Annotated in this window: 83 protein-coding genes, 3 tRNA genes, 1 other RNA gene and 2 pseudogenes (2 of these 89 cut by a window edge); 72 read left to right on the top strand and 17 right to left on the bottom strand. The window is 36.4% G+C overall.

Annotated elements, in window-relative coordinates; genetic code table 11:
* A protein-coding gene (locus C7390_RS12730; protein ID WP_055177354.1) for an alpha/beta fold hydrolase crosses the window boundary here: on the bottom strand, positions 1 to 462 show its beginning. Its footprint begins 492 nt before the window's first position; only the first 462 of its 954 coding nucleotides appear in the window; its start codon is at positions 460 to 462; the stop codon falls past the left edge of the window.
* 205 nt (positions 463 to 667) lie between these two features.
* Here C7390_RS12730 and C7390_RS12725 point away from each other — a divergent pair, with 205 nt between their 5' ends.
* The 11 genes from C7390_RS12725 (at position 668) to C7390_RS12675 (ending at position 12,704) form a co-directional block, all read left to right on the top strand.
* Positions 668 to 1,657, top strand: coding sequence for a sensor histidine kinase (locus C7390_RS12725; protein ID WP_116444299.1), 990 nt, complete (start codon positions 668 to 670; stop codon positions 1,655 to 1,657).
* 24 nt (positions 1,658 to 1,681) lie between these two features.
* Complete coding sequence (locus tag C7390_RS12720; protein ID WP_055177360.1) at positions 1,682 to 2,326, top strand: response regulator; 645 nt, start codon at positions 1,682 to 1,684, stop codon at positions 2,324 to 2,326.
* Positions 2,327 to 3,062: 736 nt separating this feature from the next.
* Positions 3,063 to 3,842 carry a ParA family protein gene (locus tag C7390_RS12715; protein ID WP_055177364.1) on the top strand — a complete coding sequence of 260 codons (780 nt, stop codon included), beginning with the start codon at positions 3,063 to 3,065 and terminating at the stop codon, positions 3,840 to 3,842.
* A 1-nt stretch (position 3,843) separates the two neighbouring features.
* Positions 3,844 to 4,776: a ParB/RepB/Spo0J family partition protein gene (locus C7390_RS12710; RefSeq protein WP_055177366.1), complete on the top strand. Its 933-nt coding sequence runs from the start codon at positions 3,844 to 3,846 to the stop codon at positions 4,774 to 4,776.
* 302 nt (positions 4,777 to 5,078) lie between these two features.
* On the top strand, positions 5,079 to 5,627 hold the full coding sequence (locus C7390_RS12705; protein ID WP_090141296.1) for a DUF4446 family protein: 549 nt from the start codon (positions 5,079 to 5,081) through the stop codon (positions 5,625 to 5,627).
* A gap of 151 nt (positions 5,628 to 5,778) precedes the next feature.
* On the top strand, positions 5,779 to 7,062 hold the full coding sequence (gene serS, locus C7390_RS12700; RefSeq protein WP_116444298.1) for a serine--tRNA ligase: 1,284 nt from the start codon (positions 5,779 to 5,781) through the stop codon (positions 7,060 to 7,062).
* Between the two features lie 312 nt (positions 7,063 to 7,374).
* Entirely contained in the window at positions 7,375 to 8,772 is a 1,398-nt protein-coding gene (locus tag C7390_RS12695; RefSeq protein ID WP_055306995.1) for an HD-GYP domain-containing protein, read from the top strand.
* Positions 8,773 to 8,792: 20 nt separating this feature from the next.
* The gene (locus C7390_RS12690) at positions 8,793 to 9,719 is read left to right on the top strand and encodes a DUF3881 family protein (RefSeq protein WP_116444297.1); all 927 of its coding nucleotides are present in this window, start codon (positions 8,793 to 8,795) and stop codon (positions 9,717 to 9,719) included.
* A gap of 111 nt (positions 9,720 to 9,830) precedes the next feature.
* A tRNA-Arg gene (locus C7390_RS12685) sits at positions 9,831 to 9,902 on the top strand.
* A gap of 333 nt (positions 9,903 to 10,235) precedes the next feature.
* The gene (locus C7390_RS12680; RefSeq protein WP_116444296.1) at positions 10,236 to 11,954 is read left to right on the top strand and encodes a HAMP domain-containing methyl-accepting chemotaxis protein; all 1,719 of its coding nucleotides are present in this window, start codon (positions 10,236 to 10,238) and stop codon (positions 11,952 to 11,954) included.
* 126 nt (positions 11,955 to 12,080) lie between these two features.
* Complete coding sequence (locus C7390_RS12675) at positions 12,081 to 12,704, top strand: 5' nucleotidase, NT5C type (RefSeq protein WP_055177378.1); 624 nt, start codon at positions 12,081 to 12,083, stop codon at positions 12,702 to 12,704.
* 84 nt (positions 12,705 to 12,788) lie between these two features.
* On the opposite strand, the gene C7390_RS12670 is transcribed toward C7390_RS12675, so the two are convergent.
* Positions 12,789 to 14,129, bottom strand: coding sequence for a threonine/serine exporter family protein (locus C7390_RS12670; protein ID WP_055177381.1), 1,341 nt, complete (start codon positions 14,127 to 14,129; stop codon positions 12,789 to 12,791).
* Complete coding sequence (locus C7390_RS12665; protein ID WP_055177384.1) at positions 14,116 to 14,877, bottom strand: DUF4866 domain-containing protein; 762 nt, start codon at positions 14,875 to 14,877, stop codon at positions 14,116 to 14,118. The genes C7390_RS12670 and C7390_RS12665 overlap by 14 nt, the downstream gene beginning before the upstream one ends.
* A gap of 342 nt (positions 14,878 to 15,219) precedes the next feature.
* Between C7390_RS12665 and C7390_RS12660 the strand changes: the two genes are divergently transcribed.
* From C7390_RS12660 to C7390_RS12650, 3 genes are all read left to right on the top strand, one after another.
* Complete coding sequence (locus tag C7390_RS12660; RefSeq protein WP_055177386.1) at positions 15,220 to 16,281, top strand: FIST signal transduction protein; 1,062 nt, start codon at positions 15,220 to 15,222, stop codon at positions 16,279 to 16,281.
* Positions 16,282 to 16,368: 87 nt separating this feature from the next.
* A complete protein-coding gene (locus tag C7390_RS12655; protein WP_055177388.1) occupies positions 16,369 to 17,325 on the top strand; it encodes a methyl-accepting chemotaxis protein in 957 nt (318 codons plus the stop codon).
* A gap of 22 nt (positions 17,326 to 17,347) precedes the next feature.
* Complete coding sequence (locus tag C7390_RS12650) at positions 17,348 to 18,322, top strand: 3'-5' exonuclease (RefSeq protein WP_022503131.1); 975 nt, start codon at positions 17,348 to 17,350, stop codon at positions 18,320 to 18,322.
* Positions 18,323 to 18,505: 183 nt separating this feature from the next.
* Here the strand turns inward: C7390_RS12650 and C7390_RS12645 are convergent, their stop codons facing one another.
* Entirely contained in the window at positions 18,506 to 19,468 is a 963-nt protein-coding gene (locus C7390_RS12645) for an MraY family glycosyltransferase (protein ID WP_022503130.1), read from the bottom strand.
* A 234-nt stretch (positions 19,469 to 19,702) separates the two neighbouring features.
* Here C7390_RS12645 and glgB point away from each other — a divergent pair, with 234 nt between their 5' ends.
* The 4 genes from glgB to C7390_RS12625 all read left to right on the top strand — a co-directional run bounded on the left by glgB (position 19,703) and on the right by C7390_RS12625 (position 27,343).
* Entirely contained in the window at positions 19,703 to 21,634 is a 1,932-nt protein-coding gene (gene glgB / locus C7390_RS12640; RefSeq protein ID WP_022503129.1) for a 1,4-alpha-glucan branching protein GlgB, read from the top strand.
* 302 nt (positions 21,635 to 21,936) lie between these two features.
* Positions 21,937 to 25,146, top strand: a complete 3,210-nt coding sequence (locus tag C7390_RS12635) for a DUF6240 domain-containing protein (RefSeq protein ID WP_116444295.1) — start codon at positions 21,937 to 21,939, stop codon at positions 25,144 to 25,146.
* Between the two features lie 112 nt (positions 25,147 to 25,258).
* Positions 25,259 to 26,839 (top strand): flagellin N-terminal helical domain-containing protein, encoded by a 1,581-nt coding sequence (locus C7390_RS12630; RefSeq protein WP_055306992.1) that lies wholly within the window; start codon positions 25,259 to 25,261, stop codon positions 26,837 to 26,839.
* A gap of 33 nt (positions 26,840 to 26,872) precedes the next feature.
* Complete coding sequence (locus C7390_RS12625; protein WP_055177393.1) at positions 26,873 to 27,343, top strand: flagellar export chaperone FliS; 471 nt, start codon at positions 26,873 to 26,875, stop codon at positions 27,341 to 27,343.
* Positions 27,344 to 27,597: 254 nt separating this feature from the next.
* On the opposite strand, the gene C7390_RS12620 is transcribed toward C7390_RS12625, so the two are convergent.
* Positions 27,598 to 29,103 (bottom strand): D-alanyl-D-alanine carboxypeptidase family protein, encoded by a 1,506-nt coding sequence (locus C7390_RS12620; protein WP_022503125.1) that lies wholly within the window; start codon positions 29,101 to 29,103, stop codon positions 27,598 to 27,600.
* A gap of 288 nt (positions 29,104 to 29,391) precedes the next feature.
* On the opposite strand from C7390_RS12620, the gene trmB reads away from it, so the two are divergent.
* Entirely contained in the window at positions 29,392 to 30,030 is a 639-nt protein-coding gene (gene trmB / locus C7390_RS12615; RefSeq protein WP_116444294.1) for a tRNA (guanosine(46)-N7)-methyltransferase TrmB, read from the top strand.
* A 395-nt stretch (positions 30,031 to 30,425) separates the two neighbouring features.
* Here the strand turns inward: trmB and C7390_RS12610 are convergent, their stop codons facing one another.
* Entirely contained in the window at positions 30,426 to 31,697 is a 1,272-nt protein-coding gene (locus C7390_RS12610) for an AI-2E family transporter (protein ID WP_022503123.1), read from the bottom strand.
* Positions 31,698 to 31,910: 213 nt separating this feature from the next.
* On the opposite strand from C7390_RS12610, the gene C7390_RS12605 reads away from it, so the two are divergent.
* The 6 genes from C7390_RS12605 to C7390_RS12580 all read left to right on the top strand — a co-directional run bounded on the left by C7390_RS12605 (position 31,911) and on the right by C7390_RS12580 (position 35,480).
* Positions 31,911 to 31,983 (top strand) — tRNA-Lys (locus C7390_RS12605).
* 35 nt (positions 31,984 to 32,018) lie between these two features.
* Positions 32,019 to 32,091 (top strand) — tRNA-Lys (locus C7390_RS12600).
* Positions 32,092 to 32,480: 389 nt separating this feature from the next.
* Positions 32,481 to 33,302 (top strand): C39 family peptidase, encoded by an 822-nt coding sequence (locus C7390_RS12595; protein ID WP_022503122.1) that lies wholly within the window; start codon positions 32,481 to 32,483, stop codon positions 33,300 to 33,302.
* A gap of 171 nt (positions 33,303 to 33,473) precedes the next feature.
* Positions 33,474 to 33,683: a hypothetical protein gene (locus C7390_RS12590; protein WP_116444293.1), complete on the top strand. Its 210-nt coding sequence runs from the start codon at positions 33,474 to 33,476 to the stop codon at positions 33,681 to 33,683.
* 172 nt (positions 33,684 to 33,855) lie between these two features.
* On the top strand, positions 33,856 to 34,692 hold the full coding sequence (locus tag C7390_RS12585) for a DUF5685 family protein (protein ID WP_022503120.1): 837 nt from the start codon (positions 33,856 to 33,858) through the stop codon (positions 34,690 to 34,692).
* Positions 34,689 to 35,480, top strand: a complete 792-nt coding sequence (locus tag C7390_RS12580; protein ID WP_022503119.1) for a DnaJ domain-containing protein — start codon at positions 34,689 to 34,691, stop codon at positions 35,478 to 35,480. Before C7390_RS12585 ends, C7390_RS12580 begins: the two co-directional genes overlap by 4 nt.
* Here the strand turns inward: C7390_RS12580 and C7390_RS12575 are convergent.
* Positions 35,454 to 37,304 (bottom strand): DUF885 domain-containing protein, encoded by a 1,851-nt coding sequence (locus C7390_RS12575; protein ID WP_055306989.1) that lies wholly within the window; start codon positions 37,302 to 37,304, stop codon positions 35,454 to 35,456. The two genes, C7390_RS12580 and C7390_RS12575, sit on opposite strands and share 27 nt — an antisense overlap.
* A gap of 203 nt (positions 37,305 to 37,507) precedes the next feature.
* On the opposite strand from C7390_RS12575, the gene metG reads away from it, so the two are divergent.
* The gene (metG, locus tag C7390_RS12570) at positions 37,508 to 39,514 is read left to right on the top strand and encodes a methionine--tRNA ligase (protein WP_116444292.1); all 2,007 of its coding nucleotides are present in this window, start codon (positions 37,508 to 37,510) and stop codon (positions 39,512 to 39,514) included.
* A 127-nt stretch (positions 39,515 to 39,641) separates the two neighbouring features.
* Here the strand turns inward: metG and C7390_RS12565 are convergent, their stop codons facing one another.
* A complete protein-coding gene (locus C7390_RS12565; protein WP_055177401.1) occupies positions 39,642 to 40,862 on the bottom strand; it encodes a helix-turn-helix transcriptional regulator in 1,221 nt (406 codons plus the stop codon).
* A 194-nt stretch (positions 40,863 to 41,056) separates the two neighbouring features.
* Here C7390_RS12565 and C7390_RS12560 point away from each other — a divergent pair, with 194 nt between their 5' ends.
* From C7390_RS12560 to C7390_RS12510, 11 genes are all read left to right on the top strand, one after another.
* Complete coding sequence (locus C7390_RS12560; protein WP_022501306.1) at positions 41,057 to 43,321, top strand: glycoside hydrolase family 2 protein; 2,265 nt, start codon at positions 41,057 to 41,059, stop codon at positions 43,319 to 43,321.
* 12 nt (positions 43,322 to 43,333) lie between these two features.
* Positions 43,334 to 44,725 (top strand): MFS transporter, encoded by a 1,392-nt coding sequence (locus tag C7390_RS12555; protein WP_022501305.1) that lies wholly within the window; start codon positions 43,334 to 43,336, stop codon positions 44,723 to 44,725.
* Between the two features lie 648 nt (positions 44,726 to 45,373).
* On the top strand, positions 45,374 to 47,203 hold the full coding sequence (locus C7390_RS12550) for a Firmicu-CTERM sorting domain-containing protein (protein ID WP_116444291.1): 1,830 nt from the start codon (positions 45,374 to 45,376) through the stop codon (positions 47,201 to 47,203).
* Entirely contained in the window at positions 47,203 to 47,814 is a 612-nt protein-coding gene (gene xrtG / locus C7390_RS12545) for an exosortase family protein XrtG (protein WP_055306986.1), read from the top strand. Before C7390_RS12550 ends, xrtG begins: the two co-directional genes overlap by 1 nt.
* Positions 47,789 to 49,261: a TIGR03111 family XrtG-associated glycosyltransferase gene (locus C7390_RS12540; RefSeq protein WP_318295699.1), complete on the top strand. Its 1,473-nt coding sequence runs from the start codon at positions 47,789 to 47,791 to the stop codon at positions 49,259 to 49,261. Before xrtG ends, C7390_RS12540 begins: the two co-directional genes overlap by 26 nt.
* A 23-nt stretch (positions 49,262 to 49,284) precedes the next feature.
* Entirely contained in the window at positions 49,285 to 50,355 is a 1,071-nt protein-coding gene (locus tag C7390_RS12535) for a hypothetical protein (RefSeq protein ID WP_090141260.1), read from the top strand.
* A gap of 45 nt (positions 50,356 to 50,400) precedes the next feature.
* Positions 50,401 to 50,865: a 6-carboxytetrahydropterin synthase gene (locus C7390_RS12530; protein ID WP_022501300.1), complete on the top strand. Its 465-nt coding sequence runs from the start codon at positions 50,401 to 50,403 to the stop codon at positions 50,863 to 50,865.
* Positions 50,866 to 50,873: 8 nt separating this feature from the next.
* Positions 50,874 to 53,465, top strand: coding sequence for a 6-pyruvoyl-tetrahydropterin synthase-related protein (locus C7390_RS13800; protein WP_318295698.1), 2,592 nt, complete (start codon positions 50,874 to 50,876; stop codon positions 53,463 to 53,465).
* Positions 53,452 to 54,228: a TatD family hydrolase gene (locus tag C7390_RS12520; RefSeq protein WP_055177414.1), complete on the top strand. Its 777-nt coding sequence runs from the start codon at positions 53,452 to 53,454 to the stop codon at positions 54,226 to 54,228. The genes C7390_RS13800 and C7390_RS12520 overlap by 14 nt, the downstream gene beginning before the upstream one ends.
* Positions 54,229 to 54,269: 41 nt before the next feature.
* Positions 54,270 to 55,160, top strand: coding sequence for a 16S rRNA (adenine(1518)-N(6)/adenine(1519)-N(6))-dimethyltransferase RsmA (gene rsmA, locus C7390_RS12515; RefSeq protein ID WP_318295697.1), 891 nt, complete (start codon positions 54,270 to 54,272; stop codon positions 55,158 to 55,160).
* 90 nt (positions 55,161 to 55,250) lie between these two features.
* Complete coding sequence (locus C7390_RS12510) at positions 55,251 to 56,339, top strand: DUF6128 domain-containing protein (RefSeq protein WP_090141258.1); 1,089 nt, start codon at positions 55,251 to 55,253, stop codon at positions 56,337 to 56,339.
* On the opposite strand, the gene C7390_RS12505 is transcribed toward C7390_RS12510, so the two are convergent.
* Together C7390_RS12505 and tadA are read right to left on the bottom strand one after the other, a co-directional pair.
* A complete protein-coding gene (locus C7390_RS12505) occupies positions 56,327 to 56,869 on the bottom strand; it encodes a GNAT family N-acetyltransferase (RefSeq protein WP_022501295.1) in 543 nt (180 codons plus the stop codon). The genes C7390_RS12510 and C7390_RS12505 overlap by 13 nt on opposite strands.
* Before the next feature lie 58 nt (positions 56,870 to 56,927).
* Complete coding sequence (gene tadA, locus C7390_RS12500) at positions 56,928 to 57,473, bottom strand: tRNA adenosine(34) deaminase TadA (protein ID WP_022501294.1); 546 nt, start codon at positions 57,471 to 57,473, stop codon at positions 56,928 to 56,930.
* A gap of 452 nt (positions 57,474 to 57,925) precedes the next feature.
* Here tadA and C7390_RS12495 point away from each other — a divergent pair, with 452 nt between their 5' ends.
* The 16 genes from C7390_RS12495 (at position 57,926) to C7390_RS13795 (ending at position 80,170) form a co-directional block, all read left to right on the top strand.
* The gene (locus C7390_RS12495) at positions 57,926 to 58,291 is read left to right on the top strand and encodes a GntR family transcriptional regulator (protein WP_055306983.1); all 366 of its coding nucleotides are present in this window, start codon (positions 57,926 to 57,928) and stop codon (positions 58,289 to 58,291) included.
* A 1-nt stretch (position 58,292) separates the two neighbouring features.
* Positions 58,293 to 59,168, top strand: coding sequence for an ABC transporter ATP-binding protein (locus C7390_RS12490; RefSeq protein WP_116444290.1), 876 nt, complete (start codon positions 58,293 to 58,295; stop codon positions 59,166 to 59,168).
* A 13-nt stretch (positions 59,169 to 59,181) separates the two neighbouring features.
* The gene (locus C7390_RS12485; protein WP_055306981.1) at positions 59,182 to 59,865 is read left to right on the top strand and encodes a hypothetical protein; all 684 of its coding nucleotides are present in this window, start codon (positions 59,182 to 59,184) and stop codon (positions 59,863 to 59,865) included.
* A gap of 19 nt (positions 59,866 to 59,884) precedes the next feature.
* Entirely contained in the window at positions 59,885 to 60,592 is a 708-nt protein-coding gene (locus tag C7390_RS12480) for a hypothetical protein (RefSeq protein WP_055306980.1), read from the top strand.
* 71 nt (positions 60,593 to 60,663) lie between these two features.
* A complete protein-coding gene (locus C7390_RS12475) occupies positions 60,664 to 61,992 on the top strand; it encodes a GGDEF domain-containing response regulator (RefSeq protein ID WP_116444289.1) in 1,329 nt (442 codons plus the stop codon).
* Between the two features lie 43 nt (positions 61,993 to 62,035).
* Positions 62,036 to 62,298, top strand: an RNA gene (ffs, locus tag C7390_RS12470) — signal recognition particle sRNA large type.
* 511 nt (positions 62,299 to 62,809) lie between these two features.
* Complete coding sequence (gene dnaX / locus C7390_RS12465; RefSeq protein WP_116444288.1) at positions 62,810 to 64,471, top strand: DNA polymerase III subunit gamma/tau; 1,662 nt, start codon at positions 62,810 to 62,812, stop codon at positions 64,469 to 64,471.
* Complete coding sequence (locus C7390_RS12460; protein WP_022205992.1) at positions 64,471 to 64,821, top strand: YbaB/EbfC family nucleoid-associated protein; 351 nt, start codon at positions 64,471 to 64,473, stop codon at positions 64,819 to 64,821. The genes dnaX and C7390_RS12460 overlap by 1 nt, the downstream gene beginning before the upstream one ends.
* Complete coding sequence (recR, locus tag C7390_RS12455) at positions 64,821 to 65,417, top strand: recombination mediator RecR (protein WP_022503083.1); 597 nt, start codon at positions 64,821 to 64,823, stop codon at positions 65,415 to 65,417. Before C7390_RS12460 ends, recR begins: the two co-directional genes overlap by 1 nt.
* 136 nt (positions 65,418 to 65,553) lie before the next feature.
* Complete coding sequence (locus C7390_RS12450) at positions 65,554 to 67,086, top strand: hypothetical protein (protein WP_055177427.1); 1,533 nt, start codon at positions 65,554 to 65,556, stop codon at positions 67,084 to 67,086.
* A complete protein-coding gene (locus tag C7390_RS12445) occupies positions 67,076 to 67,780 on the top strand; it encodes a DUF6063 family protein (protein ID WP_022503081.1) in 705 nt (234 codons plus the stop codon). The genes C7390_RS12450 and C7390_RS12445 overlap by 11 nt, the downstream gene beginning before the upstream one ends.
* 41 nt (positions 67,781 to 67,821) lie before the next feature.
* The gene (locus C7390_RS12440; RefSeq protein ID WP_116444287.1) at positions 67,822 to 72,282 is read left to right on the top strand and encodes a coiled-coil domain-containing protein; all 4,461 of its coding nucleotides are present in this window, start codon (positions 67,822 to 67,824) and stop codon (positions 72,280 to 72,282) included.
* 117 nt (positions 72,283 to 72,399) lie between these two features.
* On the top strand, positions 72,400 to 75,444 hold the full coding sequence (locus C7390_RS12435) for a hypothetical protein (RefSeq protein ID WP_116444286.1): 3,045 nt from the start codon (positions 72,400 to 72,402) through the stop codon (positions 75,442 to 75,444).
* Positions 75,445 to 75,494: 50 nt separating this feature from the next.
* Positions 75,495 to 77,486: a transketolase gene (gene tkt / locus C7390_RS12430; RefSeq protein ID WP_116444285.1), complete on the top strand. Its 1,992-nt coding sequence runs from the start codon at positions 75,495 to 75,497 to the stop codon at positions 77,484 to 77,486.
* Positions 77,487 to 78,066: 580 nt separating this feature from the next.
* Positions 78,067 to 79,278 carry an iron-containing alcohol dehydrogenase gene (locus tag C7390_RS12425; protein WP_022502522.1) on the top strand — a complete coding sequence of 404 codons (1,212 nt, stop codon included), beginning with the start codon at positions 78,067 to 78,069 and terminating at the stop codon, positions 79,276 to 79,278.
* 724 nt (positions 79,279 to 80,002) lie between these two features.
* Positions 80,003 to 80,170 carry a hypothetical protein gene (locus tag C7390_RS13795; RefSeq protein ID WP_022502521.1) on the top strand — a complete coding sequence of 56 codons (168 nt, stop codon included), beginning with the start codon at positions 80,003 to 80,005 and terminating at the stop codon, positions 80,168 to 80,170.
* 714 nt (positions 80,171 to 80,884) lie between these two features.
* Here C7390_RS13795 and C7390_RS12420 read toward each other — a convergent pair.
* The 4 genes from C7390_RS12420 to murC form a co-directional block, all read right to left on the bottom strand.
* The gene (locus C7390_RS12420) at positions 80,885 to 82,066 is read right to left on the bottom strand and encodes a ribose-phosphate pyrophosphokinase (protein WP_022502520.1); all 1,182 of its coding nucleotides are present in this window, start codon (positions 82,064 to 82,066) and stop codon (positions 80,885 to 80,887) included.
* Between the two features lie 253 nt (positions 82,067 to 82,319).
* Positions 82,320 to 83,318: an ATP-binding protein gene (locus tag C7390_RS12415; protein ID WP_116444284.1), complete on the bottom strand. Its 999-nt coding sequence runs from the start codon at positions 83,316 to 83,318 to the stop codon at positions 82,320 to 82,322.
* A 13-nt stretch (positions 83,319 to 83,331) separates the two neighbouring features.
* Positions 83,332 to 84,459, bottom strand: a complete 1,128-nt coding sequence (locus C7390_RS12410) for a DnaD domain protein (RefSeq protein ID WP_116444283.1) — start codon at positions 84,457 to 84,459, stop codon at positions 83,332 to 83,334.
* 303 nt (positions 84,460 to 84,762) lie between these two features.
* Entirely contained in the window at positions 84,763 to 86,142 is a 1,380-nt protein-coding gene (gene murC, locus C7390_RS12405) for a UDP-N-acetylmuramate--L-alanine ligase (protein ID WP_022502517.1), read from the bottom strand.
* A gap of 212 nt (positions 86,143 to 86,354) precedes the next feature.
* Between murC and C7390_RS12400 the strand changes: the two genes are divergently transcribed.
* Both C7390_RS12400 and glgD read left to right on the top strand, forming a co-directional pair.
* Entirely contained in the window at positions 86,355 to 87,629 is a 1,275-nt protein-coding gene (locus tag C7390_RS12400; protein WP_055177438.1) for a glucose-1-phosphate adenylyltransferase, read from the top strand.
* On the top strand, positions 87,626 to 88,741 hold the full coding sequence (gene glgD, locus C7390_RS12395) for a glucose-1-phosphate adenylyltransferase subunit GlgD (protein ID WP_022502515.1): 1,116 nt from the start codon (positions 87,626 to 87,628) through the stop codon (positions 88,739 to 88,741). Before C7390_RS12400 ends, glgD begins: the two co-directional genes overlap by 4 nt.
* 97 nt (positions 88,742 to 88,838) lie before the next feature.
* On the opposite strand, the gene C7390_RS12390 is transcribed toward glgD, so the two are convergent.
* Positions 88,839 to 89,675 carry a helix-turn-helix transcriptional regulator gene (locus C7390_RS12390; RefSeq protein WP_022502514.1) on the bottom strand — a complete coding sequence of 279 codons (837 nt, stop codon included), beginning with the start codon at positions 89,673 to 89,675 and terminating at the stop codon, positions 88,839 to 88,841.
* A gap of 367 nt (positions 89,676 to 90,042) precedes the next feature.
* Here C7390_RS12390 and C7390_RS12385 point away from each other — a divergent pair, with 367 nt between their 5' ends.
* The 12 genes and pseudogenes from C7390_RS12385 to C7390_RS12330 all read left to right on the top strand — a co-directional run bounded on the left by C7390_RS12385 (position 90,043) and on the right by C7390_RS12330 (position 108,774).
* Positions 90,043 to 90,708 (top strand): ATP-binding cassette domain-containing protein, encoded by a 666-nt coding sequence (locus tag C7390_RS12385; RefSeq protein ID WP_022502513.1) that lies wholly within the window; start codon positions 90,043 to 90,045, stop codon positions 90,706 to 90,708.
* A 160-nt stretch (positions 90,709 to 90,868) separates the two neighbouring features.
* Positions 90,869 to 91,429, top strand: a complete 561-nt coding sequence (pth, locus tag C7390_RS12380; RefSeq protein ID WP_116444282.1) for an aminoacyl-tRNA hydrolase — start codon at positions 90,869 to 90,871, stop codon at positions 91,427 to 91,429.
* A 12-nt stretch (positions 91,430 to 91,441) separates the two neighbouring features.
* Positions 91,442 to 95,023: a transcription-repair coupling factor gene (gene mfd, locus C7390_RS12375; RefSeq protein WP_055177440.1), complete on the top strand. Its 3,582-nt coding sequence runs from the start codon at positions 91,442 to 91,444 to the stop codon at positions 95,021 to 95,023.
* Positions 95,024 to 95,204: 181 nt separating this feature from the next.
* Positions 95,205 to 95,963, top strand: a pseudogene (locus C7390_RS12370) (aldolase catalytic domain-containing protein); the annotation flags it as partial.
* A 644-nt stretch (positions 95,964 to 96,607) separates the two neighbouring features.
* Positions 96,608 to 97,639, top strand: a pseudogene (locus C7390_RS12365) (branched-chain amino acid aminotransferase); the annotation flags it as partial.
* Between the two features lie 178 nt (positions 97,640 to 97,817).
* The gene (locus C7390_RS12360) at positions 97,818 to 99,149 is read left to right on the top strand and encodes an MATE family efflux transporter (RefSeq protein ID WP_070101799.1); all 1,332 of its coding nucleotides are present in this window, start codon (positions 97,818 to 97,820) and stop codon (positions 99,147 to 99,149) included.
* Between the two features lie 410 nt (positions 99,150 to 99,559).
* Entirely contained in the window at positions 99,560 to 100,549 is a 990-nt protein-coding gene (locus C7390_RS12355; RefSeq protein ID WP_055177443.1) for a hypothetical protein, read from the top strand.
* Positions 100,550 to 100,578: 29 nt separating this feature from the next.
* Positions 100,579 to 100,932 (top strand): helix-turn-helix domain-containing protein, encoded by a 354-nt coding sequence (locus C7390_RS12350; RefSeq protein ID WP_055177448.1) that lies wholly within the window; start codon positions 100,579 to 100,581, stop codon positions 100,930 to 100,932.
* Positions 100,933 to 101,024: 92 nt separating this feature from the next.
* Positions 101,025 to 101,723 carry a hypothetical protein gene (locus C7390_RS12345; protein WP_055177451.1) on the top strand — a complete coding sequence of 233 codons (699 nt, stop codon included), beginning with the start codon at positions 101,025 to 101,027 and terminating at the stop codon, positions 101,721 to 101,723.
* A gap of 247 nt (positions 101,724 to 101,970) precedes the next feature.
* Positions 101,971 to 107,148 carry a right-handed parallel beta-helix repeat-containing protein gene (locus C7390_RS12340; protein WP_116444281.1) on the top strand — a complete coding sequence of 1,726 codons (5,178 nt, stop codon included), beginning with the start codon at positions 101,971 to 101,973 and terminating at the stop codon, positions 107,146 to 107,148.
* 193 nt (positions 107,149 to 107,341) lie between these two features.
* The gene (locus C7390_RS12335) at positions 107,342 to 107,626 is read left to right on the top strand and encodes a hypothetical protein (RefSeq protein ID WP_022502504.1); all 285 of its coding nucleotides are present in this window, start codon (positions 107,342 to 107,344) and stop codon (positions 107,624 to 107,626) included.
* A 131-nt stretch (positions 107,627 to 107,757) separates the two neighbouring features.
* Entirely contained in the window at positions 107,758 to 108,774 is a 1,017-nt protein-coding gene (locus tag C7390_RS12330) for a CapA family protein (protein ID WP_116444280.1), read from the top strand.
* A gap of 325 nt (positions 108,775 to 109,099) precedes the next feature.
* Here C7390_RS12330 and C7390_RS12325 read toward each other — a convergent pair whose 3' ends face one another.
* Together C7390_RS12325 and C7390_RS12320 are read right to left on the bottom strand one after the other, a co-directional pair.
* A complete protein-coding gene (locus tag C7390_RS12325) occupies positions 109,100 to 110,335 on the bottom strand; it encodes an NAD(P)-dependent oxidoreductase (RefSeq protein WP_022502502.1) in 1,236 nt (411 codons plus the stop codon).
* A gap of 142 nt (positions 110,336 to 110,477) precedes the next feature.
* The gene (locus C7390_RS12320) at positions 110,478 to 110,984 is read right to left on the bottom strand and encodes a DUF2752 domain-containing protein (protein ID WP_318295696.1); all 507 of its coding nucleotides are present in this window, start codon (positions 110,982 to 110,984) and stop codon (positions 110,478 to 110,480) included.
* A gap of 618 nt (positions 110,985 to 111,602) precedes the next feature.
* On the opposite strand from C7390_RS12320, the gene C7390_RS12315 reads away from it, so the two are divergent.
* The 5 genes from C7390_RS12315 to atpG form a co-directional block, all read left to right on the top strand.
* Positions 111,603 to 112,289: a F0F1 ATP synthase subunit A gene (locus C7390_RS12315; protein WP_022502500.1), complete on the top strand. Its 687-nt coding sequence runs from the start codon at positions 111,603 to 111,605 to the stop codon at positions 112,287 to 112,289.
* Between the two features lie 73 nt (positions 112,290 to 112,362).
* Positions 112,363 to 112,590: an ATP synthase F0 subunit C gene (atpE, locus tag C7390_RS12310; protein ID WP_022502499.1), complete on the top strand. Its 228-nt coding sequence runs from the start codon at positions 112,363 to 112,365 to the stop codon at positions 112,588 to 112,590.
* Between the two features lie 74 nt (positions 112,591 to 112,664).
* Positions 112,665 to 113,147 carry an ATP synthase F0 subunit B gene (locus C7390_RS12305; protein WP_022502498.1) on the top strand — a complete coding sequence of 161 codons (483 nt, stop codon included), beginning with the start codon at positions 112,665 to 112,667 and terminating at the stop codon, positions 113,145 to 113,147.
* Positions 113,147 to 115,165 (top strand): F0F1 ATP synthase subunit alpha, encoded by a 2,019-nt coding sequence (atpA, locus tag C7390_RS12300; RefSeq protein ID WP_022502497.1) that lies wholly within the window; start codon positions 113,147 to 113,149, stop codon positions 115,163 to 115,165. Before C7390_RS12305 ends, atpA begins: the two co-directional genes overlap by 1 nt.
* Before the next feature lie 35 nt (positions 115,166 to 115,200).
* On the top strand, positions 115,201 to 115,343 hold the 5' portion of the coding sequence (gene atpG, locus C7390_RS12295) for an ATP synthase F1 subunit gamma (protein WP_022502496.1). 817 nt of this gene lie beyond the right edge of the window; 143 of the gene's 960 nt are visible here — the first part of the coding sequence; its start codon is at positions 115,201 to 115,203; its stop codon lies beyond the right edge, outside the window.

The raw sequence follows: 115,343 nt of genomic DNA, 5'->3' as shown, positions 1-115,343 counted from the left end.
ATCTTTCTTGATATATACTGAACTTATGACCATAGGAGCGGAGTCGCCGGTTGCTATTATATCTGTCTTTTTGCCAATTACATTTGTTATAAAATCATTTAAAAGCTGTGTATACATATAAGTTGTATATGTTATCTGTGGTTTATCAGAATGTCCACAACCTAATAAATCAACAACATACAGATGATGTTTCTTGGATAAATAATGGACTGTATTATCCCATTCGTAGCCAGAGCTATAAGACTTCAAATCGTGAATTAAGAGGAGTGGAGGATTGTCGTAATTGCCATATGTGGAATATGCAATATTGCCAAATTTCCAGCTATAGGTGTGTTTAACAGTTTTGCCGGTATAATTATTAATTGTTGCTGATTCAAATATAAATTTATTAATAATGTGTGAGGTTGTTACAACGGCTGTTCCCATACCAACCGCAAGCCCCAGTTTCTGCCATTTATTCATATATTAATCTCCATTCATATTAATATTTTATGATATTATAATTATAATCCATATATAATTATGTGACAATATGCCTATTAAGGCAAATTAATAACTATTTAGGACTAGAATATTATATAAAAAGCTTTATTTTTAGTGACAAATAAGTTAAAATTTGTATAAAAGCTCGAAATTAATCGATTTAACTGATAGGCGGGTGTTACATATGTCAGAGAAGGCTGTTGAATACTTAAGTAAACAGATTGAAAATATAAATAATAAATTAAAAGAAATATCTGATGATATTCATTGCGTTGATATAGAGATTAATACTATTAATGATAAAATAACATTAATAGACAACAATACTGATAAGACAGAGGATATGTTTATATCATTTGGCAATGAGGTATTTGAGAGAAATCAGAATGAATTATTAAAGAGTAAAATTGATGATTTATTAAAACAAAAAGAGATATATCAAGAAAATTATAACCAATTATCCGTAAAAATGGAAGAAATGCAGGATGTTATCAACAATAATGATATTGAAACCATGGAAAATGTGGATAATAACAGTGATAGTACCAATATATTGTGGTTATTGGAGGCTGACAGAAAGAGAATATCAAGGGATATTCACGATACAGTCGTACAGAATTTGACAGCACTTATTCATAAACAGGAATTTGCTATTCAGATTGCTGATAGGGATTTGAATAGAGCTAAAATAGAAATGAATAATGTAAAGGGTATTGTCAAAGAAAGTATTAATGAGCTACGTAATATTATATACCAGTTAAGACCTATGGAACTTGATGACCTGGGATTTAACGAGGCATTAATGAATCTTCTTGATAAATTAGATGATAGTCATAAGGATATTATTATGCACTATACAATAGATTGCACAGATGATATATCGCACGTTGTGTGTATGTCAACTTTAAGGATAATTAATGAATTAACCAGTAACTCGTTTAAACACGCTGACTGCAATAATATATATATTGATATTGCAACAGATGATAATAAACTTACTATTAGTTATAAAGATGATGGATGTGGTTTCGATTTTGAACAGATTGGCAAGGTTAAATCTAATAATACAGGTTATGGAATAAGAATGCTTGTTGAAAGGGTTAATCTGCTAAGAGGTAGTATTAACTATAACAAAGATGAGAAAGAGTTTGTTATTAATATACCTTTGAAATAATAGTTTTTTGGGGGAGAAAATAATATGTCTGTTAATATTTTACTTGCAGATGATCATAAGATGATTAGAGAAGGTTTGAAACAGCTTCTTGAAATGTATGATGATATTAAAGTTGTAGGAGAGGCTGGAGATGGATTTGAATGTCTTAATCTTGCAGATAAGACACATCCTGATGTAATACTTCTGGATATTAATATGCCTAATCTTGACGGACTTCAGGTGCTTAACATAATTAAAACTCAGAAAATGGATTGCAAGGTTATAGTTCTTACAATTCATAATGAAATTGAATATTTGATTAAGGCTATAGACTTTAATTGTGATGGGTATATACTTAAAGACTCAGATTTTGATACATTGAAAAATGCAATTATGACAGTATACGAAGGACAGACATACATAGAGCCAACACTTGTTCCATTACTAAATGTACGTCTGGCAGAGAGAGATTTGATGAAAGACAAATCAAAAGAACTTACAAGACGAGAAGTGGAAGTACTTAAAATGATTGCTTCTGGTTCATCAAATAAAGAAATAGCAAGTACATTAAGCATAAGTGAGAGAACTGTTAAAAATCACGTTTCTAATATATTTAAAAAGATTGATGTATCTGATAGAACGCAGGCGGCAGTGTTTGCAATTAAAAATGATATTATTAAGTTAAAGTGATAGATTGGTGCTGAATATAAAAGATAAGTGCTTATTATTTGTTGTTGGAGTTGAATTCATTAGTAACAATAATAATAATTATAGGATAACGTAATGAATTGAATATAGTAGATAGATTTAATTAATGGAGTGGGTGATATGTTTCACGTGAAACATATCATCTGCTTTTTGTTGTTTAGGTTGTGAAAGTATAAGCTATAAAATATAAAAGTATTGCTTGAAATATAGAATTTGAAAGTATTAGCTGCAAAAAATCAAGACGTAAAGTAGAGTGGAGAGTTATATTGAATGGTTATATAATATTGTATGTTGGTGAAAATAATAATGTAAACCGTAATAAAACGTGTAATATAATAAATAAAAATATTTGTTAAATAAAATTCAAAAACTTTAATGGTATTCAAGAAAATGTGTGCAAGAAAATATAGATTGAAAGCTAGATACTTTCTATTTATATATTATATTGTACCATTTTATTGATTATAGTACGAATATTATAAAACAATATTATTTGCATAATTAAAAATACATAAATTAGCAGATTATATTGAGGTAAATCTATTGAAAAAAATAGATTTGAGTATTAAACTATAGATATGTGACTATTAATTAAAATGAATGTTTTACATCAAAATGCTTATTGTGTTTCACGTGAAACATTTTACACTTGCATTTCACATATAATGAATACATATCAATTAATTATAAGCACTATATTATTAATCGGAGGCTGATTATGGGGAGAGTAATAGCAATTGCTAACCAGAAGGGTGGTGTTGGTAAGACAACAACGGCAATTAATTTAACAGCTTGCCTTGCAGAGGCAGGACAAAAAGTTTTACTTATAGATATTGACCCACAGGGTAACGCAACAAGTGGAGTTGGAGTGGATAAGAATGAAGCAGACAAAACTGTATATGATGTAATTCTTAGAGAGTGTGATATATCCGAGGCAATAATTAAAGATGTATATGATAATATGGACTTACTTCCATCAAATATGAATTTAGCTGGAGCAGAGATTGACCTTATAGATGTTGAAGATAGAGAATATGTACTTAAAGAAGAAGTTGCAAAGATAAGAAGAAATTACGATTATATAATAATGGACTGTCCTCCATCTTTAAGTATGCTAACAGTTAATGCAATGACAGCTGCAGATACAGTGTTAGTACCAATACAATGCGAATACTATGCACTTGAAGGTTTGTCACAGTTAATCTATACAATTAATCTTGCTAAGAAAAAGTTAAATAAAAATCTTGAATTAGAAGGTGTTGTGTTTACAATGTATGACTCAAGAACTAATCTTTCATTGCAGGTTGTTGAAAATGTCAAGGATAATCTTAAACAGAATATATACAAGACAATTATTCCTAGAAATATAAGATTAGCAGAAGCTCCAAGTTATGGACAGCCAATAAATATATATGATACAAGATCAACAGGTGCAGAAAGTTATAGATTATTGGCACAGGAAGTTATGGAAAGAGATAAAGAAATAAAGGAGAAATAATATGCCAACAAAGTCAACTGGAACTAAAAGTTCTGCCAAAAGAAGTAAGACAAGTGGATTGGGAAGAGGAATTTCTAATTTAATACCTGAAGCACCTACAGAAGAAAATGTAGTTGTTAAAGAGGTAGTCAAAGAAGTTGTAAAGGAAGTACCAGCAGAAACTAAAGTGAAATTATCTTTGATAGAGCCTAATAAAGATCAGCCAAGAAAAGCATTTGATGAAGATGCGTTGATTGAATTATCAGAATCGATAAAACAGTACGGTGTATTACAGCCATTATTAGTTCAGAAGAAAGATAATTACTATGAGATTATAGCAGGTGAGAGAAGATGGAGAGCTGCTAAGCTTGCAGGTGTTAAGGAAGTACCAGTAATTATTAAAGACTATTCTTCACAGGAGATAATGGAAATTGCTCTTATTGAAAATATTCAGAGAGAAGATCTTAACCCAATTGAAGAAGCTAAAGCATATCAAAGACTTATTAAAGATTATAGACTTAAACAAGATGAGGTTGCAGAAAAGGTTTCTAAGTCAAGAGCTGCAATTACTAATTCATTAAGATTATTAAAGCTTGATGAGAGAGTCCAGGATATGGTGATTGAAGGTAAAATCAGCAGCGGACACGCAAGAACAATTATAACAATCGAAGATAAAGATAAGCAGTATATGATTGCTCAGAAAATATTTGACGAGAAGTTAAGTGTGAGAGATGTAGAAAAATTAATGAAAGCACTTGAAGCACCAGAGAAACCAGAAAAGAAAGCTCCGAAGAATGATTTTGTCTATAGAGATTTAGAGCAGAAGATGAAGGCAATTATGGGAACTCAGGTTGTAATCAAGAATAAGAATAACAATAAAGGAAAAATAGAAATAGAATATTACTCTCAGGCAGAATTAGAGAGAATATACGAATTATTGCAGAAGATTAACTAAATAATACTTTCAAATATAATGAGCACAGAGTGCTCATCTTAAAAGTTCCTTGCGGAACTTTATATGTGCTGGAAAGCAGCACGAAAATTAAGAAATAATGATCACAGAGTGTTCATCTTAAAAGTTCCTTACGGAACTTTATATGTGCTGGAAAGCAGCACGAAAATTAAGAAATAATGATCACAGAGTGCTCATCTTAAAAGTTCCTTGCGGAACTTTATATGTGCTGGAAAGCAGCACGATATTTAAGATATAATACAAATATATTAAAACAATAAATAATTAACGAAAGGAATAAAACAATGTTAGATGTATTTGGATTGTTTAGCGTACCAACATTATATGTGCTTATTGGAATAATCGTATTATTGATAGTGGCAATTATTCTTTCTATTGTAGCCATTGCGAAGTCATCGGCAATGAAGAAGAAGTACAACATTATGATGGAAGGCTCAGAAGGAAAGAGTATCGAGAAAATAATTAAAGAGTATACTGACGATGTGAAACTTTTAAAAGAAACATATGAGAACAATACAAAATCAATCAAAGATATATATGATAAGATGCAGTATACATTTCAGAAGGTTGGAATTGTTAAGTATGATGCTTTTCATGAAATGGGCGGCAAATTAAGTTTTGCAATATGTATGCTTGATAAAAATGATAATGGCTGTCTTGTTAATGTAATGCACAGCAATAACGGCTGTTTTGCGTATATTAAAGAGATTATTAATGGTGAGTCATTTATTGAATTAGGTGATGAGGAAGCCAATGCGTTAAAGCAGGCAGTTGCTGGAAGAATGGGTGATGTTGAGCTTAGCAGAGAAGTCAACGATATAGTTAATAATTAAAATGATGAAAATAATAATGGCAATACTAGAATAATAACGAATATAATAAAGTACATTAAAAGATACATAAATAAATATATAAAATGCTGGAAAATATATATAAAAAGGTGCATAATTAAAAGAGTATCAAATTCGTTATATGGAGGAAAAAATGTTAGATTTAAAATTTGTAAGAGAAAATCCAGATATTGTTAAACAGAATATAAAGAATAAATTTCAGGATAGAAAGTTACCTTTAGTTGATGAAGTTATTGAACTTGATGCACAGGCTCGTGCTACAAAGACAGAAGCTGATGAGTTAAGAGCTAACAGAAACAAGCTTTCTAAGCAGATTGGTGCTTTAATGGCACAGGGCAAGAAGGAAGAAGCTGAGGCTGTTAAGGCTCAGGTTAATACTGATGCTGACAGATTAAAGGAACTAGAAGCAAAAGAAACAGAACTTAATGAAAAAGTTACTAAGATTATGATGACAATTCCTAACATTATTGATCCAACAGTACCAATAGGTAAAGATGACAGTGAAAATGTAGAGATTGAAAAGTTCGGTGAACCAGTAGTTCCAGATTTTGAAATACCTTATCATACAGAGATTATGCAGAAGTTTAATGGTATTGACCTTGATGCGGCTGGAAAGGTTGCAGGTAATGGTTTCTATTATCTTATGGGCGATATTGCAAGACTTCACTCAGCAGTAATTTCTTATGCAAGAGATTTTATGATTGACAGAGGTTTCACATATTGTATTCCTCCATATATGATAAGAAGTAATGTTGTTACAGGCGTTATGAGCTTTGATGAAATGGATGCAATGATGTACAAGATTGAAGGCGAAGACCTTTACCTTATAGGTACAAGTGAACATTCAATGATTGGTAAATTTATTGATACAATTACACCAGAGGAAGAGCTTCCAAAGACACTTACAAGCTATTCACCTTGTTTCAGAAAAGAAAAAGGTGCTCATGGTATTGAAGAGAGAGGTGTATATAGAATTCATCAGTTTGAGAAGCAGGAAATGATCGTTGTATGTAAGCCAGAAGACAGCAAAATGTGGTTTGATAAGTTATGGCAGAATACAGTTGATATGTTCCGTTCCCTTGATATACCGGTTAGAACACTTGAATGTTGTTCAGGTGATTTAGCTGATCTTAAGGTTAAGTCAATTGACGTAGAAGCTTGGTCACCAAGACAGAAGAAGTATTTCGAAGTTGGTTCATGCTCTAACTTAGGTGATGCTCAGGCAAGAAGATTAAAGATAAGAGTACAGGGTCCAGACAAGAACAAGTATTTTGCACACACATTGAATAACACTTGTGTTGCACCTCCAAGAATGTTAATCGCATTCCTTGAGAACAATCTTCAGGCTGATGGAAGCGTTAGAATTCCAAAGGCACTCCAGCCATATATGGGTGGAAAGACAGAACTTAGCAAGTAATTAAATATTAAGAAACAAAATATAATTTAACAAGAGATATAGTCTGACAAGACATTTGATTTAATAACATATTTGGTTTCACAAGGTATTTAATTTAATAAGTTAATTAGTTAAACACATTTAACATAATTGTTATCCTGCGTTGATGATGAATTATATGTACTGGAAAGTATGATATAGGTGCATATAATTTGTCGTCAATACAGGATATTTTTAATTGTTATATATTATTTGATATATAGATTAATTTGTGTTATCTTTATAATATTAGATGTTTATTATGATAGTTTAGATGCTGGAAATGGAGTATGTATGAAACAGGTTAAGGTAAAAAATCTTAAGGGAAATGAGATAACAGCCCTTCCTATAGTGACAGATAGTGGCACAGTACTTATACATGCAGATGTTGTATTGAATTCAGAATTGATTAACAGAATTAGGAATTTGGGAATACAAAGTCTAAGCATTAAAGAATATCCTGATGAAATAATTGACCCTGGTGAATATGGTCATATAATTATTGGAACAGATGATAAGCTGGGTGAAGACGATGACATTTATTCTGATAATAGTAATGGCACAGGGATAGATAATGATAATAATTACAATAAAGAAATAGAAAATGTAAGCGAAGATGGCATCAGTAACACCGATAATAATGGTGGTGAAAGTGATTATTATCAAGATAAAAGCAATAATAAAAATGACAGCGATAATGTGAATAATGACAGCCATAATGCAGAGAACTTACACGATAATGAATTGAATAAATCGGACATAGATAGTAATGAATCCAATAGCAAAGCTAAATCGCATAGTGGTAATAGTTATTACAGACATATCTATAAAGTTGAAGAAACGACTAATAATTCGAGGAAAGTTGTTAAAAATGTCCTTGAGAAACACATTTACAAGCATAATCAGGATTTGAAAATATTAGGTTTAGAGGCTGAACGAATTATTGAATCTGTGCTTTCAGAGCCAGAGGTTATTAACAATATAACAGAGATAAGAAATTTATCAACAGATATGTATACACACTGTATCAACGTGTGTTCATTATCTACAATTATGGCGTTAAGACTTAAAATGAGTGATAAGCAGGTTAAAAATGTATCCATGGGAGCGATGCTTCACGACATAGGTTTAAGATACATTAAGACACCATATATGAACACCAATGAAACATATATGAATACTAAAGATGCAATAGAATATAAGAAGCATACTATATTTGGGTATAGTTCTGTTCAGGACGAGGATTGGATACCGGATATAGCTAAGGAAATAATACTTTTACATCACGAAAGAATAGACGGCAAGGGATATCCATTTTCTCATAAAGGAGATAAACTGAAAATGGAAGTTAAGCTTGTATCTTTATGCGATGATTTTGACAGTCTTATAAGTGGTGTGGGTAATCCTAAGCTCAAGATATATGAGGCTATTGAGTATATTAAAGCTAATCAGGGATTGAAATATGATGCAACAATAGCAGAGAAGCTTCTTGAAACAGTAGCAGTATATCCTGTTGGAATTAAGGTTATTACAAGTGAGGGTGAAACGGGCATTGTTGTAAGGCAGAATAAGAAGTTTACTGACAGACCGGTAATTAAAATGTTAAAACATTCAGATGGATCTTTATATGAAGATGAGGTGGAAAAAGATCTTATGGAGTATCTTACACTGTTTATTGTAGATACTGAGTAATACAGGAATGAAGGATTGTTATGAATTTATATATAAAGGCTATAGGATTTGAGCAGGTGGATTCGGACTTTGAAGAGCAGATGATACACGCAGGTATTCTGGACAGTTTGGAGAAGGGGCTTGTTATAAAGAATAATGAGCTTAACCGTGGTGCGGTCATAGTAAGAATAAGCGAGTCTACAGGTTTGTACATATACGGAAGATTTAAAGATAAAGAATTCATATATGAATATTATTTTCCATTTGTTATTGGAAGAACAAGATGTGATAATGATGAGATTACAATAGAAAGACATCTGGATAAGGAATCCTATGCAGTTGTATGTGATGAGTCAAAGACAGGTGTTACCCTTATATTTTATCTGCAAAATGTAATGGATTATCTGGATTACATTTGTGATGAAAAAGGTCTTAACCAGAAAGATTACGATATAGATTCGAGAAGCTATGTATATAAAATTCCAATAAAGAATAAAATGGTAAGCCTTACGGCATTGTCACTTGGCGGAATAATTATGCTTCCAACAAGAAATAATAAGTCAGATTCTGTCAGAATGAAGAAGGAGCAGGACGACAGACAAAGGCTTATACAGGCGGCTAAGAAGGGTGACGAGTCGGCAATAGAGAGTCTTACAATAGAAGATATAGATACTTACAATGAGCTTTCGCACAGAATTGTAAAGGAAGATGTATTTTCAATAGTTGATTCTTCATTTATGCCATGCGGCGTTGAGTGCGACCAGTATCAGGTTGTCGGCGAGATACTTGAGTTGTCTGAGGAGATTAATCATTACACCAAAGAGAAAATATATATAATGGTTATCGAATGTAATGATCTTAATATGACTGTTGCCATTAATCAGGCTCATCTGCTTGGAGAACCCGCTGTTGGCAGGAGATTTAAGGGGCAGATATGGCTGCAGGGAAGTGTTAAGTTTAATAATTAAAATATTTGCCTGAAAAGGATAGATGTGATATAATTAAATAAGTGGCGTTAAGTTCACATAATAAAAATGGTTACCGTAGCCTGAAGGCTGAAAAGCCCTGATACGGAGCTTGTTCTCTTAGTTAAATGGATATAACGAGCGCCTCCTAAGCGCTAGTTGTGGGTTCGATTCCCGCAGGGAACATTAATTTCTTGCAACAATGATTGTGAAAATTCATTGTTGCATTTTTTATTTTATGGTGATTGTGAGCACCATAAAAATATATAAATGAGTAGTTGGAACACCGAAAAAATAAAAGGGGGCACAGGGAACTAAATCCATTCTTAAAAAAATCATACAAAAACTACATCAATAAGTATAAATTTCTATTGCATTTAAAATTGAATTGTGATAGTTTTATCAATGTCTGATGGACAATAATTATGAGACTGGGTATATGAGGTTTTTACCCGGTTTTTTGTAATGTGATTCAGAAAAATTTATTAAATAAATAAAAACAAAAGAAAGGGAAATTATATGGCAAAGTTAAGAAAATGGATAGGTAATTTAAAAGTTTCAGCGAAATTGCAGGTATACCGGATGGCGGTATTAGTGATGACAGCTTTTTTTGTATTGGTGGCACTTGTATCAACATTAGTGATTCGTTCGACTATACATAGTATTACGGAAGTGTGGTCTCCTTCACTTGAGTGTCTGCAGGAATTACAAACAATAACTGCTAAATATAGAATCAAACAGTATCAGCATCTTGTAGAAACAGATACAGCAGCTATGGCAGCCTGTGAAAAAGAAACTAATGATATGGAGAATCAGATAAAGGATATATCTTCTAAGTTAGAGAAAATAATTAATTCAAATAAGAAAGCACAGGCAGGTAAAGCTGATTATGAAAAGGCAAGCTCTGCATGGGAGGATTACAGGTCAGCCTCAGATAAAATATATAAGCTTAGTAGAGAAGGCAAACAGGCTGATGCTGCTAATCTTATGATTGGAAGCGTGTATGAAAGTAATAAGGAATTTGTAGAAAAGTTAAATTCAGTACGCGATGATTTTCAGGCGGAATTAGATACGGCAAAAGTAATTGCTAATATATGTACAATAATTATTTTTATTGTCATTATCATAACAGGATTAGCGATTGCAGTGATTGCAACAATTATAGGAAAGATAATATCAGACTCAATTACAGAACCAGTACGTCAGATTGATGAGGCAGTTGCCAGCCTTAGAAAGGGTGAGCTGTCTAACGTGGATATGCTTACATATGAATCTGATGATGAGTTTGGTGAAACAATTACAAAGCTTAAGGAAGCTATGAATATACTTTCAGATTATGTAAGCGAGATTTCACGGGAGGTTAAATTCATAGCACAGGGTGATTTAACAAGAAATGGTGATGATATTACACCGTTTCTGGGTGATTTTTCAGAATTAAAGGATTCGCTTCTGTATATTTTAAAGCGTTTTAACAGTACATTGTCAGAGATAAGCAGTATTGCAGAACAGGTTACACATAATGCGAAAGAAGTAGAAAGTGCATCGAAGTCGTTAGCAGATGGTGCAACAGAGCAGGCAGGAGTTATCCAGGAACTGAATGCAACGATAGATACAGTTGTTGACCTTGCAGTGGATACAGCAAGTGAAACAAAGAACGCATCTGAACGTGTAAAGGCTTCTGCAAACAAAGCAAACGAAGAAAAAGAAAAAATGAATGTTTTACTGACAGAGATGGAACATATTACAGAAATATCCAAGGAAATAGGTAATATTATTACCGATATTGAAGATATTGCTTCCCAGACTAATCTGTTAGCACTTAATGCTTCTATTGAAGCTGCAAGGGCAGGTGAAGCAGGAAAGGGATTTGCGGTAGTTGCAGACCAGATTGGAAAGCTTGCAGCAGATAGTGCTAATTCAGCGGTTAATACAAGAGAATTAATTGATAAGACTTTAGTTGAAATTCAAAAAGGAAATGAAATTACAATAACAACAGCAGAAGCTTTTAACCAGATTATTTCAGATATGAATTCTTTTGCAGAAATGGCACAGAACACAATGGAGAAAGCTAACACTCAGGCAGAGTCATTAGAACAGATTGGACAGGGAATAGAACAGCTTTCAGGTGTGGTACAGGGTACTGCAGCATCTTCAGAAGAGAATACAGCAATAAGTATTAACCTCGCAGAGGGTGCAGATAAGATGAATGAACGCGTGAAAAGATTCAAGTTATTCTAAAAAGTATAGCTGGCTGTATGAAGGAATCTCTTTCTGACAATCAGAGAGTATATCACCCGGTAGAAAAACATAATTAACTGAAGGAGATGAAGATGACGGTAAGTGCAGATGAAAGGAAAAATACTAATGAAAGTATATATAGATTTTGATGATGTATTATGTGAAACAGCAAAACATTTTACAAAACTTGCAAAAGAGTTATTCGGAATTGATGTGCCTTACCGTGAAGTGCAGTTTTTTAATCTGAAAAAGACTTTTGATTTGAGTGATGAACAGTATGAAGAGATGATGATAGCAGGGCATCTGCCAGAGAATCTGTTAAATTATGAGGAAACTACAGGGGCAGCAGATACTATTAATAAATGGGTTGATGAAGGCCACGAAATCTATATTATCACGGGAAGACCTTTTAATTCGTATGAGCCATCACGAAAATGGCTTGATGAACACAATCTTAAAAGAGTTCCATTATACTGTGTTGATAAATATGGTCGTGAAACCAGTAAACAGGACTATGCATATAATATGACTTTAGAGCAGCTTTATAATATGACATTTGATTTTGCAATAGAGGATTCGCCGTCAGCTTTTGAGCACGTTATGCATTTTGATAATTGTAAGGTGGCAGTGTTTAACCGCCCTTGGAACATACACGAAGAACTTCCTGATGACAGATTTGTGAGGTGCGAAGGGTGGAAAGAGATTGACAGGTTATTTGAGGAATATTTTAAGCAACAGACGGATAATTAATAATATGATAACAGCCACCAGTATAATAATATGTTTACCTGACAGGAGCATATTACAATAAAGCTGGCGGCTGTTATTATATTATTATGTACAATAACGGAAGGTGCGGTCAGTTATAATTCTTGCAAATATAAGTCCAAGTGGAAGTGCTATTATTATCATAACTGCGGAGGTGAACCACGAAACCGCTTCTGTCAGTGACATAATTCCAAAGTTATATATTGCACGGTACAGGTAAAGTCCAGGAACCATAATAACAATGGAAGGCACGGTTAATGATATACGTGGATAACCATTATATTTTTTTATAAATGAAGCAAGCAGTCCAGCAGTTACAGCTCCGATAAATGCGGCAGCGGCAGCAGGTATTGCAGTAAAGTCAACAAGTTCAAGACGGAGTGTGTTGGCAATAGCACCAATAACAGCAGTGGTTGCCGCCATTGGAATAGAGCTGTTAAACATAATTGAAAATCCAAATACACCGCAGAAGCTTGCAGTTAATCTTAAAATAAGATGAGTTATATTGCCAATATTCAGGCTGGAGAATTCCTCAGGTTGTAAATGAAGAATTAATGCCATAATCCACGCAAATACAGTTGCCACAAGAACTATGATTGCTGAATAAGTAAGTCTTTCAATACCTGAACGAATGTCAAGCTTGGCAAGGTCAATTCCACTTGTAATAAATGGAAATCCGGGTATTATAAAGAGCATAGAGCATATATATCCGGCTTCGTGTACTGACGGTATGTTAAACAGCAGAATGGCAAGTTTAAGCAGTATTGCATATATAAGACACGAAGCTGATATAGAAGCAGCTATATTTAAAAACAAAGTAAAATGGTGTTTAATAAGCTTGGTTCTTATCAGATTACCTGCACCGGCGGCGATAAAAGCGAAAAGCATTTCAATAGGTCCGCCACCAAGAAGAAATGTGAACGCACAGCACGCAAGAGCGGCGGCAAGTCCAAGCTTGACCGGTGAATACAGGGTATGTATCTGTTCAATTTCATCAAGACGTTTATGAATTATTTCACCGGTAAGATGAGCTTCTTCGTTTGGAAAGTTATCGACAAACTGCTCCATACGGTAAAGCTTTGATGTGTTGACACCTGTATTAGCTATGCTGAGTGACTGGGATACGCAGTCATTTCCATCAAAACAGTTAAATTCAATAGACATAAGTCCAACATCAACAGTACAGGTTACGCCAAGCTCCTTGGAAAGTCTGTTCATAGATGTACGCACACGCCACGCACCAGTACCACACGAGAGCATAATCAAGCCGACACGTCCGATAACAGAAGCCTTTTCGATAAGGTCAGCATCGGAAATCAGTGCATTGCTGTCAGCATTGGTATAGTCGTGCCAAGGTATCTCCATATGATTTTTTTCCATAATATCTATATAATTAGTCTTTGGCATATATAATCTCCTCAGCTTTCTTAACGTGATTTTCAAGATTTTTCAAAAAGATAGAATTAGGAAGGAATATTCCCAACTCATCAAAATGCTTGTTATTATCTATATATGAGTCCTGACCATAGAAGATATACGCCATAGGAAGATTTTTCTCAAGTTCAAGCATAAGGTCCCATACAGCACTGTAGGCTTCGGCTTCAGTTTCTTTAAGTTTTACTGTGTCAGGAAGCTCACGGATAAGCAGTATGCCTGTATTTTCTTCAATAATCTGCTGTTCAATAATAGATGGGTCATCGCCATATATATGACTGTATCTGTAGGCTTTGGCAAGAAAGATATTCTTATTATTATGAAGATTTTGGTAAATGTTATAAAAATGCTGATAGTCTTTTTCGTGAACAGTATTCTTATATTCTGGTAAGAGAATACCATTATCGTCAGTCATAATAATTGGATTTTGTTTTCCGTCAGCATTGAAGCGATATGGAATAAGAAAAGAATTTCTCAGTAAGTCAAACAGTGTGTTCTGGCTTATAGCCATAAGAAATGCAGATAAATCCTTGTTAGTGTAGCAGTTAAATAATGCCTCGGTAAATTGTAGTGGCGAAAGATCAGTACCAGAATCGTCATTGCAAAATAAATTATCACAGAATGTCTGAAAAAGCTTGTTATATGCCCACTTATCGCTTAAGATTTTATCAAATAAAACCTCAGCTTTTTCTTCTCGTGGAAATATTGTTTTTTCTATCATAAATATCCGACCTTTCTTATATTTTTATTTCGACAGTTATTATACTATCGAATCGGCAATAAGTGAAAAATATAAATAATATAATTGCCATAACATTATGGTATAACGAGCACAAAAGTGCTCATCTTAAAAGTTCCTTGCGGAACTTTATATGTGCTGAAAACCGCACAAAATTATGGCATAATGAAAAAATATCGGGGAAGTCTAAGCTGACAAAGGAGAATGGTATATGTTTGCAGGAGTGTAATTCGTAAGTCTTAAAATCAAGATAGTTGAATTCTTAAATAAGCTGTACTATAATTACGCTAAAATATTATCAAAATTATTTGAAAGGTGAACAACGTGAAACAGATATACAGAGTAGATAAGAGTGGTAATCTCGCACAGGCTATAAGTGAGATTACTGCACCAAAATTATTATTATTGATGTCTAATAATGAGCAGTTTGAGCAGCATGTAGAAGAGCTGGAAAGACATTTTCCAGGTGTTCCAAGCATTGGTTGTATTGGAGGAAGCTACGGAGGACAGACAGTTGTAGCGGATAATGGCGTAGCAGTTATTGCTATGGAGGGGAATTTAAGTGTAGTGACTAATGTACTTGAGCAGGCTTCGACTATGCCTGTAAAGTATATTGGAAGACTTGAGGAAGATATAAATAAGGTTGCTGCATCAGAGAATAATACAATATGTATTGACTTTTGTTCAGGTAATGATGCGTGTGTGCTTACTACAATCTACAGCGTTCTTGGAAAGAAGCATATATCACTTGTAGGTGGAACTGGTGATGGAGGAAAAGTATCAGTTAATGGAAAGATCTATGCTGATGCTGATGCATATGCACTTATTCGTAATAATGATGGTAAGATTAAGGTTTATAAGGAAAATATATATAAGCAGGTTCCAGCTTGCCGTTTTATTGCATCTAAGACTGACCGAAGTAAGTATCTTATAGGAGAGCTTAATGGAAGACCAGCCAGAAAAGTATATCAGGATATATTAAATATTGGTGATAAGGAGATGGCGACACAGACATTTAAGAATCCATTAGGTAAGATGAATGGTCAGGATATATGTATAATATCTATTAAAGAAGTTGTTGGAGATAAGCTTGAGTGTTATCGCCAGGTTAATGATTCTGATGTTCTTACATTACTCGAATTACAGGATATATCCCATGTTGTTGAAAATACTATTAATCAGATAAAGAAAGATTTTACACACATATCAGGTGTATTTTCTATTAATTGTGTATTCAGATATTTACTCTTCTCACAGGAGCATTATTTTGAAACATATCTTAAGTCTATGTCCGTATTAGGAGACCACGCTGGTCTTATAGGTTATGGGGAGCATTACAACCAGCAGTTTGTTAACCAGACAATGACTTGTGTAGTATTTGAATAAATGTTACTGTTTAAAGTCCATTTTGCAAATGAAGTAAATTTAATACTCATAAAATGACAGCAAATATCGTAAAGAGGAGGATATTATATGTTTGGCAGAAAATTAAAAACACAGAAAGAAAATGTTATATCGGCACAAGAAGAAACTTTAGATATGCACCCAGTCATACACGTTGCAGACAGTATTATTGAATATCAGAAACAGCTTGCAGAGAGGGAAGTAGAATCACTTGATGAGATGGCAGATATACAGAAAGCATTTGTGCTTGCAACTAAAGAGAATGAAAGATTAAAAGACCAGGTACAGGAATTATCATCTGTATTTGCTGATGTAGGTCAGATTGCAACAAGCTTTGACGGTGTAAAAAATGAAATTGTTGACTCTGTAGGAGAGGCACAGAAAAAGGTAGATGAATTAAAGAATAGTTCAAAAGAAGTAAGCAGGAGTTTTGATGAGATAAAGAGTGCATTTGCAGGTGTTCAGGTATCTGTACAGCAGATTAAAGATTGTATGCAGCAGATTATAGCAATTGCGAATCAGACTAATATGCTTGCACTCAATGCTTCTATTGAGGCGGCAAGAGCAGGAGAGCAGGGAAGGGGCTTTGCGGTTGTTGCCAACGAGGTCAAGAACCTTGCAGAGGAGATAAAGACACTTGTAAGCACAGTTGAGGGAAGTATCTCTGAGGTAGAAAGGGGTACAACACAGCTTAATAATAATATTGAGGAATCACAGTCAGTATTTGGAAAGAATGTTGAAGATGCAGATGCAGCATATGGAGTATTTGAACAGATTATAAAAGCAGCAGATGCAGCTAAGGAGGTTCAGGAGGAGATAGGCGAGGTTACACAGTCTTCTGAAAAAAGACTTTCAGATGTTAAAGACTGCTTTGATGACCAGGAACAGCAGTTACAGAAGGTGCTTGCACATATTGAGCGTGCCAACGACTTAGGAACAACCAAGAGTTCTATGTTTGAGGATATGAATAACCTTGTATCCCAGCTTGCTCCTATTGCCAAAGATATACAAAATAAATATCAATAATTTACTGTGAAGGGAATTGGTTATGAATTATATAGTGTTAGACCTTGAATGGAATCAGAGCTACAGAGGAAAAGAATATTCTATAGAAGAAATGCCATTTGAGATTATACAGATAGGAGCTGTAAAGCTTGATGAACATAAGAATATAACCGGACGGTGGGAAAGAATAATCAGACCTGTAGAATATGTTAAACTTCACGGTAAAGTATCAGAAATGCTTGAAATTACTGAAGATGAACTCAAAATGGGAGATGATTTTGCAAGTGCGGCGAAAGAATTTCTTGAATGGTGTGGTGATGACTATGAATTTATAACCTGGGGAAGTTCAGATCTTACAGAGTTTCAAAGGAATATGAAGCATTTCGGGGTTGAGAACAATTTTCCATTTCCATTTATGTATTATGATCTGCAGAAGTTATACAGCAAGGTATACTCAGACGGCAAGACAAGAAGAAGTCTTAAGATGGCTATTGAGGAGCTTGGTTTCAGCGAGGATGCAGAGTATCATTCAGCAATTAATGATGCTGTATACACGGCAAGGATATTCCAGCAGATGGATTTTGACAGCGTAAAGGTGTATGAGAGCATTGACACATACAGAATACCTAAAGATAGAAAAACTGAGATATATGCCAACTTTGGGACATATGAGAAATATATTTCAAGAGGTTTTAAGACAAGGGATAATGCAGCTGATGACAGGGTTGCAAGGTCGTGCAGGTGTTATATATGTGGCAGGTCTATGAAAAGACTTATAAAATGGTTTGCGACAACTTCAAAGACATATTATTCAGTATTTGTGTGTGAAGAGCATGGCACATTTAAGGGAAAGCTTAAGGTTAAACATAATGATAACGGATTGTATTATGATGTAAGAATTGTTAAGCAGACAGATGAAAAAGGGGTTGATAAGATAATAGACAAGCAGGTTAAGGAACGCGAACACAGAAGACGTAAGAGATTGGAAGAACACAAAAGAAAGAAATTACTTAAATAATATTCTATTATGTCTGCCGTGTAAAATAACTAATTAAATATAAATAAAAAAGGCAGTAATCTTAATTATATATAATGCTTTGAAGGAAAGGATATTTCTGGGAATTATATATAATTAAGATTACTGCCTTTTTGAATATGACAGGATATCTGTTGAATGAAATTGCTGCATCAACAGATGCTGCTATATAACTGCATATATTATAGCTGCCGCAATAACAAGCTGTATTATTGCAAATCTGAATACGACCTGTGCATCAGACCAGCTCTTGTTCTTTCTCATATGGTCGTGGATAGGTGTTCTTATATTCTGCATAATCTTTATATGAAGAAATCTCATAAATGAAACCTTAATAAGACCAAGTCCGCCATCAATTATAAGAACTATGGCAAGTGGAATGTAAAGCAGAGGGCTGTGTAACTTAAGAAAAGCAAATGCTATAAATATTCCTATTGCCCTTGAGCCTGCATCGCCCATAAGCAGCTTGCTAGGTGATGCGTTAAACCACAGATAACCAAGAATACATACTACCATAATAAGTATTGTGTGGCGGAATGAGCTTTCAATGTCAAATATCATAAATAATACATAGGCAGATGAAAGTGTAATTGCCGAAAGAGTTCCACATAAGCCGTCAACACCATCTGAGCAGTTAGTTACATTTATGCTGACCCATATTAATATAACGATGAGAACACCGTATATGATTGGGTTAAGTGTAACTGTAAGCTTAAAGAGTGATATGTCAAATGTGTTAGGATTATAGTGGAGATATGTAACTGCCGCCATAACCGCAATTACGAAATCTATAATACCTTTTTTAAGCTCGCCCCAAGGTGATGACGAAGCATCATCAAGGTAACCTGAGAGCATTGCTGCAAGTACAAGTATAAGATAAATGATTATCTCAGAACTTAAATTGACAAATATCATACAGGTTATTGTAAATACGAGGATAAATATAATTCCTGCTCCTCTTGGCTTGCCGACTGACTTTGAGCCATTAATTGCGTAAGCTCTGCCGCCATCACGGGGAAGGATATTTTTACCCATATATATAGCAAGGCACGTTATTGCAAATGCAAATATTATGCTGGCAAAAGTCACAACATTAATATAATTCGGACTTATCAGATAATAAATCATAATTATGAATTCTCCTTTGATTATTAATAGTTTTATGATAAATTCCTATAATTATGATGTCAAGTGAAAGATAGAAGTAATTAATTGGATTATCAAAATATATGAGAAATTTTATTATAAAAATGACCAATTGTCAAAAAATTAATAGTATTTAATTTAATGTTATGATAAAATAATGTTAATACAAAAGTATATGCGAAGTAATATTATTAATGTGGAAGGGCGGAGTAATATATGGCTGTGACAATTAATTATGAACAGATAAGAATAACTGAGTTAGACTCATATCTTTTTGGACAGGGAACACACTACGAGATATATAATAAAATGGGTGCACATATAGCGAAGAAAGATGGAAAGCCCGGAGTATATTTTGCGGTATGGGCACCAGCGGCGAAGGACGTGTACGTCATAGGTGAATTTAATGACTGGAAAGCCTATGGCTATGATATGAAGAAGATTTCAGATGGTGGAATATATGAGTTATTTATAGAGGGTGCTAAGGCTGGACAGATGTATAAGTACCTTATTATTTCACAGAGTGGTGAGGCTATTTACAAGGCTGACCCATATGCCAATGCGGCACAGTTAAGGCCAGAGACAGCATCAATTATTACTGATCTTAATGGATTTAAGTGGACAGACAGCGTATGGGTTGAACGTAAGAAGAAAGAGAACCATTTAAAGTCAGCAATGTCTATATATGAATGTCATCTTGGTTCGTGGAAGAAGCAGGAAGATGGTACAGAGGACGGTTATATGAATTACCGTGATATAGCACCAGACCTTGCCAAGTATGTATCAGATATGGGATATACACATATAGAGCTTATGGGAATTGCAGAGTATCCATATGACGGCTCGTGGGGTTATCAGGTTACAGGATATTATGCACCAACAGCAAGATACGGAAGTCCTAAGGATTTTATGTATTTTGTGGATTATATGCACAGCAAGAATATTGGTGTAATACTTGACTGGGTACCAGCACATTTTCCAAAAGATGCACATGGGCTTGCGAACTTTGACGGAAGCTGTGTATATGAATATGCAGATCCAAGAAAGGGCGAACACCCTGATTGGGGAACTAAGGTATTTGATTACAGCAAGAATGAGGTATCGAATTTCCTTATTGCCAATGGAATGTTCTGGGTTGATAAGTTCCATATTGATGGCTTAAGAGTAGATGCAGTTGCTTCTATGCTTTATCTTGACTACGGAAGGACAGAAGGCAACTGGGTTCCTAACCAGTATGGCGGTAATGGTAATCTTGAAGCTATGAGTTTCCTTAAGCATTTTAATAGTATGATGAGAAAGAGATTTCCACAAGCGGTTACAATTGCAGAAGAGTCTACAGCATGGCCAATGGTAAGTGGTGACCCTGATAACGGAGAATGTCTTGGATTTACATTCAAGTGGAATATGGGCTGGATGCACGATTTTCTTGAATATATGAAGCTTGACCCTTATTTTAGAAAGTTTAATCATGGTAAGATGACATTTTCTCTTATGTATGCTTACAGCGAGAATTTTATACTTGTATTATCGCACGATGAAGTTGTTCACCTGAAATGTTCTATGTTAGGCAAGATGCCTGGTGACAGAGAGGACAAGTTCGCTAATCTTAAGCTTGCATATGCTTATATGTGTGGACATCCGGGCAAGAAGCTTTTATTTATGGGACAGGAATTCGGACAGTGGAACGAGTGGAGTGAGAAGCGTTCTCTTGACTGGTATCTTCTTGAGGATGAGAGCCACAAGGAATTAAAGGATTTTACAAGTGCGTGCCTTAAGCTTAATAAGAATTACAGATGTTTATATGAAACTGATTATAATTCAGAAGGCTTTAGATGGATTAATGCCAATGACAAGGACAACAGTGTATTCTCATTTATAAGAATAAGTCCGGATAAGAAGAAGCATTTGTTATTCGTTCTTAATTTCACACCTGTTGAAAGACCAAGTCATAGAATTGGAGTGCCAATTAAGGGCAAATATAAGCTTGTATTAGGTGATGATATGAAGAACCAGCAGAAGATAATTGCAAGTAAGAAGGGTGAGTGTGATGGCTATGGTGAGTCACTTCTTGTGGATTTACATAGGTATGGAATAGCTGTGTATGAGTTCAATGGTGATGTGGAAGCACACAAGCCTACAATAATATAATAATAATATAAGAGATATATAAGAGCAGTTTAAATAGCAGTCTGATATATAAGTCAGATATCAGGTTGGCAGGATTTAAGTGAAGCAGGTATATGGTATTGATGTAATTATTAATGTGGTTGATTACATTTATGCTGTAATCTGCTTCATTTTGCTTATTTTTTTGGTGAAAGTAACCGAAATATAATACAGGTTATTTTATAATCAGGCGATAGAATTATCTAAGCAGGATATATAGGCTGTTATTAGGAAATGGAATAACCGGCTGTAGATTAGCCGCAGATAATGTATGGAGGATAAATATGTCTGTATCAATATACGCAGGTAATTTTAACAAGGATAATAATGTTAAAGAAACATCTATTAATTATAAGGAAAATGTAAGCAACAGGACTAATGGTATCAATGGGATATTTAATGGTGTTGTTATGTCAGAGGGACAGGATAACAGCAGGCTGGCAGATAACACATATGAGTCGTTATTAAAGGAAGCTGATGATGTAAAACAGCAGATTATGAATTCTGCAAGTACAGCACAGATAAGCTTCAAGGCACTTGTTAAAAAGCTTTCTGGTATGGAAGCAGTCGATATAGCAGGTGATGGATTTAATATAACAGATGCCTCTAAGGATGATATGGTATCAATTATTGATAAGATTAGAATTGAGCTTGCAATGCACTCAGACAGCTATGTTGCATATGGAACTGGCGTAAGCTCTGATGCAATTGAGAGTGTTGCAGGGGCAGGTGCAGCTAATGAATTAAAGCAGAGATTAAGCGGTGCTGGAATAAGCGTTGATGACGATACTGTGAAGCAGGTACAATCAGCACTTGATGAGGCGGCTTCAATAACAGAGCTTTCAGAGAGTGCTAAGTATTATATGATTGCCAATGATATTGCACCAACTATTGACGGAATATATAAGGCAGAAAATGCTGTCAGTACAAGACCGGCTAACAGCGGATATGAGATTTCATTTAAGGAATTTAATGCTATGCGTCCACAGATTGAGTCGCTTATGAATAAAGCCGGGCTTGAAGTGAACTTAAGAAACCTTAATAATGCACAGGATTTGATTAATAATAATATACCAGTCACAGAAAAGACTTTAAAATATAAAGCTGTTCTTGACGGACTTAATTTAAATGGTCTTGATACACAGGATGGACAGGATAGTGTATTATCAAAGATTGCTGACCAGCTTGCTATTGGTGAAGACCCTAAAGATACTCCACTTACAAACGATCCATCTATATGGGATAATGTAAAGAACGCAATAGTAACACTGGCTAATGCAAGCTATGATGATATTGTAAATGTTGTTTCATCTGGAAAAGCATTTACAATAGCAAGTCTGAAGGTCGTAATGCAGGTAGGCTGGAGTGAAACAGCAGAAAGCCGGCAGGCTGTTAACAATCAGATGACTGTTAATAACCAGATGTCAGGTGACTGGCAGGGTAATGTAAACAGTCAGATGTCAGGCGGCTGGCAGGGCAATGTTAATAACCAGTATGGTTATGTGCAGGATACGGGCTATAATCAGGGTGTATATAATAATCAGATGGGCGGTAATTATGCATACCAGCAGCCATATGGTTACAATGCACAGAAAGCTTATAACACACTTGTTGAGGCAAGGCTTTTACTTACAGCAGGTACAGGTGTAATTCTTGAAAAGAGTAATACATCACTTCTCTACACGCCTCTTGAACAGATTAACGAGCAGATTAAAGCTCTTGAAGCTAATGGAACATTATATGCTGGCAATACACAGATGTATAATGATGTCCTTGATGTAAGAAAGGCACTTTACGATATTGAGACTGCACCAGCACAGATGTATGAAAAGCTTATGAAGAGTGACCCATATAAGTTGAGTATTTCTATGGTATCAGGCATTGCGAGTGGAATGACAAGCCGTTATGCCAAGGCGATAGATACATATGAAACAACAGGCACTAAGGTAAGAGAAGACTTAGATGACTCTATTATTAAGGCTGTTAATAACAGTGCAGAGGGTATAATGGACGAACTCAATCTTGAGAATACTCAGGAGAACAGAGATGTTATCAAGCTTCTTGCTTCTAATAACATAGATATCAATAAGGAAAATGTTGAGAGGGCAAGAAGAATATATACAACCCTTAATAATCTTGTTGATAATATGAAGCCGGAAACTGTTGTTAAGATGATAGATGACGGAATCAACCCAATGAATACTGATATATGGACAGTTAATGATTATCTTAGCAGTATGAATCAGGGTGCTACTAAGGATAATGAGGAGAAATATTCAAAGTTCCTCTACAAGCTTGACAAGACAGGTGGAATTAACGAAACTAAGAAAAAGCAGTTCATCGGTATATACCAGATGATGAATATATTTACAAGAGATGCTGGTGTGTGTGCGGGTGCTCTTATGAAGCAGGGCAAAGAGATTACTATGGGTAATCTTATCAGTGCCTACACAAGCCGCAAGCACTCTGGAATAGATGTAACTATTGATGATTCAGTAGGTCTTGGAGATAAGGAAACTATCAGTTACTTTGAGTCATTATTTGCAAAGTCACAGAAGTTTATCACTCCTAATACATTGAAGAATTCGGACAATGAGTCACCAATTGAACATCAGAATGTTGAAGCATTTGCTAACGGACTTGCTGAACATTATGATGAAGCAGTGGAAAATGAACTTGACAGCAGTTACATAGAAGAAGTAACTAAGAAAGCAGAACAGGCTGATGCTGAGGTTGTAAGGGAGTTAAGAAGAGCTGGAATTAATGAGAACATTGGTAACATTAATGCGGTTAATGAACTTATGGCTACAGGACAGCTTATGGCTTACACAAGAAAGCACGGAAACCAGGGCAGTAAGTCAATATATGGAGAGAACATAATTGATAGCAATGACAAGCTTAAGGAAGTGTTAGACAGCAGGGATAAGCTTGAGGCTATGTATACTAACCTTGAAGAAGCTGCTGGTGATGAACTTGAAGAAGCTATAGAGAGCTCACTTACAGGAACTGCTGAAGACCCTGTTGATTATGATACATTTGAAGAATTAAGAATAAGCAACAGACAGATTAGATATATAAGCAATCTTGCAAGAAGAAATGATTACCGTGTCCCTTATGTTAAAAATGGACAGGCAGGTCTTATCAATCTTACATTTGTTGCAGATGATAATGACAAGGGAAAGATATCTATTAAGATGAATACAGCTTCGTGGGGTGAATTGTCAGTAGAGGCAAAGGTTACACAGTCAGACGTAAGTATGTATGTAAAGCAGGATTCAAGAATTGTGCTTTCCGAAGACAGAAGCATTTATAAGTATTTCCAGCAGATTGAGGGAGATCTTAAAGAACAGTTCGGTTATGACAATGTAAGAATTAATTGTGTAAGAGTTCCAGATGTTAAATATACTACATACGAGGACTCAGGAGCAAAGATTCCATCAGATCGTCTTTATAAGATCGCTTCAGCAATAACAGGAGTATTCTTTGGGGCATAAGAGCGGTTAAAGAATTACAGGATATGTCCGATATATAAAATGTATGATTTGACGAATTCAAAGGATAACGCCAGTAGATGTGGCGGGAATATAAAATCAGGAGAATAAAAGTATGAGAATTAATACTAACGTATCAGCCATTGTATCTAACAATGCGTTACAGAAGGCACAGGATGCACTTTCAAGCTCTATACAAAGACTTTCATCAGGATATAAGATTAACAGTTCAGCTGATGACCCGGCAGGCTGTGCTATTTCAGAGAAGATGAGAGTTCAGATAAGAGGTCTTGATCAGGCTAAGAATAATACAACAGATGGTATCTCTGTTATCAATACAGCAGAAGGTGCTATAGTAGAGATACAGTCTATGCTTACACGTCTTAAGGAACTTACAGTTCAGGCGGCTAACGATGTTAACTCTGATGATGAGCGTGAAGCTATCCAGCAGGAGATTGATAATGTTAATCAGGAAATAGACAGAATATCTGAGCAGACAGAATTCAATACACAGCCACTTATTAATGGTAATCTTTCAAGAAGAGTATATTCAGATTATCAGGGTGTGAACCAGCTTAAGATATCTGACAGTTTTACTGCTGGAATATATGGAGTTACAGTAACACAGGATGCTAGACAGGCAATAGCAGTAGGTGATACTATTACAATGTCAGGCACAGCTAAGGTAACTGCTGATCAGGCAGGAACAATATCTATTAATGGATATAACATTGATATTGTAGAAGGTGATACACTTGATACAATTATGGATAAGGTTATGGATGGTGCTAATATGGCGGGTGGAAGAGCATTTGCTGTATCAAGCCTTGCTAATGATACGAAGACTAACGGAAGTGATTATGCAGGATATAAGCCAGATACATCTTACACAGGCAACAGACTTGTTATAATGACAGAGCAGTATGGAAGAGATCAGCAGCTAGATGTAATATGCAGTAATAAAGACCTTGCTGCTATGCTTGGTATATCAGATGCTTACAATGAAGATGGTTCAGGCATACACGCAGAAGGTAGTGATGTTGTAGCTGAATTCGCTAATGAAGTTGATGATGCAGGCAACCCAACAGGTAAGAGAGTTGGATTTGAAGATTCAGCTATTATCTCAACCAAGGGTACTAAGATTACAGTTAAGGACGTTAATAATAAGGAATTCGTTATGGATGTTCCAGGTAATGTTGCAGGAACAACATTTAATGATACAACAGCAGCTAAGCAGAACGGAAAGTCACAGGCAGCAGGTGGAACAGCTACGGATATTAATCAGGAAGTGACTGATGTCGGAACTATGAGTATCCACGTTGGTGCTAATGAAAATCAGGTTATTGTTCTGGATATTCCTAAGATAACTACTTACACAATAGGTACAGATAATATCAATGTAATGACAAGCTACACAGCACAGCTTTCAATAGGGTATGTAGACGAAGCTATTAATTATGTCAACTCTGCACGTTCAAAGCTTGGTGCATATGAGAACAGATTTGACCATACTACTAAGAACCTTGAGGTTTCAAGTGAGAATGTTACTAAGGCTTTATCAGCTAAGATTGATACAGATATGGCTGAGGAGATGACAGAGTATACATCACAGACAGTTCTTACACAGGCAGCTACATCAATACTTTCACAGGCTAACCAAAGACCATCAGAAGTATTACAGCTTCTTCAGAACTAATCTGTCAGGGTGAATTGATTGGAGATGTGAAGTATGGATAGAGAAGCTATTAAGACATATTCATATAGAATATCGCAGGCGACACGTTCAGAGCTTGTAGTAATAGTGTACGACATAATAAGAGATTATCTTAAAGATGCAGTGTCAACATCAGATAATGCAGTATTTAAAGAGAAACTACACATGGCTATGAGAGGTATAGACCAGCTTATAACAGGTCTTGATATGCAGTATGAGCTTTCAGGTAATCTTTATGTACTCTATAACTATATGAAAAGAACTCTTATCGGTGCACAGGTTTCATATGATAAAAATGTTGTCAATTCAATATACGATATGCTTGGACAGCTAAGACAGTCATTTTATGAAGTAAGCAGACATGATAATTCAGCACCGCTTATGAAGAATACAGAAAAGGTGTATTCCGGACTTACATATTCTAAATATGGTGCAGGCAATGAAACAGCAAGTGATACGCTTATTAACAGAGGATATATGGTATAATGAGCACAAAAGTGCTCATCTTAAAAGTTCCTTACGGAACTTTATATGTGCTGAAAAGAAGCACGAAAATTATGGTATAATGAGCACAAAAGTGCTCATCTTAAAAGTTCCTTACGGAACTTTATATGTGCTGAAAAGCTGCACAAATAATATAATTAATTAAAATAAAAAGGGTTACTGCTTTGACCAAAAGACATTCAGCTAATGATTGTCTGGTTAGGGCAGTAACCCTTTTGTAGTATTTTGGTGATTTTCTAGAAACGGAGCTTGCGCTTAGAGTATTTACTACGTTTCTTAGAAAGTGAAGCATTGTTAATAATTGTAAATATAATAAGTATTACAGCTACAATTCCAGCTATAACCCATATATTAATCTTAATACAGCGTTTTGGTGATAACTGTGTTGAGTTGTTCTTGGCACTAAGGTATGGCAGAAGGCTTTCATTGGAATTATCACCGCCTGTTATGGAGAGTGTGGTAGAACCAACAACATTATCACCATAAAGATAATTAAGCTTAGCGGCAAGCCTGCCCTGCTCATTAGTTATATCGTAATTCTTATCAAGGCTCATTGTAACGCTTGAAGTTGAACCGCTGTTAGGAATTGTTATAAATGAGGCATTCATATTAAAGTTAAGTTTTGACTTATTAAATACATCTGATGAGTAGTAGTTATCAGTAGAGAATAACGAGCTTATCTGTGTGTCAGATGTAGTCGATTTCTTAAAGTTATTAAATCCCCAGTCAAATAATGAACGTGTATCTATAAATCTTGTAGAGTCATCTGGTGAACGGAATACAACGCATATAAGCCTCATTCCATCTTTTTCAGCAAATGTTACCAGAGTCATTAAAGATTCATCAGTAAATCCGGTCTTTCCACCTTTGCAGTATTCATAGTAGAACTCGCGTCCTTTAAGCATCTTATGACGGTGTTTTATTGTTCTGGGTGTAGATGTTACATTAGTGGCAGGAATTGTATAGCTTGAGGAAGTTGAGTCAATGTTTACAAACGAAGCGTTGTTATAACAGCCTCGTGCAATCATAGCCATATCGTAAGCACTTGTGTAGTGGTTAGGATTGTAAAGGCCACTGGCATTAGCAAAATGTGTTTCAATTGCACCAAGCTCACGAGCTTTATTATTCATCATATCCACAAACGCATCTATTGAGCCAGCGACTTTCTCAGCAAGTGCATATGCAACTTCATTGGCTGAATACAGAAGAAGTGCATATAAGGCCTGTTCAACAGTAAGTTCTTCCCCGGCCTTCATACCAAGGTTGGCATCTTCAATCGGATTAATTGAATTAGCTGCGGCAGTAGAAAATGTAAGTGTATCACTGAGATTACAGTTCTCAATAGTAAGAAGTCCTGTAAGGATTTTAGTTGTTGAAGCTGGATAGCACTTACGGTGTGCATCTTTTTCGTATAGTATAGAGCCTGTATCTGCATCGACTAATATTGCACTCTCACAGGTAATATCCGGAGCCTGTGGCCACGAAACAGAAGTGTCTGTTGATACCTCGTTAGATATAACAGAACTCTTGGCAGCAGTTGTTCCATTAGATATAACATAGCTGCTGGCGGCAGTTGTTCCGCTTGTTATTCCAGCTGCAAAAGCTGGTGTTACAGATGTTGTCACAATTGCTGTACAGGTAATAATGCTTGCAGTTCTTACAAGGCATTTTCTGAATTTATTAAATAGAACTGAACACTTATTAACAGAGTGTTTCGTTGTTTTATTAGAATTATTAAACATTACAATCTCCCATCGTTAATGATATTATGAAGTAAGTGTTAAAGGCACAAAATGCCATTTATTATACTGATATGTTCATATTATACATATTTGCTTGTAATATTAACATATTTATTAAGATTATGAAACTAAATTTGCAGGCGAATATTTAAAGCTGTGTGGAATGGGATTTTGGTGATGTTTTAATTTACCTTTGACATACTTATTATATTAAAGTAAAATATCTTGGTTTGATGTTATAAAAATGGTTGTAAGCTTATACAGTATAAAGAATGAATGGAGATTATTATGAGATTAAGAAATGTACCGGGTGCAAGAGAAGTTATGGTTGAGAACGAATATGTATTCACGGAACCAGAGGGAATGTGCGGAACCTGGAAAGAGGTATTTGGAAATGATAACCCTATGCATATAGAGATTGGAATGGGAAAGGGAACATTTATAACAACTCTTGCAGGGATGAATCCAGATATTAATTATGTTGGAATAGAGAAGTATTCAAGCGTACTATTAAGAGCAGTTGAGAAGCAGGACGAATTACAGCTTCCTAACTTAAGATTTATAAGAATGGATGCAGAGAATATTAATGAAGTGTTTGGTGTTGATGAAGTAGATAGAATATATCTTAATTTCTCAGACCCATGGCCAAAGGACAGACATGCTAAGAGAAGACTTACATCAAGACAGTTCTTTGCAAGATATGACAAAATGCTTAAAAAAGAGGGCAGGGTTGAATTCAAGACAGACAATAGGGTGTTGTTTGACTTTTCAGTTGAGGAAGTAAAGGAAGCTGGCTGGAATCTTGTAGAGTGTACTTATGACCTTCACAGTGACGAAAGGCTTAATGAAGGAAATGTTATGACAGAATACGAGAAGAAATTCTCAGATATGGGAAATCCTATATGCAAGCTTATTGCAGACAGATAAGATAGATTGAATTATTAATACATATCAGGCCGTTAATAAAATAGATTAAAATGTTATTGTAAGATAATTAAATGTATTAGTATCACATATGACTTTGTTGAATATTATATAGTAGAAACGTTTTTAACTAATATTTTAAGAATATATTATATTCATGAAAGGAAATGGTATGGGATATCACAGACATTGTAACAGGTGTAATCCGATTAACAGACTTAATGAGTACATTTATTACCACAATAGATTAAACCGCAGGATTGTGCGTTTTAAGAGGTCGTGGGATGAAATATATAAAATAATAAATGGCTGCTGACCTTAAGATATATGTACTGGTAATACTGAAAAAATCAGTAATAAAGGTACATATCAAGGTTAGCAGCCATAATTTTTTGATTCTACATTTCATCGGGTGAGTCGTAAGGCTGGACACTGATATTACGTTTTTTGAGGAAATGTTCAACTACAAGGTTCGTAATATAGCATATAACTGCCATAACAGGAACACCGAGGAACATTCCTAATACGCCGAAAAGTGCTCCACCCACAACAATTGCGAATATAACCCACAGAGGCTTAAGTCCTGTGCTTTCGCCAAGTATCTTAGGACCAAGGAAAAGTCCGTCAAACTGTTGTATAACAAGTATCAGGATTGCAAAGAATATAACCTGGATAGGATTTACAATAACAATTATGATACCGCCCATAACACCACCGATGTAAGGTCCAAAGTAAGGAATCATATTAGTAATTCCAACGATAACGCTTATAAGCACCGTGTAAGGGAACTTGAATATAGTCATACATATAAAGCAGATGATACCGATTATTAATGAGTCAAGTGCCTTGCCATACATAAATTTTAAGAAAATAGTACCACTTTCCCTGCATATCTTTCTTGTAGTATCAGCCGCATTTTTCGGAAATACAGCATAAAGCACACGCTTAAAATTGTAGAATATATTCTTGTGGTCAGATATCATATACACAGAAACCATAATTGCAATTATGAGGTTGACCAGTCCCTTAACAATAGCCATAGATGTATTAACTACATATGGGAGCAGATTGGTAAGCATATCTGTAAGATATGATATAACCTTAGGGTAAAGGTTGTTTAATTGTTCATTAATGACTGCATAATCAATAAATCCCAGGTCAGCGTGTTTATCTTCAAATGAATTAACAAGGCCAGTGATATTGTTGTACCACACTGGAAGCTTGTCCACGATATCGGTAATGCTTGTATACAATTGAGGAATTATAAATACCATAAGGATTGTAATAATTCCGATTGCAATAATGTAAGTTATAAGTATCGAAAGATATTTAGAAAGCTTGTCCGACTTCAAATGGCATTTTTCCTTGAACAAATGTCTGTAGAAAAATCTTACAAGTGGGTATAATATAAATGCTATGAACGCACCAATTACAAATGGTGATATAACATTAAAAATGTATTTGATAATATTAAGTGTGTTATTAAACCCGCCAATAAGCTTGAATATAAGTATTGCACCAAGGACAAATAAGAGTCCGTATATTACAATAGTAAAATATCTGCTGTTGGGCTGGAACTTATTCTTGTATACAATGTGGTTGTCACCAGCGGAGTTATTATTATCAGGTGAATTAAAATAGCTTGTATCGTTATTATTGTCTTTATCCATACAAATCCTCGCAATCTTATTTAATTAAGGATATATCAAGAATATTGTACTCCATATAAGCGGTTAAAAAAACCCCATAATAGTTAAATATTATTAAAAATAATAAAAAAAATTATATTGTTTTTAAATAAATACAAAAAAAGGCTTGCTTTTTTGTTAATAACACGTTAATATATTTTTTGTTGTTACGGCAGTTGTAACATAATAATATATGCACCGCTAGCTCAGTTGGTAGAGCACCTGACTCTTAATCAGGGTGTCCAGGGTTCGAACCCCTGGCGGTGCACTTGTAAGTTTAATGCTTGCAATAATTTAATATACGCACCGCTAGCTCAGTTGGTAGAGCACCTGACTCTTAATCAGGGTGTCCAGGGTTCGAACCCCTGGCGGTGCATTTGTGAAAGTCTTTTGATTTAGTCGATGGAGCTAGGTTGAGGGGCTTTTTTTGTGCGTTGAATTTCTATGATTTGATATTTTTTCTGAATTTTTGAATTGATTCCTTTTTTTCTGAAAAATTCCAGATATGGATTGTATAAATAGTATATTTAGTGTTACAATACAAGTGGGTACACATATGAAACTATTATTTGAGACAAATACGAAGGGGAAGATATAACACTAATATACCAGTGTTATGACTGCTAATCAGGTTAAAGACTGATAAGACGTTATGTAATATTAAGAAAGCATTTAGTTATTGGTATTACTGATATAGCTTATTTATCTGGAATGATTTTGTACGTAGTATTGTTATATTGATGTTGTGTCGGAAAAGAGGTTCATATGAAGAAAAAAGGGAATAGACATAAGACACAAAGAGCACATAGAAGAGCATTGAAAAGAGCCGCCATAATTACAATGGCAGGGGCAGCGGTTATTATAGGGGCATATTCTTTAAAGGTATATGACTTCAGAATTAAATATACGCAGACAGCAGATTATATGAAGGGCAATGAAGAGAATGTAACAAAGGGAGTTGTCACATATGAAGAAGCAACTAATAGTAACCAGACTACAGCGGCAGTAAGAAGTTCTTATAAGAGGCTTGATGTAGAATGTGTACTTCAAAATCCTGAACTTCCAACAGGCTGTGAGATAACAGCTTTGACGACAGTTCTTAATTATCTTGGCTATAATGTAGACAAGCTGACAATGGCAGATTATTACCTGGATAAAGGAAAGATGGGCGAGGTGTCGCCTTATAAAGCATTTGTCGGCAATCCAAGAGATGAAGATTCGTGTGGTGCGTTTGCACCAGTATTAGTCAATTCAGCGACAAAGTATCTGAAATCGCAAAGATCATATATGAATGTATACAATATAACGGGAGCAGAGTACAACGAGCTTCTTGATTATGTAGATGACGGACATCCGGTGTTAGTATGGGAGACGATGTATATGAAAGAGCCATATGAATCCTGTACATGGAATATAGACGGAGAGAATATTATGTGGCTTTCACGTGAGCACGCTATGGTGCTTATAGGCTATACACAGAGTACATATATTATGGCAGATCCGTTAAGGGGCATATGTGAATACGATAAAGAACTTGTAGAAACACGATATAAAAGTATGGGAAAGCAGGCAATAGTTATATATTAATGATTGATATGTGAAGTTTAATAATTAATATTTAAGATTGATAGTTGATATTTAATGTTAATAATTGATATATAAAGTGAGTGTGTCAGTCGTGTCAGCCATTTATTACCACATATACATTTTATAAATCATCACAGTCGGGGGAATACTTCCATTATGGAGGTGATGAGTGTGTACCCAGCGTATGATGGTGATAAAGATTATGATTATGACACAGCCCAATATACGTTTCCTCATAGAAAACGCACTTATAATGAGGAAGATAACAGCGAAGATTATTTTGAGAACGCGGTATATGAGGACAGTGTGAACTTCTCATCTATGGCAGATTACGAAGACTTTCTTATATGGGGAACTGATAATAAAGGCCAGTTCATATAAACAGATTATAAAAGATTTATTAATCTTTTAAGCTTCAATTGACTAGAGTTTTACAGATGTTATATGATAAGCGAAACGTAAGGAATTTATTGTCTGTGCGTTTCGCTTATTTTTATGTAATAGAATACAGAGCAAGCTGTAATTAACATTGTATGCAGAAATGAGGAGTAGTATGTACGGTTATGTTGTTGTTAATAAGCCTGAGCTTAAGATAAAAGAATATGATATGTACCGTTCATACTATTGCGGATTGTGTGAGGAGCTGCTTTCGGATTATGGTATTAATGGGCAGATATCCATAAGCTATGATATGACATTTCTGCTTGTACTGCTTACAGGGCTGTATGAACCGGATACAACATATAAGGAAGCAAGATGTATCGCACACCCTGTTCATAAGCACCCGGTAAGACGCAATAAGATTTCAGCATATGTTGCGGATATGAATGTCCTTATGACTTATTATAAATGCGTTGATGACTGGCAGGATGATAGGAAGCTTATGAAGAAGCTGCTTGCCTCGTCTTTGACTAATAAGGTTAAGAGGATTGAGAAAGCATATTCCCAAAAAGCACGCATTATTAAGGCGGCACTTGATAGAATGAGTGAGCTTGAGAATAATAATGAGAGCAATATTGACCTGCTTGCAGAACAATTTGGCATAATAATGGCACAGATTTTGTGTATGAAAAATGATGAGTGGTACGATACATTAAAAGTGATGGGTAATTCACTTGGAAGATTTATATATATTCTTGATGCGTATGATGACCTTTTGGAAGATAAGAAGAAGGGCAGATACAATGCACTCAGGACGTATGAGAATAATAAGGATTTTGATATATTTATAGAAAATGTGTTAAAATCACATATGGCACAATTTGCCGCAGGCTTTGAGAGCCTTCCTATTATTGAGAATGTCGATTTATTAAGAAATGTAATATATTCAGGAGTCTTTACAAGATTCGGGATTGCTAAGAATAAAAGAGAACAAGTGGAGGAAGTATGACCGATCCGTATTCAGTGTTAGGTGTATCAAGAGATGCAACTGACGAAGAGATTAAAAAAGCATATAGAACATTAAGCAGAAAGTATCACCCTGATGCGAATATCAATAATCCTAATAAGGATAAGGCAGAGGAAATGTTTAAGACAATCCAGCAGGCTTATAACCAGATTATGAAGGAAAAGCAGGGTGGATATACATCATCAGCTTACAGTCAGAACAGAGGTGGCACAGGAAGCTATGGCTATGACGGTGATTATCAGAATAACCGTAATGGACAGAGCGGCAATGGTTATGATGATTTTGGCGGCTTCTGGGGCTTTGGACCATTTGGCTTTGGCGGATATTATGGAGGGGGTTCTAATTCCGGATATTCAGGTGGTGCTTCTAATATGAATGGCAATGATGATACGACAGTTCATTTAAGAGCGGCGGCTAACTATATTAACAATGGTGGATATGATGAGGCACTTAACGTGCTTTCTGCTATTCAGGACAAAGATGCCAGATGGTACTATTATAGTGCTATGGCTAACTCAGGCAAAGGCAATCAGGCAACAGCGATGGAACACGCCAGAAGAGCAGTAGAACTCGATCCTGACAATATGCAGTATCGTATGTTCTACCAGCGTATGAATAGTGGCGGTGAATGGTATTCAGGAAGACAGCAGACATATCAGAATCCAGCAGGTGGAATGGGAAGCTGGTGTATGAAACTTATATTTATCAACCTTATGTGTAACTGCTGTCTTGGCGGAGGCGGCTTATGCTGCCCGGGAAGATACTACTAAGCGGTTCTCCCAGTTCTTTAAGTAATCAAATAGAATATCAATATGAACAGGTCCGGTTTCAAGAATATAACGGTGGAATTCTTTTAAGGAGAAGTTATCACCGAGATCTTTCTGGGCCTGTTTTTTTAGTTCCTCAAAACCTAAAAATCCAAGAACATATTTGCAGTAATTAGCAGGATTAGCAATAAATGCTGTATACATCTCGTGTGCAGCTTCGGCACTGCTAAATCCATAATCGGTAAGGAATGAGGAAAGCTGTGCTTCAGTCCAGCCGTAATAATTCACTCCGATATCGCCCTTGGCATAGAGGCAGAGTATAAGTGCATAATTGCACTGGACCAATGAATTAAGCAGAGTATTATCGCCAGCATATTCATATGAATGAACTTCAACATAGGAAGCCCAGCCCTCAATATAGCCGCCAGGTTTAATGACATTTCTTATCAAAGAAGGGCTTGTTGAGGCAAAATACTGTGTCTGGTATAAATGTCCCGGATACCCCTCGTGTGCCAGCGTAGGATACAAATCACTGCTGTCAGTGCCGGCTGAATTAATGTATATAGAGTTAATGTCAAGATTATCAATCTGTGGCATAAAGTACATAGCAGGGCTTGCATAGTCATTAAGTGCTTCAGATACATAATTAATATTATAATTGACATCATTTAAGGCAGGATAATCATCAGTTATCTTCTTTTTTAAATCCTCAATAATCTGGTCTGGTTTATCAATTCCAAAAGAAAATGTGCCAAACTGGCTGTTGAGAGAAGGATCTTTTCTTAAAAGCTTCTGCATAACAATTGAATAGCTTCTTATATAGGAGTCAAGCAAATCATTATATTCGTCAATTGATTTACTCCAGCCAAGACAGCTTTCAAGAAGTCCCTCAAAGTATCTTGCACCATCAGGGTAATTGCATATTCCACCAGAATACTGGTTAGTTCCCTTGAATGAAGCAAGAGTCGTTATAAGTGCGTTATAACCTGGAATTACATGGTTAATAACGGCATCTTCGTTCTGCTTCTTGTATACATTTTTCTCATCATCAGTAAGGAAAATGAGGTCGTCAACACGGGAGTTAAAAGTACCAATAAACATACCTTCAGCATCACCGGCGGAATCAGCGATAGATTTGCAGGAGCTTATGACCTCATCAAGAAGGTCATCGCTTAGGGTATATCCCCTGACGCTTCTTAATGCCTCGAATTCCAGCAGATTATTAAAATATCCATCCACATCACTTAGGAGCTGTATATATTCTTCAACGTCCTTTTTCTCCATAAATGTATATTCGGAAAAAAGGAGCGGAAGCTGTATCTGTATGCCGATTGTAGGAGTGAGGTCGGTGTTAAGAAGATACAGGTCGCTGTAATTAAGGGTTGTATACAGATATTTGTTTAATAGGTCATAGGTTATCTGCTGGCTCTTGGAAAGTGAAGCCTTGTCAAAAGCGTTGAGCTTTGTTATGTAGTCTGTTATATCTGATGTATCATCAATATTATCAATATCAATACGTCCGAGTGTTATATCGTAATCATCAATTCCATATTCGCAAGGATTTTCCAAAAGTGCGTGCAGTGAGAGTGAGTCGCTTGAGGCAAGCTCACGAAAAAGGCTGTCGGTAAAAGCGTTGAAGCTTTCGTTATCAGCTGCATTGTATTGCTCATCAGCATTGTTATAACGTGAAGCAGACCCGCCAAATGGAGTGCAGGCACTAAATGAACAGGCTGTGATTACTACTGCACCTGTTATGGCAGCAGCTTTTTTAAAGAAAGAATAAATGTTAGTTTTATGTTTTATGTAACTGGATTTTAATGTCAGCATATAATAATCCTCATTTCTGCGGACATACCGCGTAGTCAGATTCGGGAAGGTGCATATAAGCCCCTGGTACAACATTTTCTTAATCATACACTAGATTATATGTATAATAAATGTTTTTCATTAAAGAATATTTGTTTATTCGTTTGACATATTCTAAAAAGCTGGCTATCATATATAGAATAATGACAATGGAGGTTACGGATATGCCACAGAATAAAGGTCCATTTTATATGACAACAGCTATCGCATATACATCAGGAAAGCCACATATTGGTAATACTTATGAGATAGTTCTTGCCGATAGTATTGCAAGATTCAGACGTCAGGAGGGCTATGATGTTTTTTTCCAGACAGGAACTGATGAGCATGGACAGAAGATTGAATTAAAAGCAGAAGAAGCAGGAATTACACCTAAGGAATTCGTTGATAATGTTTCTACAGAGATAAAGAGAATATGGGATTTAATGGATACATCTTATGACAAGTTTATAAGAACTACAGATGATTACCACGAAAAGCAGGTTCAGAAGATATTTAAGAAGCTCTACGATCAGGGAGATATATATAAGGGTTCATACGAAGGTATGTACTGTACACCTTGCGAGTCTTTCTGGACAGAGTCACAGCTTGTTGACGGAAAATGTCCTGACTGCGGACGTGAAGTTAAGCCAGCTAAGGAAGAAGCATATTTCTTTAAGATGAGTAAATATGCCAACAGACTTATCGAGCATATTAATACACATCCAGAATTCATACAGCCTGTATCAAGAAAGAATGAGATGATGAATAACTTCCTTCTTCCAGGACTTCAGGATTTATGTGTATCAAGAACATCATTTAAGTGGGGTATCCCGGTAGATTTTGATGACAAGCATGTAGTATATGTATGGCTTGATGCACTTACTAACTATATCACAGGTATCGGGTATGATGCTGATGGCAACTCATCAGAACAGTATAAGAAGTTCTGGCCGGCAGACCTTCACCTTATTGGAAAGGATATTATAAGATTCCATACTATATACTGGCCTATATTCCTTATGGCACTTGGTGAACCACTTCCTAAGCAGGTATTTGGACATCCTTGGCTTTTACAGAATGACGGCAAGATGAGTAAGTCTAAGGGGAATGTTATATATGCAGATGACCTTGTAGATATGTTCGGTGTTGATGCTGTAAGATACTTCGTACTTCACGAAATGCCATTTGAGAACGATGGTGTTATCTCTTGGGGACTTATAGTTGAACGTATGAACTCAGATCTTGCTAATACACTTGGTAACCTTGTCAACAGAACAATTGCTATGTCTAACAAGTATTTTGGCGGTGTAGTTAATAAGACAGGTGTTACAAGTGAGGGAGCAGGCGTTGATGAGAACGGTGCAAGCCTTGACTTCGATGCTGACCTTAAGGCTGTTGTTACAGGAACAAGAGATAAGGTTCAGAACAAGATGGCTACACTTCACGTTGCTGATGCTATGACAGAGGTATTTGCATTATTTAAGAGATGTAACAAGTACATTGATGAAACAATGCCTTGGGCTTTAGCAAAGGACGAGAGTAAGAAAGAAAGACTTGAAGAAGTTCTTTACAACCTTGTAGAGAGTATTACAATCGGAGCTAACCTTTTAAAGGCATTTATGCCTAATACAACAGAGAGTATTTTAAAGCAGCTTTATCCTGACAATCCAGCCGCTGGTGACAGAGATTTTGATGATCTTGACAAGTTCGGCTTAAGAGAGTCTGGAAATAAAGTTACAGATAAGCCAGAAATCCTTTTTGCAAGACTTGATATTGAAGAAGTTATGAAGAAGGTTGAAGAATTACAGGAAGCACAGAGAAAGGCTAATGGAGTACCGGAATATCCAGTAGTTGAGAAGAAGCCTGAGATAACATTTGACGACTTTGAAAAAATCCAGATCCAGGTCGGAGAAGTGCTTAAGTGCGAGCCTGTAAAGAAGGCTAAGAAGCTTCTCTGCTCACAGATAAGAATTGGTGAGGAAGTAAGACAGATTGTATCTGGAATATCACAGTATTACAAGCCAGAAGAGATGGTTGGCAAGAAGGTAGCAGTAGTTACTAACCTTGCACCTCGTAAGATATGCGGCGTTGAATCACAGGGTATGATTCTTGCGGCTATGGACGATAAGAACAATCTCTCTGTTATGACAGTTGATAAGGATATAATCGCAGGAAGCGAAATCGGATAGCAAAAGAGTGAATTATATATAATAAAAAGCTCCCTTCCGGGCTGGCAGGTAAAATCACCTGCGGCTTGGAAGGGAGCTTTTTCTTGTACTGCACTTGTACTTACAGGTTAACAGAAGTAGCAAGGCATTATTTATCCAACATTTTTTTGTATTCGCGTGGACTGATGCCAATGTGTCTCTTGAAAAGTTTCGAAAAATAACCGAAATCAGGAATACCGACAGCTCCAGCCACTTCAGCAACACTCATATTTGTGGTATTAAAGTAGCGTAAAGATGCCCGGATGCGCTGCCTTCCAATATAAGAAGTCAGCGTTTCGCCGACTTCTTTTTTAAATGCATTTGACAGATAAGATGGATTTTTGTCAAATTTTTCGGCAAGTATGGATAGCGTTAACTCTGAGTATAAATGCTGGTCAATGTAATTTACAACAGTTCGGATCAGATAAGAGTATTTTTCATACGTATAATTCTTAGCAAGCATAGAATATTTTCGGACCATGTCAAATGGCAAGTGTGCAAACTCTCCTTGGCTGTTAGCATCTTTTATGCGAAGAGAAAAAGCTTCAGCCTGCTGGTATACATAAATCGGATGTACGGCGGTCCCAAACATACGGGAAGCTAGAAAAAAATTTAAGGAGGCGATTCTGCTTCTTATTTCTTTTGCAGGAAGAGACTGAAAAGAAGCAGAATAGTCCAAAGTCTTTTTCATGAAGTCAATGGCCTGGGCAGTGTTTCCGGCAGTCATTGCCTGACAACAATGTTCTAGTCGTGAAATCAGTTCCGCGATGTAATCGGAAGAGAATTTCTGAAAACGTTCTTCGTTTGGCGAAGTGTTATGAGACTCTGTTTTATAATTGACATACTCAATGCTGCATGTTTTGAACGCCGGAATAAAAAAACTAATAAAATGCTGCAACATCAGTGTGAGTTCATCAATGTCTACGACAGGAAGAGAGTAATAAAAGTGTAACAAGACAGAGTTGTATTTCGGATCAATGTGATTATCACGAATGAGCCGGTTGATTGTTACCTGATTGATTGGTTCGGCCAAAAAAGGCATAATACCAAGAATATCTGGTTCAGCGTCCGTGGTCAGACTGACAATTACATTGTAAAACCCAAGGGAACTCTGCAGTACAATGATTTGATAAGGAGAGCTGCCAAACAAAGAAAAAAGTGGGCTGTTCGTTTTGTAGTTGCCCCAGACCATGCGTCTTAGTCCCATATCCATTTTCTCAAAATTCTGATAAGGAGCATGCATCAGATAAGAATCTATCTTAAAGGTATCGGACAAAGTTTGCTGGAGCAAAGGGAAAAAATCATCGGTATTCATGTTTTCAAATGTCATAATAGGACTCCTTTCCTAGTAGGTTTCTCGTTTTATTTGTAAAAAATTTGCCATAATTATATTTTATGTAAAAATTTTACCAAAACAACAAAACTAAGACAAGAGCAAAATCCGTTGAATTGTTATACTGAGTACATCAATGAGATTGACGGAAAGAGAGAAAGACTCTTTTTATGAACAAGAAGGAGGTAAAAATGGCAACAAAGAACATTAATGCATCTTGGCAGTTTACAAAAGATGCTATAACTGTCGCAGAAGGATATTCTGTATTAACACAGGGCAACTGGGAGGCACTTGACTTGCCTCATACATGGAATGGTAAGGATGGACAGGATGGTGGAAATGATTACCACCGCGGTACATGTTACTATGTAAAGAACATGAAGCGTGAGGAGTTTGGTAGCGAACCAATCACTTATATTGAGTTTAACGGAGCAAACTCTAGTGCATGGCTTTATGTTAATGGAAAAGAAGCTGGACATCATGATGGTGGATACTCTACATGGAGAGTGAATGTAACAGACTTTTTGGCTGATGAAAATGAAATTGTAGTTGCAGTAGATAATGCACCAAATGATCATGTATATCCACAGATGGCAGACTTTACATTCTATGGCGGTCTGTATCGTGATGTAAATGTGATTTCTGTACCAGAAACACATTTTGATCTGGATTATTATGGAACACATGGCATTGCAGTAACACCTATCGTAGAAGGTGCAAATGCAAGTGTTGAAGTAGAAGTATTTGTTACAGATGCAACAGAGGAAGATACTTTAGAATATGTCATCAAAAATGGTGATGAAGTTATTGCTACAAAGAGCGTTTCTGCAAATGAGACAAAGGTTACATTCGAGATTGAAAATGTTCATCTTTGGAATGGCCGTAAGGACCCACACCTTTACACAGCAGAAGTTACATTAAAGAGAAACGATACTGTTTTAGATGAGAGAAGTACTCGCTTTGGATGTAGAACTTTTGTTATTGATCCAGAGAAGGGATTTATCTTAAACGGAGAGCGTTATCCACTTCACGGTGTGTCTCGTCATCAGGATAGACCACACATTGGAAATGCTTTAACTCATAAAGAACATAAAGAAGATATTGAACTCATTCTTGAAATGGGTGCAAACACAATCCGTCTTGCTCATTATCAGCACGACCAGTACATTTATGACCTTTGTGATGAGACAGGTCTTGTACTTTGGGCTGAGATTCCATATATTTCAAAACATTTGCCAAACGGACGTGAGAATACTATTTCACAGATGAAAGAACTTATTATACAGAATTACAATCATCCAAGTATTGTAGTATGGGGACTTTCTAATGAGATTACAATGGGTGGCGGAGAGGATGATGACCTCATTGAGAACCACAACATTTTAAATGATTTATGTCATCAGATGGATCCAACAAGACTTACAACAATGGCCGTAGTTTCTATGTGCAGCATTGATGCAAAATATATTCAGATTCCGGATGTTATTTCTTATAACCATTATTATGGATGGTACGGTGGAACAACAGATATGAACGGTGAGTTCTTTGATGATTTCCACAAGAAATATCCAAATATTCCAATTGGATTAAGTGAGTATGGATGTGAGGCTTTGAACTGGCATACATCAAATCCTGTTCAGGGTGATTATACTGAGGAATATCAGGCATACTATCATGAAGAACTGATTAAGCAGCTCTTTACAAGAGATTATATCTGGGCTACACATGTATGGAATATGTATGACTTCGCCGCTGATGCAAGAGCAGAAGGTGGAGAAAATGGTATGAACCATAAGGGCTTGGTTACATTTGATAGAAAGTACAAGAAAGATGCTTTCTATGCATATAAGGCATGGTTATCAGATGATCCATTCGTGCATATCTGTGGTAAGCGCTATGTAGACCGTGTAGAAGATACAACAAAGGTTACGGTATACTCTAATCAGCCAGAAGTAGAGTTGTTTGTAAACGGTGAAAGCCTTGGTAAGCAGACAAGTGATGTGCATTTCTTCTACTTTGATGTGCCAAATGCAGGCGAAAGTACACTTGTTGCAAAAGCAGGTGATTGCAGTGACGAAAGCAAGATTCGCAAGGTAGATACCTTTAACGAAGAATATCGTTTGAAAGAAGAAGGCGAGGTTCTCAACTGGTTTGATATTGATATGCCAGAGGGATACTTCAACATCAATGACAAGATTGGTGATATCATGAAGGCCAACGAAGGTAAGATGTTCATCGATGAATTGATGCTTAAGATTATGAAAGGCGCTGATGGCGGTGCAGCAGAAGCAGCAGAAGCAGCAGCTGGTGCTGGCAGCGAGGGCCTTATGAAGATGTTATCAGGTTTTACAGTAAAGCGTATGCTTAATCTTATGGGAACTGCAGGCGGTGGAAAGCAGTTTACTAAGGAAGAACTTCTTGAGTTGAATAGCAAGCTCAATAAGATAAAGAGATAGGAGGATATTACCATGAGTAAAACTAGAGAAGTAAGACCTTTCGGTGCACGTGACAAGTTTGGTTACCTGTTCGGAGATCTTGCAAATGATTTTTCATTTATTTTTGCCAGTACTTATGTAATGGTATTCTACACAAAGGTTATGGGTATCTCAGCGGCAATGGTCGGAACTATGTTTCTTATTGCTCGTTGTATCGATGCTTTTACAGATATCGGTATGGGACGTATCGTAGATAATTCAAAGCCAACAAAGAACGGACGTATTCGTCCATGGATTCTTCGTATGTGCGGATTTGTTGCACTTGCATCATTTATGATGTATCAGTCATTTTTGGTAGATGCTTCTTACGGAGCTAAGGTTGCATATATGTTTATTACATATATCCTCTGGGGTTCTATTTTCTATACATCTATCAATATTCCTTACGGTTCAATGGCATCTGTTATTTCAGGTGACCCAAAGGACAGAAGTTCGCTTTCTGTTTTCCGTTCAGTAGGTGGAACTGTTGCTGGTATTATGATTGGTGTTGTAGCTCCAATGTTAGTATATAAGACAGATGCTTATGGTAACCAGGTTGTTTCTGCAACAAATATATCTATTGTAGCTGGAGTATTCTCTGTAATTGCAATTGTATGCTATCTGCTTTGCTATTTCCTTACAACAGAGCGTGTTGAATATGTTGCAAAGCAAACATCTGAGAAGCAGTCAGTTGCTAAGACATTAAAGACATTACTTACAAGCCGTTCATTGCTTGGTATGATTATCGCAGCTGTACTTCTTTTGTTGGCTTCATTAATGTCACAGGGTGTCAATACTTACTTGTTTGCTGATTACTTCAAGAACACAAAGGCTCTTTCAGTATTCTCATTATTAATGCTTCCATGTATTATCATCTTGGCAACATGCTCTACGAAGCTTGCTACTAAGTTTGGTAAAAAGGAATGTGGTGTAGTAGGAATGTTTGCATCAGGTATCCTTTACTTCATTCTTGGTATTCTTCATATTAAGAATGTATGGGTATTCGTAGTTGGTGCATTCGTAGCTATGCTTGGTATGTACTTCTTCCAGACACAGTGCTGGGCTCTTGTGACAGACGTTATCGATGATATGGAAGTACAGACAGGAAATCGTGACGATGGTACTATTTATGGTATCTACTCATTCTCAAGAAAGATTGGACAGGCAATTGCTGGTGGTCTTTCCGGATGGGCACTTGGATGGATTGGATACAATGAACTTGCAGCAGGACAGACAGAGGCAGTTGCAAATGGTATTTACAACTTGGCTACTTTCTTCCCAGCAGCTATCTATATTCTTTGTGGATTAGTACTTATGTTCATTTTCCCTCTGAATAAGGCAAGAGTAGATGCAAACGTTGCAGAACTTAAGAGCAGAAGAGGATAAACAAACAAGTTCATATCAATAATAAAGGCTCAGACTCCGTGCACCTTTGGGTGTGCGGAGTTTTTTCCTTTGGTAAAATATATGTGTATCAGCAATAGAGTCCGGATGGCGTTATCCAAGGAGACCATTCTGATAATTTTTCGGCCTGACTCATACTGCACCCAGCTTTCATACGTATTTCTTCGGTGTAACATTCGATTAATTTCTGGCGGTTAAAGATTGTAATCATAGGCTTATCACTCCGTTTATCATTTTTATTTCCGCAGCACTTGCATAAGACGTGTTGTACATAAATAAAAAAATAACTGTTAATAGTAGTGAAATAAAACGATTATGTTTCATAAAAATATCCTCCTTGTATATTATATTTAACAACTAATTGTTAAGCGTAAATTATCATATAATAATTATATTGACAACAATTTTCTGCTAACTTGTAATATAATTATGTATTTTCTGATATTTATTTAAGATATATTGATTAGATAGTTAATTCGCCTTAATATAATATTGTGGCATATTAGCCGATACAATTATTGACTATTTATAGCAATAGCCGTAAAATATATGTTAAGTATTAATATAAATACAATAAAGCATATCAATTTTAATGCTATTATAAGAATAGCGTAATTTTGGAGGTTTACTATGAGGATTTTTAAAACGGGAGAATATAGTAATAAAAGACGTCATAGCTGCAAGAAAATGGTATTATCCGCTGGAATGGCATTAATGCTGGCAGCAACCCCTGTAACAGCAATGGCTGGACAGGTATATGGCAGCAATACAGGTGTGACATCTGCAAACAGCGTGATGAATAATATAGCAGCCGGTCTTAGTATGAGCAATAAGATTGATGTATCAACATTAAAGAATAACAAGAAGGTGGGCGGAGATGATATTACTCTTGATAATGACCTTACAGACTGGAAGAATGTGACAGAAAGAAAGGCTTTATCAGATAAGGTATCAAGCTGGAAAGCAGTAATCTCAGCCGATTACTCTACATTATACATAAGCTATGAGGGAACAGCACAGTCAGAGTGGGATTATGGATATACAGGCCAGCAGAACCTTGTTGATATTACATATGCCACAGGGCTTAGTGACTCAACCAATCATATTCAGTTTGTTGCGTGGAATGGTGGAGCACAGGTTAAGAACGGCTGGTATGGTGATATAGAGGGTGCTAAGATGGTTACAGTTAATGAGGCACACCAGAATACAGCAGGACCATATACAGTTGAGGCTTCAATTCCTATGAATTTCTTTACGGAGGGTAATTTCAAGATAACATTTGCTGGTGTTATGGTAGATTTAGCAGATATAGAAGTGCTTGACGGCAGTGCGATTAAAGAGGATACAACAGAGGCTGTCTATGAGGGCATAACAATAGATGGCAGTTTTAAAGACTGGGATGCAGTTGCCAGGTATAATGCAGCGTGTCCTAATGAAGCACACAAGGACTGCCTTTCAAAAGCAGCTATGGTGTTTGATGGAGATTATGTATACATATACTTAAAGGACGGAGCAACAGGAAGTGCTTATGGTGCTGGAACTCATTCCAATGGCAGGTATTCAATAAAGACAGACTTGGGCAGAGAACTTGTATTTCAGCTTACACAGGATGGACAGGTTAATGGTATAGATGGTGTTTTGTGTCAGCATGTTGGAAGGCAGTGGGAAATAGCGGTTCCTAAGGATAAGCTTCCGATTTATAATAAGACAATATCATTTGGCTTATACCTTTCAGAGCCATTTGTTAAAGATGTAGCTAATCTTAAGGATGATGGCAGTAATGACAGTAGTGATGGTAATTATGATATAGCATATGATGGCTTATATGGCGACTGGAACAAATATCCACATACAACAATTCAGTATGCAACGCCAGGAACTCACGAACACGTTGCAGATGCCAGTGCTGCAATATATTGTGATGGAACACAGCTTTTTGGACACGTTGAAACTCCAATGCAGGCACATTTAACTGAAGCAGGTGGAGAGTTAACACAGGCAATTACAATAAAGTTTAATGATAATTGGAGTCAGGTATTTTATCCAAGAATGGAGACAGTAGACAGTGATGGTAACATTAACTGGAATTCTCAAAAAGGTGGACTTTCCGAAGGGACATATGAATTCTACATTTTTTCAACAGATGCATGGCATACTTCAGCTAATATTAATAGCACTAATGAAGCAGATACATGTTATGGAAAAATGATGGTGACTATTGGAAGTGATAAGGACGAATGTGAGTTTATAATAGACCTTAAGAAGGTGGCTGATAAGCTTGGATGTGATGTGAGTGATTTCAAGCAGATTGATGCACAGTTTGGAAGATTAGGGCAGCAGTGGGTTACAACAGCAGGTGCTTCAACAGGTGCCTGGCTTGGACTTTGCATATGCGTTCTTATAACAGTAGGTGTTCTCGTTTATCAGAAAAAGAAAGGCAGTAATCAGGTAACAGAATAATGAGTGTTAATCCAATCGTGGCAGTGGCAGTTATAGCAGTGTGGCTGTATATACTTTCAGTATTAACAAGAGCAAAGCTTTATGCGTGGAAGTTTATGTGGGGAAGCTTTGGGTTGTTTCTTATAATGATGATAACTATACGTCCCGTGCTTACTATGCCGCTGGCACGTTGTGTATCAGCACTGGCTGGTGTAGTTGGAAGTGTGACAGGAGCATTTACATCATATTTCAAGTATGGAATTATATTTATTCATACAGGAGTTACACAGGCGACACTGCTGATAGATTTTGAGTGTTCAGGAATTATTGAGATTATGGCATTTATATCATTGCTGGCATTCTTTAATGTATACAATTTCAGCGAAAAGGTTATGGTGGGAATAGGTGGTTTTTGCTATATAATGCTCTGTAATGCTTTGAGAATTGTGATGATATGTATGTCAGTATATTTTTGGGGAATGGGAGCATACTATGTGGTTCATACATTTATTGGAAGAATATTCTTTTACGTTCTAAGTGTATATCTGTATTTCTATGTATTTACCAAACCTCAGGTTATAAAGATGAAAGTAGGCAGCTTCTCATATGGTAATAATAAAACAAATTCTTAACTCATTTCTTTTCTGGGGCGGCTGGATAATCATTCCATTTATTATGGAGATTGTCCCGGCACTTGGAAGTGTATTTCTTCTTATCAGGAGAAATCTAAGACATAAGAAGAAAAGAAAAGAGATGAAGATATATCCAGAGATATCTCTTATTATTCCTGTATATAATTCAGCGGATACTCTGTATGGATGTATCAAGTCGGTTAATGACAGTACTTACCCTAATGATAAAATCAGAATATTCCTTGTTAATAATAAAGGTCAGGACAACAGCTTCGCCGTATATGCGGACTGTCAGAAGAAGTTTCCTGACCTTCTTATGCAGTGGCTTAATGCAGAGCAGGGCAAGTCAAGAGCACTTAACCTGGCCTTGTATAACAGTGACGGCAAGTATATTATTAATCTTGATAGTGATGGAATATTAGAGAAAAATGCACTTGTCAATCTTATTACAAGATTTGAACAGGATACAGATCTTAACTGTATGACAGGAGCTATTCTTACAATTCCTGAACAGATACAGGCATATAAAGGATTTTTTCCAAGACTGCTCCGTAATCTGGAATTTATGGAATATGCACAGGCTTTCCTTGCAGGCAGAAGCTATGCTTCCGAGATGAATGCAGTGTATACATTATCAGGAGCATTTTCCGCATTCAGAAAGTCAGTTGTGTTAAAGTCGTGGATGTATAACACGGATACAATATGTGAGGATACACATATCACATTCCAGATGAAATACAGGCAGAATGAACGAGTCGAAGTGTGCGAAGATGCGATATTCTTTGTTGACCCAATAGAGAATATGAACAAATTGTACACACAAAGACAGAGATGGCAGAGAGGAAGCCTTGAAGTAGCCAAGATGTTTATGGACAAGTCCTTTAAGGTAAAGAATATATTCAGCAATGTAAGTGTAAAGACTCTTCTTTATGACCACACATTTGCGTTTCCAAGAATGATATGGTATCTGGCACTTATATGCCTTATGGCTATTGGCTATTCGGGTAAGATGATACTTGTATCTACAGGAATAATATTCGGCTTGTATACACTTGCCGGATATCTGTACTTTATAGTTGTCGCGTATTTCCTTAACATCAATAAGGATGTAAAGAAATATTATGTACGGCACTGGTGGTGCATATTGTTCCTGCCGTTCTTTAATTTTCTCGTATTCTTTATAAGAGTAGCAGGTATTATTAACAGCATACAGACAGATAGTGCATGGAAGACGATGAACTTCACAGATGAGTGCAAGGCATTTGCTAAGGTTGTGAAACAGGATATGCAAAAGCCGGCGGCATTTATTGGAAAGTTAAGAAAAGCAGTCAATTACGAGCCTATGGAGGATATGGAGCTTATAGAGGTACAGGAAGAAGCCAATAAGAAAGAAGACACAGAGGAAATAGAACAGATTGAACTGATAGATGAAGATGAGTCTTTATAAAATGTGTTAGATGGGAGTAAGCTATGAAACTGAAAGACAGATTGGGTAAACACCCGGTGCTTATTATTACAACAATATGTGTAATATGTGTAGCTGTTATAGCAGGATTTACAGCACATATAGAACTTCAAAGGTATGAGGACGGAATTCTTGATGTGTGTGCGACACAGCAGGATGCGTATGTACAGCTTGTTCTTGACCAGATTAATCTTAAGGATAATAGAAATGATGAGCAGATTATTAAGGAAATCCTTGAGACAATGGATGCCTCGTCTAACCATTACTGGACATTTTCAAAGGACCAGTCAATGCTATTTGTAAAAGATATAACAGAAACTAATAAATATAAAGGCGTTACAGCTTCAACATATTATATGTCAGATAGTGCCAAGGAGTTCATAGATGGTCTTATACAGAATAAGGTTGCGCATAAGACAATTAATATTAACGACAACGATTATATTGCCTCAGGAGTTCTGTTTGAATATAAGAATGAGCCATACAGATTATGCCTGCTTACACAGAGGGGTGCACTTCTTGATAACAACAGTTATCTTGGTGTAAAGACACAGATGACTACATTATTCGTGGTACTTCTTCTGATTATTGTCTTAGTGCCAATGCTTATGGCTTATTATATAAGACATATGTTATTCAAAATGGACGTACAGAAGGATACAATCGATACGGTCAACAGACGACTTTCAAAGATTAACCAGAAGCTTATGGAAAGCGACCTTCACGATACAAGAAATAATCTGTGGAAGCAGAAGGCTATTATTCCGTTTCTTGAAAAGATTACTAAGAGGGAGATATATCCGGTCACATTTATACATATCAAATGCAGGAATATTGAAAGCAGGGTTAAGTTTATAGAAAGAGCAGTATATATTCTTGATAAAAATGTTCTGAGATTTGAATATGGCAGGACGGATCTTGTGCTTATATTTATTAAGATTGATGAAAAGCGTGCCCTGGACAAGATTAATATACTTGTAGATGATAATTCATCAGTTGAGAACAGCCAGCTTGTTAATAATGAAGCTGATATTAGTAAACTTAAGGACAGATATAAACAGAGTAAGGCTGTATAAATACAGTGTATATGCTTAAAATATCAGACAGGAATGGAGATTAATATGGCAGTTAAGTTGTACAGGGAATATAGAATTAAATTTTACCTTAATATGAGGCATTACATAATTATTGATGGCAAGAAGGGTGAAATACATCCACACACATGGGAGTTCGCTCTGGATATTAAGTTTGGAAGAAGCTCATTTGTTGAGTTTAATATATTCGAGAAGGGAATTGCCAATTTCCTTGAAAAGTACCAGAATAAGGTGCTTAATGATGAAGAGCCTTTTGACAGCATAATGCCGACACTTGAGAATGTAACTGATTATTTTTCAAGTGAATTCTACAGGATAATTCATGATATCGGTGGAATGATGACAAGATTAGAGGCGAGCGAAACTCCTACAAGAAGTTATATTGTTAATATGGCAGAGCAGGAGGGAAATGCACAGATTAACGCAGATACAGAGAATATAATATTATCTGAGGTTATGGATGCAGTATTAGATGATTTAACAGAAGGATGATGGCTGTTATGAATAGAAATGATGTGAACAGGAAGACGTGGTATCTGTTAATTCTTATGCCAATAATATATCTGGCAGTGTCAGTGCTTGTTGTATTCTTAGTTAAGAATAATGGGGCATACCCTACAGGTTCAGATACTATGTATCATATATTCCGTGGAGATTATGTATACAATTCTATAAAGGAAGGCAGCTGGTATCCTATATATAATTCTATGTGGTATAACGGCGTGGAGATTATGCGTTACTGGGCACCACTTACAGCATATTATATGGCATTATGCCAGATGATTGCAGGTGGAGGACAGCTTGCAGGATACCTTATATTCGTGGGCTCAGTCTGCTTTTTTAACAGCATATTATGGCTTATAATAGGCAGGAAAATGAATAGGCCATATCTTGGTGCATTTGTTGGACTTATATGGTTCTTTATGCCTAATAATCTGCTTGCATTGTTTGTTGAAGGTAATCTTGCAAGATCATTGTGTATGATATTTCTGCCTGTATTCATATATGCGGTATGTGAATATCTGTCAGAGAGAAAGAGAATATATATTCCTATAATTATAGTTACATTCGCACTTATGGCAATGTGTCATCTTGGCTATGCTGGTATGATTGCACTGGCAGTGCTTATATACTGCATAGTGTATATGTTCCAGCAAGGCAATAAGAGAGCGGTATTGGAAGTGATTGTCAGCATACTGCTTGGATTTATGGTTCTTGGAATATGGCTTGTTGCTTCGCTTAATGGAGGAATAACATCACTTGATAACTCAGAAAATATGGCTAACTTCTTTCAGAAGCTTGTTGTTACTCTTAATCCGCTTGATAGAATTAAGAGCAATAACTCCCATTTCTACTATGGGCTTGCAGCGTGCATAATAGCGGTATGCGGAATATTCCTTGGATATAAGAAGTCAAGAGCGGGATTTGTGACAGCGGTAGTCATTCTTGTATGCACTACTACAGCTATGTATCCGGTGTTAAGCCTTCTTCCGGGAAGCCAGTATCTTTGGATGTTAAGATTTATTTCCATAGCATTATGCTTTATATTGTACAGCTTTCTTAAGTGGGATACATTAAAGAAGCCGTTGGTGCTATTGATGTGTGTTCTTCTTATAGCAGATATAGTGCCATCACTTACATTGATAACAGGCGGAAGTCTGTTTACAGAAGATAATAAAATATCTTTAAGTGGAATGTTCAGCCGGTATAATAGTACATCAGAGGATAATTCTTCTGATACATCGCTTATTGATGACATTTTATCATTAAATATGACAGATACAAGTGAGGCAGAGGACAGGATTAATCATACACAGAACTATACACTTATATCAAAGGCACAGAGCATAACAGGACAGAGGCTTGCACTTATGGATGCGAGCAGTCTTGGAGCTATGGGTGCGTGGCTTACAGCAGACTGGAATAACGGAGTGCCGGCTGCATTTGGTGCGGGCTGGGAAGCGGCTAACACATCAACTAACATAGCCAATCTTAATAAGGCTATGGCTGAAAGCAGATTTTACTATATGTTTGACAGATGCGAGGAGCTTGGTAACGACACAGTTGTTGTAAGGCTTTCACAACTTAATAAATATACAGGAACTCTTGATAAGCTTGATGAGGCGGCAAATGCTGTGGGTTATAAGCTTGTTGACTACAATGGTGATTACAGGCTTTATCATCTTGATGTTAATGGTAACTGGGGAACTATAAGCACTTATGAAGCTATAGGAATAGGAAGTGGTGCTTCAGGAATTTCTTTAAGATTTCCAGCGGTAGAAGAAACGGACTCTTATAATCTTGATGATTATACATTTGAGCAGTTATCGCAGTATAAAGAGATATTCCTTGACGGCTTTACTTATAATGATAAAGAGGCGGCAGAGGAGCTTATTATAAGACTTAGTGAGGCAGGGGTTAAGATTATAATCTCAGCAGACTCCATTCCGCAGGATAAGAGAACCCATACACAGACATTTCTTGGAGTTACCTGTAATGCGGTTAAGTTCGAGAATGGTTATCCAGAGATGAATACAAGAATTGGGCGTGTATATACAGATATGTTCCCACAGGGACACACTGAGTGGAATACTGTATATCTTGATGGACTTGATACTTCTTACGGAAGTGTTGACGATAATGGACTGAGTCTTGATTTCTATGGAACAGTTAAGAATGATAATATAATAATGTGTGGTCTTGGCATTATGAATTTCTACAGTATGACAGGTGATAAGACAGTTGGAAGACTGCTTGAGAATATGTCAGGTCTTACACAGGAAACATTGCCACAAAGAAAGATATTTCCTCTTACAATTGATTATACAGGCAGCACGATTACAATAACATCTAATGAGGATAATGTTAACACTGCACTTGCTTATCACGACATATTCAGCACAGCACAGAATATTGAAAAAAAGAATAATCTTATGTATATACAGAAAGGTACAACAGTTATTAATATTAAAGTGCCTTATGTATGGCAGGGAGCAATTGTCAGCATAGCAGGAATTATCCTGTCAGTTGTATGGGTGATTGCGCTTGGAAAGACAGGAAAGTCAGGGAAGAATAAGAATGAGAATATTTGATACACACGCACATTATGATGATGAAGCATTTGATGTGGACAGGGACGAACTGCTTAATAAGCTTTTATCTACAGACATTGATACTATTGTAAATGTCGGTGCAAGCATAGAAGGGTGCAGGAAGACTTTAAATCTTGCGAAGCAGTATAAGAATATATATGCGGCTATAGGCGTTCACCCAGATGATTATGACAAACTTAATGAGGATATTATAAGCTGGCTTAAGGAAGAAGCACTAAGCAATCCGAAGGTTGTTGCAATAGGTGAGATTGGACTTGATTATTATTATGATGAGCCAGAGAGGGCAGTACAGCTTAAATGGTTTGAAAGGCAGTTACAGATGGCTGTTGAAGTTAATAAGCCAGTGATTATACATTCCAGAGAAGCCTGTGCGGACACAATTAACATTTTAAAAAATGGAAATGCGGACAGGATAGGTGGAATAATACACTGTTATTCATATACTAAGGAGTCGGTCAAGACATTTTACGATATGAACTTCTACTTTGGAATAGGCGGCGTGCTTACCTTTAAGAATGCAAGAAAGCTTGTTGAGGCGGCGGAGGTTATACCAATGGAGCGCATATTATTAGAAACAGACTGCCCATATCTTGCACCAGTTCCTAACAGGGGCAAAAGAAATGACAGCAGTAATATAAGATATGTCATAGAAAAGCTGGCAGAAATCAAGAAAATGTCTTATGATGAGATAGTGGACATTACTAATAACAATGCGAGAAGGTTATTCTTTAAAGAGGCATAACATATTCGTCAATCAGTAATTATAAGAATGGAGATTATACAGTGGATAATAAATACGCACACGTTATGCACCTTGGCAATCCGACTAATACAATCGCGGTGCTTAACAGATACGGTTTTAATTTTCAGAAGAAGTTCGGTCAGAACTTTCTTATAGATGAAAATGTAGTTGAAAAGATTGTGAGGGAAGCCGGAGTTACGAAGGATGATTTCGTGCTTGAGGTAGGACCGGGTATTGGAACTATGACACAGATACTCTGCGAGAATGCAAGAGAGGTTGTAGCTGTCGAGATTGATAAGAAGCTTATACCAATTCTTACAGAGGATACACTGTCGTGGTATGATAACGTAACAGTTATCAATGAGGATATATTAAAGCTTAATATTAAGGAACTTGCAGACAAGAAAAATGGTGGTAAGCCAATAAAGGTTGTTGCTAACCTTCCTTACTACATAACAACTCCTATTATTATGGGACTTTTTGAGAGTTGTGTGCCTTTGGACAGCATAACTATTATGGTTCAGAAGGAAGTGGCAGACCGTATGCAGGTAGGTCCGGGAACTAAAGATTACGGTGCACTTTCATTAGCAGTGCAGTATTATGCCAGACCTAAGATTGTGCTTAATGTTCCAGCAAGCTGTTTTATGCCACGTCCAAATGTAGACTCAGCGGTAATAAAGCTGGAAAGATACCAGAAGCCTCCAGTTGATGTGCTTGATGAACATCTTATGTTCAAGATAATAAGAGCTTCATTTAACCAAAGAAGAAAGACTATGATGAACAGCGTGGGTAATAGCGGTGAAGTCAATGTATCCAAAGAGGAACTGCTTAAAGCATTAGAACAGTGTGGATTTTCTGCTACAATAAGAGGAGAAGCACTCACATTAGAGCAGTTCGCGGCTCTTACTAATGCGATAATTAATAACAGATAACAGACAGCACATAATTAAGGCAATGAATATTTACCTCCCTTAGGACATAAGATTGATTAGTTAATCTTATGTCCTAAGGGAGGTTTTAAAATGGCTGATTATCAACGTTTTGTGTCATATATCTATTCATATCCGGGTGGAGTTAAGGATAAGAATGTAGGCTTTGCAAAGGTTGAAGTTGTCAGGGGAGAAATCCGGTTAAATATTAATCTAAGGGGTGTATATACTGATACTCCGGAACTATTCGGGGTGTATCTGTTATTCGCAGGTTATAACAGTGGTGAATACCAGCTTTTAAAGGCTGGCGACTGTATGGTGCAGAATGGTATGGCTGTGTACAAGGGCATATTTAATTCGTCCAACATTGATAGTACAGGGTATACATTTTCTGACATATGCGGCATTGGAATAGCCAATCAGGCGGATGCATTCTATATGATGTTCTCAATGTGGAAAGATGAGAGCATTAATACACAAAAAATCCACTTCGTTGACAAAGAAATGTTGATTAATGAAAGAAAAAGAGCTTCTGTTGTTGATAATTTCAAAGATAGTACCAATAAACCAGACAATGCCAGCCATAACGTAGCAGTGGATAATAATGCACCAGAAAATGCTAATGCTTTGCAGAATATGAATGGAACAGTCAGTGCAGCACAGTCAGACAGTAATACAGCATACACCAATGGATGTATGATACGGGAGGATAAGGATGTTGCAATTATGCAGGCGGAGACTTTGGATAACTGCACCGGTCAGGGTAATAAGATAATGCAAAGTGATAATGATAAGTCAAAAAGAAAAAAAGCAAAGACCAGCTTTGACAAAAAAGTCGATAAATTATTGTATGCAAAGCCTGATTATATTGACGCATTTGATGATGACTATCTGTACGACTGCGTAGAGGTGTCAACAGAGGTGCTTAAAGAGCTGTTGTCCATAGAGAATGACATAATAAATAACAGCTTTTTAATACACGGATATTATAATTTCCGGCATCTTTTGTTTGGCAGGGTGTGTGAAAATGAGAATAACACACATTATTTTATTGGCGTGCCGGGAATGTACTGCAACAGGGAGAGGTATATGGCTTCAATGTTTGGCTTTAACAATTTTAAGAAAAGCCATAGAAGCGATTATTCTAATCCATATTTTGGATACTGGTATCAGGAGATATAGACAAAACGTCTGTGATCCTGCCATTTGCCGTTAAGCTTTACATAAGAATGTGCAATGCCTTCATCAATAAATGACATTTTGTCCATAAGGTGGAGTGAAATCTTATTGTCAGGATGAATGTAACATTCTGTGCGGTGGATACCTAAATCGGGAATTACCACATCAAGCATATGGGCAATCATAAGGGAAGCAAGCCCTTTGCCGCGGTTAAGACGGTCTATTTTATATCCCATATTAGCAGATGGTGATGAGCCTCTGTTGATGTGGGATAAAGAAATAGTTCCGATAATGTAGTCGGGATTGTCATTAGATACAAGAAAAAATCTTACAAAATGTAAAGACATAAGAGCTTTGTTCTCAGCATTGAGCATATTCTTGATGAATTCTTCTGTATAGAAAGCTTCTGGCTTATCACTTTCATATATATCAAAATCGTTGCGGTTTCTGTAATAGAAATCCAGAACATCAAGGCTTTTATCACAGCCTAATACTTTAAGCGTGTAATCTCCAAGACTGTATCTTACGTTCATAGGTAGTCCTCCAGGTGTTAAATGCACTTTAAATAATTATGTTAAGGTATTCCTTGAATTAACGGTTAATAAATCCCTGATTGTTATCTGCGTCAGAGCTTTCAGCAAGTGCCTTTTCTTTGAGTATTTTTTTCTTCTCGCGCAGTTCCTTAAAGAAGGAGCTTAGCATAGTTGAACACTGTTCTTCGCATACGCCCCTTACAACCTCAGCCTGATGATTAAATTGTGGCATTTGCAAAATGTTAAGAACAGAACCGGCACAGCCAGCCTTAGAATTCATTGAACCGATAACTACACGTGGAATTCTTGCTTGAATAATAGCGCCGGCACACATCTGGCAGGGCTCTAATGTTACATACAGTGTACAGCCTTCAAGTCTCCAGTCCTGCATATAACGGCTTGCTTTTTTAATTGCGGTTATCTCAGCGTGTCCAAGTGTAGTCTTGTCGGTATTACGTCTGTTATATCCTCTGCCAATAATCTTACCATCATACACGATAACACACCCGATAGGCACTTCATTAATCTTAGCCGCTTTCTTCGCCTGTCCAATCGCCAGTTTCATAAAATGAATATCCATATTGTCAAATTCGTCATTAACCATAAAATCCACCAAAATCCGATCTAAACTTTTAAGATGAGCACTTTTGTGCTCATTATATCACGATTCGTAGCTTCGCTACTCTCCGCTGCTATCGCAGCTATCGTAATCGTCATTCGCCGTTCGCCAGATATCTGCTAGCAGCTTTCTGGCTCTCTTGCGCTCATTATATCATATGCCCTGCGTTGCTTTTCCACGAATCCGAAGTTTCGAAGAAACTTCTAAGTGACTACGAAGTAGTCATATTATATCATATGCCCTGCGTTGCTTTTCCACGAATCTGAAGTTTCGAAGAAACTTCTAAGTGACTACGAAGTAGTCATATTATATCATAAAAAAGAAATTTTTAAAAATATATTGACAAACCTGCCTCTTAGTTGTATTGTTAGTTACATAAGTAATGAACCAAATAACGAATTATGGTGATTAACAAAATAACAGAATGGAGAGATTGCATGCAGGAACATTTAACGCAGGAAAAATCCATATATATACAGATAAGTGAGATGATAGAAACAGATATCTGCCGTGGAATTCTGCTTGAAGAAGAAAAAGTTCCAAGCACGAATGAGCTGGCAAAGCTGTATACGATTAACCCTGCAACGGCGGCCAAAGGTGTCAACATACTTGTTGATGAGGGAATACTTTATAAGAAAAGAGGTATTGGAATGTTTGTAAGTAAGGGTGCTAAAGATATGATACTTAATAAAAGAAAAGGTGCATTTTATGAGAACTATGTCAAGTCATTGATAGAGGAAGCCAAGAGTATCGGAATAACAACTAAAGAATTAATCAAGATGATTGAAGAAAGCGAGAGTTAATATGAGCGGTCTGGAGTGTAAGAATATAAGTAAAAGCTATAAGGATAATAAGGTGCTTGATAATGTGAGCCTTAATATTGAACAGGGAAAGATATATGGTCTTATAGGAAGAAATGGTGTTGGAAAGACAACACTTATGTCAATTATGACAGGACAGAATCCAGCGGACAGCGGAGATGTTACATATAATGGACAGCCTGTGTGGGAAAATGCAGAGGCGTTAAGCCATATATGCTTTTCAAGAGAGATTAATACCAAGAGCCTGCTTGGAATGAACAATCAGAAGGTTAAAGAATATCTTCGTCTTGCTTCAATATATTATAAGAACTGGGACAAGGATATGGCAGAGGAACTTGTGAAAAGGTTTGGTATTGATAAAAAGAAGAAGGTATGTAATCTTTCAAAAGGAATGTTGTCAATGCTCACAGTGATAATAGGACTTGCAAGCAAGGCGGAGATAACAATTCTTGATGAGCCGGCAGCAGGGCTTGATGTTATCGTCAGGGAAGAATTCTACAAGCTTATTATAGATGAGCAGCAGGAGAATGGCAGAACATTTATAATATCAACACACATCATTGAAGAAGCGGCAAATGTATTCGAAGAAGTTATAATACTTAAAGATAAATGTGTATATTTAAAGGAAAATACAGTTGAATTACTTGATAAATGCCGTTATGTATCAGGTCTTGAAGAAGATGTAAAAAATGCTGTTGATGGCTGCAAAATTATCAATGAAGAACATATAGGAAGAAGCTACGCTGTTACAGTAATGCAGGATGGCGATGGGAAAATCAAAGCAGTTCAACATGTTACGGTACAGTCGGTTTCACTTCAGAATTTATTTATTGCGATATGTGGACAGTCGAATATGTAAGGAGGGGTGACCTATGAATTATGGATTGGCAAGAATAATCAAAGAACCATTGTATCAGGCATTGAGGAACACTATGTATATAATAATAGGTGCATTTGCATTGACAATATATAGTATGTTTGTAGTTAATGATAAGGGAGCACATTCCGCTTTGGCAGTTGGAATGTTGTTTTCCCAGTGTATTATATATATTGGTGGATATGTCATAGTATTATTTATGATTTGTTATACCTGTCAGAATATTTCACTTGCAGTTTCTTTTGGCTGCACAAGAAAGCAGGCTGTGGTGGGGGTCTATATTATTGAGTTTCTAATGGGCATTTTCTTAATTATTGTGTCAGTAGCAGGAGCCTTAACAGCTGGTTTAATGGGAGTTGATATCAGTCTTGGAATATGGATATTGCAGGCGGTACTGGTTATGCTTATATGTATAGCTGTGGCTAATATAGGTTCAAGCATAACATTAAAAGTGGGAAGAATAGGTTATATGTCAATGGTTTTAATAATGGGATTTGTAATGGGAATTATGACGGTTTTCATCAAATCAACATTAGCTGCAGGATATAGCATTATGGGTGGATTTATAAATCTTAATGCAGGCACCTGTACTACAGGAATAATAGCCGCATTTATAGCTGTGTTAATATCAATGTATATATATTACCTTGCGATAAGAAAGCTTGTAGTGAGAAGCTAGGGCTGGAATGGAGAAGAATATGGAAGAGATAGCGAAGATTTTTAAAATAAACAAGACAGGTATAATGCAGACATTTATGATACTCATAATATGTTCGGTTGCAGGGAATATTATCCACGATGTAATTATGTTAATGGAGAACATAGGACTTGTAGAGAAAGATTATACAGTATTTCCAATGGGAAGCTTTATGGTAATAATTGGAATTATTGCCACAGTTATATTTGCAGCGACAACTTATAACTACACAAGATTCAATATGGATGTATCATATGGATGCACGAGGAAGATGTATATTATAAGACAATGGGTGTTTGATATTGTGGTTATTATTATGGCGTGGGCAGGATTAGGTATTACATATCTGTATGAGAACTGGAAGTTTGCGGCATTTTATTCAGAATATAGACTGGAGCTTAGCATAACACCGCTTTTTCACTTCAAATATTTTGTTGTTTCATTGATAATGTTAAGTTCATTTAATATGCTTATTAGTTCACTGATTATAAAATATGGAATAAAGGGCAGAAGAATAATGGCATTCGCATATATGATAATCTGCTTCTCGATGGCTAAGGCAGAGAATATATATCAGGGGATATATGAGAGAATATTAACCCTGCCAATTGGAACAGATATATTATTATGGCTGGTGACATTAATTATAGCGGCTGTATCAGCAGTGGTGGCAATACTATTAATTAAAAAACAACAGGTTGCAAATTAGAGTGGTAAAATCAAAAAAGAATGTTATAATAAAGTATCACACATTGTAGTATATATTTAAAGGAGCAAGTGATGGATACTTTTAATGCAACTAAGGGGGCAACAATACTTATAGTTGATGATTCACGTTTCCAGCGTACTATAATAAGGGAATTGTTAAGGGAACATTTTAATATTTTTGAAGCTGAATCTGGTGAAGAGTGTCTTGGTATAATTAAAAAGGACAAGGTGTCTATTGATTTACTCATTCTTGATCTTGAAATGCCGGGAATAGGCGGCTTCGATGTTTTAAGGCGGCGACAGGAGATACAGCATTTTGCTGATATACCTGTAATAGTCCTTACAGCGACTAACAGCAGTGATGTTCAGGCAAGTGTGTACGAGCTTGGAGCTAATGACTTTCTTATTAAGCCGATTGACCCTAAGACAGCATTTTTTAGAATTCAGAACCTTCTTAAGTCAAAGCACAGAATAGCAAGTCTTATTAAAGAGTATGACGATTTCAAGTTTAAATCAAAGATTGATGAGATGACAGGACTTCTTAATAAGTCAGCAACAATAAAGCTTATAACGGATGCATTAAAAGAATATTCGAATGGACTGCACGCTTTGATGGCAGTGGATATTGATAATTTCAAGGCAATTAATGATGTGTATGGACATACAGTAGGTGACCATACAATATCTATTGTTGCAAGCGTTATGGCATCACAATTTGAAAAAACAGACATTGCAGGAAGAATAGGCGGCGATGAGTTTGTATTATTTGTTCGTGACATTGAAAGCAGGAAATATGTGTATGAAAAGGCACAAAAGATTGTTGATATAATATCAGCCAAAGAGAATATGTCTATTCCAGAGGATGTAACAATTAGTATAGGTGTTGTATTTACTGATGGAACAGAGAAAGATTATACAGAGTTATTTGCCAAGGCAGATGAAGCACTTTATGAGTCAAAGCATGCAGGAAAGTCGTGTTACCGCGAATATGGTGTCAAGCTTGACGGCAGGAAGGCATCAAAGACAATACCTGTTATTACACGCTCAAGAAATGTGATAAGTATAATTGAGTTCGTGCACGAATCATCTTATGATATAAGAAAGATAGATAATGTTAATGATTTTGAAGAATTAATTAGTGGGGTAAAGAATATTCCGTGCATTTATGTAGATATATCCGAGATGGAAGATAATGGATATAGGGTACTTGAGGATATAACTAATACAGACAATTTAATAATAAAGAATATGCCAATTGCCATTATATGTAAAGAGGGAAGTATGGAGCAGATACGTCTTGCAGCAGGCTATGATTGTGTTAAAGACATATTATTTGCACCAATTGAGCCACAACAGCTCAAACGCCGTATCGCAGCTTACAGGAGTAAGATAAGTGATTAACTTTACTTGACAGAGTTGGTATATAACATTTATAATAAAGGAACCGTGCAGCCGGGGAGTTAGCGGCACCTTGTACCTGCAATCCGCTATAGCAGGGGTGATGTTCGGCAGAGGGCGAGATTTTATGGAGCCGCCCGATATAAGTGGTGATGACATTTGGGTCTTTCGCAACAGGAATTCATGAACCATGTCAGGTCAGGAATGAAGCAGCATTAAGTGAAACCTTCTGTGTGCCGAAAGGCAGCCTGGATCGAGCTAACTGTATCGGTAACGTCTGTGGATGATCATTCGAAGCTGAACGCACGGTATTTTTGCGCGAGTAACGATGAGAATGGATTGAAAGAAGGACGTTTCCTGCTAGCAGGAAAAAGGCCTTATTGCAATCAATTCGAGGAGCACCGCGACAGTGACAGAAGCGAAGCTTCTGGAACGCTATCGTTACGAGTTGAGCGAAGTGTAACGTATTGTAATACGCGATGAGAATGGATTGGAAGAAGGACGTTTCCTGCTAGCAGGAAAAAGGCCTTATTACAATCAATTCGAGGAGCACCGCGACAGTGACAGAAGCGAAGCTTCTGGAACGTCATCGTTACGAGTTAAGCGAAGTGTAACGTATTGTAATACGCGATGAGAATGGATTGAAAGAAGGACGTTTCCTGCTAGCAGGAAAAAGGCCTTATTGCAATCAATTCGAGGAGCACCGCGACAGTGACAGAAGCGAAGCTTCTGGAACGCCATCGTTACGAGTTAAGCGAAGTGTAACGTATTGTAATACGCGATGAGCGAAACACCCCTTCAGAAAGGAAGTCCTCTAAGTATGTCATATCAGGCCCTATACAGAAAGTGGCGTCCTGACACCTTTGAAGATGTTAAAGGTCAGGATCATATAGTTACAACATTAAAAAATCAGATATTGGCAGACAGAATAGGACACGCATACCTTTTCTGTGGTACCAGGGGAACTGGCAAGACGAGTGTTGCAAAGATATTTGCCAGGGCAGTTAACTGCGAACACCCGGTTAATGGAAGTCCATGTGGCGAATGTCCTGCATGTAAGGCAATTGCAGCAGGAACGTCTATGAATGTAATAGAGATTGATGCGGCATCTAATAATGGTGTCGATAATATAAGAGAGATAAGAGAAGAAGTACAATACTCTCCAACAGAAGGGAAGTACAAAGTATATATAATAGATGAGGTTCATATGCTGTCTATAGGAGCGTTCAATGCACTGTTAAAGACACTTGAAGAACCACCTGCATATGTAATATTTATACTTGCAACAACAGAGGCGGCTAAGATACCGATAACTATTATGTCGCGCTGTCAAAGATATGATTTTCACAGAATATCAATAGAAACAATAGCAGACAGGCTCACTCAGCTTATGAAAGCAGAGAATATAAGCGTTGAGGATAGGGCAATAAAATATGTAGCCAAAGTGGCTGATGGTTCTATGCGAGATGCACTCAGTCTGTTAGACCAGTGCATAGCATTTTATCTTGGCAAAGAGCTTAAGTATGAAAATGTACTTGACGTGCTTGGAGCAGTTGATACAGAAGTGTTCAGCAAGATGTATAAGACAATAAAGACATCAGATGTTGCAGGCTGTATGAATCTTATGGAAGACATAATTATGCAGGGCAGGGATTTGTCTCAGTTTGTGACAGATTTTGTGTGGTATTTAAGAAATCTTCTGCTGATTAAGACAACAGATGATATAGATAAGATAGAAGATGTTATCGAGGTATCCAAGGATAATATTAAGGATATGATAGAAGATGCCAGGGACGTAGATGTTGACAGTATAATGCGTCATATAAGAGTTCTGTCAGAGCTTTCCAATGAGATGAAGTATGCAACGCAGAAGAGAGTTAAGGCAGAGGTAGCTTTTATTAAGCTTATGAAGCCGGCCATGGAAAGTCCTAAGGATATGCAGGAGCTTGCAGGCAGGGTAAATGACCTTGAGAACCAGTTAAGTGAAGCTCTTAGTAAATTACAGTCAGGTGCATATATAACTAAGGATATGCTTGATAATATGTCATTACAGTCAGGTGGTGCTGGTGCTTTAGGCACTGGCAGCAGGAATGATGCAGTACAGGAAGAAAAGCCTGTTCTTAGAAGAAATTATGATGCAGTCACAGATGATATAAAGCAGATAGCAGGACAGTGGAGTCAGATAGTAGCTTCAATGGATGATGCACTGCTTATGAATTTGTTAAAGCAGGCTGATGTTACTGTAACAGAGGATGGTAATAGCCTTGAGATTATGGTAAAATCTATTAGTGGTTATAACGTGATAAGCAGGGAAGAAACAATCGCTAAGATAGAAGAGCTTATCGAAGAAAGAACAGGTATATCAGTAAGAGTGGTATGCACAAGAATTGATGAAGATGAGGATTTTAACAGGCGTTATATAGCATTAGAGGAGCTTGTTGGAATGGATATCGAAATAGATGATAAGGAGGAATTTATATAATGGCTAAAAGAGGTGGATTTCCAGGAGGAATGCCTGGCAATATGAACAATCTTATGAAGCAGGCACAGAGAATGCAAAGACAGATGGAGGAACAGCAGGCAGCTCTTGAGTCTAAAGAATTCACAGCTACAGCAGGTGGCGGAGTTGTTGAAGTTACTGTAACAGGTAAAAGAGAAGTGACTAAGGTTAAGATTGATCCAGAAGCAGTTGATCCAGATGATGTAGAAATGTTAGAGGATTTAATAGTTGCTGCAACTAACGAAGCACTTCGTAAATGCGAAGAAGAATCACAGGCTTCTATGTCTAAGATAACAGGTGGTCTTTCAGGACTTGGAGGAGGCCTTTTCTAATGGACATATACAGCGGTCATATTAATAAGTTAATAGAGCAGTTGTCAAGATTACCAGGGGTTGGGGCTAAGAGTGCCCAGCGCCTGGCATTTCACATTATAAATATGCCTAAAGAAGAAGTTGAGGGCATAGCCAATGCAATGATTAGTGCTAAAGAGCATATACATTACTGTAAAGAATGTTATACGCTTACTGATGAGGAACTTTGTCCTATATGCAAAGATCCTAACAGAAATCACAAGCAGATTATGGTCGTTGAACAGACAAGGGATATGGCAGCATACGAAAAGACAGGAAAGTATGAGGGCGTGTATCATGTACTTCACGGGGCTATAAGTCCAATGCTTGGAATAGGCCCATCAGATATTAAGCTGGCAGAACTTATGAAGCGTCTTCAGAAAGATGTAGACGAGGTAATAATCGCTACGAACTCTAATCTTGAGGGAGAAACAACAGCTATGTATATAAGCAAGATGATAAAGCAGGCAGGCATAAAGGTTACAAGAATAGCCAGTGGAGTGCCTGTAGGCGGAGACCTTGAATATATAGATGAGGTTACACTCCTAAGAGCACTTGAAGGCAGGACAGAATTATAACCATTTAATATATGGAGTTGAAGTTCTGTATAATTGCAACTTAATTAGGTGTATTGAAAAGATATAAAAGTTACATATTAATATTGAATAAATCGGACATATGCAGAATGGCATAATGATATGAAGAGGTATACATATGGCGGAGAATATGATTGGAGAGATAATAACAGAGCACAGAGAAAGAATGCTTAATCTTAAGAAATATTATCCTTTTTTCAAGCTTATTGATACTTCATTTTCCCAGTTTAAGGAGGGCAGATATGAAGCACTTGATATGGGATATATCGTGATGGCTGTTCTGCGTTTTTTTATTGAGGAAAATAACTTCAAGGAAAAGGAAGTTACATACAAGGAGTATCAGGAGTTCTTTAATAACATAATAAGGCACGACTTTGATATGAAGCTTACTGAGGAAGAAAGCGGGGAAGTGGCTGATTATGTCTTTGATAAGATGAAGAATGAGGGAAAGCCATTTGAGTATGCGTATTATGACCCTGTAGAGAAGAAGAAGAGAGTATCAAGGGTTAAGCTTATAGAAAGTACAATAAAAGATAATACTGTGTGGTACAGTATAAGCGCTGATGCGGTAGAGTTCTATCTTGATACGAAAGAGATTAAGGACGAAAGCCGTATAAGCGTGTCACAGCTCCTTTTGGAGAAAATGATTAATTCCAATAACTTTAAAGGCGGAGTAGAGGTTATAGAAAGAATTAATGAGGAAGTTGGAAGGCTTAAGGTTAAGAAGAATGAAGTTATGGATATGCTTTCCAAAGATGTAAAGACAGGACTTGAACATTATGAGGATTTTGTCAATACAGGAATGAAATGGTTCGTTGATGAGGAGAAGCTTTTTAAGAAGAACAAGGAACTTATTGACAAGGCAATAGAAAGGCTTGAGAGTAATTCATCAGCGACAGAAAGCTATTACAGGACATTAAAAGAAATCCATTATCTTGAGGACCAGCTTAAAATAGCAATGAACAAGCACGCGGAACTTCTTCGTGACTGTACTGATATGCAGAATAAGACAGATGAGGCAGTAAAGAAAGCAAAGCTTTCAAGGCTTCGTCCACATATGGATTTCACAGCGGCACTCTCAGATATGATAAGGACAGATGATGCTTCGTTACTGTCATTTATAATAGAGCCGCTGTTAAAGCTTAATATAAAGAAGACATTTGACATAAAGACAATAGATGAAGCACTTCTTGTAAAGCCGGCAAGATATGATAAGAAGGAATATGTAACAGAGGACACACCAGAAGATATAGTATATGAAGATGAGATAGAAGATGAAAGAATAAGACATAATTACATCTTTATAATGAATAATCTTAAGGAGTGTATTAACAGGAAATGTATGAATAAATCGGACATTTTAACGCTTGGAGAATTCAATAATATAATGTCAGAAGCTTATGGAGAGGAAATTCTTAATAATGCTGATTATTATTCTTTCTTTGTTAATCTGTGCCAGAAGGACAGCTATGTTATCGGTGGAGATAATATGCAGTCAGAAACATTTCTTGATGACATATTAAAGGAGGGTTTTGAAGGAAGTGAGCCTGTACATATAATTATGGAAAAGGGAACAGATGAAATAATAGATTACACCAATGTGCAGGTAATGAATATTACATTCAGAAAAGAGGCAGACGATGGAAAATAGAAATCTTGAAAAAGCATTGGATATAGTATCGAAGCTTATAACAGGTGAAGAACTTACTGAGCGTGGTGACAATAGTTCTTTATATCAGGAATATAACAACAATGCAGAAATCTATGACATAGTACATGTGTCACTTAAGAAGCTTAACCTTTCAATATATGAGTATAATAATGGACTATATGTCAGTGCAGGAGAGAACAACAGGGTGTTTGGCTATACGAATGAAGAACTGCGTAAAGAACTTGGCATTAAAGTGAATAAAGATTTATATATGGCATATTTTGTTATATACAATATTATAACAGAATTCTATACGGCATCATCTAATACGACTTATGTTGAGTTCGTAAAGGTTGAGGATATTGTTAAAAATGTTGATTATTCGGTGTCAGCAATTATAGATAAGAAGCTTGGAATGATTATTGATGATATAGAGGAGAACAGCTTTAAACAGATAGCTTTAAGCTGGGACGAGCTTCCGGTTATAACAGTTGAAGATACGGCAGATGTAAGAGCCGCAAGAAATTCTAAGACAGGTTTTGTGAAAATGGTACTTAACTTCTGTGTGTCACAGGGGCTTTTAATGGAAGCACAGTCAAGATATTATCCAACAGACAGATTTAAAGCACTTATCGAGAATTATTTTGATGAATATAAGGGACGTATGGCAGAGATTATGCAGTCTTTGATTTAACAGCTTAAGAATGTACTATGTAGTGCAGGAAAGAGGTAGATATGCCACAGATTAATAGAATAAGAGTTAATAATGTTAAATATAATTTTGGAACGCAGTTCTATGATGATTTTATAATGCGTTTTAATTGCAGAAATACAATATATGACCTTGCTAACGGTGGTGGAAAGAGTCTTTTAATGCTTCTTCTTATGCAGAATATGATTCCTAATTGCACACTTGATGAGAAACAGCCTATAGAGAAGCTTTTCAGAAAAGGGAGTGACAACACCTGTATACACTCGCTTGTTGAGTGGAAGCTTGATAACAATGCAGTTAAAGACGGTTTCAGATATATGACAACAGGCTTTTGTGCAAGAAAGGCAAGAGATGCGAAGGATGAAGAAAATGTTACTGACGGCACAGATACATTAACACAGGCACAGGCTTCATCATCTGATAATACAAGTGTAGAGTATTTCAATTACTGCATTTTCTATAGAAAGTTCGGGGAAAATGACATAAAGAACCTGCCGCTTGCTGTTAATGGTGAGAGGGTTACTTATAATGGCTTAAAGGCGTATTTAAGAGAAGCGGAGAAGTCAGATTATAACATTAAAGTATACATTTTTGACAGAAAGGGGGACTACCAGAGCTTTATATCACGTTACGGAATATATGAAAGTGCGTGGGAGATAGTAAGAGGCATCAATAAGACAGAGGGACACGTAAGAACTTATTTTGAGACTAATTACAGGACAAGCAGAAAGGTCGTTGAGGACCTTCTTATAGAGGAGATTATACAGAAGTCTTACAATAACAGGCTTTCAGTTGATAATGATGACTCTATGATGGCAAAGACACTACTTGATATTAAGGATAAGCTTATAGAACTTTCCAAGAAGAACAGTCAGATTAATGATTATGATAATCAGATAGAGGCTTTAACATATTTTAAAGATTATATTGCGACATATAAGGAATTCTATTCTAATAAAAGCAATATAGAGGACAAGCTTGCCAATATGCTCTTATCAGTGATTAATGCTGAGGGCAGAAAAGAAGCAGAGCTTTCAGAACATAATGAAAAAGAGCAGGAGCTTTATAATGAACTTTCTGATAAGAAATATAAGATAGCAGTAGCCAATGTATTAAAGGAAAAGAAGTCATTAAATGAGCTTGATAAGCTTGTCAAGGAAGCACTTTCAGATAGAAATAAGAAAGAGAACCAGATAAAGACTGCAAGGGAAAAGCTTATGCTTTTAGAGGCAGCTAATAATTATTGTGACTATATCAATTACGAAAAAGAACTTGTTAAAGTTAATACTGCAATTGACAGCCGTATGATAGAGGATGAGGACATAGCGTCAGAATTAAACAGGCTTGCAGCTATATATAAGCAGTATTATGACAAGGCAGAAAAAGAACTTTCAGCTAAGACTGCCAGAGCAGCTATAGATGAGAAGAATTTAAGAGATGAGCTTAAAAAGGCAGATGAGAAACATCAGGAAGACAAGAATAACTGTGCTGTTATACAGGGACAGGAAAGTGCTGTAAAACAGCAGATTGAAAAGGATGAGAAAGAGCTTAAAAGGCTTGCTGACGCTTATGGAATACTGATTGTTGATGATATTATATCCAAGATAGAGGAATTAAGGGTACAGCATAATGGTATTCTTAAGGCAGAGGCTCTTTTGGAAGAAAGCATTAAAGAAACAACCAAGTCGGTATACAAGACAGAGGAAAAGATTAATATTGCTGAGTCTAATATTGCGATGTTAGATGAAAGAATTGACCAACTTCAATCACAGATTATAAGCAGGCAGGAGAATGAGAGCAAGCTTAAGGATTTGCAGAGAATATATGGAATTGCAGGAGCTGACAGATTAAAAGAAGGCATTTTCAAAGAATTCTTAAGAATGAATGACAAATATAATGAAGACAGCCAGAAGGCAGTTAAGCTTGGAAAACTTATAGAAGCAGTAAGTGCAGGTTCTTATTATATAGACAATCCTTCTTACAATAAGTTCAGGGAATATCTTAAATCAGTGTGCGGTGAAGCTGTAACAGAAGGTTATAAGTATCTTGAAAATGCAAGCGAACAGCAGAGAAAAGATATTGTTAAAAGAATACCATTTATACAGTACAGCTTTGTAATTGACAGTGGTTTTGACAAGTTAAAGGAAGCGGAACTGGGAACTGAAACACAGGATAGTGCTGTATATCCGGTAATAAGTGCAGAGGCACTTAAAGATGAAAATATTAATATAAACAGCGATAAAGTTATATTTGCATTTAATGACATAAGTTATCTTACAGACGATAAAAGACGTGATGTAAAGGTACGCATTTTAAGGGAAGAACTTGATAATCTTAACGATACCATAACAAAGCTTAATAGCAGAAAGCAGACAGTTCTTGAAGATTATGTGCTTTCGGTTAATGCTGGTGATACATCAGCGGAAAAGCTTGATGCACCTGAGGAGCTTCTTAAGAGAAAAAATGACATCAAAGAGAATATCGCCGCATACAGAGCAGAGCTTGGACGATATAATGATAAGAAGTCACAGGATATGGCAGAACTTGAAAATGTCAGAAAGTCCAAGAAGTCTGTTGAATTAAACATAAGCAGATATGAAGAAATCGCAGTTGTAAATGAGAGGGTAACGGCGGGATATGTGACATTAAAACAGCTTACTGAACAGCTTAAGTCTGCCGAAGCGCAGATTATAGAATGTGCAGATTATCTTGATAAAATAAGAGAAGACTATATTAAGGCAGATGAATATAAGACCAATGTTGATAATCAGTACTCAGAGCTTGTAAGCATTTGGGAAAATACCGTGTCGCATTTTTACAATGAGAGTACGGCTTCCGGTAATGATGAAGCGGGACAGATTAATCCTAATGAACTTATCGCTAAGATAACAGGTCTTAAAGACATTTTATCTAATAAGAATTCAGATGTTTCAGATAAGGAAAATCTTAGAAAGCACCTGAAAGCTTCTATTGATAAGTGTGTTGAAGCTATTGAGTACAGAGGCCATACATTAGAAGAACTTAAGGCAATGTATGAGGCTGGTACAATATCTGTAAGTGACAGAGCTAAGCTTATGGGGCTTAATAATGAACTGCACGAGTATCAGAAAGAATATGATGCCGGAAGCAGGGAGACAGAAGCTAAAGAAGCACTTCTTAACAGACTTGAGGGAAGTATTGCACACGCTAAGAGCCAGATTGAGGAAAAATATGGAAGATATGAAGAATTTGAGTGTGACAATCCTGAAAAGTTCGCAGATGATATGTCTGTGGCAGTAGCAGAATTAGAGAAGAATATAGAAAAGTATGCACAGTTAAGAAAGCATATGTCAGATGAACTCAAAGAGATACAGCTTATAAGAAAAGACCTTGAAAGAATAACATATAATGCAGGAATTGATATTGAGAATTATGCGGAATTATCAGAATCGGACATTGAGATTAAAGATTTTGAAAGTGTTGCCAAAGAATACGAGCAGACAGCAAAAGAGTATTCATCTATATTAAAGCTTGAATACAAGAAAGCTGATGAGTTCAACAAATATAAAACAAAGCTAATAGATGAACTTAAGAACTATAATGGTGCTGAACTTGCCGTTGAGGTTAATGTATCGGTTGTGCTTCCTGTTAATGCCGCAAAGACAGAACAGCTTGTTAAATCAATAGAGGATACGAATTCATTTATTGAACTTGAGAAAGAGCGTGTTCACAAGGGAATAGAGGATATGGAACGTATCAAGGATAACTTTGAGAACAGATGTATACAGACATGCTGTAATATAAAGACTGAGCTTGAAAGACTTCCAAAGCTTTCGCATATCAGAATGGACAATGAAGATATTGCAATAATCGGGCTTTATATTCCTTATGTTAAGGAAGAAATGTATAAGGACAGAATGTCAGCTTACATTGATGAGACAATTGTTGCAGCAGAAAGCTTTAAGGAGCAGGAAGAACGTTTCAGATATATAAGAAGCAGGCTTTCATGGAAACGGCTTTTCTCAGTAATTGTAACGGATATGAATTCAGTAAGAATTAATCTTTACAAGAGAGAGAGAATAAAAGACCAGAGCAGATATTTAAGATATGAGGAAGCTGTAGGCTCAACAGGACAGTCGCAGGGGATATATATACAGTTCCTTATAGCTATTATTAATTATATTTCCAATATGAACACAGTATCAGATGGACAGCCTTTGGGTAAGACTATATTTATAGATAATCCATTTGGTGCGGCAAAGGATATATATATATGGGAGCCGATCTTTAAACTGCTTGCAGTAAACCATGTACAGCTCATTGTTCCTGCAAGAGGTGCAACACCGGCGATTACCTCAAGGTTTGATGTTAATTATATACTTGGGCAGAAGATGGCAGACAAAAGACAGCAGACAGTTGTTGTTGACTATTATAGTAATGTTAAAGAGACTGAATTGGAATACACAAGAATGGACTATGAACAGGCAAGCTTTGATTTCATATAGCAGGTTTACAAGGATACTCTACTGTGATAAAATTATACGGAATGTTTAAATTGGCATTAATATGCCGTATTATTGGAATTTGAGGGTCGATTCATTGACATAATGGAGGTCTTTAACGTGGATAAATATGAGTTTAATATAAAGTTGGAACAGATAAAGAAGCTTGCAGCTAAGAAAGAATATAAGCAGGCAGCAGAGATTGCAAAGCAGATGAACTGGAATAAAGTAAAAGACTGGTCTACGCTTGCAACAATAATTAATGTACAGGAAGCGGCAGGAGACTACGAAGAAGCAAGAGATATGGCAATTCTTGCATACAATCGTAACCTTGGAGGCAGAAAGCTTATATATAAGCTCACAGAATTCTTTATCAAAGTTGACGATTTTGAAAATGCTGAAGAATTATACAGGGAATACGCCAAATTATCAGCACACGATGTTAATAAGTATATCTTATATTACGACTTAAGAAGGGCACAGGATGCACCTGATACTGAGCTTGTTGATATACTTGAAAAGTATAAGGAAGCTGAGATTGACGAGAAATATATGTATGAGCTTGCCGAATTATATTACAAGACAGGAAGAAAAGAAGATTGTTCTAAGACCTGTGATAACCTTGTATTATGGTTTCAGGATGGCATATATGTAGAGAAAGCTGTAAAGCTTAAGGAAAAGCTGGGTGTTACTATGACTAACACACAGAAGAAGATTTTAAGTGAGATTAAGGCAAGAAAGTCTGACGAAGAAGCTAACAAAGAAAGATTATTTATGGAGCAGAAGGAGCTTGCACGTCTTAAAAAGGACGAAGTCGGCGATCTGCTTGATGAAGATGATAAAGCTGATTCAGACAAAGCAGCATCTTCTAACAAGGCTTCAGACAGCCGGTATTCTAATGTGACTGATAAAGCTTTAAGATTTAACTCTGAAGATGTTGCTGGTGAACAGCCAGCGGGTAATATTGATTATGCAGGAAATGACCGTTTAACAGGAAATGTTAATGTGGCGGGAAGTTCAGACGTAGCTGGTGTAAAAGATACATCTGGTTTATCAATGGATCTTGTCCAGAATGACCAGAGCAGTGCATTAAAAGAGTCAATTGTAAATGCTATTAGAAGACAGGAAGCAGAAGGGAATTCTGTAGATGAGAGTGCTGCAAAGCTTGAAAAAGAGCAGGACAACAGAATATTAGATGAGAGTGCAGATAAGAAGCTTAATGAAAATGTCAGCAAAGCTTCTATGTCATTAAAGGAGCTTATCGAGAACGCAAAAAGAAATATTGAGAACAGCTGTGATAAGATTACCAAGGAAGACGAGGAAGAAGCACGGGAGGCGGCAAGAAAGCGTATTGATGAGAAAGCTGATGCTATGGACATAGAGGTTAAAGTACCTAATTATAATCTTTATGATACTCATAATATTCAGGAAGAACTTGCTAAGAATATTAATGATATATTTAGTGATGAGGAGTCATTTAAGCCTCCATTTGAAAGAAAGACAGGAATGTCCGAAGCATTGAATGAGAGTCCGGCAAAGACAAGTGAGCTAAGAACTGATGGCACAGCAGATAGTAATGCAGGAAATGCTAATACTGTTTACGCAGATGGTGAAGCAGAGAACATAGAAGATGAGCAGATTGAAGGACAGTTAAGCATAGCTGACTGGATGGAAACTGTAAGAGAAGAAAAGTATGGCAAGCAGGATACAAGAGAGTTCTCTAAGGTTGAGTTAGAGCGTATGCTTGATGAGAAAGATGAGAAGAGTGAAGCTTACGAGAAGATTGTTGCCATGAAGAAAGAAGAGGCTTTAAGAAAGGGAACAGAATTCAGCGAGAGGGAGGCTAAGAGATTAGCTGATGCAGAGGTTTTACTTGGTGCGGCTAAGAGAGATCTGGCTATGAGAACGGGAAAGGCTTCGTTTATATTAGATCAGAAAATGACACAGGAGCTTGAGAGAGCCAGAGAAGCTTTAAAAGTGGCAGAAGATGTTAATAATAGCGAAGCAGTGAGCGGTAGCACAGGTGTTAATAACGGTGAAGCGGTGAGTGGTAATACAGTTGCCAATAATGTTGAAGCGGTGAGTGGTAATGTAATTGCCAATAATAGTGAACAGGCACATGACGACAGCGAATGGCAAAGACCAGAAGTATCAGATACTGTTAATGAAAAAGCCGCTGAACCTGAGAATGAAGAACTCACTCTTAACACAACACATTTTGAGCCAGTAACAGATGAGGTTCTTAACAATTATAACAACGTTAATAATTCAGAAGCAGAGTACAGCAGAGCCGCTGAGCCAGAGATTGCAGCTACAGATTTTGTTACGCCGGGTATGAATATGAAGTTCAATGTATCTTCAATGGATAATGAAGATGACAATGACAGGGTTTGGCATAATGATAAGAAATTATCCGGGGAGCTTGCTAAGATATTTAAAAAATACAGAGAGATGCCTGGACTTGAGGAGCAGCTTGTAGATTTATTCGAGTCACTTGATGAAGAGATGGCTATGACTAATTCTTCGTGTGGTAACATTCTTATATCAGGTAATTCAAGCTCTGATAAGACAGATCTTGCTAGAACAATTGTAAGAGCTATTAATTATGTATATCCTGACAGACCAAAGAAGATTGCCAAGACATCTGGCGAGAGTATTAACCAGAGAGGCATAACCAAAGCTATGGGCAAGCTTAAGGGTACAGCTCTTATCGTTGAAGGTGCAGGCACAATACAGCCTAAGAGGATTAATGAGATTATATCCTGTCTTAACGAAGATACAGATAGAATGGTTGTTATATTTGAAGATTCAGATGCAGAGATGAATGTGCTTGTGAACTTTAATCCGGATATGGTAAAGACATTTAACCATAGAATTACATTAAAGCAGTACACAGTTAATGAACTTGTTGATATGGCAAAGCGTTTTGCAAGAAAGAGACAGTATGAGGTTGATGATGATGCACTTCTTGAACTGTATTTAAAGATTGACAAGCTTCATAGTGTTAATGATAATATCAAGCTTGATGATATTAAAGAGATTATCAACAGGGCAATTGCCAACTCTGAAAAGAGAGCGTCAAGAAAGTTCTTTGGTGGACTTAAGAAGAAGCGTAGTGAACGAGGAGATGTTATATTCCTTACAGAAGCAGATTTTAAAGATTGATAATAAAATATAACTTATAGTGTGCATATGCACAAGAATGGAGGATACTTATGAATATTGAAGAAATGTCAGTAAACGCAATCAGGGTTTTATCCGCTGATGCGATACAGAAAGCTAATTCAGGACATCCTGGATTACCACTTGGAACAGCACCTGTTGCTTATGAATTATTTGCAAAACATATGAATTATAATCCACACAATCCAGACTGGGTTAACAGAGATAGATTTGTGTTATCAGGTGGACACGGCTCAATGCTTCTTTATTCATTATTCCATTTATTTGGAATAGGTAATCTTTCACTTGAAGAAGTTAAGAATTTCAGACAGTTTGGTTCACTCACACCGGGTCATCCGGAATATGGACATACTGTAGGTGTTGAGGCTACAACGGGTCCATTAGGACAGGGCATGGCAATGGCAGTTGGTATGGCAATGGCAGAGGCACATCTTTCATCAGTATTTAACAAGGAAGGCTTTCCGGTTGTAGACCATTATACTTATGTACTTGGTGGAGATGGATGTATGATGGAAGGTATTTCATCAGAGTGTTTCTCACTTGCTGGTACACTAGGACTTTCAAAGCTTATTGTATTCTATGATTCAAACAATATATCTATTGAGGGAAGCACAGATATAGCATTTACAGAAGATGTAGTTACAAGATTTAAGGCATTTGGTTTCCAGACAATAGAAGTTGAGGACGGCAACGACCTTGAAGCAATCGGCAAGGCAATAGAGGAAGCTAAGGCTGATAAGACAAGACCATCACTTATTAAGGTTAATACACTTATTGGTTATGGCTGTCCAGCTAAGCAGGGCAAGGCAAGTGCACACGGAGAACCTCTTGGTGTTGATAATGTGGCTGCTCTTAAGGAAAATATTAACTGGCCTTGCAAGGGTGATTTTGAAGTTCCTAAGGAAGTATATGACCATTACAAGGAACTTGCTGATAATATGGCAAAGGCAGAGGATAAATGGAATGAACTTTTTGCTGCATATGTGGAGAAGTATCCAGAAATGAAAGAATTATGGGATAATTACTTTGATGGATATGATATGTCCGATTTGTTCAATTCTGATGAATATTGGGCAAAAGGTGATAAGCCAGAAGCTACAAGAAGCACAAGCGGAACTATTCTTAATATGATTAAAAAGGCAATGCCTAATTTAATAGGTGGTTCAGCAGACCTTGCACCATCTAATAAGACTAATATGAAGGATGCGGGTGATTTCTCTAAGGATAATTATGCTGGAACTAATCTTCATTTTGGTGTAAGAGAGCAGGCTATGGCGGCAATCGGTAATGGACTTGCACTTCACGGCGGTTTAAAAGCATTTGTTGCAACATTCTTCGTGTTCAGTGATTATGTTAAGCCAATGGCAAGACTTTCAGCACTTATGAAGCTTCCACTTACTTATGTATTCACACATGATAGCATTGGTGTCGGAGAAGATGGACCAACACATGAACCAGTTGAACAGCTTGCTGCATTCCGTTCACTTCCTGATTTCACAGTATTCAGACCTTGTGACAGAACAGAAACAGCAGCAGCCTGGATGTATGCAGTAGAGAATGAATGTGGTCCAACAGGACTTGTGCTTACAAGACAGAATCTTCCACAGATGGAGGGCTCATCAAAGGATGCACTTAAGGGTGGCTATATAATTGCTGAGTCAGAAAAGGCAGTTCCAGATGCTATTATCATAGCAAGCGGTTCAGAAGTAAGCCTTGCGGTTAATGCCAAGGAAGAACTTAAGAAATCAGGCATTGATGTAAGAGTTGTAAGTATGCCAAGTATGGAGCTTTTCGATAAGCAGTCAGCAGAATATAAGGAAAGTGTACTTCCAAATGCTGTTAGAAAGAGAGTTGCAGTAGAAGCACTTTCAGACTTTGGCTGGTACAAGTATGTAGGTCTTGACGGCAAGGTTATCGCTATGGAAGGCTTTGGCGCTTCAGGTCCAGCAGCTACATTGTTTGAGCATTTTGGATTTACAGTTGATAATGTTGTTAAGACTGTTAAAGAAGTTGTTAATGCTTAATGCTTAATGGGATTAGGTGTTGATGGTTAGAGATTAATAATTAGATAAATAATATAATTGAGCTTTCAATAGATTTCCTTGTAATTAGGAGAATATTGGAGGCTCTTTTGTTTTGCAGGATATTGTTTATAAAGAGAGGAATTAAGTGGAGTATAATTATATTTATCCTAAATTATTCACGAAGCAGTATCTAAATTAAAAACTGCATCTTGAACCTTTAAATTTGATCCATGAAGCTTGAACTAATCTCTCTTGACCGAAAAAAGGGGGCATAAATCCCTATAGTGCAAGGTTCGTTAATAGTTGCTATTCCAGCTGCACCTGCAGTTTGCTGATATTATATAGAGTCTCGTAGAACTCATCCTTTCAGCCACTTTTACGGCATTGCCGTGAATAATTTAGGATTAGTAAAATAATATGTGAATTAATACATAAATACATAAAAAATACAATAAATTATCATATATTTACTTGAAATAATAAAGACAGGGGTATATACTATTAATATAAAGATTGTTAGAGAATTAACAATCCATTCGAATCACTTATTAATATTTTTATTTATAGGAGGTATTGGGTTATGGTACGTTTTACATTACCAAGAGATTTATATCATGGTAAAGGAGCTCTTGAAGCACTTAAGACTCTTAAAGGAAAGAAGGCTATCATCTGTGTTGGTGGTGGTTCAATGAAGCGTTTCGGATTTCTTCAGAGAGCAGAAGATTATCTTAAGGAAGCTGGAATGGAAGTTAAGTTATTCGAGGGTATCGAATCAGACCCTTCAGTTGATACAGTTATGAAGGGTGCAAAGGTTATGGAAGAATATCAGCCAGACTGGATAGTAGCTATTGGTGGTGGTTCTCCTATCGATGCAGCCAAGGCTATGTGGATTAAATATGAATATCCAGATACAACATTTGAGGATATGTGCAAGGTATTCGGCTTACCAAAGCTTCGTACGAAAGCTCATTTCTGTGCAGTTTCATCTACATCAGGTACAGCTACAGAAGTTACAGCATTCTCAGTTATAACAGATTATGAGAAAGGTATTAAATATCCATTAGCTGACTTTGAGATTACACCAGATGTAGCTATTGTTGATCCAGAGCTTGCAGAGACAATGCCTAAGAAGCTTGTAGCACATACAGGTATGGATGCTATGACACACGCCATTGAGGCATATGTATCTACAGCTAACTGCGATTATACAGATGCACTTGCACTTCATGCTATGAAGATGATTAAGGACGATCTTGTTGGTTCATATAACGAAGATATGGAAAAGAGAGATGCAATGCACAATGCACAGTGTCTTGCAGGTATGGCATTCTCTAACGCATTACTTGGTATCGTTCATTCAATGGCACATAAGACTGGTGCAGCGTTTGAAGGCGGACATATTATCCACGGTGCAGCTAATGCTATGTATCTTCCAAAGGTTATCAAGTACAATTCTAAGGATGAGACAGCAGCTAAGCGTTATGCATACATAGCTGACTTCTTAGGATTAGGCGGTGATACAACAGAAGCTAAGATTGATAACTTAATCGCAATGCTTCGTAAGATGAATGATGAGCTTAATATTCCACAGTGCATTAAGAACTATGGCGAAGGTGGTCTTCCAGCAGAACAGGGAATTGTTCCAGAAGATGAATTCCTTGCTAAGCTCCCAGAAGTAGCAGCTAATGCAATCAGCGATGCTTGTACAGGTTCTAACCCACGTCAGCCAAGTCAGGAAGAGATGGAGAAGCTCCTTAAGTGCTGCTACTATGATACAGAAGTAGATTTCTAATATTGTCAGTTTAATTTTCTTATTTTCATAATATTTAGGACAGAGTGGTGCATTATGTACCGCTCTGTTTTTTGTTAAAATATAAGTATAAAAATTCAAAAGGATGCAACAATTTATCTTAAAATGTTGCATCCTTTGAATATTTGTTCTACTCAATTACATTATTTATATCATCATATAATAATAATACTTTATAGCGAATACTAATAAAATTTATATTTGGGTAATGATAGATATGTTATAAATTAACACTCAGAAACACCGAGTCTTTATCATCTTGTATAATACCAAGATATCTTTTAGTTATTTCATAAGAAGAAGCGTAATAATAATGTATAGCATATGGCTGGTATATATCAGCTAGAATAATCAAAACAAGTATAAATCCCGGTTCATACAACTCATGTGAGTATGAGCTGGGATTTTTATTATAACATAAGCTTTGTGTTGTTCTTTAACGCATCAGAAGTTTCGAAGAAACTTCTGAGTGACTACGAAGTAGTCATATTATAGTGGCATTCGCCGTTTGTAAGTAACTTGTCAGCATCTTTCGTTCTTTCTTGCGCTAATTTTATTAAAATGCCTAAAAGTATCAAAAGTATATTGCAAAAATAATATATATGTGTGACATAATAAATAAAAGATATTATTAATAATATAAAATTAGCTATGTATTTTAATAATATGGACACAGAGAGTAAGTTTTAAAGATACAGAGGTGGATATGGAGATTAATAGAAGATTTAAAGACACGTTATTTAGAAAAGTATTTAATAACAAAAAAGATTTGCTCAGTTTGTATAATGCATTGAAAGATGGACGTTCAGACAAGCTTGTTAAATTAACAGATAAGAAAGAACTGGAAAGACTATATAAAGAATACGATATGTAGCAAAATATAAATATATCGGGCATAGTTACACGCCTATTATCCAGATTACGCAGAGGCCGGGATAACAGGCTTATTATCCGCAAATGTGTATACAATAATAATCAATTCACAAACAATTCAAACAATTAAATATAACACGCAAAAGTAAAATATAATTTAAAAATAAATTAAAAATAATCAAAAAAAGAGTTGACAAAATCATAAGTGAGTGTTAATATACAATTACAAACAAACAAGACCTTAAACATATTAATAAATCGATATAACAACATATATTAATTATATTAAAGAAGACAAGTTCAGCAGACAATATATTAATACATAGAATATATCGATACCATTCATTAAGAATGTTAATATAGATTATAAGGAATTGAGAAAGGCAGGTATAATCCAATGGAAATATAACACATACCAAGCATTATTAATAATTATATTCATTGTAGAATAGATAATTAAGTAAAGTAATGATTTGGAGGAAGAACAATTGAATAACTTAAAGTAACGGTTACTATATTACATAGAGATAATATAGTAACCGTTTTTATATGTATTTTATATGTGTTGCTTTATTTATCATATACCTTTATTTTAATAATATTTGTACTATCAGCCATTACTGAGTATTCTAATTAACTAAAAATATATAAAATAAAAAAAGGAACTGCACACTGATATTCAGTGAAACAGTTCCATATCTCATTTGTTTAATAATTATTTTGTATATCTTTCATTATATTCTTTAACTCTCTTCTGTATTCTGTCAACAGGATTAAGAAGGTCGCTGATTGAAGAGTCGTGGTTAAGTGTATCGATAAGGAGAGCCATATACTTGCTCATATCTACATTGATATACCAAGGCTTAGAAAGAAGTTCGTCTGGCTGGTACACAAGGTTAGTAGTAAGAATCTTATCAATGATACCTTTTTCGTAAGCTTCATCAAACTTATCGAAACCATTAGTGAAAAGACCGAATGTAGTAGCACAGAATACTCTGCTTGCACCTCTCTTCTTTAACTCAGAAGCAACATCAATCATACTTTCACCAGATGAAATCATATCATCAATAATAATAACGTCCTTGCCTTCTACATTAGTACCAAGGAATTCATGTGCAACGATAGGATTACGTCCGTTGACAATCTTAGTATAATCTCTTCTCTTATAGAACATACCCATATCAAGACCAAGTACATTGGCAAAGTATACAGCACGTCCCATACCACCCTCATCAGGGCTGATAACCATCATATGTTCGCTGTCGATGTGAAGGTCGTCAACACCAAGTAAAAGATACTTGATGAACTGATAAGTACAAGATACTGATTCAAATCCCTTAAGAGGAATTGAATTGTGTACTCTAGGGTCATGTGCATCAAATGTGATAATATTTTCAACGCCCATGGCTGTAAGTTCCTGAAGCATAAGTGCACAATCAAGAGATTCTCTTCCTGATCTTTTGTGCTGTCTGCTTTCATAAAGGAAAGGCATAATAACATTAATTCTTCTTGCCTTTCCACCTGCAGCTGCGATTACTCTCTTAAGGTCTGCATAGTGATCATCAGGTGACATATGGTTAGTTGTACCACAGAGTGAATATTCAATGCTGTAGTTGCATACGTCAACCATAATATATAAATCGTAGCCACGTATAGAATCGTTAAGGACACCCTTACCTTCTCCTGAACCGAATCTAGGTGTGCTTGCACTTACAACATAGCTGTCTCTTTTGTATCCGCTAAAAGCAAGATTAGACTGATTCTCATGTTCTCTTTGTTCTCTCCATTGTACAAGGTAATCATCAACCTTTTCGCCCATTTTAGAACAGCTCTTTAATGGTACTATTCCTAATGTTCCGTATGGAATTGTTGCAGTATGACGTTCGTCTCGTGGCATTGTATTGTCCTCCATTGTATATGATTATAAATATATTGGGATGTGGGTATTATTACCCACGAATGTATGCGGACTGCTTTGCATTACCGCATATATATTAATTCGGTTATAGAAGTAATAAGCATTTACAACTAACTGAATAAACATACATAGTTAAATATAATCTTAATTACATTATAAGTCAATTACTTTAGCATAATTAAAATGATTAAAATGACTTCTACAACTGAAATATAATTAATGATATGAATTATCAATTCTTAAGCATCTTGGTTCGTTTAAGGTAACGTATATCAGTTCCAAATAATCTTAGAATTGTATATGAGCTTATTATTCTTGAGAATATTCTTTCTGAGTAGAAATCCTCAATCTGTGAAATTGTAAAATTTGATGATATTATCACACTTTTATTGCGGAGAAGCCTCTCATTAATTACATAAAAAAGTTTGGAATTAGTGTAAGAGTTGCTGCTTTCCGTACCAAGATCATCAATTATTAACAGGTCACATTCAAGAAAGTAATTAACATCTATATTGTTATCAAGGTTACGTCTGAAATCGCTGTTCTCAAAGCATTTAAAGAACTCAGTTGCAGTCAGGTATATCACACTGTGGTAGGTGTCTAATAATTCCTTAGCGATACAGTTGGCAAGAAATGTCTTTCCTACGCCGGTCTCGCCTGTTAATAGCAGGTTAGAGAAACTATTATCAAAGGTCTGTACAAAAGACTGGCATACATCAAGAACTTTGTGCATATTATTGTAAGGTGTGAGCCCTGTGACAGGATCGACCTGTTTCTTATCGTACCATTCAAATGAAAATGTAGAGAAATTCTCACTTGAAGTTATGTTCTTAAGGTTAGAGTCTTCATATATAAGGTCAATAGCCTTTTTCTTAAAACAAGAACAACGTGAACCATTAACATAACCGGTATCGTGGCATACCGGACATGTATAGATATCATCAAGATAATCTTTTGGTTTGCCGATTGAGGCGAGTAATTCAGCTTTTCTGGCAATCAGCTTTTTGAGCTTTAAGTTATATTCATCTAAATCCGTGTCTGATGAATCAGAAACAATACGCCTTGAAGCTTCTTTCATAGAAAGCGTGATTATCTCATTCTCAATTAAACTATATTCAGGACATTTATTAACGACTTCGTTATAGCGTTCAGTCTGTAATGCCTGATTATGTGAGCGTATATCGTCATATACACGCATAACTGAGGCATATTGGGTATTGGTAAGCGGCATAGTTTAAACCTTTCTAGTTATTGTTGCTAAGTAGTGAATTGTACCAGTCATCAGACTTCTTGTCTCTTTGCTGGAAATTGTTAAAACGGTTGTTAGCCGGCTTTGAAGAAGCTGTCTGTTTAGGCTTTATATTGTTGCCAGCGGCATATGCGGCATCGGCTTTTTTAACATCTTCTAATGAGCTTACATTGGAATTCTTCCAGTTAGCAAGTATGGTGTCGGCATATTCAAAGCTTGGCTGGTGTATAGCTTTGATTGTCCTGTTGCAGGCCTCAATTATCATATCGGTATCAAAGCAGTAAGTGTCAGCCCATTTGGCAATCATAGCCTTTTCGTGCTGTGCAGGTTCTCTGTTAGATAGACCAAATGCTTTCATAATCTGGTATACATAATCTGTGTGGTTAGAAGTCTCCTCTTTAGCCTCAGCGATTGTATGTATATTCTTGGAAGCCCACGAAAGAGCGACTTTTTCAATGTAGTTAATGCTTTTTTTGTTGTGTTCTACACAATATTCAAAAAGATATTCAATAAGGTCAGTTGAAAGCTTCAATCCATCGTAGAAATATACAATGGAATTGGTTTCCTTAGTGGAAAGTGGACGTCCCATATACTGCTCAATAACGAACAGAAGCATTGAAAAGTTGTCATTAGCAAGAAAATCGTTAAGCTGTTCCTTTGAATAGGATACTTTTGAAGGCTCTGCTGTGTATATAACCTCGGTCTGTTTAATATCAGGCTTGGCAGCTCTCACAGTTTCAGTCTGGTATGAAGAAGTATTATTAACTGAAGCACTTTCAGCAGCTATTGGGTCAGCCATAGCATTAGCAGCTTGCCCAGTGTGCTTAATATCACGAAGTACAATGTTGGACAGGCTGTTGCCGGGACCATTAAAGGAAAGTGATATAACATCAAGGCTGTCCCAGTAACGCAGAGCTCTCATAATATCAGCTTCTGTCTGGTTAAATGTATCAGCAAGCAGGGAAATGCTTATGTTATTGCTTCGTAACGACATAAGGTGCAGAAGATAAAGGTAAACTTTTACAAATTCACCATTAGCACCAGGAACATACTCGCTGATAAAAATATTAGAAACGGATGTGTATCCTTCACTTGATTCTGTTGATAAAATTAAACTACTCATATATCTATGTTAATAAGTCTGTAAAGGCAGACTTACCCTCCTTGTTCCCGCTTATTTGTGTTCATTATAGCATAGTGGATAATAAATGAAAAGCAAGCTAAAAGCAGGTGGTTATCAATGTGGATAATGTGGATAATGTGGATAACTCGTGGATAGAATTAAGAAAAGTCAGTAAATTGCTGTATTTTTAACAATGTGATTTTTCACAAAAAAATCCACATTCTTAAACCGTGGATAACGGGATAAAAATGTGGATAATGTGGATAACTTTGTTGACAAAATATAAAAATGTGTAAAAAATGGCTATTTTAGAAGTTCTTCGCCAATTTTATATACATCTCCGGCCCCCATAGTTATCAACAGGTCGCCGTTGATACAATTATTTAATAAAAATTTTTCGATGTCCTCAAAAGATTCGTAATAGTAGCAATCTTTGCCTTCTGCTTTAATAAGTTCCATAAGGTCAGCAGAACTTATGCCAAGATTATCTGTTTCTCTTGCAGGATATATTTTGGCGAGCACAATATTATCAGCAAGGCTTAATGCTTTAGCAAATTCTGGCATCAAAGCTTTGGTTCTTGAATAAGTATGTGGCTGGAATACGCACCATATTTTATTATGTGGATAATTCTTAGCTGAATTAAGGGTAGCTGTTATCTCATCAGGGTGGTGTGCATAATCATCAATTACGGTGACACCATTGAATTCGCCTTTCTTTTCAAATCTTCGGTTAGTACCTGTGAAATGCTTAAGACCGGCCTTGATATTGTCTATGCTTATGCCAAGCTTAAAGGCTGCAGCTACAGCTGAAAGTGAATTGTATACATTGTGAAGACCAGGAACTGATAATTCAATTGTTCCACTATCTTCATTATTAATAAGAAGAGTATATGAACAGCAGCCATATTTGTCGTAAGTGATATTTGTTGCACTATACATACTCTTTTCAGGGTCAGAACCAAATGTTATGACTTCACAGTCAGTATCCTTATAAAAATATTCATAATTGTCTATGTCTGAGTTGATGATAAGTGTTCCGTCAGATGGAAGCTTTTCAGTAAAAAGCTTGAACGAATGACGTATATCATCAAGGTCTTTGAAGAAATCAAGGTGGTCAGCTTTGACATTAAGTATAATATTGATAGTAGGGTTAAATGATAAGAAGCTGTTAGTGTATTCGCAGGCTTCTGTAACGAAAAGGTCAGAACGTCCAACTCTTATATTACCGCCTATGCTGTTAAGTATGCCTCCTACTGAGATTGTAGGGTCAGCATCAGCAGCAAGAAGAATTTCAGTAATCATAGAAGTTGTAGTAGTCTTACCATGAGTACCAGCTACATTTACTGCGGTATGGTAATTCTTCATAATCTGTCCGAGAAGCTCAGCTCTTGTCAGTGTTGGGATACCAGCATCAACAGCAGCTTTAAGTTCAGGATTATCAGGGTGGATTGCGGCTGTGTATACAACAAGGTCAATGTCACCTGTGATATTGTCAGCAGACTGTGGATAAGAGATTATACATCCGTCCTGCTGTAATTCAGTTGTTAAATCTGATATATGTGCATCAGAACCGGATACGGTAAAATGACGATCAAGAAGAATCTTTGCAAGACCGCTCATGCTTATTCCGCCGATTCCGATAAAATGTACATGTATTGGAGTATTAAAATCAATTGTAAACATAGGAATTTCCTTTCTTAAACTAATTCAAGTAAGATTATATGCCTAAAAGCTTTTTTTTTCAAATTGTTTTGTTGTTAAGTACATAAAAAATACTGATTAAGAAATTGTACGAAAAATTATCAAAAAAATGCAAAATTATTTTTACTTAATGGAAAATATATGATATAATTTATACAACTTAAGATAGTAAAATAAACATCAGAGGTGGTAGCATGATTAAAAAAGAAATGATAGCAATGCTGTTAGCCGGTGGACAGGGCAGCAGACTAGGTGTTCTGACGGCTAAGGTTGCGAAACCAGCAGTAGCATTTGGTGGTAAGTACAGAATAATAGACTTTCCATTAAGCAACTGTATTAACTCAGGAATTGATACTGTAGGTGTCCTTACACAGTATCGTCCCCTTCGTCTTAATTCCCATATCGGAATAGGTATTCCTTGGGATCTGGACCGTAATGTAGGTGGTGTAACAGTTCTTCCTCCATATGAGAAGAGTACCAATAGTGAATGGTATACAGGAACTGCTAATGCTATCTACCAGAATCTTGAATATATGGAACAGTACAATCCAGAGTATGTTCTTATATTATCTGGCGACCATATTTACAAGATGGATTATAAGATAATGTTAGATTATCACAAGGCTAATAATGCCGATATTACAATTGCAGCTATGCCTGTTCCAATTGAGGAAGCAAGCAGATTTGGTATAGTTGTTACCGATTCAGACAACAGAATAACAGAATTTGAAGAAAAGCCAGCTAATCCTAAGAGCAATCTTGCTTCAATGGGTATCTACATATTTAAGTGGAGTGTATTAAAGGACGCACTTATTAAGCTTAAGGATCAGCAGGAATGTGATTTTGGTAAGCATGTAATTCCGTATTGCTTCAATAATAATAAGAGGATATTTGCATACGAATATAACAGTTATTGGAAGGATGTAGGAACATTAAGCTCATATTGGGAAGCTAATATGGAACTTATAGATATTATTCCTGTATTTAATCTTTATGAAGAATTCTGGAAGATATATACAAGAACAGATACAATTCCACCACAGTATATTGCGGATAATACATTTATAGAGAAGAGTATTATTGGTGATGGAACAGAAGTATATGGAAGAATATATAATTCAGTAATAGGTTCTGGTGTTACTATCGAAGAAGGTGCCGTAGTCAGAGATTCAATTATTATGAATAATTCTGTTATTGGTAAGAATACAATCGTTAATAAGTCAATAATTGCAGAGGAAGTTGTTATAGGTGACAACGTAGAGCTTGGTGTAGGAGAAGAAGTACCTAATGTTAAACTTCCTAAGATATATAATTCTGGACTTGTAACAATTGGTGAGTGTTCAGTTGTTCCTGATGGAGTTAAGGTTGGAAAGAACACAGCTATATCAGGTGTTACAACTGTTGAAGATTATCCAGATGGATTGTTGCCAAGCGGAGGAATTATTATTAAGGCAGGTGAAGTTGAATGAAAGCAATAGGTATAGTATTAGCAGGTGGTAATAACAGAATGATGCGCGAATTGACTAATAAGAGAGCTATTGCTTCAATGCCTGTTGCAGGAAGCTACAGAGCAATAGATTTCGCACTTAGTAATATGTCGAATTCGCATATCCAGAAGGTTGCAGTAATAACACAGTATAATGCACGCTCACTTAATGAGCATTTAAGCTCATCTAAATGGTGGGATTTTGGTAGAAAACAGGGTGGACTTTATGTGTTCACACCTACTATCACTGCTGAGAGCAGCAGCTGGTACAGAGGAACAGCAGATTCATTGTATCAGAATATAGATTTCTTAAAGTCAAGCCACGAGCCATATGTTGTAATAGCCTCTGGTGATGGAATATATAAGCTTGATTATAACAAGATTCTTCAATATCATATTGAGAAGAAGGCAGATGTTACAGTTGTCGTAAAGAAGCTTGATAACAGAGCAGATATTGGAAGATACGGAGTTGTTGCACTTACAGACGAGGGACGTATAACAGATATTGATGAGAAGCCGTTAGAGACTAATCTTTCAACAGTATCAACAGGTATCTATGTTGTAAGAAGAAGGCTTCTTATTGAACTTCTTGAGAAAGCTGCTGAAGAAGACAGATACGATTTTGTAAGGGATATTCTTGTAAGATACAGAAATATCAAGAAGATATATGGCTATATGCTTGATACATACTGGAATAATATATCATCAGTAGATTCGTATTATAAGACTAATATGGACTTCTTAAAGAGAGATGTAAGAGATTACTTCTTCAAGCAGTATCCGGATATATATTCTAAGGTTGAGGATCTGCCACCAGCTAAGTATAATTATGGGGCAAATGTTTCTAACAGCCTTGTATCCTGTGGCTGTATCGTTAATGGTACAGTGGAGAATTCAGTGCTGTTCAAGAAGATATATATTGGCAATAACGCAGTTGTTAAGAATTCAATAATTATGAATAATGCTTATATAGGTGATAATGCTTATATTGAGAACTGCATAGTTGAAAGCAACAGCACTATAAAAGCTAACTCAAGATATGTTGGCGAGAATGGTGTTAAGATAGTTATTGAGGACAGCCCATCATATTATTAATGTCATTTTTATATTAAATAATTAATAAAAGCCTCTGGTGTACATAACACTGGAGGCTTTGTTAGTTATTTTTATGTGCCGGGGATGCACACTTGCACTATATTCCTTTATTACCCTTTGCTTTGCGGAATTGTGTTGGCGATAAGTGGTTGAGGTGTTTGAAGGCATCACCAAAATAGTTGCTGTTATCATAACCGCATTCAAGTGCAATCTCTGTTATGCTCATATCCGTTTCTAAAAGAAGTTGCTCAGAATGGTTAATTCTTATGGTATTGAGGTATTCCTTAAATCCAAATCCGTTAACAGCTTTAAACTTTTTAGAAAAATAAGATGGGTTCAGATGAAGCATATCAGCTATTTCATCAAGTGTAATATCTTTATTATAATTAAGCATAATATAATTCATAGCCTTTTGTACGGATACATCTGCGATGGATACAGTATCAACAAGGCTTGCAGGGGAAGCAGGCTTGTTATCACAGTACCGGCAGAGCAGTATTAACAGATTTTGCAGGTAATTCTTGTATACACAGGGTGAAAGAGCATTACTGTTCTGTCTTTCGTTAATCAGAACACTGAATATAGATAGGAATTCGTGCCTGTGATTATCCGGTATTGAGAAGAAGTGCATATAAAATGTATCTTTAAACTGTTCAAAGCCTAGTATGTCGATAAGGTCGCTTATATAATCGTCAGTGAATTCTATATAAAGGCGTTCGTGATAAGCGTTATTAAGATAAGTGGTCTTATGAAGCACGTTATCAGGAATAAACAATATTGTGCCAGCTTCCATACGGTATGTATTATCGTGTATAAACATATTGCACGAGCCATTCATAAGATAATAAAGCTCATAATATGAATGTGAATGGGCAGAGTGCATAGCATAGGCTGAATTATAAATCTGCTGTGATATTTCAAATCTTGAAGCCATAGAATACCTCTTTCGGTGTTGGGTGTGCTATAGGTAAAAAAGTTATTTTGCTAAGGAATAATAGCTTTTATATTTTTAGTATCTGCATTATATGATGTTGGGGTCAAAAGCCCCCACCTATGAGCAAGCTTATGCGGGTTTAGACCCTTTGACTCTGGTATCATTATATAATAATATTACACACGATTAGCTGTAATGTAAATGAATTTATAATTATATATTAATGACAGATTATTAGTGTATACATGTACATTGTGTATATACAATTAGCTTAAAAAGTGTTATTATAAATAAAGCTATAAGTGATTTTAATGTTAAATGATTATAATAGTGAATAACTTTAAAAGAGTAATGAGGAGGTACGCATATGGGTACAGTGGTAAGACTTGAAGATTATTGCAAGTCATTCAAAAGTGCTGAGGTATTAAAGAATATTAACCTGACACTAGAGAGCGGGAAAGTTATAGGACTTAAAGGTAAGAATGGTTCAGGTAAGACAATGCTTATGAGGGCTATAAGCGGGCTTATACTTCCAACATCAGGAAAGGTATACATTAACGATAAGGAGCTTGGCAGGCACATTTCATTTCCGCCAAGTATAGGGATTTTAATTGAGAATCCTTCATTTATAAGCAATTATACAGGTTTTAAGAACCTAAAGATACTTGCATCTATCCAGAACCGTATTAGTGATGATGAGATAAGAGATGCTATAAGAAAGGTCGGACTTGACCCGGACGATAAGAGAACATTTAAGAAATATTCATTAGGAATGAAGCAGAGATTAGGAATTGCGGCGGCTATAATGGAACGCCCTGATATAGTTATTCTTGATGAGCCTATCAATGCACTTGATGAGGCAGGAGCAGGACTTATAAAGGGACTTTTAGATGAGCTTAAAGCCAATGGTTCACTTATAATAATTGCGTGCCACGACACAGAAGAACTTAACTATCTTTCAGATGAGATATACGAAATCTATGACGGCGAAATCACAGGTCATATAGAACACCCAGACGAAAAAGTATCTTAATGAAATAACTGCCATCAGTCTACTAACCTGATGGCAGTTTATTTTTCCAGCACACCTAATAATACACCCAATAATATATTCAATAATACATTGAATAACCTCCCCAAAATCTGTACAATATAAAATAATTATAAATCCCCACCAAAGGAAGGAACAAAATATGTATATAATAGCAGGATTAGGCAACACAGGAGCACAATACGCAGGAACAAGACACAATGTTGGTTTCGCCTGCATAGATGAACTTGCCGACCAATATAATATAAGTGTAGACACATCTAAACATAAAGGTCTTATAGGAAAAGGTGTTATAGAAGGACATAAAGTAATTCTTGTAAAGCCTATGACTTATATGAATAATTCAGGCGAGTGTATAAGAGAAGTTATGGATTATTACAAGGCAGATATAGATGATTTAATTGTTATATTTGATGATATAAGCCTTGAACCGGGAAGGTTAAGACTCCGTCCAAAGGGAAGTGCAGGCGGACACAATGGAATTAAGAGCATAATTGCACACCTTGGAAGTGACCAGTTTAAGAGAGTTAAATTCGGAGTTGGGGATAAGCCAAAGGGCTGGGATCTTGCTGACTGGGTTCTTGGAAGATTTCCGGAGGAACTTTATCCAGCTTTAAGAGAGGGAACTAAGAGAGCCTGTGAGGCAGTAGAGTGCATAATGACAGAAGGTATTGAAAGTGGAATGAATAAATTCAATGGATAAGGAGCAGATATTTTGAACACATTTTTTGACCCTGTAAATAATACGGCGGCAGTTGAACAATTAAATAAAGAGCTTGGCAAAGACGGCGGAAGAACTGTGCTTATAAGCGGCTGTATTGATACACAGAAGGTGCACATATCAAGTGCAATAGCATCAGGATATAAGTATATGCTTATTGTTACAAGTGATGAAGCAAAAGCAAGAAAAATGTGTGATGATGCTTCATTTTTTAATAAAGAAGCAATATACTATCCAGCCAAGGATGCCATATTCTATAGTGCGGACGTACACGGCAACCAGATTACAGGCGAGAGATTAAGATGTATAAGCCGTATAATCAACCATAGCAGTACGGGCGAGGGAGTGCTTACAGTTGTTACAACTATGGACGGAATTGCAGACAGGCTCATACCTGTCGAAAGATTTAAGGAGGCAGTTATAACCCTTGATTATTCCAGCGAAATAGAACCAGAGAAGCTGGCAAAGAAGCTGGTGGCTATGGGCTTTGTGCGTACTGGAATGGTGGAGGACAAGGGACAGTTTGCAATACGTGGTGGAATTATAGATATTTTCTCATACACAGATGAAGCACCGGTTAGAATTGAGCTGTGGGATACGGAAGTTGATTCTATAAGAATGTTCGATGTTGAGAGCCAGAGGTCGATTGAAAGGCTCCAAAGCTACAGCATTTTCCCGGCTACTGAATATATATTTACAGAAGATGAGTTAAAAAATGGTCTGTACAATATTAAGGAAGAGTGTGACAGGCAGCTTGAGTGTTTTGATTATGGTAAGAGAAAGCGTACAAAGGAGCAGATTGAGGCGGGCAATAATCTTAACAAGCTTGTTGCAGATGTCGAGCGTACCGGTAATTATGAGAAGTTCACAGATACACTTGTGGCAGATACAGTTGGACTGGCAGAGTATTTTCCGGAGGAGAATACTCTTGTTGTGTTAGATGAGCCTAACAGGCTGAAAGAATGTAATGAGCTGACATTGTATGAATACAACGAGAGTATGAAGAACCGTCTTGCTGCAGGTTATGTGCTTCCAAGCCAGACTAATAAGGTCAAGGCTATGAATGAGATTATCAGTGATTTAAGGAATAATAAAAAGCTTATATTAACGACACTTGATTATAAGCCTGAGGGCTTTGAGATAGATTATTCTATGTACATCACGGCAAGAAGCATAAGCTCATATAATAACAGTTTTGAGTATCTGGCCAAGGATTTGGAAAAGTACAAGAAAAATGGATATACAACAATACTTGTATGCAGTTCAAGAACGAGGGCATTAAGAATAGTTGATGATCTGGGAAAGCTTGGAATTGCCAGCTTTTACAGCGAGGATTTTAATAAGGATTACGGAAGCGGGCTTATTATAGTGACATATGGGAGCCTGCATAAAGGCTTTGAGTATCCTGTTCTTTCATTTGTTGTTATTGCAGAGAATGATATATTCAGTGCAAGAAAGATGAAGAAGCTTAAGAAGAAAAAGCACGATGGAAAGAACATTGCCAGCTTTAACGAACTTAATATAGGCGATTATGTTGTGCACGAGAGCCACGGACTTGGTGTATACAAGGGAATAGAAAAGATACAGGTAGAAGGTGTTGAGAAGGATTATATTAAGATTGCGTATGCGAATAACGGCAATCTATATGTGCTTGCAACACAGCTTGACCGTCTGCAGAAGTACGCTAATCAGGATACGGAGAAAAAGCCTAAGCTTAACAGTCTTGGTGGTGTTGAGTGGAAGAAGACAAAAGCCAAGGTTACAGGGGCAGTTGAGGAAGTGGCTAAAGAGCTTGTAAGGCTTTATGCGATAAGGCAGAAGGTTGAGGGTTACAGATTTTCACAGGATACTGTATGGCAGAAGGAATTTGAGGAAATGTTTCCTTATGAGGAGACAGATGACCAGCTTAATGCCATTGAGGATACCAAGAAGGATATGGAAAGCGGCAGGGTTATGGACAGACTTATATGCGGCGATGTCGGCTATGGAAAGACAGAAGTTGCAATACGAGCTGCATTTAAGGCTGTTCAGGACGGCAAGCAGGTGGCTTACCTTGTTCCTACAACGGTGCTTGCAAGCCAGCATTTTTCAACATTTGAGGAGAGAATGAAAGGCTTTCCTGTTAATGTCGGTCAGTTGTCAAGCTTCAGGACAAGTGCACAGAATAAAAAGACGATTGAAGGGCTTAAGAATGGCACGATAGATGTTGTTATAGGAACGCACCGTGTATTGTCAAAGGATGTGCAGTTTAAGGATCTGGGACTGCTTATTATTGATGAGGAACAGCGTTTTGGTGTTGCACATAAAGAAAAGATTAAAGAATTAAAGAACAACATAGACGTTCTTACATTAAGTGCAACTCCTATTCCAAGAACACTTCATATGAGCCTTGTCGGTATTAGGGATATGAGTGTTCTTGAAGAGCCGCCGGTGGACAGACATCCGATACAGACATTTGTTACAGAACATAATGATGAGATGATAAGAGAGGCGGTTACAAGAGAACTTGCACGAAATGGACAGGTGTATTATGTATACAACAAGGTAAGGGACATTGAGGAACGTGCTGAGTATATACAAAATCTTGTTCCTGATGCGGTTGTTGCGTATGCACATGGACAGATGGATAAGCGTATGCTTGAAAAGATTATGTATGAGTTCGTCAATGGAGAGATAGATGTTCTTGTATCTACGACAATTATAGAAACAGGTATGGATATACCTAACTGTAACACTATGATTATAGAAAATGCTGACCAGTTCGGGCTTTCCCAGCTTTACCAGTTAAGGGGAAGAGTTGGACGAAGTACAAGAACGTCATATGCTTTTCTTATGTACAAAAGGGATAAGATGATATCCGAGGTTGCAGAGAAGAGATTAAGTGCTATAAAGGAATTCTCTGACCTTGGTTCGGGATTTAAGATTGCTATGAAAGACCTTGAGATAAGAGGTGCAGGAAATGTGCTTGGAAAGAGCCAGCACGGGCATATGGCGGCGGTAGGTTATGACTTGTATTGTAAAATGCTTAATCAGGCAGTCAATAACTTAAAGGGCATAAAGAACGAATACAGTTTTGAAACTACTGTTGATCTGGAAGTTGATGCATATATTCCAGCTTCATATATTAAGAGCGAATACCAGAAATTAGATATCTATAAAAGGATTGCAGCACTTGAAACGAGGGAAGAATTGTCAGATATGAAAGATGAGCTTTCAGACAGATATGGAAGTATTCCTTCGTGTGCTTCTAATCTTTTGATGGTAGCACTTATAAAGAGCAAGGCACATAAGATAGGAATTATGGAGATTAAGGGCGAAACTGCCGCTAATCCGGCAGGAGGTGCATCTAACTGGAGAACAGTTATGAATATATATCCTAAGGCTGATATAGATTCTGATGCAATTCCTAAACTTCTTGAAAGCTTCGGTGGGGCTTTGGATTTTAAAGTAAATGGAGTGCCATATTTTATATGGACAGTTACTAAAAGAAAATTTACAAGCCAGAAAGAATACCTTAACGGACTTTTAGATATGATGGATATTATGGAAGATGCAATTAGTACTTTACAAAATTAAATATAGTGGTATAATAATGACAATTTAGCACTTTAAAGTGTAACGCTTTAAAGCATAATAAAGCGTGTGCAGAAGCATATCAGGCATATGCAATATTTTCCTGTACACTGATACTAGATTGAGAACACCCGGTGCGGGAATTATTTTCTTAGCTTTTACCGGGAAAGAATGGAGGATTACTATGGAACAGAAAGGCGAGTTAGTATCATTCAGACCAGATATTAAGGTCGTTGATTGTACACTTAGGGATGGAGGTCTTGTTAACAATTTTGAATTCAGCGAAGATTTTGTGCGCGATTTGTATAAGGCAAATGTAGCCGCAGGTGTTGATTATATGGAATTTGGATATAAGGCATCAAAGGAAGTCTTTAAGGTTGAGGATTACGGCAAGTGGAAGTTCTGCGATGAGAAAGATATAAGAGCTATCGTTGGTGATAATGATACAGACTTAAAGATTTCTGTTATGGCAGACGTAGGAAGAACTGATTACAAGAAAGATATAATTCCTAAGTCTGAAAGTGTTATAGATATGGTAAGGGTAGCTACATATATTAATACTATACCTGCGGCTATAGAGATGATTAATTACTGTGCAGATATGGGATATGAAGTTACTATTAATATTATGGCTATCTCTACAGCAAGTGAGAATGAGTTAGACCTTGCACTTGAACTTCTTGCTGCACAGAGCAAGGCAAGCGTAATCTACCTTGTAGACAGCTACGGTTCACTTTATCCTGAACAGATAAGAAGACTTGCAGATAAATACATCAGGATTGCTGAGAAATACGGAAAGAGAGTTGGTATACACGCACACAATAACCAGCAGCTTGCATTTGCCAACACTATTGAGGCGTGCACAATAGGTGTAAGCTATCTTGATGTTACAATGAGCGGAATGGGCAGAGGAGCAGGTAACTGTTATACAGAGCTTCTTATGGGCTTCTTAAGAAATCCAAAGTACAGAATTTCACCAGTTCTTAAGTTCATTGAAAATCATATGGTTCCACTTAAGAAAGCCGGAGTTGTATGGGGGTGTGACGTCCAGTATATGATTACAGGAAATGCTAACCAGCACCCAAGAACAGCAATCGCATTCACAGGAGAAGGCAGAACAGACTACGATAACTTCTACACACAGATTACAAGCTATGAATGATCGCGAAAGCAATGAGCCGTGCCAGACATAATGTAAAGACACAGTTGTGCTTGCACAAAATTGTGGCTTTGCATTATGTCTGATAGGGCGAACGCCCGCGTGTCCAGTGCGGCGAAGCGGCGCTGGACTAATAGCGCGGCTCAAAAAGCTGTAAAATACATAAAAAATATACTTGTGAAATTATTAGATAGGCAAAATTTATTGACTTATATAAAATGTGGGTATAAAATATCCCTAATTTAATTAATCGATGGGATCCATTATAGTAAACACCAAAGAAAGAGTGTTATGCCAAGGGGTCAGCGTATTTACTGGTTGTCAGCGGTGTTGTAAGGACATTTTACAGCAAAGCAGACATTTATGGTTGGTATTGTAGAAGCTCCTGACAGTAAGGTGAGTAGACTGTCGAATACGAAAGGAAGTATAAAGTTATGGCAAAGAAAGATATTGATTGGTCTAATTTAGGATTTGGCTATGTAAAGACTGATAAGAGATTCGTAGCTAATTATAAGAATGGAGCATGGGATAATGGTGTTATCACAGATGATGATAAAGTCGTTATCAGCGAATGTGCTGGTGTATTACAGTATTCACAGTCATGTTTTGAAGGTATGAAGGCATACACAACAGAGAATGGTCACACAGTTATTTTCAGACCAGATATGAACGCAAGCAGAATGGCAGATTCCTGTAGAAGACTTGAGATGCCTGTATTCCCAGAAGATAAGTTCGTAGAAGCTATTGCTGAAACAGTAAGAGCTAATGAGGACTGGGTACCACCTTATGGTTCAGGTGCATCACTTTATATCCGTCCATATATGTTCGGAAGCAATCCAGTTATAGGTGTTAAGCCTGCTGATGAATATCAGTTCAGAGTATTCACAACACCTGTTGGACCATACTTCAAGGGCGGTGCTAAGCCACTTACAATCAAGGTTTCAGATTTTGATAGAGCAGCACCACACGGAACAGGTCATATCAAGGCTGGTCTTAACTATGCAATGAGCCTTCACGCAATCGTTACAGCTCACGCAGAAGGATATGCTGAGAATATGTATCTTGACCCAGCTACAAGAACTAAGGTTGAAGAGACAGGTGGAGCTAACTTCCTCTTTGTTACTAAGGACGGTAAGGTTGTAACACCTAAGTCAGATAGTATCTTACCATCTATTACAAGACGTTCATTAGTACACGTTGCTAAGGAATACCTTGGACTTGAAGTTGAAGAAAGAGAAGTTCTCTTTGATGAAGTTAAGGACTTTGCTGAATGTGGTCTTTGCGGTACAGCAGCAGTTATCTCTCCTGTAGGAAAGATAGTAGATCACGGCAAGGAAATCTGCTTACCAAGTGGTATGGACGAGATGGGACCTGTAACTAAGAAGTTATACGAAACACTCACAGGTATCCAGATGGGCAGAATCGAAGCTCCTAAGGGCTGGATTTATACAGTAGACTAATATTGCTGATGGTTAACAGGCTGGTTAGAAGCTTAGATAACTGGTTTATAGATGTTTATTACAGCTGATAATGTAATTATTATATTCGGTCAGAATGTTAAAAGTACGTTCTGACCGAATTTTTGTGTTAACTACAGATATCAGATAAAAAAATAATTATAAGATAATGGAGTTACATATGTTGTTTAGTGGTAAAGATTTAAGAAAATTGATAGTACCCCTTATGTTTGAACAGCTTCTTGCAGTACTTGTAGGACTTGTGGATACACTTATGGTATCACAGTCAGGAGAAGCGGCAGTTGCAGGAGTTGCACTTGTTGATAATATCAACAGGCTTATCATACAGGTTATGGCAGCACTTGCGACAGGTGGCGCTGTTGTTTGCAGTCAGTATATAGGTAAAGGCAGGGATGATGAATCGAGAAAGTCAGGAGCACAGCTTGAAACTGTTTTGTTAATATTTTCAGTTATAATGACAGCATTTTCAGTTTCATTTACAAGACCATTACTTAAGGTGATATTCGGAACTGTTGAAGATTCAGTTATGGATTGTGCTGTGTTATATTTTGTGATAACAGCCCTTTCATATCCTTTCCTTGGAATGTACAATGCAGGAGCTGCAATATTCAGGAGCGTAGGCAACAGTAAGGTAAGTATGAATATAAGCATACTTATGAATGTGATTAATGTAGCTGGAAATGCTTTGTTTGTATTCGTATTTAAGTGGAGTGTAGCTGGTGTTGCACTGTCAACAGCACTTAGCCGTGTTGCAGCTGGAATAGTTATGACAGTACTTGTATGCGGAAAGACTAATCCGATAAGAATAGATCATATAAAATATTTTGTTCCAGACTGGATATATATAAAGAAGATTCTGACAATAGGTATTCCATCAGGCATAGAAAATGGTATGTTCCAGATAGGAAAGCTTATGGTTGTAAGTATGGTTGCAACATTTGGAACAGCATCTACAGCCGCTAATTCGGTTGGCTATACAGTTATCGATTTTGCAAATATTCCGGCTTCATCTATGGGACTTGCACTTATCACAGTTGTTGGACAGTGCATAGGTGCCGGTGAGAAAGAACAGGCAAAAATGTATACTAAAAAAGTGCTTAAATGTGCGTATTTCGGCGACTGGATATGTAATATTCCATTATTCTTCTTAGCACCATTTATTGCTTCGTGGTTTAACTTATCAGGTGAGGCAACACAGATTACAGTAATGATTTTAAGATGCTTTAATGTGGTTTCATTATTTATATGGCCGCTTTCATTTACATTATCCAATCCATTAAGAGCGGCGGGAGATGTAAAATTTACAATGACAGCAAGTATTATCTCGATGTGGCTGTTCAGGGTCGGAAGCAGCTACGTCCTTGGCGTAATGCTTGGAATGGGAGTTCTTGGCGTATGGATAGGAATGTTCATTGACTGGGCAGCAAGGTCAGTATGCTTTGTTGCAAGGTTTGTTAGTGGAAGATGGCTTAAGAGAGGGTCATTGGCATAATTATGTAATTAATAGGCGTTTGCGAAACTCAGCAAAATTGATTGTTATTTGTACTGTGAACACAAGTAACCGCAATCACCTAATGTAATTAATAAAGAGAGGTATTATCGGGCCTATGGTATGGGCTTTCTTGACTGGCCAGGTGTGCACGGAAGGAAAGTCCATTTGAGTGGTCTGGCAATGCCTTTTTGTTTTCTAAATATTCTATTGCAATACATAGTGATATGTGGTATTCTATTTATATAGTATCTAATCTAAATATAATAATGTTTGATAGTAATATGTGGCAACCATATCGGAACTATATATGAAATCTAATGGCAATTCGCCAATATAATTCCAATATTTAAAATTTTAGTGCGAATAACTGACTATGGTGGATAAATGATAACCAATGAAAAGGAGGTTTAATGAAGTATCAGAGAGTAACCACACATCTTGCAGAAACAATGTCAAAGCTTGATGTAGATAAAGCAATGAGAGACGACTATGCTAAATGTATATTGGCAGATCCACAGATATTAGCCAATATAGTAAAAGTAATAGTGCCAGAATTCAGGGAATACAGCATAAAAGACATAATTCCCTGCATAGGAGAGACAATAGTATCACTTACAGTTCCGGAAAAGCTGTGCATTAAAATTGAAAGTGATGGAACTGAAGACGTAGATATAGAAGATGGAAAAATTATTTACGACATAAGATTTCCATTGTATTATAATAATAGAACAATTAAAATACTTGTAAATGTTGAGGCACAGAAAAGTATTTCATATACAAAGCTTGGTTATCATATCGAATCAAGAATGGTGTATTATATGGCAAGACTAGTGTCTTCACAGAAAAATGTAGAATTCATAAAATCAAACTATGATGACATCAAAGATGTATACAGCATATGGATATGTATGGATACAGAAGCCGATGAAGACTCTATAATAGAATTAGGCTTGCAGCCAAGAGTAATCTATGGCAATACAAGCTGGCTTCCACAGCGAAGCATAATGAATGGAGCGGTTATAAGAATAAGAAGCAGGGCAGATGTCGAAGAATCAAAAAATAAGCTTATAGCAATGCTGGAAGTATTATTTTCTTGCAGGGCAAGACAGGATAAGATGAACCGGTTAGAAGAATACGGACTTGAGATGACAACAGAATTAGAAGGGTGTGTGAATGATATGTGTAATATAAGTGATTTGCTGGTAGAAGAAAGCGAGGAACGCGGAGAAAGACGAGGAATGGAACGTGGAATGGCACGAGGGGAGAAACAGGCGCGTCTTGACAGCATAAGAACATTAATGAGAAAGTTGAATCAGACAGCAGAAGAGGCAATGGATACGCTGGATATAGAGGAAAAAGATAGGGAGGAATATCGAAAGATATTAAATAAGCAGAAGTAGAGTATTATAACACAGACAGGAGAGAAGATTTGTTAATTAGTGAAAAAATATATAAGTATATGGAACAGAAAGGTATGACACAGAAAGAATTCTCACAGTGCACGGGGATTTCACAAAGCACAATAAGTGATTGGAGAAGAAAAAAGACCAATCCGTCAGCAGATAAAATCTTAAAAATATGCGAGGTGCTAAATATTACACCATACGAGCTGCTTTCAGAGAGCTGGATTAAAGGTGATAAAAATCGTAAGGAAAGTATGGACTACACAATTGTATTGAACAAAGATGAAGAATTGTTACTTAGGGGATTTAGAAATCTTAAGAACAAGCAAAAGGAAAGATTACTTGGATATCTGGAAGCTTTGCAGGAAAGTGATAATTAGAATAATATAGGAAAAACGTATGTTGATATATTGACATACGTTTTATTATGTAATATATATCGTATATGCGATACTAAAAGGAGAAATGCAAGATGGCAGATATAAGTATAATAGCAAGAAGACTTAAGAATGGAAATGTGGAATATGGCTGGAGCGGTAATGGTGGATATTATAGTTCAGTAGGAATTCGTTTGTTAGCCTGGTATGATAACCCAGCAGATGTTGATTATCTTTTCGGATTGGGACAGACAAGATTAATAGGTAAAAAAGGTAGCGAAAATGGAGGGTTTCCTGCATATTTGACACACTCACCTATAGGAAAAGAGTTTTGGATTGGAGAAACTGAGCAGGATATATTTAATGAAATAATGACGGATTATACATATTTTTATGATTTAGATAACGAATGGTATTATATTACGAGAGGACCATTTCAGATTAAAATTCCATTAGGATTGATAAATAATAACCTTGATGAAAATAATGATGAATTTAAATATATTTTAACAGTAGGGGATAAAGTGCTTAGGTATATAATGGAAGAATATAGAGTTACACATCCAGAGTTTAATGATTTTATTATAAATGAAGGTTATGATTGGAAAACAGTTGTAGAAGATATTATTGAAGATGATAAATTATTGATTATGAATTTATACAGTAAATATAAGGCAATATATCAGTATTTTGATGATTGGATTGTTATAAAAACTGATGAGAATTACGAGGACATTACTGAAATTATTGCAAAGAAAAAAGAAAAGCATCATATTGAAACTAATGTGTGGTAATTAAATTGTTAATATCAAGATTACGGTTGTACCGGTATACAATTAAAATTTAAGATGTTTTTCATACAATCTTCATTAATTTTGTACAAAATATCTAAAATGTAATTATATATTTCGCTGAAAATATAAAAAATGTCCAAAATAAAGTTGATTTTTATACACGAAAATGAGATACTTAGAGAAACGTTCGTTAAGGTGAGCCTGACGAATACAACGGCTAAGCCGTAATATTATAAGGAGGTATGTTATGAAGAAGAACAGAAAAAGACTTATGGCAGCATTTATGGCAGTTCTTATGGTGTTGACATTAGTCCCAACATGGCTGTTGGGTGGTATATTTGCTACAACAGCTAAGGCAGATGATGATGTGACATTAGGCTACACATTTAAAGAAGCTGATCTTAGTAAAGATAAATCATCATCGTCAGCAGAAATAAAAGATGGAGATGGTATAGTTTATGAAGTGACAGCTGTTAAAGGAAAAGGGGAAGAATTTTCAATAGCAGGAAATACTTTAAAGCTTAAGGGTGTTAAATCACAGGCAAATGGAGATGTTCCTACTGAAGATTATGGATATGTCAAAATATCTGTAAAAAAAGACTGTACAAAGATAAGTATAGATTATTATATAGAAAGTACAGGTGATTATGCAAATTGCGTAAAAGTCAGTAAAGATGGAACAGTGACTGTAATTGCAAGTAATAAAGCTGTAACAAATAAAGTGTTAGCAAATGAAGAAATTACAGATGTTAAAGCCGGTGATGTAATATATTTATATGCTAATAAAGCTAAAAGATTAAAAATAACTGGTGAAGATGCAATTAAAGTAACAGGTGCTTTTAAATATATTGCAGCACCAGATGCAACAAAGTCAGTTGTAACTGCGACAAATAGTGCAGAAGATGCAACAAAGGTAACAGTTGATGTAAAGGATTTAGCTGTTAATGAAAAAGGGCCAGATGTATATTATTTATTACAGAGAGCTAAGGTTGCATATGGTTCAGATGCTACTCCAGATTGGACTAAGGCAGAAGAAGTAAGCACATATACAGGTAAGGAAACATCATTTACATATGAAGATACATTAAGCAAGTCTGGTACATATTATTACAGAGTTGTTGGTAAAGGTGTAGCTGCTAATGATTCAGAAGGTACAGCAACAACAGCAGGTGTATCATATGAAGCTGATGTTAAGGTTAGTGTAACAGGTGATGTTAATAAGTTAACTGCAACATGGGCAGATATCGAGACAGCAACATCTTATAATGTATATGTTTATAAGAATACAGAGGCGTGTCCAAGCACACCAACAAAGACTATTTCAACAGAAGAGATAGCAGCATTTAAAGAAGCTAAGACAGATATATCTTATACAGCAGAAGGACTTACAGCAGGTGTTAAGTACAATGTAAAGGTAGATGCTGTAAGAGAAGCAGGTGTAAAGAGTGGTGAAGTAGTTACAGTAAGAGTATTAGAGGACATTGATACATCTAAGGCTATTACAGGTATGAAGCTTGTTAATCAGGAGTCAACACTTCCTGTAACAGTAATTAGAGATAAGAGTGAAATTACAGCATTCCAGCCAGCAACAACTGGTGGCGTTTCATCAAAAGGTTTTGCTAATACATCATATGTTATATTAAATGACCAGATTGCAGCAGATAAAGATTTTACACTTACAGCAGATGTAACAGTAAAGGCTAATCCGGCATCATCAGGAAGTGGTGTGTATGTTGGTGCATTTACAGACATTGAAAAAGCTGCAGCTAAGCTTTATGCGGTTGGATTTAGAGGAGCTAATAGCGGTGTTTATGATATGGTATACTATAGAAATAAAGCTGATAATAGCTACTCTGGCGGTAAGTATAATAGTACTGTTAATGCTTATACACTTGATACAACATATTCTGTAACAGTAACAAGAGAAAATGGCAGTTATACTACAGCAGTAAAATCAGCAGATGGTAAGGTCGATTTAAAGAGCGTTAGTGAAGAACCATCAGCAGACCTTAAGGGTGCTGTTAATGTAGGTTTTGCTATAATAGGAACTACAGCAGTTGTTAATAACTTAAAGGTAGTATCTGGTTCTGATACATTAATTGATGCTTCTACATTTGAAGGTTCGTTCTCACCATTTAGTAACAATTGGGATTCGTATGAAGGAACATCAGTTACAGAAGCAGTAAATGATAATGAAAATGGTAAAGTTAAGGTAACAGTTGCAGGTGAAATTGGTACATATGGTGCTGGTTCAATAGATGTTAATATGTACAATGAAGCTGGTGAACTTAAGGATACAAAGACAGTAACAGCTTGGAACACAACTTCTAATACAGTTGAATTCGAGCCAGAGGCAAGTGGAACATATTATTTTGAAGCAGTTGCTAAGAGAACAGGTGTTGCGAAGACATATGCATCAAGCAAGTATAAGTCAGAGGGATATATGCTTCCTCTTAAGGCAGCTGTATTACAGTTAAGAACAGCTGAACAGAGTAAGATTGAAGTGACATGGGATGCAGTTCCAGAAGCTACAGCTTATAAGGTTGAGTACAAAAAAGAAGGTGCAGCTGAATTTACATTCTTAGAAGAAACAACTAACCTTTCAGCAAAGACACCATCATTAACAGTAGGCGATGTTTATATATTCAGAGTAACTGCTGTTAGAAGTGTAGATGGACAGACAAAAATGTCTAACGAAGCACAGTTAAAGGTTGCAGAGCATGAACAGTTTACATGGAAGTTCTCTGCATTTGGACAGGGTGTTTCAGTAAGCAATGACAATCTTTCAGATAAAGATAAATCAAAGAATGGCTACTCAGGTGGCGTTAATACAGATGAAGGTATAGTAAATGTATGGTCGCTTGATAGTAAGGGTAAGTTAGTACCAGCTTCTACAGATGGTGTTGCATTCTACTATGCTACAATACCAACTAATAAGAACTTTACACTTACAGCAACAGCTAAGGTTAATAACTGGAAGTATACTAATGGACAGGAAGGTTTCGGCCTTATGGCTGCGGATGCAGTAGGCAATAATGGAGATTCATCAGTATTCTGGAATAACTCATATATGGCATCAGTTACAAAGGTAGAATACTATAGTAATGTTGATGAAGAGACAGGTGAAGCTACAGTAAGTAAGACTTCTGGCGAAAAGATATCTATGAAACTTGGTATTGGTTCACAGGAAAAGATTGGTGTTAATAAGAATAATCTTAGCAAGTTATTAGATAATGACTCAGATACAGTTAATAATGAATTTAAGACAACAATGTCAACACTTGAAACTTCTAAGTTAGGTTCTGCAGCAGGAACATTTAACCTTATTGGAAACTATTCTAATACAGATGCAACATTTGAAGGAACAACAGTAGAAAATCCAATAACAGAAGTTAAGTTAACAATTCAGAAGAATAATACAGGTTACTTTGTAAGCTATACAGATGCTGAAGGTAACACAACAACAAAGAAGTATTACGATACAGAAGCATTAAGCCAGATTGATTCTGATAATGTTTATGTAGGTATGTTCGCTTCAAGAACATTTGATGTTACATATAGTGATATTTCACTTACAACAATTGATCCAGCAGACGATGCTCCAGCAGAAGAAAGACCTGTTGAATATAAGGATATTCAGGTGAGTGTTACATCTTCTTCAACAGCTAGTTCAGAAGATTATACATTTAAGGGAATGTCTAATGCTGATGGACACGTTGTAGTAACAAAGGGTGATGATGTTATAGGGGAAACAGATGTTACAGCTAATGAATCATTTACAATTGATACAAAGCTTGTAGCAGGTGATAATAAGTTCGTTGCAACATTTACACCAGATGAAAACTTTAAGTTCGGTGAATATGAGCTTCCAACATCATATGATCCAATTGAAGTTTCAAAGATAGTAACATATGCTTACTTTACAGGAGATCTTATATATGTAAGTGCAGATGCTACTAAAGCAGTTGATGAAGCAAAAGCTAATGAAACATATTCAGCAAAGGCTCAGATTAACTCAGGTAAAGGAACTAAAGATAATCCAATTGATATTTACAATGCGGTAGCATATGCAAGACCAGGTCAGAAGATTCTTCTTCTTGATGGAGATTATAAGGTAGCTAATAATTTATTAATACCATTTGGTATTGATGGTACAGATGAGAAGCCTATATATCTTATGTCAGAGTCATCAGATTCAAGAGTTGTTCTTGATTTTGAAGGAACTACAGGAGAAGGTATTACACTTTGTGGTAATTATTGGTATATTCAGAATGTAGATGTTACTAATTCAGCGAATGGTAAAGATGGTATTCACGTATGTGGTAGTCACAATGTACTTGATACTGTTAATACATATAAGAATGGTAACACAGGTATTCAGATTAGTAGATATTCATCAGCTCAGGATAAGGCTGATTGGCCAGCATATAATACAATTAAGAATTGTACATCTCATAATAATGCAGATGCTGGTTATGAAGATGCTGATGGATTTGCAGCTAAGTTAACAATCGGTAAGGGAAATGTATTCGTTGGTTGTATTGCACATCATAATGCAGATGATGGTTGGGATTTCTTCGCTAAGGTTGAAACAGGAAATATTCCATCTGTAGTAATTATGAATTGTGTAGCATATGGCAATGGTTATATTGAGAGCGAAAATGGTTTAATCGATGCAGGTAATGGTAATGGATTTAAGATGGGTGGTTCAAGCCTTCCAGGAAGCCACGTTATTATTAACAGTGTAGCATTTGATAATAAGGCAAAAGGTATTGATAGTAACTCTTGTCCAGATAATGTAGTTGTTGGTTGTACATCATTCAACAATGAAAACAGCAATGTAGCATTATATACTAATGATGCTAAGAATACTAATTATAGAACAAATGGTATAATTTCATACAGAAATGCTTATGTTAAGGTTGCTGATAATTTAAAGGCTAGAGGAACTCAGGATACAGCTAAATTATACGATGCTACAGATTACTATTGGTTATCAGCATCAGGTGATGCTAAAGAAGCAAGTACATTATTAACAGATGCTAATTTTGTAACTCTTAATACAAATGATGTTAAGGTAACAAGAAACGCTAATGGCACAATAAATATGAATGGTTTGGGAATGTTAACAGCAGATACTAGAAAAGCTCTTGGTGTTGGTATTGGAGCAGATAGTCTTGATAAAGCACCACAGCTTACATCAGAAGGATATGCATTAGTAATTGATGCATTAGGATATGATGAAGCGAACAGAGTTTTAGGTTTATCATTAGAATCAGCATTTATCCTTAGAGATGGTGCAGAAGGTGCGTTAACAGGAGATTCTAATAATATTGCAGTAATGGTTGTGCTTCTTTTAGCAAGTATGGCTGTAGCAGGAGGTGCTATAGTATATAGTAAGAAAAGAAAAGTTGTAAGCAAGTAATTATTGTAGATTATTTCTTATAACACATCTTAAAAAGATATGTTTCTAAAACCTAATATATAGTAACAAAAACTGCCACTTTATGATTAACATAAAGTGGCAGTTTTATTTTTTTATAGATTTTTTGATTCTTATGTGATAAAATTTAGTCTGAAAAAGTGAATTGAAACTATAATAAAAGAGGTGTTATGCGATGAGTGAAGTTTCAACAATGGAAAGAGTAATTCGTTCTGATGTATCAATGGAAGAATGTAAGAAGATAGAGAAGGTTCTTAGAAAGAACAATATTTCATATTTTGAAAGATGGAAGTTACATACAGGGCTTCTTAGATTTCTTAATAATGATAAGAATGCCAAATGTGATATTTTAGTTCATATGGATTCCTTTGAGAGAGCTAAAGCACTGCTTGCGGCAGGAGGCGTTATGGACGAATCGGTCAGTGAACATAAGGATTCAAAGAACTCTAAGAATAAATAATTGTTAAGAATAAATGATTGATAGTAATAAGTAATTGTGAATAATTAATAATTGATAATAATCAATAATTATTTATGAATGATTGAACGAGAACAGAATACATACAGGTCAGGAATGGAGAATACTATATAATGAGAAAGAGCATAGTGAAAAATGCTTTAAAAAAGAAATCAGCTGTTATTATAGCTGTCATTATAAGTGTGTTGTTTGTATCGGGGTGTGGGAAATCATCAGGTGTAAGCAATAATGATGTATTAGATACAAGCGAGGTTTCAACACGGGAAGAAACAACAGTTGATACACACCCGTTTGACATAACAATGACGTTTACAGGTGATATTAACATTGCGGAGGGTGAGCCGACAACTAAAATGTGGACATTCAGAGCTGGTCCAGAGAGAGCAAAGGTGCTTAATGCACTTGGAGTAGATGTTGCACAGCTTGCTAATAATCACGTATATGATTATGGACAGGAGGCAATGTATGATACATTTTCTGCTTTAGAAGCAGTTGGAATTCCGTATGTTGGAGCTGGAAGAACGCTTGAAGAAGCAATGAAACCATATTATACAGAAGTTGACGGTAAGAAGATAGCTATTGTGGCAGCTTCAAGAGCTGAAAAGTATAAGATGACACCACAGGCTACAGATACTACGCCAGGAATACTCAGATGTTATGATACGGAGTTATTTGTCCAGACGATTAAAGAGGCCAGAGCTAATGCAGATTATGTAGTTGCGGTTGTCCACTGGGGTACTGAGCATACAACTGTGCTTGAGGACGTTCAGAGGTCTAGCGCAAGGGAATATATAGATGCAGGAGCAGATGTTATCATCGGCGGTCACAGCCATTGCCTTCAGGGTATAGAGTATTATGAGGATAAACCTATATTCTATAGTCTTGGTAATTTCTGGTTCGATGAATATAATGTTGATACAATGCTCGTTAATATCAGAATAAGTGGCAATGATTATGGTGATAAAATTGATGTATCAGTAGTGCCAGCTGTTCAGGACGGTACATTACAGGGCTGTGTGACACATATATGCACACAGGAAGAAGATAAAAGCAGAATATTCAGCCTTCTTAATAAGGTGAGTATTAATGCAAATGTGGCAGATGACGGAACAGTTACGCAGGTGAAATAGGTCTGTTGGCATAACGGATGGTATATGGCTTGAGTGGCGGCTCGTATCAGGGGCTTACGCCAGAATATTTAATTGGATATTGTCATAAAAACAGACAGCAAAGAAAACCGCGGTTATTATCAAAAGTCAGGTACTTTGAGCACGCCGGTACTTAGGTGCTGTATTTTAGCACCTTAGTATCCGCTACGTGCGAGAGTAGCGAGAGCGTGCCTGACGTTGATGATAACCGCGATTTTATTTACTGTCGTCTGTTAGTTATTACTGTTATTTAGCTAAAGCATTTATTAGTGTCATATATTGAATGACTATCGTGAAGCAATGTGTATTAGTCTGTAGTATCTTTAAGCGACTGCATATATTCATGCATAGATTCTGCAACAATCTTACTATGTGCCACAGCCTCTACAACAGTTCTTGCCCCATTAACGACATCACCAGATGCGAATATTCCCGGGCGTGATGTATGACCTGTTTCGTCAGCTTCAAGAAGACCACGTTTATTGGCATTTAAGCCTTTAGTGCTGTTGACAAGTCTTGTCATTGGTCCCTGGCTTATTGAGATAATAACGCTGTCTGATTCATATAATGTGTCGCTTCCATCTACATCAGTGAATGAGCCATCTTCATTTTCTATTACATCTCTGAATATTACGCCGTTATCTTTAATCTCAACTGGTCGTTTGTTATATTCAAATTCAACACCTTCAAGAGTGGCGTAGCTGAATTCGTACTGGCTGGCAGCTACTTCTTTAGTGATAGAGAAGCAGGTTAGCCTGCGGACACCTTTTCTTATCGCTGTTCTTGCAACGTCCATAGCAGCATTACCAGCACCGATTACGATTACACGTTCTCCAAGCTTATAGCTGTCGGGGTTGTTAAGATAGTTAATTCCAAAGTGGACATTTCCAAATGTCTCGCCCTTTATGTGAAGTGTGTTAGGATTCCATACGCCAGTTCCTACGAATATAGACTTATAACCATCACGGAATAAATCTTCAATAGTTATTGCACTTCCTATAAGAGTATTAGGACGTACCTTGATACCCTTTAATTCAAGATGGCGGTATTCGATATCGTCAAGAACTGATTTGGGAAGACGAAATTCAGGAATACCATATCTTAAGACACCGCCAATTTTGTCCTTGCCCTCAAATATAGTTACCTGATAGCCATATCTTGCCAGGATAATAGCGATTGTAATTCCAGCAGGACCTGAACCGATAATAGCTACACGCATACCATTAGATGGCTTAGGACCTTCTGTCATTTTGTTAGCATATGTAGTTGAGATATAATTCTCTATTGTTGAAAAATGTACAGGTGCTCCCTTACGTCCAAGAACACAATGCCCCTCGCATTGGTTTTCGTGGTTACAGACAAGACTGCATACAGTTGTAAGAGGATTATTTTCAAAAAGCATTTTACCTGCTTCATCAAGCTTGTTCTCTTTGAGTAACTTAATTGCCAGTGGAATGTTGGTGCTTATAGGGCAGCCTTTCTGACACTGTGGAACTTTGCATTGAAGACAACGATTGGCTTCATCCATAACATGTAATGCCATATATACCTGCTTTCTGCGCTAGTGCGCCATATAATAATAACCAGAATATATAGTCAGCAGGAAATGTTAGTGCCAACTAATATTCTGGTTATATTCTAGCATATGTGATTGCTTATTAAAAGAATAGATAATCTTTTCACAATTATTTGAAGATATTTCTGAATAATCTAACCAATATTGATTGTGAAGGTGCTGATGTGACTATAGTATCTGTGGTATTTAACATTCGTAGTACATACACGGCGATAAATAGCACCGCAGATAATATAAAGATACAATTCAACAGGCGGCTTAACCTGACGGAAGGCTTAATACGTCTGGTATTAACTATATATACGATAACACTTATTAATAGCACTGGAAGTGTAAGGACAAGAGGGTGATAATTAAGTGCAGCGTGTGTATCACCGTGAAGAATTGCAAGCACAGCTCTCGTCATACCGCAGGCTGGGCAGGAAATGCCTGTTATGAATTTAATAGGACAGCCAATATGGGTAAAATAGAGTAGTATAATAATAAGGAAGAAACAGGCTGATAATTTGAAAATGTTCCAGTAAGAAGATGTTCTGATGTTATGCCAGCGTATTGATGATTTAACAGGGTGTGAGCCGGCAGTTGTATTGTGCTGTGGGTTCAATGAATGTTTCATATTCTTAATAAAATCCTTAATATTAATAAAATTCTTAATATAATAAGTTACATTGTTAGAAATTATAATTGCCAATTATAGGTGCAAGTTAATTAATAAATATATAACAAATAGTGAAAAATATTACATATACACCTTGATAATAACGATAAGTTATATATTTTAATAAATTTTTAATTTTTGTGCATTTTACTCTATACAATTGTATTTTTAATGTATTTTCTTCTTATTATATAACATAATGGTATGTCTGCATACATTTTTTATATATGTTATAAATGATAAAACATAAAGAATTCTATGTAAAATATTAAAAAATAAATAAATGACCGATGGTCAGTATTGCTTGATATTCCTTAATTGTACTAACTTTTATACATAATAAATGCTGTATCATAAAGTCAGATAATACATATATTTTTATGTAATATTAGAAAATTATCATATCCATAATTAATTGAGATAACAAGTTAATGTACTAATATACATACATAGATTTGTATAATATGTTAAGATTAAAAAGTTAAGATTGTTAAAAATTAATTTATTTGCTTTACATTTCCATAAAATGGGTATAAACTTCGCAGTGAGAAAAAGAAAGGATAAGGAGATGGTTTTTTGAATGATTTAGCACAGAATCTTATTGAAGAGCTTCAATGTGAGACCGTCTTTACGATTCCTATTTTGGGTGGAATACCAGTATCTGAGGCAGTTGTGGTCACATGGATCATTATGGCAGTCCTGGTTGTAGTTTCATTTATACTGACCCGAAATCTTAAGGTGGATCATATAAGTAAAAGACAGGCTGTTGCTGAAAGCATAGTTACAGGTCTTATGAAGATGGTTCAAGGAATGGTTGGCGAGAAGGGTAAGGCTTATGTGCCGTATCTTACAACAGTTATGTTATATATTGGTGTTTCCAATATTATCGGACTGTTTGGATTTAAGTCCCCAACAAAGGACTTAAGAGTAACGGTAGCACTGGCACTTATGAGTATTATTCTTATTGAAGCTGCTGGTATCTATCACAAGGGTGTTAAGCGTTGGTTACACGGCTTTGTTGAGCCGGTTGCAATCGTAACACCAATTAACATTCTCGAAGTTGTTACAAAGCCACTTTCACTTTGTATGCGACTTTTCGGTAATGTATTAGGAGCTTTCGTTATTATGGAGCTTCTGAAAATGATACTTCCGGTAGGACTTCCGGTTGTGTTCAGTCTGTACTTCGATATATTTGATGGTTTACTTCAGGCATACGTATTTGTATTCCTTACATCATTGTATATTGATGAGATTACAGAATAATTAATTAAGAAAGCTTGTTGTGTAGGCAGATAGCCTATATATGAGTATATGTTAAGAAAAAGGAGATAAGATTATGAGTGGAACAATTATAGCTATTGGCGCAGGTATCGCCGTATTAGGTTCATTTGGTGCAGGTATTGGTATTGGTATAGCAACTGGTAGAGCTTCAGAAGCTGTTGCAAGACAGCCAGAGGCAGAAGGTAAGATTACAAAGACACTTATTCTTGGTAGTGCGTTGGCAGAGGCTACTGCTATTTACGGTTTCGTTATCGCCCTTATGATTATCGTTATGCTTGCTTAAGCATAATAAAAGCCTGCTTTGGCAGACAAATATAAAGATAACAAGAAAAGATTAAAGGAAAGGCAGGGAATAAGATGCTCCAGTTAGATGTTTGGAATGTTTTATTTACAGTTATTAACCTTTTAATTCTCTTTGTGCTTATGAGAATATTCTTATATAAGCCAGTTCAGAAGATTATTGCAGCAAGACAGGCAGAGGCCGATAAGCAGTTTGACGAGGCTGCGGCTAAGCAGAGCGAAGCAGAAGAACTTAAGACTAAGTATGAAGCAGTTTTAAGTGATGCTGAAAATGAGAAGAAAAAGGTTGTTGCTGAGGCGAGAAAGACTGCTGATGAAGAATATCAGCGTATCGTAACAGATGCACACAAGACAGCTTCACAGATTAAAGATGACGCCGAGGCTGAGGCAATAAGCCAGAAAGAACAGATATTAAAGAAAGCAGAAAAAGAAATTGCAGATATGGTTGTAGATGCAGCAGCTAAGGTTGTCGGAAGCAATAGTGCCGATACTAATGCAGCACTTTATGACACATTTTTGAATAAAGCAGGTGATAAATAGTGATACAGACAGCAATTGATTATGCAAAAGAATTACATAAAGCTGGAATGACACACGAAGAATTATCTTCGGTGAAAGATATATTTGATGTTGTACCACAGGTTAAGGAAGAACTTAATGATCCTACGGTATCACTTGAGAAGAAGCATCTTGTGATTCAGAAAGTATTTTCTAAAAATGTAAGAAACTTCTTACAGCTTTTATGTGATAATAATGATGTTAATTTATTTGAAGAAGTATATAAAGCTTTAACAGAACTTGAAAAGACACCAGAACAGAAGGAAAGTTCAGCAGTCCTTACATATGTTGAAGCACCATCTGATGAGCAGCTTGCAGGTATTAAGAAGTTCATTGAGAAAGAATTCCATAATCCTGATATCAAGCTTGAGATGGTTAAAGATCCATCTCTTAAGAGTGGATTTGTATTAAAGGTTGGCTCTAAAGAGTATGACTGGAGTGAGAAAGCACGTATTGACCAGTTAAAGAGCAGTATTGCCAAGGCGGTTGGCACAGGCTCGGCTACAGCAAGTGAGAAAGGTATTCTTTCAATCCTTGAAGCTAATATCGAAGATTTCCAGCTTGAAGTTAAGGATAAAGAGATTGGTGTAGTTAACTGGGTTGGTGATGGTATTGCCAATGTTGATGGAATTGACCACGCTTTTTATGGTGAAATCGTTATATTCGACAGCGGTGTAAAAGGTATGGTTCAGGATGTCAGACGTGATGAAGTCGGCGTTATTCTTTTTGGTAGTGATATTGAAGTTAAAGAGGGCAGTAAGGTTGTCCGTACAGGAAAGATGGCTGGTGTTCCAGTTGGTGAAGGTTTCCTTGGAAGAATTGTTGATGCACTTGGTTCACCTATTGATGACAAGGGTGATATCCAGGCAGATGGCTACAGACCAGTAGAGTGTGAAGCACCTGGTATTACAGAGCGTAAGTCAGTATCAGTACCTATGGAGACTGGACTTCTTTCTATTGATTCAATGTTCCCTATAGGACGTGGACAAAGAGAGCTTATTATTGGTGACCGTCAGACAGGTAAGACAGCTATCGCAACAGATACAATTATTAACCAGAAGGGTAAAGGCGTTATCTGTATATATGTCGCTATTGGACAGAAAGCTTCTACAATAGCCAAGCTTGTTAATACATTAAAGACAGCAGGTGCTATGGATTATACAACTATTGTATCAGCTACAGCAGCAGATCCAGCACCATTACAGTATATTGCCCCATATGCAGGTACAGCTATGGCTGAATACTTTATGCACAATGGCAAAGATGTACTTATTATATATGATGATCTTTCAAAGCACGCGGTTGCATATAGAGCAATATCACTTCTGCTTGAGCGTTCACCAGGACGTGAAGCTTACCCAGGTGATGTATTCTATCTTCATTCAAGACTTCTTGAAAGATCAAGCCGTCTTTCACCAGAAGCAGGTGGTGGTTCAATAACAGCACTTCCTATTATAGAGACACAGGCAGGCGACCTTTCAGCATATATACCAACCAATGTAATATCTATTACAGATGGTCAGATATTCCTTGAAAGTGAGTTATTCTTCTCAGGCCAAAGACCAGCCGTTAACGTAGGTCTTTCTGTATCCCGTGTTGGTGGTGCAGCACAGACTAAGGCTATGAAGAAGGCAGCAGGAAGTATCCGTATTGATCTGGCACAGTACAGAGAGATGGAAGTGTTCACACAGTTCTCATCAGATCTTGATGAAAGTACTAAGAATCAGTTACAGCACGGACGTGCACTTATGGAACTTCTTAAACAGCCGGTAAGCCACCCATTCAGTATGGCTGAACAGGTTATTATATTAGTTTCAGCTAATGCACATATTTTTAGTGATGTTGAGCTTGCGGATATTAAGACATTTAGAAAAGAAATGCTTACATTCTTTAAAGAACAACATTCAGATATTATTAATACAATTGAGTCCACTAAAGATCTCACAGATGAGACTAAGGAAGCAATTATAGAGGCTGCTAAGGAATTTAAGAATAAGTAATATTAATAAAAATGTGTGGAAATGGAGGATAAGCTATGGCGAATACTAAAGAAATTCAAAGCAGAATAAATAGTATTCATGATACAATGAAAATCACCAAAGCTATGTATATGATGTCCTCAGTTAAACTTAGAAAAGCCAGACAGAAGCTTGAGGATACAGAGCCTTACTTCTATGG

Source organism: Bacteroides galacturonicus (genome assembly GCF_003096855.1).
In the GTDB taxonomy this organism is placed as follows: Bacteria; Bacillota; Clostridia; order Lachnospirales; family Lachnospiraceae; genus Lachnospira; species Lachnospira rogosae.
The sequence above is the reverse complement of the archived record's forward strand: the minus strand, read 5'-3'. Positions and strand labels throughout refer to the sequence as shown.

Excerpts from the sequence above, each read along its gene's own strand:
- C7390_RS12725 (WP_116444299.1), top strand. The coding sequence starts at position 668 with ATGTCAGAGAAGGCTGTTGAATACTTAAGTAAACAGATTGAAAATATA.
- C7390_RS12720 (WP_055177360.1), top strand. The coding sequence starts at position 1,682 with ATGTCTGTTAATATTTTACTTGCAGATGATCATAAGATGATTAGAGAA.
- C7390_RS12715 (WP_055177364.1), top strand. The coding sequence starts at position 3,063 with ATGGGGAGAGTAATAGCAATTGCTAACCAGAAGGGTGGTGTTGGTAAG.
- C7390_RS12710 (WP_055177366.1), top strand. The coding sequence starts at position 3,844 with ATGCCAACAAAGTCAACTGGAACTAAAAGTTCTGCCAAAAGAAGTAAG.
- C7390_RS12705 (WP_090141296.1), top strand. The coding sequence starts at position 5,079 with ATGTTAGATGTATTTGGATTGTTTAGCGTACCAACATTATATGTGCTT.
- serS (WP_116444298.1), top strand. The coding sequence starts at position 5,779 with ATGTTAGATTTAAAATTTGTAAGAGAAAATCCAGATATTGTTAAACAG.
- C7390_RS12695 (WP_055306995.1), top strand. The coding sequence starts at position 7,375 with ATGAAACAGGTTAAGGTAAAAAATCTTAAGGGAAATGAGATAACAGCC.
- C7390_RS12690 (WP_116444297.1), top strand. The coding sequence starts at position 8,793 with ATGAATTTATATATAAAGGCTATAGGATTTGAGCAGGTGGATTCGGAC.
- C7390_RS12680 (WP_116444296.1), top strand. The coding sequence starts at position 10,236 with ATGGCAAAGTTAAGAAAATGGATAGGTAATTTAAAAGTTTCAGCGAAA.
- C7390_RS12675 (WP_055177378.1), top strand. The coding sequence starts at position 12,081 with ATGAAAGTATATATAGATTTTGATGATGTATTATGTGAAACAGCAAAA.
- C7390_RS12670 (WP_055177381.1), bottom strand. The coding sequence starts at position 14,129 with ATGCCAAAGACTAATTATATAGATATTATGGAAAAAAATCATATGGAG.
- C7390_RS12665 (WP_055177384.1), bottom strand. The coding sequence starts at position 14,877 with ATGATAGAAAAAACAATATTTCCACGAGAAGAAAAAGCTGAGGTTTTA.
- C7390_RS12655 (WP_055177388.1), top strand. The coding sequence starts at position 16,369 with ATGTTTGGCAGAAAATTAAAAACACAGAAAGAAAATGTTATATCGGCA.
- C7390_RS12650 (WP_022503131.1), top strand. The coding sequence starts at position 17,348 with ATGAATTATATAGTGTTAGACCTTGAATGGAATCAGAGCTACAGAGGA.
- C7390_RS12645 (WP_022503130.1), bottom strand. The coding sequence starts at position 19,468 with ATGATTTATTATCTGATAAGTCCGAATTATATTAATGTTGTGACTTTT.
- glgB (WP_022503129.1), top strand. The coding sequence starts at position 19,703 with ATGGCTGTGACAATTAATTATGAACAGATAAGAATAACTGAGTTAGAC.
- C7390_RS12635 (WP_116444295.1), top strand. The coding sequence starts at position 21,937 with ATGTCTGTATCAATATACGCAGGTAATTTTAACAAGGATAATAATGTT.
- C7390_RS12630 (WP_055306992.1), top strand. The coding sequence starts at position 25,259 with ATGAGAATTAATACTAACGTATCAGCCATTGTATCTAACAATGCGTTA.
- C7390_RS12625 (WP_055177393.1), top strand. The coding sequence starts at position 26,873 with ATGGATAGAGAAGCTATTAAGACATATTCATATAGAATATCGCAGGCG.
- C7390_RS12620 (WP_022503125.1), bottom strand. The coding sequence starts at position 29,103 with ATGTTTAATAATTCTAATAAAACAACGAAACACTCTGTTAATAAGTGT.
- trmB (WP_116444294.1), top strand. The coding sequence starts at position 29,392 with ATGAGATTAAGAAATGTACCGGGTGCAAGAGAAGTTATGGTTGAGAAC.
- C7390_RS12610 (WP_022503123.1), bottom strand. The coding sequence starts at position 31,697 with ATGGATAAAGACAATAATAACGATACAAGCTATTTTAATTCACCTGAT.
- C7390_RS12595 (WP_022503122.1), top strand. The coding sequence starts at position 32,481 with ATGAAGAAAAAAGGGAATAGACATAAGACACAAAGAGCACATAGAAGA.
- C7390_RS12585 (WP_022503120.1), top strand. The coding sequence starts at position 33,856 with ATGTACGGTTATGTTGTTGTTAATAAGCCTGAGCTTAAGATAAAAGAA.
- C7390_RS12580 (WP_022503119.1), top strand. The coding sequence starts at position 34,689 with ATGACCGATCCGTATTCAGTGTTAGGTGTATCAAGAGATGCAACTGAC.
- C7390_RS12575 (WP_055306989.1), bottom strand. The coding sequence starts at position 37,304 with ATGCTGACATTAAAATCCAGTTACATAAAACATAAAACTAACATTTAT.
- metG (WP_116444292.1), top strand. The coding sequence starts at position 37,508 with ATGCCACAGAATAAAGGTCCATTTTATATGACAACAGCTATCGCATAT.
- C7390_RS12565 (WP_055177401.1), bottom strand. The coding sequence starts at position 40,862 with ATGACATTTGAAAACATGAATACCGATGATTTTTTCCCTTTGCTCCAG.
- C7390_RS12560 (WP_022501306.1), top strand. The coding sequence starts at position 41,057 with ATGGCAACAAAGAACATTAATGCATCTTGGCAGTTTACAAAAGATGCT.
- C7390_RS12555 (WP_022501305.1), top strand. The coding sequence starts at position 43,334 with ATGAGTAAAACTAGAGAAGTAAGACCTTTCGGTGCACGTGACAAGTTT.
- C7390_RS12550 (WP_116444291.1), top strand. The coding sequence starts at position 45,374 with ATGAGGATTTTTAAAACGGGAGAATATAGTAATAAAAGACGTCATAGC.
- xrtG (WP_055306986.1), top strand. The coding sequence starts at position 47,203 with ATGAGTGTTAATCCAATCGTGGCAGTGGCAGTTATAGCAGTGTGGCTG.
- C7390_RS12540 (WP_318295699.1), top strand. The coding sequence starts at position 47,789 with ATGGTAATAATAAAACAAATTCTTAACTCATTTCTTTTCTGGGGCGGC.
- C7390_RS12535 (WP_090141260.1), top strand. The coding sequence starts at position 49,285 with ATGAAACTGAAAGACAGATTGGGTAAACACCCGGTGCTTATTATTACA.
- C7390_RS12530 (WP_022501300.1), top strand. The coding sequence starts at position 50,401 with ATGGCAGTTAAGTTGTACAGGGAATATAGAATTAAATTTTACCTTAAT.
- C7390_RS13800 (WP_318295698.1), top strand. The coding sequence starts at position 50,874 with ATGAATAGAAATGATGTGAACAGGAAGACGTGGTATCTGTTAATTCTT.
- C7390_RS12520 (WP_055177414.1), top strand. The coding sequence starts at position 53,452 with ATGAGAATATTTGATACACACGCACATTATGATGATGAAGCATTTGAT.
- C7390_RS12510 (WP_090141258.1), top strand. The coding sequence starts at position 55,251 with ATGGCTGATTATCAACGTTTTGTGTCATATATCTATTCATATCCGGGT.
- C7390_RS12505 (WP_022501295.1), bottom strand. The coding sequence starts at position 56,869 with ATGAACGTAAGATACAGTCTTGGAGATTACACGCTTAAAGTATTAGGC.
- tadA (WP_022501294.1), bottom strand. The coding sequence starts at position 57,473 with ATGGTTAATGACGAATTTGACAATATGGATATTCATTTTATGAAACTG.
- C7390_RS12495 (WP_055306983.1), top strand. The coding sequence starts at position 57,926 with ATGCAGGAACATTTAACGCAGGAAAAATCCATATATATACAGATAAGT.
- C7390_RS12490 (WP_116444290.1), top strand. The coding sequence starts at position 58,293 with ATGAGCGGTCTGGAGTGTAAGAATATAAGTAAAAGCTATAAGGATAAT.
- C7390_RS12485 (WP_055306981.1), top strand. The coding sequence starts at position 59,182 with ATGAATTATGGATTGGCAAGAATAATCAAAGAACCATTGTATCAGGCA.
- C7390_RS12480 (WP_055306980.1), top strand. The coding sequence starts at position 59,885 with ATGGAAGAGATAGCGAAGATTTTTAAAATAAACAAGACAGGTATAATG.
- C7390_RS12475 (WP_116444289.1), top strand. The coding sequence starts at position 60,664 with ATGGATACTTTTAATGCAACTAAGGGGGCAACAATACTTATAGTTGAT.
- dnaX (WP_116444288.1), top strand. The coding sequence starts at position 62,810 with ATGTCATATCAGGCCCTATACAGAAAGTGGCGTCCTGACACCTTTGAA.
- C7390_RS12460 (WP_022205992.1), top strand. The coding sequence starts at position 64,471 with ATGGCTAAAAGAGGTGGATTTCCAGGAGGAATGCCTGGCAATATGAAC.
- recR (WP_022503083.1), top strand. The coding sequence starts at position 64,821 with ATGGACATATACAGCGGTCATATTAATAAGTTAATAGAGCAGTTGTCA.
- C7390_RS12450 (WP_055177427.1), top strand. The coding sequence starts at position 65,554 with ATGGCGGAGAATATGATTGGAGAGATAATAACAGAGCACAGAGAAAGA.
- C7390_RS12445 (WP_022503081.1), top strand. The coding sequence starts at position 67,076 with ATGGAAAATAGAAATCTTGAAAAAGCATTGGATATAGTATCGAAGCTT.
- C7390_RS12440 (WP_116444287.1), top strand. The coding sequence starts at position 67,822 with ATGCCACAGATTAATAGAATAAGAGTTAATAATGTTAAATATAATTTT.
- tkt (WP_116444285.1), top strand. The coding sequence starts at position 75,495 with ATGAATATTGAAGAAATGTCAGTAAACGCAATCAGGGTTTTATCCGCT.
- C7390_RS12425 (WP_022502522.1), top strand. The coding sequence starts at position 78,067 with ATGGTACGTTTTACATTACCAAGAGATTTATATCATGGTAAAGGAGCT.
- C7390_RS13795 (WP_022502521.1), top strand. The coding sequence starts at position 80,003 with ATGGAGATTAATAGAAGATTTAAAGACACGTTATTTAGAAAAGTATTT.
- C7390_RS12420 (WP_022502520.1), bottom strand. The coding sequence starts at position 82,066 with ATGCCACGAGACGAACGTCATACTGCAACAATTCCATACGGAACATTA.
- C7390_RS12415 (WP_116444284.1), bottom strand. The coding sequence starts at position 83,318 with ATGCCGCTTACCAATACCCAATATGCCTCAGTTATGCGTGTATATGAC.
- C7390_RS12410 (WP_116444283.1), bottom strand. The coding sequence starts at position 84,459 with ATGAGTAGTTTAATTTTATCAACAGAATCAAGTGAAGGATACACATCC.
- murC (WP_022502517.1), bottom strand. The coding sequence starts at position 86,142 with ATGTTTACAATTGATTTTAATACTCCAATACATGTACATTTTATCGGA.
- C7390_RS12400 (WP_055177438.1), top strand. The coding sequence starts at position 86,355 with ATGATTAAAAAAGAAATGATAGCAATGCTGTTAGCCGGTGGACAGGGC.
- glgD (WP_022502515.1), top strand. The coding sequence starts at position 87,626 with ATGAAAGCAATAGGTATAGTATTAGCAGGTGGTAATAACAGAATGATG.
- C7390_RS12390 (WP_022502514.1), bottom strand. The coding sequence starts at position 89,675 with ATGGCTTCAAGATTTGAAATATCACAGCAGATTTATAATTCAGCCTAT.
- C7390_RS12385 (WP_022502513.1), top strand. The coding sequence starts at position 90,043 with ATGGGTACAGTGGTAAGACTTGAAGATTATTGCAAGTCATTCAAAAGT.
- pth (WP_116444282.1), top strand. The coding sequence starts at position 90,869 with ATGTATATAATAGCAGGATTAGGCAACACAGGAGCACAATACGCAGGA.
- C7390_RS12360 (WP_070101799.1), top strand. The coding sequence starts at position 97,818 with ATGTTGTTTAGTGGTAAAGATTTAAGAAAATTGATAGTACCCCTTATG.
- C7390_RS12355 (WP_055177443.1), top strand. The coding sequence starts at position 99,560 with ATGAAGTATCAGAGAGTAACCACACATCTTGCAGAAACAATGTCAAAG.
- C7390_RS12345 (WP_055177451.1), top strand. The coding sequence starts at position 101,025 with ATGGCAGATATAAGTATAATAGCAAGAAGACTTAAGAATGGAAATGTG.
- C7390_RS12340 (WP_116444281.1), top strand. The coding sequence starts at position 101,971 with ATGAAGAAGAACAGAAAAAGACTTATGGCAGCATTTATGGCAGTTCTT.
- C7390_RS12335 (WP_022502504.1), top strand. The coding sequence starts at position 107,342 with ATGAGTGAAGTTTCAACAATGGAAAGAGTAATTCGTTCTGATGTATCA.
- C7390_RS12330 (WP_116444280.1), top strand. The coding sequence starts at position 107,758 with ATGAGAAAGAGCATAGTGAAAAATGCTTTAAAAAAGAAATCAGCTGTT.
- C7390_RS12325 (WP_022502502.1), bottom strand. The coding sequence starts at position 110,335 with ATGGCATTACATGTTATGGATGAAGCCAATCGTTGTCTTCAATGCAAA.
- C7390_RS12320 (WP_318295696.1), bottom strand. The coding sequence starts at position 110,984 with ATGAAACATTCATTGAACCCACAGCACAATACAACTGCCGGCTCACAC.
- atpE (WP_022502499.1), top strand. The coding sequence starts at position 112,363 with ATGAGTGGAACAATTATAGCTATTGGCGCAGGTATCGCCGTATTAGGT.
- C7390_RS12305 (WP_022502498.1), top strand. The coding sequence starts at position 112,665 with ATGCTCCAGTTAGATGTTTGGAATGTTTTATTTACAGTTATTAACCTT.